We start from the raw sequence: 115,343 nt of genomic DNA on the forward strand, positions 1-115,343 counted from the left end.
GCCAAGATCAAAGGGACAGCTGACTATGGTCAGCGGATCTTACTGCGCTCAGAGCTCCTCTATATGGCGACACAGGTAGCCGACGCTGATATTTCAGGCAAAGTGGCAGAGGCTATTGGTCTTATCGCAGGAGCTGAGGCGTCTGCGATCATTCTGATTAAAACCAATCGACTGCTCATCGCCAATATGGGGACGCACTTATCCGACGCAGAAAAAGAGACCTTGATGGAGCCTCTGACCATGGCAGAGCGCTGGGATAATGGCATTAAGGAGCTGGATATCTCCAGTGTTACCCAGTATCAAGCGAATATGTCTCAATTTTCTCAAGGCTTGATCAACTGTGCCCAGTCTCTGATAGCAGTAGATGCCCAAGGAGCTGACGATTTCAATAATTTACCCATGCCCTATCTGTAATGTAAAAAGTGTGAAAACGAAAGGAGTTTTATGAGTAAAGCTGATGAAGCAATAAAAGAGCAAGAACGTGAAGCGATTAGAGCAGCAGTTTCTGGTATCGTAGACAAACTGCATAAGGATGGTGAAGCCTTACAAAAGAAACTTGATACCTTATCCCAGGAGATGCTGACCTATGCACAAACGACTTATGCGACTAATATCGCTGGCGCTTTAGAAGGTCAGGCAGCAGATGCAGCATCTGGTTACCTCTCCTCTATTCAGAAGCCGGATCTTAGAAATCCTATTAAGTAGGTGTGTCGTTATGGTAGATATGCGAAAATTACAAGCGATTGAGGATCGCTACGATGAGGATCAACGGGCACTGAATCGTAAAATGGAAGAAGCTCAAGATGATTATGACTACTTTCTCCATGAGAGTACTCATCTCAAAGAGCAAGTTTATGACATTTTAGAAGGCGATATTCCTGAGGAATCTATGCGTCATCTAAACCAGATGGAGATTACTGAGGATTATCAACGGGCAGATTTTCATAGGACAATGGATGAGTTAGAAGAGCAGAAAGCTCAGCTGCGCCGAGCTTACGATGATGACGTTGAGGCTGTCTATGAGGAAGCCAGGCAACAAGCTATTAAAGAAGAGATGGCTAAGGAAAAAGAGAAGAAATCTCCTTGGTGAGATAATCTTACTCATTCACGGTCATTGTCAAAAATTTTAAAATATAAGCCTAAGTGCTAGCGACATAAGTAAGTATTGGCACTGCTTCAAATTTATGCTATAATACCTATCGGAGCAACATTTGTGCGTGAAGTGGGTCAGGGGAGGAATCCAGCAGCCCTAAGCGATGTCAGGTGTGTGCTCTTTTTTATATAGTTGCACCTAAGATCCAGCGCCGCCGGATCCTATAGATAGCCTATATGAAATATAAGAGCAGGATAAATTTGGTAAATTTATACTAAGAATAGGGAGTCTGAGCGTTTGTCTCAGACTATTTTGTTACCGTTTTCAAAAATATCCAGAATGCTCCCAAAAAGATTGAAAAATCCTTTAGAAAAGAGTAAACTAGATGGGACTATAGATTTTAAAGGGGTGTACGTAATGGTACAAGTTACATTTGATTATTCAAAAATTCTAGATACATTTATCAGCCAACAAGAGATTGATTTCATGCAACCTCAAGTATCTGTTGCTGATCAGATGCTTCGTAAGGGAACTGGTCAAGGGGCTGACTTTTTGGGTTGGTTGGACCTTCCTGAGAATTATGATAAGGACGAATTTGCCCGTATCCAAAAAGCTGCTGCTAAGATTCAATCTGATAGCCAAGTACTTGTTGTGATCGGTATCGGAGGATCTTATCTTGGTGCCAAAGCTGCTATTGACTTCTTGAACAATCACTTTGCCAACCTTCAAACAGCACAGGAGCGCAAGGCACCACAAATTCTTTATGCTGGAAACTCTATTTCTTCAAGCTATTTAGCTGATCTTGTGGATTATGTACAAGATAAAGAATTCTCTGTTAATGTCATCTCCAAATCGGGGACTACTACTGAGCCAGCCATTGCTTTTCGTGTTTTCAAAGAACTCTTGGTTAAAAAATACGGTCAAGAAGAGGCTAATAAGCGTATCTACGCTACAACAGACCGTGTTAAGGGTGCTGTTAAAGTAGAGGCTGATGCTAATAACTGGGAAACTTTTGTAGTTCCAGATAATGTTGGTGGACGTTTTTCAGTTCTTACAGCTGTGGGACTTTTGCCAATTGCTGCATCAGGAGCTGACATTACTAAACTGATGGAAGGGGCTAATGCGGCTCGCAAGACCTATACGTCAGACCAAATTGCTAATAATGAAGCTTACCAATACGCTGCTATCCGTAATATTCTTTACCGTAAGGGCTATGTAACGGAGATCTTGGCTAACTACGAACCCTCACTCCAATACTTTGGGGAATGGTGGAAACAACTAGCTGGAGAGTCTGAAGGAAAAGATCAAAAAGGGATCTATCCAACCTCAGCTAATTTCTCAACAGACTTACACTCTCTTGGTCAATTTATCCAAGAAGGCTACCGCAACATTTTTGAGACTGTGATTCGTGTTGACAAGCCACGTAAAAACATTACCATTCCTGAACTGGCTGAGGACCTCGATGGTCTTGGTTACCTCCAAGGTAAGGATGTTGATTTTGTCAATAAGAAAGCTACTGATGGCGTTTTATTGGCACATACAGACGGGGGAGTTCCCAATACATTCTTGACCATAAAGGGACAAGATGAATTCACCCTTGGATTTTTAATCTATTTCTTTGAGCTAGCCATCGGACTATCAGGCTATCTCAATGCTGTCAATCCATTTGACCAACCTGGTGTTGAAGCCTATAAGAAGAATATGTTTGCCCTCCTTGGTAAACCTGGCTTTGAAGACTTATCAGCTGAGTTGAATGCACGCTTGTAAGAAAGACACAATCCCATTCAATATACGAGAAGTGCTTGGCTGTAATAGGTTAGAATAGAATGTATAATAGAACGACTTTACTTAAGACTTTAATAGGACTTACAATATTTATACTATTATGGATATTCAACCATTTTGTACTCGGACCAATGGAAGAAGGAAGAACTAAGCTCATTCTAGCTGGGATTTCTTTTATTATATTAATTCTTTTGTTCATCTATACAATATTTTTCATTAAATTCAAGTAGAAGTAATGTCCGGAGTAGAATATTAATACGGAGTATTTGACTGTCGAAGTATTTCAAAATTCTTTGTCAAATGGTTTATTCATACTATGATTACCTCATCAATAGAAAAAGCAACGGAATTTGTCCGTTGCTTTTTCATCTATTTGAAACGTCTATCTTACTTCTCAGAAGAGAGCTCTTTTCCCAACTCAATAATATAGCGCTTCAAATCATCCTTAACTTGCGGATGCTGCAAGGCATAGTCAATCGATGTTTTCATGAAGCCGAATTTATCACCGACATCATAGCGCTTACCAGTAAACTCATGAGCAAAGACACGCTGTGTTTTATTGAGCCTATCAATGGCATCGGTGAGCTGAACTTCGTTACCAGCGCCTGGTTTTTGATTTTCCAGAATATCGAAAATCTCAGGTGTCAAAAGGTAACGTCCGATGATAGCTAAGTCACTGGGTGCCTCCTCTGGTTCTGGTTTCTCTACGAAGGTTTCGACAGAGTAGCGTCCCTTATCTCCTTGCCCTTGTGGTGCGATAACTCCATAAGCAGAGACTTCCTCGTGAGGGACTGGCATGACAGCGATAGTAGAGGCATGAGTCTCCTCGAAATCCTTGATTAATTGTTTCGTCAATGGCACAGCTGACTCATCAGTGATATCCATCAGATCATCCCCTAGCATGACCACAAACGGTTCATTGCCAACAAAAGCTTTAGCCTGAAGAACTGCATCTCCCAGACCACGGGGATGACTTTGGCGGATGAAATGAAGATTGATAGCGGTGGTATCATTGACCAGCTTGAGGAGGTCGGTTTTTCCTTTTTGCTCTAAATTGTATTCTAATTCAAAGTTGGAATCGAAATGGTCTTCGATTGAGCGCTTAGACTTACCGGTAACCACCAAAATTTCCTCAATACCGGATTTAAGCGCTTCTTCAACAATGAATTGGATCGTCGGTTTGTCAACGATCGGCAGCATTTCCTTAGCAAGTGCCTTGGTAGCTGGTAAAAATCGTGTTCCCAGACCTGCAGCAGGAATAACAGCTTTTCTAACTTTTTGCATAGTTTTGATATCCTTTTAAAATTTACAGTTGATCTTCTTGCCATTCATTTTCAGAGCGCAGTTCATTAGACATCATATTGAGAATAGATTCCTTGACATCTGCCCCTTCATAAATGGCCTTATAAATGGCTGTGGTGATTGGCATGTAGACACCGAGTTGCTGGGCGAGTTCGTAAGCCACCTTGGTAGTTGAGATACCCTCGATGACCATGCCCATATTGCGTTCAATATCTTCTAACTTTTCGCCACGTCCAAGGGCATCCCCAGCCCGCCAGTTCCTCGAGTGGATGGACGTTCCTGTAACGATTAAATCACCGACACCAGATAAACCGCTATAAGTCAGAGGGTCAGCCCCCATCTTGACACCCAGACGGGTGATCTCTGCTAAGCCACGGGTAATAACTGCAGCTTTGGCGTTATCTCCATAACCCATACCATGCAATGCTCCTGCCCCGACAGCAATAATATTTTTAAGGGCACCGGCAGTCTCAACGCCGATAACATCGGTATTGGTATAGAGGCGGAAATAGCGATTGCTAAAGATAGATTGGACATATTTAGCAGTTTCGAGTTCTTTAGAAGCCGCTGTGATCAAAGTGATATCGCGAACAATAGTCTCTTCAGCATGACTTGGGCCGGACACTACAACGATTTCACTACGCTTATCGCTAGGGATCTCTTCTTCAAGGATAGTGGATAGGCGTTCATGTGTGCTAGGTTCCAGTCCCTTAGAGGCATGCATGATGACAACCTTGTGATCTAGCAGTTCAGCGACCTGCTTAGCGACTAAACGTGTTACCTTTGTCGGAACCACAAAGAGAACAGCATCAATCCCATCCAAGGTCTCTTCCAAACTTTTGTAGGCTTTGATAGATTCGTCCAGTACAATATCCTTAAAGTAGAGGGTGTTAGTATGTCTGTCATTGATCTCATCGATCTGCTCGGGAATATTTCCCCAGATACGGACCTCATGCCCATTGTCATTTAGGACTTGAGCAAGAGCAGTTCCCCATGAACCTGGTCCTAGGACAGCAATTTTTTGTTTTTTCATAACGATTCTCCATAATACTAATATCCTACCTATTATATCATAAAAGCAGTGAAAACAAAGACTGCAGCTGACTCTTAAGAGAGGAAGTCAGGTAGGATCAAGCATTTGAAGAAAAGCTAATAAATGGCTATGGCTTAGGTGTTGAGAAAGATTGTTCTGGCTTAAAAGAGGTAGAAATACGAAAAGAGGTGGAAGGAGTCACTTTTATCATTTATTTTACGAATATAGTATAATGAGAGTATTAATTTAATTGAGGTGACACATGTCAAAAATTCGTGGTTTTCAGCTAGTCAGCCAATATCAGGAGCTGGATCTCCTTCCCAAGCGTGAGACGGCTCATGCAGCAGGTTATGACTTGAAGGTTGCTGCTCCTATGACCATTGCGCCTGGAGAAATCGCTCTAGTCCCAACTGGTGTCAAAGCCTATATGCAGCCAGGAGAAGTCCTCTATCTTTTTGATCGCTCATCAAATCCACGTAAGAAAGGGCTGGTTCTGATCAATTCAGTCGGTGTGATTGATAAGGATTACTATGATAATCCTAATAATGAAGGGCACATCTTTGCCCAGATGAAAAATATCAGCCAAGAACCTGTAAGCCTCGACATCGGTGAGCGCATCGTGCAAGCTGTCTTTGCCCCCTTTCTTATCGCTGATGGGGACGAGGCTGACGGAGTGCGTACGGGCGGCTTTGGCTCGACAGGAAACTAACTAAGAGTGGAGGATACCAACGATCGCTAAGAAAAAATCAACCTTCGTCTGCCAAGAATGTGGCTACAATTCCCCTAAATATCTGGGACGTTGTCCTAACTGTGGGAGTTGGTCTTCTTTTATTGAGGAAGTAGAAGTTGCTGAAGTCAAGAATGCCAGAGTCAGTCTGACAGGAGAAAAAAGCAAACCAACCAAGCTCAAGGATATAAGCTCGATCAATTATGCAAGAAGCAAAACAGACATGGAAGAGTTTAACCGTGTTTTAGGCGGTGGTGTCGTTCCAGGGAGTCTAGTCTTAATCGGTGGAGATCCTGGAATTGGAAAATCGACCCTGCTACTTCAAGTATCTATCCAATTAGCGTCACAAGGAACGGTCCTTTATGTCTCCGGAGAGGAGTCATCAGAGCAAATTAAATTGCGCAGTGAGCGCTTGGGAGATAGTGATAATGAGTTTTACCTCTATGCAGAGACCAATATGCAGCATATTAGAGAGCAGATTGAGCGTCTTCAGCCCGACTTTTTGATCATCGATTCGATCCAGACAGTGATGAGTCCTGAGGTAACAAGTGTTCAGGGATCGGTCTCACAGGTGCGTGAAGTGACGGCGGAGCTGATGCAGCTAGCTAAGACGAATAATATTGCCACCTTTATCGTTGGTCACGTGACCAAGGAAGGTCAGTTAGCTGGTCCTCGTATGCTGGAACACATGGTAGATACTGTTCTCTATTTTGAAGGGGAACGCCATCATACTTTTCGTATCCTGCGTGCCGTCAAGAATCGTTTTGGCTCAACCAATGAAATCGGTATTTTTGAAATGCGCTCTGGCGGTTTAATAGAGGTGTTAAATCCTAGTCAGGTCTTTCTGGAGGAGCGCTTGGATGGCGCAACCGGTTCAGCTATCGTTGTGACAATGGAAGGCACCCGGCCTATCTTAGCAGAGGTCCAGGCCTTAGTGACGCCCACAGTCTTCGGCAATGCTAAACGAACAACGACCGGACTAGATTTCAACAGAGTCAGCTTGATCATGGCAGTCTTGGAGAAGCGTTGTGGTCTTTTACTGCAAAATCAAGATGCCTATCTCAAATCAGCTGGTGGGGTAAAGTTAGATGAGCCAGCCATCGATTTAGCTGTAGCTGTAGCTATTGCTTCCAGCTACAAGGAACTGCCCACTAATCCACAAGATGCCTTTATTGGTGAGATTGGGTTGACGGGAGAGATACGCCGGGTCAATCGATTAGAGCAGCGGATTGCTGAGGCAGCCAAGTTAGGCTTTACAAAAATTTATGTCCCTAAAACAGGCCTGTCTGATATAGTCACCCCTCAAGGTATTGAAGTGATCGGTGTCTCAACAGTAGGCCAAGTCCTAAAAAAGGTATTTACTACATGAAAACACATCAAGAAACGGACATTGTCTACGGTGTCCATGCTGTGACAGAAAGCCTTCAGGCTAATACTGGAAATAAGCTCTATATCCAAGATGATCTGCAAGGAAAAAATGTCGACAAGCTCAAAGAGTTAGCAACTGAAAAAAAGGTAGCTATCTCTTGGACACCCAAGAGAAAATTAGCAGAGATGACCCAAGGTGCTGTCCATCAGGGCTTTGTTCTACGAGTATCCGAGTTTACCTACAGTGAGCTCTCGAACATTCTAGAAAAAGCAGATCAAGAGGAGAACCCCCTGATCCTTATCCTAGATGGACTGACGGACCCCCATAACTTTGGCTCTATTTTGAGGACAGCAGATGCGACAGGAGTGACGGGCGTCATTATTCCTAAGCATCGAGCTGTCAGTGTCACTCCTGTTGTCGCTAAAACGGCAACAGGGGCGGCTGAGCATGTCCCCATTGCTCGTGTGACCAACCTTAGCCAGACCCTGAATATCTTAAAAGAAGCTGGCTTCTGGGTCTTTGGGACAGATATGGATGGCACTCCCTCGACTCAATGGAACACTTCAGGAAAGTTAGCTCTTATTATCGGAAATGAAGGCAAGGGAATTTCTGCCAATATTAAAAAACACGTTGATGAAATGATCACGATTCCTATGGATGGTCATGTTCAAAGCCTCAATGCCAGTGTAGCAGCAGCTATTCTCATGTATGAGGTTTTTCGCAATAAATTATAAACGAGAGGAAGTCTTATGCCCAAGCGCAAGATACTGTTAGTGGACGGCTACAATATGATTGCATTCTGGCAGGAAACACACCAGTACTTTAAGACCAATCAGCTAGAAGCAGCTAGAGATATTTTACTCAATAAGCTCAGTCACTATGCCAGCTTTGAGCATATCGAGATTATCTGTGTTTTTGATGCCCAGTACGTTCCGGGCAGTCGTCAACGCTATGATGATTACCAGCTCAGCATTATCTTTACTGAAGAAGACGAAACGGCAGATGATTATATCGAGCGAGCAGCAGCAGAGCTAAATACAGCCCTTAATCTTGTCGAAGTCGCCACAAGTGATCTTAATGAGCAGTGGACGATCTTTTCTCAAGGTGCCCTGAGAGTATCTGCGCGTGAACTGGAAGAACGTGTTAATGTCGTCAAATCTGACTTGGACAAGATGACTGATCACATCGACCTCTACACACCCAAACTGGGCTCTTTCAACGAGGACCAACTGAGCCAACTCAAAAAGTTGATGGATGATTTGAAATAAATCATAGGTAGGCAAGGTCTACCTTTTTTGGTATAATAAGCCATTGAAAAACAGATGGAGATGACTATGACATTTAAGATTATAACGGATTCGACGGCTGACCTTGATGAAGATTGGGCCGCTCAAAATGACATTGATATTCTAGGTTTGACCATTACCTTGGATGGGACGACGTATCCGACAGTCGGGGAAGGACGTTTGACCAGCGATAAGCTTCTAGATGCTATGAATAACGGCGCTAAGCCAGTGACCAGTCAGGTCAATGTCGGTCAATTTGAAGCAGCCTTTCGCACCTATGCACAAAAAGGACAGCCAGTGCTCTACTTGGCCTTTTCTTCCGTACTTTCTGGAACCTATCAAAGCAGTACCATTGCCCGTGATTTGGTTTTAGAAGATTTTCCAGAAGCCCAAATTGAGATTATTGATACCAGAGCTGCTTCAGGGGGTGAAGGCTACCTGTCCATGGTAGCTGCTGACATGCTAAAGGAAGGTGCCAGCTTAGAGGCGACCATGGAGCGTATACAGGACATCCTGCCTCGTTTGCGTACTTATTTCTTAGTAGATGATCTTTACCATTTGATGCGTGGGGGGCGCTTATCTAAGAGTTCAGCTGTCATAGGTAGCCTGGTCAATATCAAGCCCTTGCTGTGGCTGGATAGCCAAGGTTATCTGGTGCCTCTAGCTAAGATCCGTGGCCGCAAAAAAGCTATGAAAGAAATGCTTGCCCATGCTCTCACAGACGTTAAAGAGACAACAGCCATCGTTAGTTATGCTAATGACCAAGCCGCAGCCCAGTCTCTCAAGGAGCAGTTGCTAGAGAGCCCTGCTATCTCCCGAGTACTTGTCATGCCTTTAGGTCCAATCATTTCAGCCCACGTTGGACCAAATACCCTGGCCATCTTTACCATGGGTCAGAATCCTAGATAATAAGTATCCTCTGGACAGATTGCCCAGAGGATTTTTTTAGCCAAGTTTAGCAAAATGACGTTTATAAAATATTTTTTGTAAGATATAGTTGACAAAAAGTCGATAGACTATTATTCTTAAAGAGTAGAAAATGACGCTAGTATTTAGGAGGCGCACCATGAACAAACAAAATCTTGTTAAAAGCCAAGTGATTTTTCTAAGTGGCACAGCTTTTATAGACCTTGTCATGATAGTGAGATTCATAGTAGCTAGGGATTTAGCTGGACGAATTCTAGCCGGCTTAGGAGTACTATTATTTACAGGAATGCTGGTTGCTTTAGCCTGGGGATTTAAAAAAGCTAGAGCTATTCAGGAAAAAATCGAGGCTGGAATTGAGGATGATCCAGATGTTCAAAAGATAAAAAAACAGCCGGCTTATGATGAACGTCAACTTCAAATCTATCGATCTAGTTATATCCCAGCCTTTTGGTTTATGGTAGCTGTCCTTTATACCCATACCTTTCTAGAACCGGTCATATCCGCCGATTTTATCATAAACTTGGCTATGTGGGGAGGAGCAGCTATTGTTACATCACTGTCAACTGCCAGAGGAGCCAGTCTTTTTACCGATCAGCGCTTCGGGCGTTATGCTAAATACGCTAAGGTATTTGGCTGGTTTTCTATCCTATCTGGTCTGGGCGTGATTGCCTTTCTCTTGATCCTAGAAGCCGTTACAGGTAAATGGGACTTCTTTTCTGAGCATGGGGCAGGTGGTCTGGGCGTGATTGCCTTGGCTGACTTTGCTATGGGTATCTCTATTCTCTACCGTTTTTATAAAGACAAAAAAGAGGATCAGGAATGAAAAACTTGCGACTAAAATCAGCCCGAGCAGGCAAGGACCTCACCCAGCAAGCCCTAGCAGATGCGGTTGGGGTATCGCGCCAGACCATCTCAGCCATTGAAAAAGGGGACTACAATCCCACGATCAACCTCTGTATAGCCATTTGCAAGGCATTGGATAAGTCTTTAGATGAGCTTTTTTGGCAGGACTAGTGGGCCAATAAAAAAGAGCTACCCTCTCTCCTAACAATATGCTAGAATAGAGGACATAAAACGTTCGTCAGTCAGTCTGGGTCTGGGTTATACGGGAGTCTAATCTGACCCTGTCTTGAAAATCTGAGATAGAAAAGGAAAGAAATTTATGGTAGAAACACAAAAGAAACGTTGGTATGATCGCCTGTTATACTTTGGACTAGCCCTTGCTGTTCTAGCAGGTGAGCAAGCGTCTGGAGTGATAATGCAAATTTTCCAAGGGATTATTGCAGCCGCCAAGGGTATGGATGCGTCTAATGTTGAAGACATCCTCAAGATCCACTTACCTGCTTGGCAGATAGGGATATTAATTGTAATCGACCTGATCATTACAGGGTTATCGGTCTGGTTGCTCAAGCATTACAAGTTGATCCATAAAGAGGGCTTGAATTGGAAGTTGCTCATCGGGGGCCTCCTCCTAGGCTATATAGCCATGCTAGGGATTAACACATTGGGAAGCTGGCTCATGGAGTTGCAAGGAAAGAGCGATACGGCCAATCAAACGGCCCTTGAGGAGATAGCTAAAGCCAGTCCTTTCATCTATATGCTGATATTTACAGGTTTTGTGGCTCCTATAACTGAGGAACTAACCTTCCGAGGATTTTTCCAAAAGGGAATCTTTGACAATACCTGGTGGGGATACTTGCTAGTTAGCTTACTATTTGGCCTCTTTCATTTTCCAGATAGTTGGGGAGCCTTGGTGACTTATGTAGGCATGGGCCTCGTGATCGGCTGGTTTACCTATCGTTATAATCGTTTGGAGTACAGCATTGCTCTTCATATGCTAAACAATATTATAAGCACTATCATTATATATGCTATGTTCTAATAGAATTTTCTTTTATAAAAACGCACTTTTTGCAATTCGCAAAAAGTGCGTTTTAAGTTGGTGATTTAACGATAAGCCTTGATAGTATCTACTGTCGAGCGATCCAATTTCTTGATGATAGCTTGTAGGAAGTTCTGTGCCTGGTAGAAGTCATCCATATTGTAAAGTGTCTGATGGGAGTGGATATAGCGAGCGCAGACACCGATGGTTGTGGATGGGATACCACGATTTTGTAGATGAGCTGCCCCAGCATCAGTTCCTCCCTTAGCAGCATAGTACTGATAGTTGACACCAGCTTCCTCAGCAGTTGTCAGTAGAAAGTCCCGCATGTCCTTGAGCATAATATGCCCTGGGTCATAAAAACGGATCAAAGTACCATCACCGATATGTCCTTGATCTCCATAAACATCCCCTGCCGGTGAACAGTCAACAGCAAAGAAGAGATCAGGATCAAATTGAGTCGCAGACCAACCTCCTCTTGAACATTGGCACCAGCGATTAAAGTATTTGGTAATTCTTGTCCTTTTAGATTCTCCAACAATTCACTGACCATGAGGACACCATAGCGATTATCCCAGGCCTTGCTGATAATGTTTTTGCCATTAGCCGTCAGTATAGCCTGACTATCAGGAACGATTATATCTCCTGGTGCGATACCGTAGGCTAGAACCTCATCCTTATCTGTGAAGCCACCATCGAAAATAATACTTGAAACATCAGGGAGCTTGCTTTGCCCATCTTTACCACGTAGGAAATGTGGCGGAACAGAGCCTGAAATAAGAGGAATTTCACGTCCCTGTCTCGTAAAGAGACTAAAGCGCTGTGAGCTGATGACCAGAGGATTCCAGCCACCGACAGCCACAGCCCGCAAGGTACCGTCTGGCTTGATCTCACTGACCATAAAGCCGACCTCATTCATATGAGCAGCTACCATGATTCGTGGGGCATTATTTTGAGAACTCTCTTTAACGCCAAAGATCCCCCCTAGCCCATCCGTTTCGATGCGATCGACAGTCGAGATCATTTTTTGACGTAAAAAATCACGAACCTGATGTTCATAGCCAGCGATCCCTTTGAGAGCAGTAACTTCTTGAATTTTTGAAAATAAATCTGTCATCATTTACCTCGATTCTATAAACCTATTGTAGCACAAAGTGATTACAAACCTGACTTGATTTTTCCGACTAAAATCCAATTCAACTTATCTTCTTGCAGGTCGCTTTAGTCCTGCATTTGTGTTAAAATGGATGGCATGAAATCAAAAAAATTAGTACTAACATCTGCTCTAGTGGGTCTAGCTGGTCTGGCTGCTCTAGGCTATCATCTTCAAAAGCAGGTGGAGACTCAAAAAGTTAAGCGTCAACTCCAAGAGATTCGTACCTATTTTGAAACTATGGGAACAATTCAAGTCCTCTTTATCAAGAGCTATGCTTCCCAAGGCAATCTCCTAAAGGGCGGTCTCGTCTTTGAAGATGGTCGCGTTTTGGACTTCATTTATGATGCAGGTGCTATTAGCTATCAGGAGGAAGACCATGATTAAGCCAGAGAGTTTAGAAGACTTAGCGGCCTATGTCGAAAAAGAGGGAAAATACGTTTTTCTTTTTACGGCAGATTGGTGCCCTGATTGTCAGTTTATCTATCCTGCTCTTCCTGAGATCGAGGCAGCTAATCCTGATTATACCTTTATTCAGGTAGATCGTGATGCCTTTATGCCAGTAGCTCAGCAGTGGGATATTTTTGGTATTCCTAGCCTAGTAGTCCTTGAAAATGGCAAGGAAATTGGCCGTCTGGTCAATAAACTGAGAAAAACCAAAGAAGAAATCAATCAGTTCCTCAGCGGACTAAAGTAAAGGAAGGAAAGACATGATTTTTGCATACAATAAAAAACAAGTTGGTGATGTCTTGATGGTCATCCTTCAGGATACAAAGGCACTCAAGCGTGAGGTTGAGCGCAGAGGTAAGGTGGCACGGATCTTTGAGTCCGAGACAGGGAAAACGCTAGCTTGGAATATTTTTGAAGCATCTAGCCTCATCACAATCGATGGCAATGGTCAAGTTTTCCCAAAGGATGAGGACGTGGCTATTCTCAATCAAGAGCTTGAAAAAGAAGGCTTTGAGGAAAGACTTGAAGGGGCTCCTTCTCCTGTCTTTGTGGTGGGACAGATTACCGAAATGGCAGCGCATCCTGATAGCGACCATCTCAATATTTGCCAAGTCAAAATTGGACCAGATAAAATGGTGCAAATTGTAGCAGGTGCCCCTAATGCAAGGGTTGGTCTCAAAACGATTGTAGCCCTGCCAGGTGCCATGATGCCAAGTGGGAATTTGATTTTTCCAGGCAAGCTTCGTGGTGAAGACAGCTACGGGATGATGTGCTCTCCACGTGAGCTGGCCTTACCCAATGCGCCTCAAAAGCGTGGCATCATCGAATTAGAAGATACAGCCTTAGTTGGAGAAGCCTTTGATCCAGAAAAGCACTGGAAAAATTAAGTCCCTGTTAATTTAATTAAATGTGTTAATCCCCTCTTTTTGAATGCTAATTTCTGTATCCAGACAGACTTTATTGCAGTCTCATCTCATATTAGAAAATCGGAGATTACGAAAAGAGTAATTAACCCAATAGCCTAATCTTATAGAAATCAATCAGTTTTTACTGATTTTTTTATTTTTTTCAAAAAATATCCTTATTTTCAAAATAAATTACGGATAGATAAGTAGGAGGTGAAAATATGTACAACAAAGTCGTACTCATCGGTCGTTTGGTAGCCAAGCCAGAGCTAGTTAAGACCTCGAGTGATCGTTCCGTCACTCATATGACGATAGCTGTAAATCGGCGCTTCAAGTCTCAGGATGGAGAGCGCCAAGCTGACTTTATCAGCGTCGTCTTTTGGGGAAAGCTAGCAGAGACTTTGGTTGCCTATGCGAGTAAGGGAAGTCTTCTATCCCTTGACGGTGAAATAAGAACGCGACACTATGAAAAAGACGGTCAAACGCATTATGTGACCGAGGTTCTAGGACAAACCTTCCAGCTCCTAGAGAGCAGAGCTCAAAGAGCCATGAGGGAGAACAATGGAAACAATGATTTGACCGACCTTGTATTAGAATCGGAAGAACTCCCCTTCTAACCTTATCTTAAATAATGTCTTTATTTTCCTATCCCAAAACTATCTTTCAAAAAAATTACATGAATAAGCAAGTGCCCTTTTTATTGGGTGCTTGTTTTGTTTTGAAATAGAGAAAAGAAATAAAAACAAATTGAAAGCCCTTTCACAATGTGCTATACTAGCCCTGATAAGGCACAAGGAGGAGTTGCAATGCCAATTATTTTCAGTGATATTGATGGAACACTTTTAAATCAAGACCATATCGTAACACCAAAGACTCAGGCAAGTATCAAGGCTAGTGTCGACAAGGGATTCTTATTTGTCCCAGTGTCTGCCCGTATGCCAGAAGCTATTCGACCGATTACCGAGGACTTTGGTTTGATCACACCTATCATCGCCTACAATGGTGCTCTTTTGCAGACAGACGATAAACAAACGATCGCCTCTCATTCACTAGCGATGACGACAGCTATTTCAGTGGCTCAAAAAATCGAGGAGATAGGGAGTGATTTAGCTTGGAATATCTACTCCTATCAAGATTGGTATTCCTCCAAGCAAGCTCACAGCCTGGTTGCCAAGGAAGAAGATGTCGTTGGTCTAAAATCAACGCCAGTAGAGCTATCTGAACTGACAAATTTAACAGAAGCTCATAAGGTTCTGGTCATGTGTCCAGTAGATAAGACAGATAAGGTCATGCAGATCTTAAAGGATGAATTCACCAATCTTTCTATCGCCAAGTCTCTACCCCATCTAATTGAAATTATGGCTGCTGGTATTGACAAGGGACAAGCAGTAGCTGAGTTTGCTGACTATTATCAGGTAGCTATGGAAGATACCATTGCCTTTGGAGATAACTATAATGACTTAGAGATGCTGGAGACAGTAGGACAGGCCTTTGTCATGGGTAATGCACCTGAAGCCTTAAAGGAACGTATAGGCAATATTACTCTGGATCATAATCATGATGGCATTGCGGCAGCTCTGGACAAAATCGTGTGATAGCGCCCAGATCAAAGAATAATCAAAAAAGCCAAGAATAAAGTAAGGCTTTTTTCTTGACTATTTTTGACCAAATGATAGAATAATAACTGTAATTAGCACTCGAAAGATAAGAGTGCTAAAAAATATTGGAGGTCTATTATGTTAAAACCATTAGGTGATCGTATTGTTGTAAAATTTGAAGAAGTAGAAGAAACAACGGCAAGTGGTTTTGTCTTGGCCGGTGGTTCACATGAAGCCGCAAAAGCAGCCAAGGTCTTGACAGTTGGCCAGGGTGCTCGTACATTGACTGGTGAGCTTATTGCTCCAAGTGTGTCCCAAGGGGATAAAGTATTGGTTGAGAACGGCTCAGGTCTGGAAGTTAAAGATGGTGACGATAAGGTCACTATCATTCGTGAAGCAGACATTTTGGCGATTATAGACTAATTCAAACATAAGAGAGGTAAATCATTATGGCAAAAGATATTAAATTTTCATCAGATGCACGTTCTGCTATGGTGCGTGGTGTAGATGCTTTGGCTGACACTGTCAAGGTAACGCTTGGCCCTAAGGGACGCAATGTCGTACTAGAAAAATCATTTGGGTCACCCTTGATTACCAACGACGGTGTGACTATTGCTAAAGAGATCGAATTAGAAGATCATTTTGAAAATATGGGAGCCAAATTGGTTTCAGAAGTAGCTTCAAAAACCAATGATATTGCCGGAGACGGAACAACAACAGCGACTGTCTTGACACAAGCCATTGTCCGTGAAGGGCTTAAAAATGTCACAGCTGGTGCTAATCCAATCGGTATTCGTCGTGGGATTGAAAAGGCTGTATCAGCAGCTGTGGAAGGCTTGAAAACTAATGCTCAGCCCGTGTCTGGCAAAGAGGCTATCGCTCAGGTAGCAGCTGTCTCTTCCCGTTCCGAAAAGGTTGGGGAATACATCTCAGAAGCCATGGAAAAAGTTGGCAACGACGGTGTCATCACCATCGAGGAATCTCGTGGTATGGAGACTGAGTTAGATGTTGTTGAAGGGATGCAATTTGACCGTGGTTACCTTTCTCAATATATGGTAACTGATAACGAAAAAATGGTCGCTGATCTTGAAAATCCTTACATCTTGATTACCGATAAGAAAATTTCAAATATTCAAGAAGTCTTACCCTTGTTAGAAGAAGTCCTTAAGACCAATCGTCCATTCTTGATCATTGCCGATGATGTCGATGGAGAAGCGCTTCCGACTCTTGTTCTTAACAAGATTCGTGGAACCTTCAACGTTGTAGCAGTGAAGGCGCCAGGATTTGGTGATCGCCGTAAGGCCATGCTGGAGGACATTGCTATCTTGACAGGTGGTACAGTGATCACTGAAGACCTTGGACTTGAACTCAAAGATGCTAGCATGGCTACTCTAGGTCAAGCAGCCAGAGTGACTATTGATAAAGATTCAACAGTTATCGTTGAAGGAGCTGGTCAAGCCTCAGCTATTGCTGATCGTGTTAATGTGATTAAATCACAATTAGCAACCACAACGTCAGAGTTTGATCGTGAAAAATTACAAGAACGTCTGGCTAAACTGTCTGGTGGTGTTGCTGTCATCAAGGTCGGGGCAGCAACTGAAACCGAATTGAAAGAAATGAAACTCCGCATCGAAGATGCCCTCAATGCCACTCGTGCCGCTGTTGAAGAAGGGATTGTAGCCGGTGGTGGTACAGCCCTTGTCAATGTCATTAAAAATGTTGCGGCTATTGAGGTTGATGGTGATGAAGCCACTGGACGCAATATCGTTCTGCGTGCCTTGGAAGAACCAGTCCGCCAAATTGCCCGCAATGCTGGCTACGAAGGATCTGTCGTTATTGAAAAATTGAAAAGCAGTGAGCTTGGAACAGGCTTCAACGCTGCTGATGGAAGCTGGGTAGACATGGTTGAAGCAGGTATTATTGACCCTGTCAAAGTTAGTCGCTCTGCCCTCCAAAACGCAGCCTCAGTAGCTAGTCTAATCTTGACAACAGAAGCTGTTGTGGCTGATCATCCAGAAGAATCAGCAGGTTCTAGCGCTCCTGCCATGGACCCAGGTATGATGGGTGGCATGATGTAATAGAATATCATCAGTCAGAAAAGACAAAAAAGAGCAGCGATGAAACGCTGCTCTTTTTTATGAGAGAATGAGATGAACAGTAAGTTCATCTTACTAGTATAGGTTGACCGCTATCACTTGTCTAACAAGGGATAAGGGGCGTCCAATTGGTAGATCTAGAATAATGCTAACGGATTTAGACTTTTATCCAGAGCACTTGCTAATAGACTAGAATATTAGAAATTAGCGGTAACGATACCAGGCTTTTCTTGAACTAGCTTACGGTAGAATTCCGCACGTGTCGCATAAATGTAAGGAGACAACCAAAGATTTCCAATTCCCAATGTTAATAAGGCTAATAGTGCCCAGCCCAAGAAGCTAAGATCCAGGACAAATAATTCGAACTTATGCCCGTCCATCAACTGACGTGATTTAGTAATAGCCTCCGTAGGAGCAACTTGACGTCCTTGACTGACCAAATCATCGACAATGTAGTTAGACATAGCATAAGAAATTGCGCAAAGCAACGGACTTTAAAGCAGGCTAGGCGACTGTAATTGATGATCAAAGCTTTGAGAGGTCACAGAGCACTCGATAGTTTTTCCTGTAAATGGATGAATAAAGGTGAGCTCATGAGCATGTAGCATCAGACGTCCGGAAGGATTAGGATGGTAGAGAGGATCTCCAATTAAGGGATAACCGTGATAAGAAAGGTGGACACGAATCTGGTGGGTACGACCAGTCTCCAGCTGACAGTTGACCAGTGTACAGTGCTTAAAAGACTTTAACTTGGTGACATGAGTTATAGCTGTCTGTCCTCCCTTAGAGGTGACTATACGTTTGCGCCGATCATGTCTATCGCGCCCAATTGAGTCTTTATAGCTAAGAGAATCCGACCTAAAGTTTCCGTCTACCAATGCCCAGTATTGACGACGAATTTTCTTATCTTCCAGCAGACGATTAAGAATCGGTAGGACAAAAGGATTTTTAGCGAAGAGAACCAGACCGCTAGTCTCCTTGTCCAGACGATGGACGACATAGCAGGTCTTGCCGACATAAGCAGAAACATGATTGATCAGAGCAATCTCTCTTGGATCATTGCCATGTGTTTTCATTCCTTCAGGCTTATTGACGACAATGAGATGCTCGTCTTCATAAACGGCATCAATGAGTTTTGGATCTCCCATCGGAATAGATTTTTGGGGATAGTCTTCATCATCGAACAGCAGAGTAATAACATCCCCTGCTTGGACGGGACTCTGCCAGTTGATGGGAGAGTGATTGACTAGCAGGTGCTTTTTGGTTCGTAGAAAATGTCTGATCTTACGAGGGACCAGCCAATGCGATTCAAGCAAATCCTTGACAGTGCTGGTTCTAAAATGCTCGGGCAGCTTAATGGTAATTGTCATAGTCATGGTCTGATTTTATCATAAAAGAGGTTTTCCTCCTAGATTTCAGGAGTTTCTTGCTATAATAAAGCTATGAAGTTTTTAGACCGTATCAAAAAAATAAGCCAAACTCTTGGCCAAAAAATTTTTAACAAAGAAGAAAAAACGCTTGAGCAGGAGCCCAGTGATGAACTGAGTATGACACAAAGATTAGAGTCACTCCAAGTCGAAGAAAGTCCTTATCATCGCAGTCAAGGCCATAAACACCAGTCACGCCTTGATAAATTTATTGATAAGCACCCCAAGCTGTCCTTTCTTAAGGTGATCATCCCAGACAGGCAGTCTTGGATCCGACGCTTCTGGAGACGCTATCAGATCACTAAAATTTTAGTGATCGCTCTGACCTCCCTGGTGCTCTTTATAGCAGCCTATCTTTTTTATCTGGCAAAGACAACCAATGTCTCTGATCTGCAAGAATCTCTCAAATCCTCAACCGTTATCTATGATAAAAATGGTCAAAAAGCTGGGGATCTGATGGGAAATAAGGGAACTTATGTTGAGTTAGATCAGATTTCTGATGATTTGGAAAAGGCAGTCATAGCCACCGAGGATCGCTCTTTCTACAAAAATAGTGGTATTAACTACAAACGTTTCTTTTTAGCCGTTTTGACAGGCGGTAAGTTCGGTGGGGGATCCACTATCACCCAGCAGCTAGCCAAAAATGCCTACCTCAGCCAAGAACAAACGGTAACACGTAAGGCCAAGGAATTTTTCCTAGCAGTAGAAATCAATAAAAAATACAATAAGAATCAGATCTTGACCATGTATCTGAACAATGCCTACTTCGGAAATGGAATATGGGGGGTCGAAGACGCCAGTCACAAGTACTTTGGTACCAGTGCGGCTAATCTGACGACTGATGAAGCTGCCACTCTAGCTGGGATGCTTAAAGGGCCAGAAATGTATAACCCTCTGAACTCCTTGGAAAATGCTTCCAATCGGCGAGATACCGTCCTCCAAAATATGATGGCTGCTGGGTATTTGAAAGAAGGCGATGCCAAGAGTTTCCAAGCCGTTGACATGAATTCTCGGCTATCAGACGATTATGCTGGTAAAATTGAGGAGTACAACTATCCATCTTACTTTGATGCGGTGGTCAATGAAGCCATTAATAAATATGGCATCTCAGAAAAAGATATCCTAAACAATGGATATAAGATCTATACCGAATTAGATACCAATTATCAACAGGGAATGCAGACTGTCTATGCCCAGACCTCCCTATTTCCAACATCTGTCTACGATGGCAGTACAGCCCAGTCAGCTAGTGTTGCTGTAGATCCATCAAGCGGAGGTGTCCGTGGATTAGTCGGACGTATCGGCGATGTCAGTGACCCGACCTTTCGTTCCTACAACTATGCTACACAATCGCAACGTAGCCCCGGCTCAACCATCAAACCTCTAGTGGTCTACTCACCAGCCGTAGCTGAAGGCTATGATATTGATGAAGACTTGCCAAATACGGTGCGGGACTATCAGGGCTATACCCCTGAAAATTATAATGGCTATGAGTCTGAAACAACGCCTATGTACCAAGCTTTGGCCAATTCCTACAATATCCCTGCTGTCTATCTGCTCAATGAGATGGGGGTCAGCACAGCCTTTGACTATGGGAAGAAATTTGGCCTAAATATGGATAAGGTTCCCAAGAATCTAGGAGTAGCACTGGGAGGAAGTGTGACGACCAATCCTCTAGAAATGGCTCAAGCCTACTCAACCTTTGCCAACAATGGTGTGATGAATGAAAGTCACTTTATTACCCGTATCGAGACGGCGTCTGGTAAGCCCTTGGTCGAGTACAAGTCAGCTTCGTCACGTGTCATCAGCAAGTCAGTCAGTGATAAGCTAAACAGCATGATGCTAGGAACCTTTTCTAACGGGACAGCGGTCAATGCTAATGCCTATGGCTACACTATGGCTGGTAAAACAGGGACAACAGAGACTGATTTCAATAAGGACTTGGTCAGTGACGAATGGGTGATCGGCTATACACCAGATGTGGTGATTGCTCAATGGGTCGGCTTTGAACATACTGATAAAAATCACTATATCGTTGGCGATTACAGCTCATCAGATGCCGTGTTTAGCCAGGTAGCCAGCTACATTCTGCCTTATACCAAGGGCACTCAGTTTAAACAGCAGAACGCTTATATGACAGACGGCCAAGAGCTAACCTATGATCCTAATAGCCAAAATAGCAATGAAAACAATCAAGAGTCCAAAGGAATCGTCGACCGTATCGGTGATGCAGCTAATGACGCCAAAGATAAGGTTGGTAAAGCTGTGGAAGACTCAGGAATAATCGATAAAGCCAAGGATGCTTGGGACAGTTTTACCGGCTTGTTTAGCTAGCACCTAGCCTAACTCAGCTCTACTAGTGAGAGCAATAGTGCACTGTCCCCCTTGCACCCTTTGGTCATTCATGCTACAATAAACAAGATAAAGCTTGAGATATCTTTTACTGGAAAAGCTTAAAGGGAACTATTGGTTCTGACTAAGGGTTTTCTAGAGAGATAGAGAAACATTGGAGGTTGTCATGGCGCAGAAAAAAGCAAGCTTGGCCTGCTCAGAGTGTGGGTCCCGTAATTACTCGATCAGCGTGAGCAGCACTCCAAAACCAAGACGCTTAGAAGTCAATAAGTACTGTAAGCATTGTCAGCGCTATACCCTGCACAAGGAAACGCGCTGATAACTGAGGGACACATAAAGGGGAGATACCGTGAAATTTATTGCTGGAATTTTTCAGATTTTAGAAGAGACGAACTGGCCATCGCCAAAGCAACGTTGGATTGATTTTATAGCTGTTATTGAGTATACGGCCTTCTTTACGGCAATCATATATGCCTTTGATTTCGGTTTACGATTTGCCATGGACTATCTATTAACCAATATCAACCTACCATTTTAAAAATGACTAAAAGCCCTAGTTTGTTCAATCTTTCTAGGGCTTTTCTTTATCGATAAGAGAACTAAAACAACCACCCGATTTTATCGAGTGGTTGTTTTTTAGTAATGTAAGCTTATCCGGCTTGGAAAGCACTGCGTTCTTTGTCTGATATAGAGTCGTCGCTATCGCTATCACCGGTAGTAGGTCCTTTTTCCCAGTCTGAAAATGATCTACTGTGATCTTTTGCATCTTTTTTAATTTTATTAGCATTAGACTTAGATAAAGCCTCATAACGTTCCATATAGACCGGATCATCATCTTCGTAGTAGACGATAGTCAAATCACCGTCTATCATAAAATATTTTGCCTCTAGTTCTTCGATATCGCCATCGTAAGCATCCGCATCTGATTCTTCCTTAGCGTAAACATAGAGAGGGAGATACTCCTTGTAATCATTGTCATCAGCACGAACACCGAGACTATGATCCTCAGAGTGGATGGTCATCTCCAAGCTAGGGTGGCTAGGAACAGAGAAATAAGGGGTTACGAATGTTGGATCTAGCTTTTTAAGTTCTGAAACAGTATCAGACTCATCATAGTAATCACCTAGTTCATCAAGAAATTCTGATACATCATAACCGCCATAAAACTTCAAGGTGTCATTATCTTCCGTCACATAGAAGTTAGCTTCGAGATAGTCATAGTCATCTTCATCTTCAGTATTAATACTACCATTTTTATAGAAGCTGTCCCAATCATCATCCTTGTAGATAGAAGCCTCTTTTAATTGCCAATCACCACTGATGTTCTGAACATCTGCTTTTCTTTGACTTCTGGAGGCAAAGATACCCAGAAAGATCATAAGGATAACCACAACGGCAGTCAAGGTAAGATTGAGCCATAAAGGCCAGCCTTTTTTACCAGGTTTCTTTTTGAAGAAACTCATAAACTTATTAGGAGCTTTAGGCGCAGGTGCTGACTGAAAAGTCATGTTAGGGTTTGCCTGCTGGTTAGTAGCAAATACCTGTGGGGCAGCTCCTGGATTAGAAACTGCAGGATTGGGATTGACCTGTGGAGATACTGGTGTGTTGGCAGGACTGACAGGCTCTGCTGGTGCTTGGGCAGCAGGCTGTGTCATTTTAGGGCTTGCAGGTGCTGGGGTCTCAGCTTCCTGGATAGGTGCTGTTTGCGAGTTTGACTGAGCATCCGGCGTAAACTCCCCAGCAAGTCTTCCCTGTTCAAAATCAGCAGGACTAGGTTTACGACCGTTGATCAGTTCGAAAAACTCAACCCATTCTTTTTCATTCATCATCTCTATAGTCTCCTTGTAAAACAAACAAAATCTACTCAAAAAGTTATATAGCTTATAGCTTTGAGCTGGATCTTAGAGCGGCAGCTGAGTCTACAGCTGGTTCTCTTTGATACATACTGTAGCATTATACCATTTTTTAAGAAAATTAAAAATGTAAAAAAGACCAATCTATGTTATAATAGTGGCAAAGAAAAAAGAAAGCCCTAAAAGGCTTTTTTATTATGAAAGGAAATGCCAATGTTAGACTCATTTGATAAGGGCTGGTTTGTCCTTCAAACCTACTCAGGTTACGAAAATAAAGTAAAAGAAAATCTTTTGCAACGTGCGCAGACTTACAATATGACAGAAAATATCCTACGTGTCGAGATACCGACTCAGACAGTCAATGTTGAAAAAAATGGACAAACCAAGGAAATCGAAGAAAATCGTTTCCCTGGCTACGTTCTTGTTGAGATGGTCATGACGGATGAAGCCTGGTTTGTTGTCCGTAATACACCAAATGTCACTGGTTTTGTAGGCTCTCATGGTAACCGCTCAAAACCAACACCTCTTTTGGAGGAGGAAATCCGTGCCATCCTTCTATCCATGGGGCAAACAGTCGATGTCATTGATACCAATATTAAGGTTGGTGATGTTGTTCAAATCATTGACGGAGCCTTTATGGGACAAGAAGGACGTGTTACTGAGATTGAAAACAACAAGGTCAAAATTATGATCAATATGTTTGGCTCAGAAACAGCAGCTGAAGTAGAGCTTTATCAAATCGCAGAACTATAAGAGTGAGTGGGCAAAAAGTTCTCTGTGCTAGTCCAGTAACTGTAAAACACTATCAAAGAGTTTGGAGCTTTTGCTTCAGACTCTTTTTATAGAGCAGAAAAAAACATAAATTTCCTTAGAAGTGAGGAAAAAATATATATGGTCATTCTTACTTTTTCCTCCTATAATTGAGATGAAATGGCAGAGGTAACCGTTATGGACCTCCGCCTAACAAAGTTTTTAGTATCAGGAGGGAAAAATGTCTAGATTACCAAAAGATTTTTTATGGGGTGGTGCAGTAGCAGCCCATCAATTGGAAGGTGGCTGGCAGGAAGGCGGCAAGGGAATTTCCGTTGCTGATGTCATGACAGCAGGCCGGCATGGTGTTCCACGTGAGATCACTGATGGTGTGATTGAAGGCAAATACTACCCCAATCATGAGGCCATTGATTTTTATCACCGCTACAAGGAAGATATCAAACTCTTCGCAGAAATGGGCTTTAAATGTTTCCGGACCTCTATTGCTTGGACCCGCATCTTTCCAAATGGGAATGAAACTGAGCCCAATGAAGCAGGCCTGCAGTTTTATGATGACCTCTTTGATGAATGTCTCAAATATGGTATAGAGCCGGTTGTGACCCTGTCGCATTTTGAGTTGCCTTATCATCTGGTTACTGAATATGGTGGCTTTACCAACCGCAAGGTTATTGATTTCTTTGTTCGCTTTGCAGAAGTTTGTTTCCGTCGTTATAAAGACAAGGTCAAATACTGGATGACCTTCAATGAAATCAACAACCAAGCCAATTATCAAGAAGATTTTGCACCTTTTACTAATTCAGGTATTGTCTATAAAGAAGGCGATGACCGTGAAGCTATTATGTACAGAGCAGCCCACTATGAATTGGTAGCGTCTGCGCGTGCGGTCAAGATTGGTCATGAGATTAATCCTGACTTGCAGATTGGTTGCATGATTGCCATGTGCCCTATCTATCCGGCAACCTGTAAGCCATCTGATGTTTTGATGGCGCAAAAAGCCATGCAAAAGCGTTATTACTTTGCTGATGTACATGTGCATGGCTATTATCCAGAACACATCCTAAAATACTGGGAACGTAAAGGCATTGATGTTGATGTGACTGACCAAGATAAGAAAGACTTATTAGCTGGAACCGTTGATTATATCGGCTTTAGCTACTACATGTCCTTTGCCATTGACAGTCACCGTCCAAATAACCCACATTATGACTATCTGGAAACGGAAGACTTGGTCAAAAATAACTACGTTAAAGCATCCGAATGGGACTGGCAGATTGATCCTGAAGGCCTGCGTTATGCTCTCAACTGGTTTACTGATATGTATCACCTGCCGCTCTTTATTGTAGAAAATGGTTTTGGTGCTATTGACCAAGTGGCAGAGGATGGCATGGTACATGATGATTATCGGATTGATTACCTAAAGGCCCATATTGAACAGATGATTAAGGCTGTTGATGAAGACGGTGTTGATCTCATGGGCTACACACCTTGGGGCTGTATCGACCTTGTATCTGCAGGAACAGGGGAAATGCGCAAGCGCTATGGTTTTATTTATGTGGACAAACATGATGATGGCACAGGAACCTATGCCCGTTCACCTAAGCAATCATTCAACTGGTATAAAGAGGTCATTGCTTCAAATGGAGAACACTTATAGTCTGCTAGATGCGTTATTAAATCTAAGACTATAATCCATCTGAATGGCTTCTAAAAATAGTCAGAGAAGGAAGGGTGATGTTTATGTGGCATACTATTTTGAATAGCTTACTTGCCATTGCTATACTAGTCCTAATGGTTTACCTTGTTTTGTGGGTAAGAAAAAGAATAACCACGCCGACCTATCAGGGGAAAAATGGCAAGCTGACGAGCACATACTTCATTAGTTTTAAGGAAACTGATAAGCCGGATATTCGCCAAAATGCCAATCTGATGAATGTTTTATCCATAAAATATGAAACGCCAGATGGTTTTGTCGTTGCATCAACCATCAATGATGTTAAATTGCGGCAGTTAATCATGCAAGAATATCAGCTTAAGCTCAAAAACGTTATCATCACTTACCGGCAGGTTGTTTAAGTGGACTTATTATAAAGGCAAAAGACCAACTGAAAAAGTTGGTCTTTTTTAGCGGAAATTTTAAAGAAATAGATTTCCAAAGTTTCCGTATCAATAGAGATATTTTCCGCTGGGATACGGAAAAAGTAGCTATGCATATATTGAAAGCGCTGTTATATAATGAAACTAGAAATAAACGAAAAGGAGCCTCATGTTATGACAAAACAAGCTTTGATTATTTGTGCAGGTGGTATGTCTTCTTCCATGATCGCTAAAAAGACAATGACCATGTTGCAAGAACAGGGAGAAGACATTGAAATGGATGCCGTTGGTGTGCCAGAAGGTCAAAAACGCATTGAAGCAGATAAATACGACCTCTATCTGGTCAGCCCTCAGACAAAAATGAATTTCAAGCAGTTGGCAGATGCTGCTGCTAAAAAGAACAAGCCTATCGTTCAAATTCCTCCACAAGCCTATATCCCTATTCCAATGGGAATTGAGAAAATGGCAGCCTTGGTTAAGGAAAATATCTAAATTTAGTGAGAGGAGAGTGTCTCATGCTGAACAAACGTGAAAGACAAATTCTCCAGATTCTTATTAAAAACAAGGATCACTATACAACCAGTCAAGAATTGGCTGATCAACTTGAGTGTTCAGATAGAACGATTCGGACCTACTACAAATCCTTAGTGGATAAGCTATCTGCCTACCCTAGGTTAGAGTTGACCTCAAAGCAGGGACATGGATATAAATTGGATATTTTAGATGATGAAGAATTCTCTGATTTTTTGGAGGAGCAGCATCTCAATCTATCCCAGCTTCCTTATAGGGAAGTCTCTGATATCAACGACCGTTACAACTATTTACTCAATAAACTTCTTTTTGAGCAAAATGAAATTTACTTTGATGATTTAGCTGATGAGCTCTATGTCAGCCGTTCAACCTTGTCCAGTGATTTTAAAAAAATTCGTGAAAAATTTACTCCCTACCATCTAAAAATTGAGAGTAAGCCTAATAGAGGTGTTTATATCACTGGTAGTGAACGTGATAAGAGACGCTTTATCATGGATTATTTCATCAGTTCGGGATTCGTTAATACCCTGCATACCTACGTTGATAATGATCTATTGAGTCAAAAGATTAGCTTTGAAGAACTCACGATTATCGTTCTTGATGAATGCCGAGAAGGAGAATTAAAGCTCTCCGATTATGTTATTCAAAACTTAGTCATTCACATTGCTCTAGCGATTCGTCGAATTACCGAAGGGTTCAAGATTAGTAAACTTACCGAGGCAGTCGATATTGCTGACCGCTATGAGCGAAAAATTGCCCAGCGTATCCTAGATAGAATCAGCTTGGTGACAGGGATCGATTTTCCCAGTGAGGAAGTCGATTACATCACCCTACATTTAGTAACGAAAAAGCAAGCTAATGCCAATCACATCGTCCAGGAGCAGGAAGATCGTATTCGAGAAGAGTTGCTGGCAGCCATCGATACACTAAATCCAGCTGTCAAAAATGATTTTCAGTTGATCGAAGGCCTGCTATCCCATCTCTCAACCATGCTGATACGCTTGGAAAACGAGGTAGTCTTAGATAATCCGCTGACGGATGAGATTGAGAACAAATATCCAGATATGTATCAACTGGCTGAAAAGACCTTGTCGCTCATGCCGGCCTTCAGCCAGTTTTCTGTATCAAAAGATGAATTGGCTTACATCGCTCTTCATTTCATGGCGGCTAAAGAACGCTACAAAGAGCATACCAAATACAATATCCTCGTTATTTGTGCAACAGGTTATGGCAGCGCCCAAATGCTCAAAAGCCGTATTGAAAACGAATTGGGAAATATCGTCCGTATCCTTGATGTTATTGGCTACTACGAGATTAGTGATGAAAAGCTAGAAGGCATTGATTTTATTGTTTCATCGATTGATCTCTCCACCCTTATTTTCAACATTCCAGTATTTACAGTATCTGTGTTTTTAGATGATGAGGAGATTAGTCATATCAGGCAAGAAATTGCTGGTTTTCAACAAAAGAAACGCATCAGTCATATCACAAAGAAAGATCATAGCTCATTAGAGCAAGTTTTTGATGAATTTTTTGCAAAAGAATCCTTCTTCATTTTTGATAATGCTGAGAAAGAGAAGGTTATCACCCAGCTTATCCATAGCATTGCTGACTATGAAGGTCATCACTTTGAAAGTCGGATGTTAGAGATGGTTAAGCAAAGGGAGCTGATGAGCTCGGTAGTTTTTAGCGATAGCATAGCAGTTCCCCATCCGCTGAAAGCGGTTGGGACCAAGCATCGTGTGGCTGTCGCCCTTGTTCGTCAAGGGTTACAGTGGAGCGGTGATTATCCAAGGATTCGACTGATATTTTTGATTTCTATGTCTGTCTATGAAAATGATGCCTTGCCGATCATTGCTAGCAGTATTGCCGACTTAGTTGATCAATCGGAACTACAGTCTAAAATCTTGACCTGCCAAACTTTTGAAGAGTTTAAAGCGCTATTTTTACAATTAGGAGAAAGGAATTAAAGGTATGAATACAGAAGAGTTACAGGTTGCCGCATTTGAAATCATCCTCAATTCTGGGAATGCGCGTGCTATTGTCCATGAAGCCTTTGACGCTATGCGACAAGGAGATTATGACCTTGCCGAAAAAAAATTAGATCAAGCAAATGAAGAATTCTTAAAAGCTCACCAGTCACAGACTGATCTGCTACAAGAGTATGCTAGTGGTACAGACATCAAGGTAGAAATTATCATGGTACACGCTCAGGATCACTTGATGACAACCATGACCCTGCGGGAAGTAGCCTTGGAAATGCTTGAGTTGTATAAAAAAATTGACTAAGAGGAGGGAAGCTATGGCCGCCTTGACGAATGGAGAAAAAGCAAAAATTGATAACCTGAGAAAAGAAAATGGAATCAAAAACATGTACTACACACGTTATTTTTTGATACGCTATACAGTTGTCTTTTTCTTCTTTGCCAATCTTTATTGGTTTCTATTATTGTCATCATCACATAAATTGGGTATGTCATTTTTGCCTATACTACTAGGCGGTATGGGAGCTATTTGTACGTGGGAACAGTACCAGATGTACACACGTGAGCAAAAACCTGCTCGTATAACACAAAATTATTTTTATATTAATATTGCTGTCAATAGTGTATTAATTTTACTAGCACTATTTAATCAGCACAGATATTTTTTCCCTTTTCTCTCAAGTAATGTAACCGCTCGTTTGTTTATTATTATTATTTTAATGTTAGGAATATTAATATCTGTATGGATGTTAAGAAAACTGTATCGAATCAATCAAAAAACAGATCGGCAGTATTATCGCATTCAAGAATATCTAGCAAGTATTAAATAGTATATTATTTCACACTTTAAGGAGGTTCGAGATGAATAAAGTGTTTGAATTCTTAGAAAAATACCTAATGGGACCGATGAGTATTGTATCCACTTGGCGGCCTGTTCGTGCTATCGTCGCTGCAGGGATGGCTTCTATCCCTTTCACCATTGTAGGATCAATGTTTCTCGTAATTAGTGTTATTCCACAAGCTTTCCCCATGTTGACTTTTTTGAAAGACATCTGGGCGGGATCTTTTGATAAAATTGCACCTTTGTATTTGCAAGGCTATAATTGTACGATGGGGATTTTATCGCTCTATTTTGCCATTGTTATTGGCCATGAGTACACTAAAATTTACGCTGAAGAAAATGGAGAAAATGTTGACCCTGTTTACGGAGCACTCCTTTCTGTCTTCGCCTTCTTCCTAACAATACCACAATTAATTGTTTCTAAGGGAGCATTTGACTATCTGAACGTTAAAGGTGCTACTATCAATGGATGGACAATTGGTAGTAATAGTCTAGATCGCTTATCTACTGCTGGTATGTTTACAGCTATCCTAATGTCCATATTAGCCGTACAATTATATAGACTTTGTATCAATCGTAATTGGGTTGTTAAAATGCCTGATGCGGTACCAGAAGGTGTGTCACGCTCATTCTCAGCATTGATTCCAGCTGGTGTCGTTGCTGTTGCTATTCTTGTCATCAATGGTGCTTTTATCGCCCTTGGAACAGATATTTATCAGGTGATCGCCATTCCCTTTGCTTTCGTTCGTAATATTACAAATAGTTGGTTGGGTATAGTAGTCATTTATCTTCTTGTACACGCATTGTGGATCGTAGGTATTCACGGCGCTAATATCGTCATGGGGCTTGTTAACCCAATACTTTTGACCAATATGGCTGAAAATGCCCATGGTTCTCATATTGCTTTTGCTGGTGAGTTTACCAATTCATATGTTACTATTGGTGGTTCAGGTGCAACATTACTTCTTTGCTTCTATATTGCTTTCTTAGCTAAAGCACCACAGCTAAAACTGCTTGGGCGTGCATCTTTAGGACCTGCCGTTTTCAATATTAATGAGCCATTAATTTTTGGTATGCCGATTGTGTACAATCCGCTTTTAGCACTTCCATTTATCATTGCTCCGATTGTTAGCGCTTCAATTGGCTACTGGTCAGTTAAACTAGGCTTTGCAGGCTTCTCCATTTCGCAATCTCCTTGGCCAACTCCTGTTGGACTTAATGCCTTTATTGGAGCACCAGGTTCAGGAGCTTTTGGAGCCTTCTTGACAGCAATTGTCTGTGCTATCGCTGCCTTTATAGTATGGTATCCATTCATCAAAATGTATGACAATAAACTTCTGAAAGAAGAACAAGAAGCACAGTAAGTTGACAATATTTGGAGATGGACAGAAAGTCCATCTCTTTTTATACCATCGTAGCAAAAAATTGCAATTCCTTCTGGCTTGGTTTATGATAAAACCAATAACTAAAGTGAGGTACTCTTATGTTAACATTTGATCAAGCTGTTGCCCTGATGGAGCCTATTACAGCACTTGCTGCCCGTGAGAAAATTGATGCAAAAGAGAAATTTATTCTCTTTATCGGTCGCCCAACTTGTCCATTTTGCCAACGTTTTGCACCTAAATTAGGTCAGGTCATTGAAGAAAGTGGCGCTAAGGTATACTATTTACACAGTGAAGATATGAGTCAATTTGAGGAAATCCAAGCTCTACGCCAGCGCTACGGTGTGGCGACAGTTCCAGGACTTTTGGTTGCACAAGATGGCTCTGTAAAGGTTGTCTGTGACTCATCCTTGGCACCAGAAGATATTCAAGACTTCATCGCCTAGTCCCAAGCTATAAAGATAAGTTTATAAATCAATGTCTTGTAGCAAATAAAAGTGACCATATAATAAGGCTGAGAACTTTGTCTCAGCCTTTTTTATGATATTTTTACAATTCTGGAAAAAGCTTTTCAATGACTCGAGTTGAGACAACCTGTCCTGGTCCTTGAGCACAGTAGGTGTGCATATACATGAGAGGGTTGAAATTAAGTTCAATGCAGGTTGCATTAGGCGATTGTGGTGAAAATGCTTGCTTGTAGTCAGGGATGATCAGATCAACCCCGCAGACCCAAGCCCCTACGGCATCCGCCATTTGAGCGGCCAGCTTTAGATAACTAGGATGCATCTGCTCAGTCATATCAACCGAATCTCCCCCCGTTGAGATATTGGAGTTTTCCCGCAAATAAACACGCTTATCCTGATCTGGAATACTATGCTGTGTGTAACCTTGCTGCTCCAGCATGAGCCGTTCAATCTCTCCTAGCTGAATCTTTTCAAGAGGAGAGCGATGTCCCGTTCCCCTTAGTGGGTTACGGTTTTTGATAGCAACGAGCTCTTCTATAGTAGAATGACCATCTCCGATCACATGAGCAGGCTGCCTTTGGAGGACAGCTAAGGTTTCTCCCTCCAATACGAAGAAACGATACTCGGTTCCAGCAACATAGTCTTCAACTAAGATACTATCATCCTCAGCCAGGGCTAGCTGTACAGCCTTGATATAATCGTCTCGGCTGACGCCTTCCTTAAAAATTGAGATACCCAAACCAAAATTTGTACTCTTAGGCTTGATGACAATAGCCTTTTGGCGAAAATGCGCAAAATACTGGAGAGCCTCATCTAAGTCATGAAATTCATAGCCACCTGGTACCGGAAAGCCAGCTTGTTGCAGAATTTTTTTGGTGACCGTTTTATTTTCCATAACCAAGGGTGTTACATAGTTATCCCTAGCAGTCATATTGCCATTTTTGACATATTCGATATGATCGCCAAAACTTAATTTGAGGAATTGATCGCTTTCATCTAAAATTTCAAGTGACAGCCCCTTTTGGATAGCATCAAACATGATGAGCTGAGTTGAGAGTTCCATGCTTTCAAAGCCCTTGAGTGCGTAAGGCGCCTGCCAAGCTAAATCGCTGTAAGTCTGTCCTTGTTGACGCCCTAGAGTCTCCAAGGACAGGCTAGTGATGTTTTGGCTCAGACGTCCGGCTACTGTCAGCTCAGGGTTAGCGAGTTGATGTTCGATGTCAGATAAAAGTTGCCCATAGCGATCTGGCAGTTGGAAATGAGAAATAAGTTCTCGCATAGCCGTAAGGATAATCTCTGGATCAGCTGCTTCAGGCAGAGGTTCCAAAGGTCCAGCCTTAGCGATAGTGTCATTCAGTTCTCTAGCTTGCTCAAGCTCTTTGTCGACCTGTTTAGGCTGGTCTAGCCAGAGTAAAGCTAGGATGAAGAGGTGCATAGTATCCAAGGTGGCTTGGCTGATACCTAAGGGATCAAAGGGATCGAGGTCAAAGCAACGAAATTCCAGATAGGTAATCCCTTGCGTCAGAAAGTCTCGACTGCGCTTGGCTCCGCGTAAACGCACGGGCGAATAAAACTCTTTCTCAGCGATTAAGCGGCCATCTGCGACGCAGGCCTCAATATCAGTGACATACTGCTCCAAACTACTGTATGAAACACTGATATCTGATTTATTGACATAGCCCAATGAACTGTTTCGAATAGAGCGAACAGCTGACTCTAGAGAGCTATCAAAAAATCCTTTTTCCGCAATAGGGCTGGCACCATATAAATAGGTCAGCAGCCAGTGGTACTTGATAAAATTTTGAGCCAGCTTAAGATAGAGAGCATTTTTGAAAGCCAGGAGATCGCTATAGCCGCTCTGCTCAAAGAGTTTCTGCATAAGATCTTCTCCCAGACCAAAATTATAGTGAATTCCAGAGATAGACTGCAGTTTTTTCCCATATGTGTCAGCTAAATGCTGGCGATAATGGTATTCAAATGTATCCTCTAGCTGAGCAATGACAATAGCAGACTCCTCAATCCTAGGTGGCATGGATAAGGGCCACAAATATTCGGAGCGATCAATAGAGCGTCCGGCAACATCAGTAATGCCCTTTAAAAAACGCCTAGCTTCCTTAGTTGAATGAGTCACTGGTGTGATGAGTTCAATCTGTGCCTCACTATAATCCGTTTGGATGTAAGGATGGAAATTCCGACTTCCTAAGACTTTAGGATGTTGGAGCTCAGAGAGCTGGTGATCTTGCCGATTGATTCTCAGTGCCTCTCTTTCCAGACCAAAGGATCCCTCAAGAATCGCTAAGTCAGCAGAGCTTTCTTGTAAGATTTGGTTAATTGTCATAGGCGTAGTCTCCTTAAAATAAAACAGTAGTCTAAACGACTTTACTATACACCAGATGGGCAGTTAAACTCAACTTTTCGCTATCCCTCTCTAAGACTAGCAGCAATATCCGAACATTTGTTCGGAGCAAATAGATTCATATGAAAATAAATTCTGGAAAAAGTTTTGCAAAGTGCTAGAATAGAAACATATCTCAGGTATAAAGGAGAATACTGATGTCAAGAAAGAAATATCTCATCTTTGCTCTAGTTTTGATTACCCTACTTGTCAGCCTAGCAGTTGTCAATTTCCCCCATAAACAGGTAACAGCTAAGGAAGCGCAGTGGGGCTATTCTGGAGCAACTGGTCCAGATCACTGGGGAGAGCTTAATCTCAAAGACTATCAAGGAAATGGCGACGGCCAATCGCCTATCGATATTACTGGAGCCAAGGACCTAGATCTTCCAAAGCTCGATTTAGATTATAAAGATTCCCAAGCTTCAGTAGAAGATAATGGGCACACGATTGAAGTGGAAGTTAAAGGTGGTAAGGACACTCTGACTATCGCAAACAAGGTCTATAAATTAGAGCAATTCCATTTTCATAATCCTAGCGAAAATCACATTGACGGAAAGACCTACCCTCTAGAAGGTCACTTTGTCTACAAGACGGATCAAGGAGAGATGACAGTGGTCTCTGTTCTCTATCAGTATGGCAAGGAAAATAAAGAGCTAAAAGCCGTCTGGGACAAGATGACTAATAAAGTTGATAAGAAAATCCCTCTTTCAGATCATTTAGACCTCAGTGCCTTTTACCCTGCTAGTCATGACTACTATAACTTCGAAGGGTCACTCACAACGCCACCCTGTACGGAAGGTGTCAACTGGATTGTCTTCAAAGAGCAAAAATCAATTAGTAAAGCACAGGTTAAGAAGTTTTCAAAAACTCTAGGCTTCAAAAATGCTCGCCCCATCCAACCCACAAACGGTCGAGAAATCAAAGAATGAGGGTAGGGTTCAACTAGCATCGGAGGCTAGAACGAAGCCCCAGGCTCCTTACCCTCCTCCAAGATTTATTAGACTCTCTTGCACCTTACAGCCTTCTTGCCAAGAAAAGTAAGGACAAGACGAATGTTCGGTTTTTGCTTGAAAATGAGGAGCATACGCAGATTTGGTTAATATTTATAGTCGATTTCGCTGTATTCTTGGAAAAGTGTTAGAATTTTTGCTATAATAAGGTGTTTGTAAAAATGAGTAGGTACGAAATCTACCACTTTATATCTAGAAAGGTGAGGGAGCTTCTATCAAGAGTTGCCCAATAGAATAGTATGACATCAGTAGTAGTTGTTGGAACCCAGTGGGGGGATGAAGGTAAAGGAAAAATTACGGACTTTTTGAGCCAGGATGCTGAGGTCATCGCCCGCTACCAAGGAGGGGATAATGCAGGGCACACCATCGTCATCGATGGTAAAACCTTTAAGCTCCACCTGATTCCTTCAGGGATCTTCTTTTCTGAAAAATTAGCTGTCATTGGTAATGGTGTGGTCATCAATCCAAAGTCCCTAGTTGAGGAACTGGACTATCTTCATAACCAAGGGGTCACAACCGATAATCTACGTATATCTGACCGTGCCCATATTATCTTGCCCTACCATATCAAGTTAGATCAGCTTCAAGAAGCTTCTAAAGGAGATAATAAAATCGGAACCACCAATAAGGGGATCGGCCCTGCTTATATGGATAAGGCGGCTCGTATTGGAATCCGTATGGCAGATCTATTGGATAAAGATATTTTTGCAGAGCGCTTGAAGATCAATCTAGCAGAAAAAAATCGCCTCTTTGAAAAAATGTATGAGAGCGATGCTCTGGCCTTTGAGTCTATCTTCCAAGAATATTACGACTACGGTCAACAGATCAAGAAATATGTGACAGATACGTCTGTTATCCTGAACGATGCCTTAGACAGTGGCAAGCGCGTGCTCTTTGAGGGAGCCCAAGGGGTCATGCTGGACATCGATCAAGGGACTTATCCCTTTGTTACCTCATCTAATCCAGTAGCTGGTGGCGTGACGATTGGCTCTGGTGTAGGACCAAGCAAAATCAATAAGGTGGTTGGTGTCTGCAAAGCCTACACAAGTCGTGTTGGTGATGGGCCTTTCCCAACTGAACTAAACGATGAGACTGGTGATCGTATCCGTGAAATCGGTCACGAATACGGGACAACTACAGGTCGTCCTCGCCGAGTTGGCTGGTTTGATTCGGTTGTTATGCGCCACAGTCGTCGAGTATCAGGAATTACCAATCTATCCCTCAATTCGATCGATGTCCTTTCGGGGCTTGCTACCGTTAAAATCTGCGTAGCTTATGATCTTGATGGTCAGCGCATCGATCACTATCCTGCTAGCTTGGAGCAACTCAAACGTTGTAAACCTATCTATGAGGAACTGCCAGGCTGGTCAGAGGATATCACAGGCTGTCGCAGTCTGGATGAACTTCCAGAGAATGCACGTAACTACGTTCGTCGTGTCGGTGAACTTGTTGGCGTTCGTATCTCTACCTTATCGGTTGGACCAGACCGAGACCAAACCAATATTTTAGAAAGCGTCTGGGCAAATATCTAAACCAAGATACAAAGCCCCTGAGTGATGCAAAGCAAAAGATACAAAATAAAAATACCGCCAGAAAGTGATTATCTGGCGGTATTTGTTCGTTTATAAGTTCATCGCTTGGCCATTGTGACGAAAGTAAATTTATCAGGTCGATAGCTGATAGAGCCGTACTGGAAAAGTTGTCCATTTGAAAGATGAGTCCAACTGGTTACAACAGCTACCATTTTAAAGTCACCTAGATCCATATTAGCCTGTTCCTCTTCAGTCGCAAAACGAAAGGAAATTTCACGACGAGCATGAGTGATGTGCAAGCCGAGTTCATTTTCTAAATGCCGATAGATAGATTTCTCCGCAATCTCTTTATTGAGATAAGGCACAAGCCGTCTATCAAAATAGGAGAGCTCAAATTCGATACGTTCGTCGTTGATCAAGCGCCGACGTCCTACACGATAGAAATCGATGCTGTCATCAACCTTGAAAACCTCCATGATCTCTTGCTCACCCTGAACAATGTAGAGACTATCCAGCTGTGTTTTAATATCTAACTGAGAATCTTTGTTAAGCTCATCAGATGTCTTGATTTCAGAGAGGTAATTGTTTTTGGTACGTCCGTGTTCCATAACAATGGAATTACGCCCTCTCATTTTTTGAATGTAACCATCTAATTCTAATAGGGATAAGGCCTTTCGAATAGTGTCTTTAGAAAAGCCATAAATTTCCATCAGATCATTTTCTGTTTGAAGCTCTTGATTAGGCTGGAGACTGCCGTTCTCAATTTGCTCCTTAATATCTTCATAGACTTGTCTGTATTTACTTTTGGGTACATTAACTTTATTATCCATGGTCTGATTCTAGCATAACAGACTTATAAAAATCTATAAAATTACGTATCAAATAGTAGAAACCCAAAAAATATACGTAATAAAGATAAAACAACAAAAAAGAATTACGGAAAACTCATTGACTAAAGAAAGCGCTTCCAGTATAATTGGTTGTATACAAATAAAAGAGAAGCAAGAGTGACTTGCTGGAGGTGACAAATGGGGAAACGTAGAAGCGGTATCTTGATGCACATCACATCACTACCGGGTGCAAGAGGGATAGGCTCTTTTGGTCAAGCGGCCTACGACTTTGTAGATTTCTTAGCAGAAACCAAGCAGAGCTACTGGCAAATCTTACCATTGACAACAACAAGCTATGGGGATTCACCCTACCAATCCTTTTCGGCAGTGGCAGGCAATACGAATCTTATTGATTTAGATATATTGAGTCAGCAAGGATGGATCAGTCAGGCAGATCTGGAAGCGGCGGATTATGGTGACAATCCTGAATCTGTAGATTACGGTCGCTTATTTGTTAGTCGCCGTCCGCTTTTAGAAGAGGCAGCAGCTAACTTTCTGGCTGCTCAAGAGAACCTATCCAGATTAGCAGATTTTGAAGAGAAAAACAATGCTTGGCTTGACGATTATGCTGAATTTATGGCTTTTAAAGAATATTTTGGTCAAAAGGCATTGCAACAATGGGATGACAAGTCAGCCATTCTAAGAGACCCCTCAACAATGAACGACCTCCGTGAAAAGCTAGCAGATACTATTACTTACCATAAAGTGGCTCAGTATTTTTTCTTTACCCAATGGGGTGCTTTAAAAAAATATGCTAATGAGTCAGGCATTGAGATCATTGGAGATATGCCAATCTATGTATCGGCTGACAGTGTGGAAGTTTGGACGAAACCAGAGTTATTTAAGCTAGATCAGGAACGTTGCCCAGTTTATGTAGCAGGTGTTCCAGCTGATGAATTCAGTGATGAAGGACAGTACTGGGGCAATCCCATCTATGATTGGTCGGCGCATCAAGCGAGTGGCTTTGCCTGGTGGATCTATCGTGTCCAAGAAAGTCTTAAACTATATGACGTTATTCGTATTGATCATTTTAAGGGGTTCTCAGATTTTTGGCAGGTTGATGCTAAGTATGATACGGCAAGGTATGGTACCTGGCAACCAGGGCCAGGTTATGACTTGTTCCAGGCTATCGATTCAGCCTTGGGTCAAGCTCCTATTATTGCCGAAAATCTAGGCTATATTGATGATAAAGCCAATCGGTTATTGTCAGATACAGGATTTCCTGGTATGAAGATTGTTCAATTTGGACTACAGGGACCAGATCCAGAAAACAGGGATTTACCGCATTTTTATACGGCAAATGCCATAGCCTACACGGGTACACATGATAATGATGTGATCCGTGGCTGGTATGAAAGTTTATCGGACCAGGCAAAAGTTTATACAGACGAATATACACATCGCGCGCCTGGTGAACCTATCAGCCAAGCCCTGCTACGCACACTTTATGCCACAGTCAGCGATGTGGTTATCGCAACCATGCAAGATGTGTTGGATTTGCCAAGCTCTAGTCGGATGAATACCCCCAACACCGTTGGCCATAATTGGAAATGGCGCATGACTAAGGACCACTTAACACAAGATCGAAAAGAGTTCCTAAAAGCTATTACAGAGCGTTATCACAGAGGCTAAGCCATATGTCACTCACAGGATCTAGGGGAAAAGAAACTGTCATATTTAGAAAGTTCAGCCTATCTTTAAGAATGATTCAGCTAAAATTTTGATTGGCAAACGGTGATACCTTACAAGGAGGACTGAGGATGAAACTTCTGACGCTGAATGTTCATGCCTGGTTAGAAGAGGAGCAAGATCGAAAATTATCTATTCTAGCAGATACTATTGTTGAAAATAAGTACGATGTTATTGCGCTTCAAGAAGTTAATCAAAAAATCTCTTCTTCAAAAGTCACAGAGATTCTTAAAGAAGATAATTACGGACTGATTTTACAATCCTTGATAGCAGAGCGAGGAGTCAGTGATTATACCTACCATTGGACCAATTCTCATATTGGTTATGGTCGCTACGATGAAGGCCTTGCGCTTCTAACTAAGTATAAAGTTTTAGATGTTGAAGATTTTTATACCTCTAAAAGCCAAAGTGTTGACACGATTGATTCTCGGAAAATTATCCGACTCAAGGTCGATGTGGAAGGAACTCCAGTTGAAATTTATAGCTGCCACATGAACCTTCCGACTAGCAAAACGGAAACTCAAAGTGATAATCTCAATCGGCTAGTCAATCATTCAGACTTTGGAGGTCTTAAAATTTTTATGGGCGACTTTAATACAGATGCCCTTGGCAATACAGCAGATTATCACCATATCTTAGAATATGGTCTGCTAGATACCTATTTGCTGGCGCAGGATAGAGATGACGGTGTGACAGTGTCTCAGGGAATTGATGGCTGGAAAGAGCAGCAAAATGATAAACGCTTAGACTATATTTTTGTCAGTCATAAGGTTCCTGTCCAATCCAGTCGAGTCATCTTCAACCATAAAAATTACCCCGTCGTATCTGACCACTTCGGCGTTGAAGTTATGCTGTCCATTTGATCTTGTTTGAATAAAATTTGCTTAGATAATATAACAATATAAGGAGAATAATATGAAGGTTATAAAAAATTTAGCCAGTTTCGAATTTTGGCAAAAATTCGGGAAGTGCTTAATGGTTGTTATTGCAGTTATGCCGGCTGCAGGACTGATGATCAGTATTGGGAACTCTCTTGCCCTAATAGCTCCCAACAATGCTATCTGGGTGCAAGTTACTAACTTGATTGCCCAGATAGGTTGGGGCTTCCTAAATAATTTGCATTTGCTTTTTGCACTAGCTATTGGAGGTAGTTGGGCAAAAGAGCGTGCGGGTGGTGCTTTCTCTGCTGGGATTGCCTTCATATTGATTAACCTGATTACGGGTAATTTCTATGGCGTAACCACTGATATGCTAGCTGATGATAAAGCGGTGGTTCATAATGTTTTTGGCGGTGCTATGCATGTACCAGACTACTTTATCAATGTGCTTAACCAACCTGCCCTTAACATGGGGGTCTTTGTTGGTATTATTGCAGGTTTTGTCGGTGCGACAGCTTTCAATAAATACTACAATTTCCGTAAATTACCGGATGTATTAACATTTTTCAATGGAAAGCGCTTTGTTCCCTTTATTGTTATTATTCGCTCTGCTATTGTGGGACTTTTATTAGCTATATTCTGGCCCCTTGTCCAGTCTGCTATCAATAGCTTTGGTCAATGGTTGGCTAACTCACAAGATACTGCTCCTTTTATTGCGCCATTCCTTTATGGGACTCTGGAGCGGCTCTTGTTGCCGTTTGGTTTGCACCACATGCTGACAATTCCAATGAACTATACACAATTAGGTGGAACCTACCATTCTATTACAACTGGTAAAGACGTACTGGGACAAGATCCCTTATGGTTGGCTTGGGTTACCGATTTGATCCACCTCAAAGGATCAGATCCTACTAAATATCATGAACTGCTGACTACTGTGACCCCAGCTCGCTTCAAAGTTGGTCAAATGATCGGTTCTTCAGGGATCTTGATGGGAATGACGATCGCTATGTATCGCAATGTTGATCCTGATAAGAAGAAAAAGTATAAGTCTATGTTTATCTCTGCTGCAGCAGCGACCTTCCTAACAGGTGTAACAGAACCACTGGAATATATGTTTATGTTTGCGGCTATACCACTTTATTTGGTTTATGCTGTCATCCAAGGATTAGCCTTTGCAGTGGCAGATTTAGTCCCTCTGCGTCTTCATTCATTTGGTAATATTGAGCTTTTGACTAGGACGCCGATGGCGATCAAAGCTGGCCTAGGCCTTGATGTGATCAACTTCATCTGGGTTACAACTCTCTTTGGATTTGCTTCTTACTTTATGGCTAACTTTATGATTAAAAAATTTAATCTTGCAACCTCAGGGCGCAATGGTAACTATGATAGTGAAGAAGTAGACGAAGCTATCCATGCTAATAATACTGAAGCCGGTATTTCTGCTGATTCACAAATTGTTCAAATCATTAACCTTCTAGGGGGACAAGATAACATTGAAGATGTTGATGCCTGTATGACACGTTTGCGTGTGACTGTTAAAGACATGGCACAGGTTGGATCTGAGACTGACTGGAAGAAGGCCGGAGCCCTTGGTTTAGTCACCCAAGGTCATGGCGTGCAAGCCGTTTATGGACCTAAAGCTGATGGTCTCAAGACAGATATTCAAGATCTTCTTGATTCAGGAGCTCGTATCCCAGTTGTTGACTTCTCTAAGAAAGAAGAAGTAAGTGCTCCTGAAAATGACTTCAAAGGCATTACAGAAACCGTACTTTCAGTAGCAAGTGGTGAGATTATTCCAATTGATCAAGTTAAAGATCCAGTCTTCTCTGGTAAAATGATGGGAGATGGATTTGCAGTAGAACCAACTGATGGCACTGTCTATTCACCCGTATCAGGTGTTGTGACTAGTATTTTCCCCACAAAACATGCTTACGGTCTCTTAACGGACAATGGTCTTGAAGTGCTTGTCCATATCGGAATTGATACTGTCAGTCTAAATGGATTGCCGTTCTCTCCTAAAGTAAGCCAAGGTCAGCGTGTTGAAGCTGGTGAACTACTTGCTGTTGCGGATCTATCAGCTCTTGAAGCCGCAGGAAAAGAAAAAACAATCATGGTTGTCTTCACTAACGCAGCAGAAGTTAAGTCAGTAACCCTTGAAAACCTCGGGAATCAACCAGCTCAAACAGTAGCTGCTCAGGTTGAAATTTAGAGAAAAAATAGCATAATTACTATTCTAATAAACAGATTTACTAACGAGGTCAAAATAGATGTGGCCTCGTTTTTAAGTCATTCGAAATAAGAAATAATCTGCATTCTAGGTTTGTTAAAAAATAAAGACACATCAGAGAGTTTGAATTGTAATAATAAATTTCAATGGGGCATCCATGTAGCCGACAAGAATGTCGTTTTCTTTTTGTTCCCCTTTCTTTATAATAACGCCATACCGTTAAGAAAGGAACATGTATGAATACTTCAGTTATTGTTGCTCAGGACATTAGAAAAACGTTTAGTAAGACTGTTGCCCTCGATGACATTCGTTTTTCGATTGAAAAGGGTCAAATTTTTGGATTTCTTGGACCTTCGGGTTCAGGAAAGACGACTACAATCAATATTTTGACAGGACAGTTAAGAGAAGATAGCGGTCAGTCCTCAATTTTAGGACGAAATTCCCATAAATTAACAAGTAAAGAATTAGGGAAAATTGGTTTAGTTGGTGATACTACTGGCTTTTATGAAAAAATGACCCTTTATAATAACCTGATTTTTTATGCTAAATATTATGGAATAGATAAAGCTGCTATCGATGATCTCCTCAAGCGGGTTGGTCTCTATGACAGCCGCAAGACAGTTGCTGAAAAACTCTCAACAGGTATGAAACAGCGGATGCTTCTAGCTCGTGCCTTGATGAACCAACCTCGAGTTCTATTTCTTGATGAACCAACTTCAGGTCTTGATCCGGCAACCTCTCAGGCCATCCATGAGCTGATTCTAGAGCTAAAAGAATCTGGGACAACAATCTTTTTAACAACTCATGACATGAATGAAGCGACCTTGCTTTGTGATAATTTAGCTTTGCTTAATGAAGGGAGATTAGTTGAACAAGGGAGTCCCAAAGACCTAATCCGGAAATATAATCAGGACAAGCGAGTTAAATTGAGTTATGAAGACGGCTCAGAAAGAACTTTAGATTTTACTGAACTAGGTCAAGTCATGGTTAATGATGGCGAAAAAATAGTGACCATCCATTCTTGTGAGCCAACATTAGAAGATATTTTTATTCAATTAACAGGAGGAAAACTCAATGATTAGACAATTTACGGCCCTTCTTTGGTTGCGCTGTCAGATTATTCTATCTAATAAAAGTGTTCTCTTACAGGTACTTATGCCTGTAGCCCTGATTTACCTTTACCGGTTTATAATAGACAGTCAGTCCGGTCCAAAGGATCAAATAGGCCTTGCTTATCTAACGCTTTGTATTCCTTTTGCCATTGTCTTAGCTGTAGGCAGCCCAATTCTAACTATTTTAGCAGATGAAAAGGAAAAGAAAACTCTAAAGACATTGTTACTCAGTGGAGTTAGGACTAATGAGTATCTTCTATCGACATTAGTTGTCCCCCTAGTCTTAACAATAGTCTACCTGACGCTTACTCCGGTTATTTTGGATGTACCTATTGATAATTTAGTGAATTATTGGGCTATTGGCGGCCTCACAGCTTTAGCAATTGTACTTCTTTACTTATTACTAGGATTAGTTGTGAAATCACAAGTTATGGCCCAAGTTGTCACGGTTCCGACCATGCTAATTTCAGCTTTCTTACCGATGTTCTCTAGTATGGATAAAACTGCCGCTAAGGTAACAGATTACAGTTTTATGGGATTATTTACCAAATTTTTTACTAAATGGGAAGATTTTTCTTGGCATCGTGCTACTTTACAAACGTCAAGTTTACTTGTGTGGCTCTTGATGCTTTTAGCATTAATTATTGTAGTAGCCAGACAACAAAAGAAAAATTGAGAAAGTGAAATATTGAAAGGAGGTGAAAAGTATGGTGGTTGGAGCAGGTGTAGCTTTTGCTGTATGGGCAGCTAAGCTGTTGGCTCATAAATAAATTAGCCTTTCTATATTAATAGTGATTATAACATTAAATTAAAAAGATTGATTTTGAATTAATAGTCAATGACAAACCCTATTTAATAGGGGAAAGTCACAATAAAATTAAACAAATTTTATTGTGACTCTTCCCTATTATGAGGAGGATAAAAGTGGAGGGAAATATGATTGGATTAAATTTTGTATTTGAAAAAGATGAGTTATTATATTCACTAAAATTATCAACCCAAATGGATAAAAAATATAGTTTGGATTATTTTGATTTTGATAATCAAAGTTTTGAAGACTTTAGTGACTACCTAGAATTCTTAGGGTTTGATAAATATATTTTTATCAGACTTGAAGAAAATAACCGTTTAGAGCGGCTTGCAAACTATTTGCAAGACCAGCTAGATGTAAAAATCGATGTCATTGACATGGATAAGCTTGATAGTCTGCTTGAGGAGTCTAAAATACGGGAAATTAAAGCGGAGTTAGAAAATCATGATTTGTATCATAAACTAGTTGCTCTTGAGACAGGGCAAGTCTTTCAAAATGGATTTAAAGCCTTTAAGACTGCTATTTATCCCAATCTACCCAGAGGTTTATTGAAGCATGTTTTTGCAGATGATCTAGAGAGGTTTGTTTTAGAAAATCGTAATTTATTAAGTCATTTTGCAATTAATAGTGCTGTTTATACAAGTAATAAAGTGGTTGAAGAAAAATGGCCTGTAATTATTAAATCTGTATCAAATTTTGAGAATCTAAGTTTTAAGCCTTTGAATCAAGAATCTTTGGAAAATCTCTTTAAGCAGTTTATAAATTCTGGGCGTGTCAGTTTGACTGATTACATTTCAGATTATGGTGTGTTAACAGGAATTACAAAATTAAATTCTTTATATTTCATGGAAGGACAGTTCTATTTAGATTCTCAAGCGAAAATTAGGCTTGGAAATTCGGGAGATAGTTACCAGCAACTACATAATCAAGCCAGCTTACAATTACCGGAAATCGACAAAGTACCCATAAAAAAGGATGTAAAATATTTACTAGCAGCCTTATTGGAGATCACCTATGTTTACGGGGAAATGGAGTTTATTACCCCATATAATAACTACCAGATGGCAGCAGTTGATTTGCCACTTAGTCAGATGGAGTGGATTGCTTTTAGAAATGATGAGTCACACTTTGTTTTTAATGTTAAAACTGGACGTTTATTCAAAGTTAATGCTTTGGTTACTCAATATCTAGAATATATTATCAAGAATAATGATAGCAATATTGATGATGAAACAATGAGTCAGGTAAAGGAGATGTTGCAAGTTTATGGATAAATCATTAATTTTTAATAAACTTCAAAAAAGAGCGGCAGAATTAGAGATCATTGAAAATCTTTATGAGGATAATATCTTTGCAAATTATTACCGGTCAATTATTAATCAGGATGAATTGCTAGAGGATGATATTGATAGTTATAAAAAATTTTTTGATAAGTCAATGCCTGTTTTAGAGATTGGTAGCGGAACTGGTAGAATTTTTAACCCGTTATTTGAAGAAGGCTACAACATTTTTGGCTTAGAGCCCGCCAAAGAGATGTCAGAGTATATTAGAACAAAGGGGCGCGATAGGATTTACTCTCTTACCATACAAGAAATTGAAAATCTTCCACAAAAAAATATTGAAGTGATTATTATTCCAGCGACTACAGTTTCACTTTTTAGTCACGGAGATTTCTACGATTTTTTGAAGAAAGTTAAAATGACCCAGCCGCATATTAAGAGAATTGTATTCGATTTCTTAAAAGAGAGTTTCTTCGAATCTACTTCCGGCCTTATAAATTCTAGCCAATTAAATGGCGAAAAATTTTACAATGTTAATTTTTTTGATCAAGAAAAGGAACGGATTATTTATAATTTGGTAAGTCCTAAAAAGTTAGGTATTTCTGTAAAATATTCTTATTCATACGAAGTATTAGAAAAGATGTTTAAAAAATTAGGGCTTAACCTGAAACTTGTAGAGGATTTAGACAGTTATGCCATGGTGGAAGGAGTCTTTGATGAGTAATAATTTACTTTTAATTGGGTCAGAAAGTCAAATTTGTCAGGGTTTCTTAAAAAGCTATTCTCAAAATTTTGATCAGATTGTTGGGATAGATTTTCCTAGGAGTTCAAGTAGCTTAGCAAACTACCTTTCTGTTGATTTCCGCCAAAACGATGCTTTCGGAAAGATGGAAACCTTTTTAAAAGAATTAAACCTAACTTTTTCCAGTGTTGTGTTTACTTCTGGTGTCAATTATATGAATGATACTTTTGGAGTTACACTTGAAGATTGGGATAGCACATTTGATGTTAATGTGAGAGCAGCTCTTTTTTCCATGAAGGCAATTTATAATTATCTGTCTGATGAGGTCTCGATTGTGCTTATGGCTTCTCAAAATGGAATTGTCGCTCATGAGCAAAGAATAGATTACGGCCCTGCTAAAAGTGCCTTAATTCAATTAGCCAAAAATTTATCAGTTGATTATGCCAAAATAAAGGATAAGGATATCAGAATAAATACAATATCGCCCTCATACATTATCGGTGATAGGAATAGAGAACTCCTGTCTTCGAGTTTTGGAAAACGCTTATTAGCACGAATTCCCTACAAGAGGTTTGTAACTATCGAAGATGTTAATCAAGCAATGCTTTTCCTTCTAAGCGAAAATAGCAGAGCTATGCGTGGACAAAATCTCGTTTTGGACTATGGTTATACTATTGTTTAGGAGATAGATATGTATCAAACCATTAAAGAATACAAAAATATTCAGTACCAAATTGATGATAGTAGAAGGTGGCTATATAATGTGCGAAATGATCGTATGATTACATCTAACCATCATTTGGAAAAATATTTGACAAATGTTGAAGAGCCTGATAACCCTCTACATGATTTTTATACTTCTCCTTACAAAAGGGGAAAATTGACTAATTTTCATTTGATTAGACTAATTTTAGATAGTTCTAAAATTAATGCCTTTTATAAAATTCCTTTATTTTTAAATAGGTGGTACTTAACATCTTTAATGCTAGTAGTTAGTCTAGTTTTACTACCTCATGTAGCAAGAATAACTTCTGTTGATTTAAGTCATTTTTCACTAGGACGCTTTTCAGCCTGGGATATGGCAGCTATTTATTTTGTGACGACTGTGATAATTCTCCCCTTACATGAGTATGCTCATTTCTCGGTTTATTACAAGTATTTGAAACCTTCTAAAGTTACTTTTGGATTTTCTTTGAGATATTTTTCCATGCCTGTCTTCTTTATCAAAGTGCCCTTTTATAAAACCTTGAAAGGCAGAAAAAAGAATGAATTGGTCTTGGCTGGTGTGAAATTTCAGGTTGCCATTTGGTTTTTCTTAACCTTAGTTGCTCTGTTATATCCATCTAGCTTCTTATTTGGATTAATCATTGTTAATATGGGGCTGATTGTCACCAACCTAGTTCCCTTCTTAAAGTTAGATGGTTATTGGTATCTTAGTAATTTACTTAGAGTAGAAGATTATATGACTTACTTCAAGGATATGTTTTTACGGAATAAAAAATTTAGATTAGATGTTTTTATATTAGGTATAGTAAATTTTCTTATGATAATTTTTTCTTTTATCAATTTTATCTATAGTTTGTTTGATTACTTTATTTAGGAGGGAGGAGAAAATGAAAAATTATGCTCTGTTAAATGGTGCATATAGCAATGAAACCATGTATGACTTTAAACCAGTCAGGGCGGACAGCACTTATTTGTATGATAATCAAAACAGGAAGTATCTTGATTTAAGAAGTGGGTTATGGAATACCTCTCTTGGTTATAGTGATTCTTTGTACCAACGGGTTTCTAGAAGATTTGAGCAGGTGTTAAGTGAAAAGATTCCCTATGTTGATATTCATTCTTTTCAGCATGATATTTACGATGAAGTGGCCCAGAAAATATTAGAATTAACAGGACAGGGTTTTAAGCGAGTCCTTTATACCAATTCTGGATCAGAAAATACGGAACTTTCCTTGAAAATTGCTGATTACATCAATAAAAAAGGCCAACATAACCGAATTTTAACTTTCAAGGATTCTTATCATGGTACATTTTTTGGAGGTATATCAGTTAGTGGTATTGACAAAGATATCAATAGCTCTTTCTATCCTAAATATGGAGAAGTGACCTTTATAGACTACCCTAAATCTGTAAAACAAGAAAAGGATATCTTAGATTATATTGCAAAAGTAGCTTCCTCTTATGATGTTATGATGATTGAGCCTATTTTAGCTTCAGCGGGTGTCTACTTTGCAAGTACAAAGTTTTTCAATTCCCTTTTAAAGTTACTAAGAGAAAATCAAGTCTTGATAGTCTTTGATGAAGTAGCTACTGGTTTTTTTAAAACAGGAACACCATTCTATTTCCAGCAGTTATCTGAAAAACCTGATATTTTATGCCTCAGTAAAGCCATTAATAACGGTATTACTCCTTTTGGTTGTATCTGCGTTAATGAAAGAGTCGACTTGAATTTACAGCAAAATCCAAAAATTATGGAGCATTTCTCAACTCAAAATGGGAATCTTTTGGGGCTAGAATCAGCCAACATTACTCTGGAATATTATATTAAGTCTAGAGAGGTTATAGAAGAAAAGGTAAAAGATATCTCTGATATAATTTCCGGTATCTTAGATTCACGAAACCTATCTTATCGTAATCAAGGACTTATGACTGCGGTTAGGACAGGAAGTAATCAATCTTTTGCAATAATGAAGTCTTTAGAAAAGCTTGGTATACTAACCTATCTTTACGTCAATGAAGAAGAGGAAGGGTTATCTATTATGCCACAGATTAATATTAATTTAAATATTTTAGAAAGAGCTCTCAAATTGATTTCTAAAAAAATTGAAACTCAAAATTCTTTTTAAATCTGGCTTTATTGAAAGGAGGTGAGGCTATGCAAAAAGAAAACTATAAATCTGAGTCACAGATCTTTGAAGAAGTCGCTGTAGAAGAACTACACACTAACTTTGGAAAATTAATTTGGCAAGGGTTGCTGCATCCAGTTATTCTGTAAACTAGTTAAAACTAATTAAATGATTAATCTGATTTTGAAAGGAGGTGATGATAATATGAAAATCGAAGAAAAAGCTTTTCAGTATTTAGAGTTTGAGGAAATTAAGTCTGAAGAATTACATGGTGCCAGTCATGTTATTGCCGGTGGTCTAGGTGTTGCTGCTGGTGTCGGTTTAGGTGTTATAATTGCCACCTAATTAAATTAATAGGATGAATACAACTTAAAAATGAAAGGAAAAATAAAATGAAAGAACAAAACGAACTCAAGATGACCGCTGTACAATTTGAGGAAATTAATTCAGAAGAACTAAATGGAGATGGTTGGTTCGTTGCTGGTGCTATCACAGGCGCTGCTGGTGTTGTCGTAGGTGCCGCTGTCCTCACTTAAAGGAGTCTTATATGATTAATAGCGAGCCCAAAGATTACTTTGAATCGATTTTATTATTAACTGCGGCAACAATCTTAATGCTAGAAACCAACCATTTACTGGTAGCTGTTGTCATGCTAGTATTAACCCTACTACTTTCAATTTTAGGTAGAAAAAAAGTAGTATCAGATCAGAAAGCTTAAGAACAAATGATCAATGGTAAGGAGAGACGATGAATAATTTAGATATCTCAACAACAGAATTTCAAACAGAGGCAATGTTTGAAGAACTTAACGCTGTAGAACTCAATGGTGCTGCTAAAGAGTTTATTTTAGGAGCAGCAGCAGGAGCAGGGATTGCTGTCGCAATTATAACCTAGTTATTGGTTGCATAGCTCCTTAATAGATGATAGATTTAGAAGTGATTTTAAATAAAATAATTTTAATCTCAAATTATCACCTTAATTATTAATATAAAATAAAAGATAGATGAAGGAACAATTAAAGATATAGCTAACTTCATTTATCTTTTTTCTTATGCCAATGCTTTCTTCAAAACTCTCTCTCGTGTGCTGTTTAGTGTGGTTACTTATGGTTTACACGATTGAGGACCTATGAGTTTTTTGTTGCACTTCATTTTACAATCTATCATTATGAAAAAACTCCATAATACTGTAGCAGGTGCCCCACCTACTGCAGTATTATAGAGCTAGTTGTTTATTATTGAGATTATAGAGCTTGATCAACCCCATATAAGCGTTTATGATCAGTATTAAGTATTAGTATATAACCATTCCTAAAAGAGCAAGAGTAGTTAAAACTTTCAACATTTTTTTCAAGTTCATTTTATAAAGACTTCCTTTCATTTGATGAATCTATTCTACCCTAGACTTTTAAAAGTAACAACGACATCGATGTCACCTTTTCATAATGACAACTAAAACACAAAAATATGTTTTTCTGCTAATTTATCCCATCATTGGCCATTTCCATCTTAACATCTGCAACTATGTTAGAATCGCCTAAGATCTCTCCCAGCATCAAGGCTTGCTGGTAGAGTTCTTTGGCCTTTACCTTATCTTTAACGACCTTGATATAGTACTTGGCTTCAAGTTCTAAAAGGGCTGGTTTATAGGTGGGAAGCTGAGCCTTGTCAATAATTTGCTGAGCCTTCTCCAGCAAAGGAAGAAGATTCCGGTAATCATCATGAAGGACATAAACCGAAGAAGCTTCTATAACAGCAATCAAAAATTTAATATTATAAAGTTCATCTGCCATCAGTTCCTGCTTAAGCAATTTTTGCTCAAGCAGCTTGAAGGTTGCCTGATCATAATCCGCTGATTTTCCGCATTTCTGTAAAAAATAACTCATATAAAGGTAGTCATTAAGGGCAAGTGTCTCTTTCTTGAGTACTTGCTCAAAGGCATCCTCGTAAATCTCCTCGATGTTAGGAATATCCTTTTCTTGGAAACTTTCTAGGATATTTTCTGAAAGATCTAAAAAGAGCAACTCATCTTCGGGCAGAATATCAAAGTACTTGTCATAAATCTCTTCGATCAGTTCCTGCTTTTGCTGGACTCTTTCTGTATCAGCATAGATAGGGAACTTTACGATCTGTCCCTTTAATTTCCAGTAATCATCAGGTACTTGAATATCGTTACCATCCAATAGGTCAGCTATTTTACTTCCCAAGCGATTAGCAATGAACTCTAATTTTTCTAGAGTTGGCATGGATTGACCACCTTCAATTCTTTGAAGCTGTCGGATTGTTAGTTTCTCTTCGTCTCCACATACCTCCCCCTGTGTGAGCTGCTGGCGATTTCTTTCAGCTTTAATTCGTCGTCCTAACTCTTCTTTAATTGTCATAAGAGCACCTCCGATTTTGTTTCATATTATGATAATTATATCGTTCTCCCCAATATTTGTACAATATCAAAAACTGGATATGTATAATCACTAATTCACGATAAGATACCTTTACCCGAAATAACTAGACTATCTTTACTAGCAATAATGTACGAGTACATTTCACTTCTTGCAGTACACTAGCTCTCTAATGCTGGTGATAGTATAGCTCTTTTTTAAATTATTAATTTCAGCCTCTATGCCCATTACTGCTCTAAGTGACAAGTCTGTCTTATTTTGTTAAAATAGTGAAGCTAATTTGCTCTTAAAAATAAAGGTAAGACGAGGGAGAAGTGAATGACAGATTATCCAATCAAATACCGTTTGATTAAGAAAGAAAAGCATACGGGTGCTCGTCTAGGTGAGATTATCACACCACATGGCACTTTTCCCACCCCCATGTTTATGCCTGTGGGGACTCAAGCAACAGTTAAAACGCAATCACCGGAAGAACTAAAAGAGATGGGTTCAGGGATCATCCTATCCAATACCTACCACCTTTGGCTGCGTCCAGGCGATGAGCTGATTGCCGAAGCTGGCGGTTTGCACAAGTTTATGAACTGGGATCAAGCGATTTTGACAGATAGTGGCGGTTTCCAGGTCTATTCACTGGCTGATAGCAGAAATATTACAGAAGAAGGCGTGACCTTCAAGAATCACCTCAATGGGTCTAAGATGTTCCTGTCCCCTGAAAAGGCCATTGCCATCCAAAATAATCTGGGCTCAGATATTATGATGAGCTTTGATGAATGCCCGCAGTTCTATCAACCTTATGACTATGTCAAAAAATCTATCGAGCGCACAAGTCGTTGGGCCGAGCGGGGCCTTAAAGCCCACCGCCGTCCGCATGACCAAGGGATCTTTGGGATTGTCCAAGGAGCAGGATTTGAAGATCTGCGTCGTCAATCAGCAGCTGATCTTGTCAGCATGGACTTTCCTGGCTACTCGATTGGAGGACTTGCCGTTGGTGAGAGCCATGAGGAAATGAATGCGGTCCTTGATTTCACAACGCCCTTACTACCTGAGAATAAACCGCGCTACCTCATGGGTGTCGGAGCCCCAGATAGCTTGATTGACGGAGTTATCCGAGGAGTAGATATGTTTGACTGTGTGCTACCGACTCGTATCGCCCGTAATGGGACCTGCATGACCAGTCAAGGGCGTCTGGTTGTCAAAAATGCAGCCTATGCCAAGGACTTTACCCCGCTTGATCCAGATTGCGATTGCTACACCTGTCGTAACTACAGCCGGGCTTATCTGCGCCACTTGATCAAGGCTGATGAGACTTTTGGGATTCGCTTGACCAGCTACCATAATCTCTACTTCCTAGTTAACTTGATGAAAAAGGTTCGTCAAGCTATCATGGACGATAATCTCCTTGATTTCCGTCAAGATTTTATGGAACGCTATGGTTATGGTAGGAATAACCGTAATTTCTAGAGCGAGGAGGAAGCTATGATACCATTAATTGTCGGTGCCTTTATCGGTATGGTTGCTGGCTGGCTGACTAATCGTGGTCAAGCCATGGGCTGCCTTTCCAATATCCTAGCCGGGCTTGTTGGTTCTTGGGTTGGCCAAAATCTATTTGGCTATTGGGGACCAATGATTGCAGGCTATGCCTTGCTGCCGTCTATTTTGGGAGCGGTTATTGTCGTGGCTGTTGTTTCTTTTTTCTTTGGAGAGTAATCTATACATACTAAGAGGACAAGACTCAAGTCAAGTATGATAAGAGTAACTTGTCCTTTTTTATGTTTTAAGACTAAAGCTAGTAAAAGATGAGTCCATCTGGAAAAGGATAAGTCAGAGAAAGTTCTGTCTCAGCTCACTGGTGTAAACCCGATATTAAATAGAGGTTGACACAATAGTTCCCCTATGCTAGGCTAAGAGAAAAAGGAGGCAGTCATGCAAGAGATACATGGATTAGATTTAGACGCAGCCGGACGCTGCCGCCACTATCATAGTGAGCGAGACGTCATAGCTCTGCGTTGTGGGGATTGCCAGGCTTATTATGCCTGCTACCAGTGCCATGACACCTTAGCGGATCATCATTTTAAAGCTATTGATCGCCAGACTAGCCCACTGGTCCTTTGCGGGAACTGTAACAATTACCTTGACTGGCCTGCCTACCATTCAGGTATTTGCCCATTTTGTCAGATCTCCTTCAATCCAAACTGTCAGTTGCACGATAGTATTTATTTTTTCTGAGTGGAGGTACTATGAAACTCAAAGAATTTACCCTCATAGCCTTGATGAGCGCAGTTCTTGTTGTCTTGGGGATGCTACCGCCTATTCCCTTGGGATTTACTCCGATCCCCATCGTTCTTCAAAACATGGGAGTGATGTTGGTCAGTCAGCTACTGAAACCCAAAAAGGCAATAATCTGTTTGCTCTTGCTGTTAGTTTTAGGCTTGGTATTTCCTGTCTTTTCCGGTGGTCATATGACCATGGAAAGACTGGCGGGACCGACAGCAGGTTACATTTGCTCTTGGCTTTTAGTGCCGGGAACCCTGGCTCTATTGAGAAGCATCCTACCTGGTTCTACGTTTGGCTTATCTTTTATCCGCCTATGGTTAGCAGGGGTTTTTCTGGTAGATATCCTAGGAGGTCTCTACCTAGCTGCTTATAACAACTCATCTCTCTACCAAGGATTAGTACTTAGCAATCTGGCCTTCCTGCCCTTAGATACGCTTAAAGCCTTGCTGGCTAATCTTCTAGCACAGAGGCTAGAGCTAAGGATTTATGCGTCAAAGATCGATTGATGTGACAAGGCCACTGGTTGACAAGCCCTAGCAATGATAATAGAATAATAGTACTAAACCTAAAAAGGAGTCTATCGTGAAAACAAGAAAAGAGCTTAAGCAAGAGGCTAAGACCGCTCTGCGTGGAAATTGGGCCTGGGGGATCGGTGTCAGCTTGGTGCCAGCGCTGGTTTTAGAGATTTTAGCCTTATTTCTAGCCAGTGTTGTCGGACTAGTCTATACTCAGGCGCAGAGTCAAGATCAAATGACAGGTTACACAACTGTCAACAATGTGGTTATGGTCTTCTTGATCATGGCATTTTTGAGTGTGGGACTCTTTGCTTTCTTTGGAGCTGTTGGGATTGGAGCAGGTGCTCAATTCGCCTACCTCGATTTAATCCGTGGACGCAAGCGCCCTATCAAACAAGCAGCGACTTATGCTTTCAAAGATGAACGGTTTGACAGCGTTTTTGGTGTCTACTTCATGTCCGCTGTCTTTACGATCTTATGGATGATTCTCCTCATTATTCCCGGCTATATCAAGGCTGTGTCTTACTCGCAAGCTCTTTTCACCCTCAAGGATGACCTAGACCAAGATAAGGGAATTACTTTGACCTCAAACATCACCAAGAGTCGCTTGCTGATGAAAGATCATAAAATGGACTATTTCAAGCTCATTTTAAGTTTCTTGGGCTGGTTTGCCTTGGTTCTTTTGGTCACACTGCCCATATACTATGTTATTGTCCAGCAGATCGAAGCATCCAGTGGTTGGTTAGCTATCATTGCTTGGTCGATCTTACTGAGTGTTTTAATCTATCTGCCAGCATCAATCCTCGCTCCTTATGTAGGGGTAACCATGGCAGCCTTTTATGAGGACTTGCGCCAGCAAGATGTGCCTGAGGTATTGACAAATTTTGAAGAGGAATTGGCCCTTAAGCAAAAAGATTATCGTGAATCCTTACAGGCTTACAATGATAAGCAAGCTGAACGTCGTGCACAAAGATCTGAACGCCTTGAGGAAAAATCATCAAAGAAATGGGAAGCCAAGGAAGCACGTGAAGAAAAACGCCGTGAAAAAGTGGCCAAAAAGCAAGAAGAGCGTGAAGCAAAGCTAGCCAAGGATCCAAAAGCTGCGAAAAGAGCTGAGAAAAAAGAAGCAAGACGCCAAAAAGCGATCGAAAAACTAGAGGCAAAGCAAGCCAAATACAAAAAATCAGCTCCATCTAAAGATACTGCAGGGGTTAAAGATAAAGAAACAACCCAAACAGATGCTTCAAAAGAAAAATCACAGGATACTAAATCCCTAGGTTCGACGACCACGAAACAACCTCAGACTGCTAAGAAAAAGAGCAAGAAAAAAGGGAAAAAACGTAAGAAATAACTAGCATCTAATCAGAAAAATAAAGCTAGCTACTTAAAAACTGAGATCAAGCAGGTCTCAGTTTTTTTCTCTGACTTACACTCTCAGCAGCTGCCTCTTTTATGCTATAATGAAGGAACTAATGGAGGTCAACAATTATGTCAGATTTGTTCGTAAAACTGATGGAACAAATAGAGCTACCGCTTGATATGAGAAAGGATCAAGCGCTTTTGGCTGCCGATATCAAGGAAGTCAAAGTCCATGCTGTTAGTCGACACTGGGAGTTCCACTTTATCTTTGAGAGGATCCTACCGATTGAGATCTATCGTGAGTTGGCTGATCGCCTGGTATCGACATTTGAACGAGCAGATATCAAGGTGACCTTTGATATTGAAGCTAGGACACCTGACTTTACAGATGACCTTTTACAGGCTTATTATGAGGAGAGTTTTAATTATCCGCTGTGCAACAGTGCTAGTTTTCGCTCGTCTTTTGCCAAGCTCAGAGTATCGCACGAAGAGAAGAATCTGATTATTCATGCGCCGAGCTTTGTCGATAATGATCACTTTAAAAAGACCCATCTCCCACGTCTAGAGCAGCAACTAGCCCTATTTGGCTTTGGCAAATTAACAGCTCAGATTAGGTCAGATGAAGCCATGACAGCAGAGCTCCAGCAGGCCTTTGAAGCACGAAGCGAGCAATTAATTGAGAAGGCTCAGGAAGAAAATGCTCAGGCTTTAGCCTCCTTAGAAGCCTCCTTGCCAGAGCGCGAAGAAGCAGCGCCTGTTTCTCCACAGTTTGACTATAAAGAGCGAGCTGCCAAGCGCCAAGCAAGCTTTGAAAAAGCTGAGATTACGCCTATGATCGACATCGAAACAGAAGAAAATCGTATTGTCTTTGAAGGGATGGTCTTTGATGTCGAGCGCCGTACAACCCGTACAGGTCGCCACATCATCAGCTTTAAGATGACAGATTATACCTCTTCTTTTGCTATGCAGAAATGGGCCAAAGACGACGATGATCTCAAAAAATACGATATGATCACCAAGGGGGCTTGGCTGCGGGTTCGTGGTAATATTGAAAACAATCAATGGACGAAATCCCTGACCATGAATGTTCAAGACGTCAAGGAAATCACCCATACGCCACGTAAGGATCTTATGCCTGAGGGGCAGAAGCGAGTGGAATTTCATGCCCATACCAATATGTCAACCATGGATGCCCTGCCTACAGTTGAGGAGCTGATCGATAAAGCTGCAGCCTGGGGGCACCCAGCTGTGGCCATTACCGACCATGCCAATGTTCAGAGTTTTCCACATGGCTATCATAGAGCCAAAAAGGCTGGAATCAAGGCGATTTTCGGTCTCGAAGCCAATATCGTTGAGGACAGTGTGCCAATCACTTATAACGAAGTCAGCATGGATCTTCATGAAGCAACTTATGTGGTCTTTGACGTGGAAACAACTGGACTCTCAGCAGTCAATAATTCCTTGATCCAGATTGCCGCTTCCAAGATGTATAAAGGAAATATCATTGAGCAGTTCGATGAATTTATCGACCCCGGTCATCCTCTAAGTCAATTTACGACTGATCTGACGGGGATTACCGATCAGCATGTCAAGGGAGCCAAGCCTCTCTTGCAGGTCTTGGAAGAATTCCAGGCCTTCTGTAAGGACACGGTGCTAGTAGCCCACAATGCGACCTTTGACGTCGGCTTTATGAATGCCAACTATGAACGTCATGACCTGCCCCTGATCACTCAACCGGTCATTGATACCTTGGAGTTCGCACGAAACCTTTACCCAGAGTATAAGCGTCATGGACTAGGCCCATTAACCAAGCGTTTTCAAGTGGCACTAGAGCATCACCACATGGCTAATTACGATGCGGAAGCAACTGGACGTCTGCTCTTTATCTTTATCAAGGAGGCGCGTGAAAAACGTGGTGTGACAGACCTGGCTGACCTAAATACTAAACTGGTCTCAGAAGATTCCTACAAGAAAGCCAGAATCAAACATGCCACCATCTACGTGCAAAACCAAATAGGGCTCAAAAATATCTTCAAGCTGGTATCCCTCTCCCATGTCAAATATTTTGAAGGAGTAGCCCGTATCCCTAGAACCGTTCTAAATCAATATCGTGAGGGGCTCTTATTAGGAACAGCCTGCTCAGAAGGGGAGGTCTTTGACGCTGTTGTTACCAGCGGTGTGGATAAGGCTGTGGAGCTGGCCCAGTATTATGACTTTATCGAAGTCATGCCACCAGCTATCTATCAACCGCTTTTAGCTAATGATTTGATTTCTGGACAAGAGGGGATCCAGCAGGTTATCCGAGATCTCATCGAAGTAGGAAGAAGGGCAAATAAACCAGTCCTTGCTACCGGTAACGTCCACTATCTAGAGCCAGAAGATGAGCTCTACCGTGAGATTATTGTCCGCAGTCTAGGTCAGGGAGCGATGATTAACCGTCCGATCGGACGAGGAGAGGATGCCCAGCCTGCTCCTCTGCCAAAAGCCCATTTTAGGACGACCAATGAGATGTTGGACGACTTTGCCTTTTTGGGAGAAGACTTGGCTTATGAGATTGTTGTCCGCAACACTCAAGATTTAGCGGAACGCTTTGAAGAAGTCGAAGTGGTCAAAAAAGATCTCTACACGCCTTATATTGATAAAGCAGAAGAGACTGTTGCTGAAAAGACCTATGAAAAAGCCTTCGAAGTTTACGGTAACCCCCTGCCAGACATTATTGACCGTCGGATCGAAAAAGAGCTGACTTCTATTCTAGGGAATGGTTTTGCTGTGATTTATTTAGCCTCACAAATGCTGGTTGATCGTTCTAATAAGCGTGGTTACCTAGTGGGATCGCGCGGTTCGGTTGGATCGAGCTTTGTAGCGACCATGATTGGAATTACCGAAGTAAACCCAATGCCCCCTCACTACGTCTGTCCGGAGTGTCAGTATTCAGAATTTATAACAGACGGTTCAGTCGGTTCGGGCTTTGACCTAGCTGATAAAGACTGTCCTCAGTGTGCTCATCCGCTCAAAAAAGATGGACAGGATATTCCCTTTGAGACCTTCCTTGGATTTGATGGGGATAAGGTTCCTGATATCGACCTCAATTTCTCAGGAGATGATCAGCCAAACGCCCATTTGGATGTGCGTGATATCTTTGGTCAAGAGTACGCCTTTCGTGCCGGTACCGTGGGTACGGTGGCTGAAAAGACTGCCTACGGTTTTGTTAAGGGCTATGAGCGTGATTACAATAAGTTTTACCCAGACGCTGAGGTTGACCGCCTAGCCAGTGGCTCTGCTGGTGTCAAGCGGACAACAGGTCAGCACCCTGGCGGTATCGTGGTAATCCCCAACTACATGGATGTGTACGATTTCACCCCAGTGCAGTATCCTGCTGATGATACATCAGCCGAATGGCAGACCACCCACTTTAACTTCCATGATATCGATGAAAATGTCCTTAAGCTCGATATTCTGGGACATGATGACCCCACCATGATTCGTAAACTCCAGGACCTCTCAGGCATAGACCCCAATGATATTCCTGCAGATGACCCAGATGTCATGAAACTCTTTTCAGGAACAGAAGTACTTGGTGTGACGGAGGAACAAATTGGTACTCCGACAGGAATGCTAGGCATTCCAGAGTTTGGAACCAACTTTGTTCGTGGGATGGTCGATGAGACCCACCCTACAACCTTTGCAGAGCTTTTACAGCTCTCTGGCCTGTCTCACGGGACGGATGTCTGGCTGGGCAATGCCCAAGACCTGATCAAGGATGGAGTGGCGACCTTGTCGACGGTTATTGGCTGTCGTGATGACATCATGGTTTATCTCATGCACGCAGGACTGGATCCTAAGATGGCCTTTAGCATCATGGAGCGCGTGCGTAAGGGGATGTGGTTGAAGATTTCTGAAGAAGAGCGAAACAGCTATATTCAAGCCATGCGAGACAACAATGTGCCTGACTGGTATATTGAATCCTGTGGTAAGATCAAGTATATGTTCCCTAAAGCCCATGCGGCTGCTTATGTCATGATGGCTTTGCGTGTAGCTTACTTCAAAGTACACTACCCAATCTATTACTACAGTGCTTATTTCTCAATCCGTGCCAAGGCTTTCGACCTCAAGACCATGAGTGGTGGTCTAGAAGCGGTCAAAGCAAGGATGGAGGATATCAGAATCAAACGTAAAAATAATGAAGCAACCAATGTTGAAAACGATCTTTACACCACCTTGGAATTGGTCAATGAGATGCTGGAGCGTGGCTTCAAGTTTGGTAAATTAGATCTCTATCATTCTGATGCTGTAGAGTTCAAGATCGAGGGAGACACCCTTATTCCACCTTTTGTGGCTATGGACGGCTTGGGAGAAAATGTAGCCAAGCAAATCGTTGCTAGTCGAGAAGAGGGCGAATTCTTATCCAAGACAGAGCTTAGAAAACGTGGTGGTCTTTCCAGTACCCTAGTCGAAAAAATGGATGAGATGGGTATTCTAGGCGATATGCCTGAAGACAACCAACTCTCTCTCTTCGAAGATTTTTTCTAATAACCAAAAATAAACACTTAAAACTATCAACCCCTGCGGTGATTGGGTAACTCTAGAATAGAGATAAGGAGTCTGGACTTTTTGTTCCAGGCTCTTGCTTTTTTGCTCATTCTGGGCGTTAGGCTTGTAGCCTACTCATAATCATGCTAGAATAAAAAACAGCTATAATTAATAATTAGGGATAAATCGGTTTAAGAGACCTTAAAATGATCTGCAATTACCTACTACAGAGAAAAGAGAGCAAGTAGGCTGAGCAGTGTCCTTAGCTGATCTTAAACAGATAATTGAGGGAGAGTCAATGACACAATTTAAAAATTCAGCGGTCAAGAGCATGGTCGTCATGCGAAAGGCCTTTCGGACTATAGATAATCAAGTATCGACCAGTTTTCGCGACTACAACCTGACACCAGCTCAGTTCAGTGTTTTGGATGTCCTTTACAGCAAGGGTCCTATGCGTATCGGGGAGTTGATCAGTACCATCCTCTCTACATCTGGTAATATGACTATTGTGATCAAAAATATGGAAAAAAATGGATGGATCAAACGCCAAGTCAGTAAATCCGATGGCAGGGTCTATGTCATTTCCTTGACAGATTTGGGGAGAGATCTGATTGAGCAAGCCCTTCCGGCTCACATCAAAGAAGTTGAAGCAGCTTTTGACGTTCTTACTCCGGATGAGCAAGAACAGCTGATTGCCTTACTCAAGAAATTCAAGCCACAAGAGGAACGATGAGCTAATCATTAGACAGTTTAGTTCTTCTATGCTATTATCACTACATAGTAATAATTACCAAAGGAGACAGAATGTCTGTTATCACTAGCCTAAAATCATTTTTGACAAAGAAAGAGGAAATTCCTATGAAAAACATTTTATTTATTGTCGGTTCTTTACGCCAAGGTTCCTTTAATCACCAACTGGCTCAAAATGCTGAAGCAGTCTTGGCTGGGAAGGCAAAAGTAAGCTATCTGGACTGGAAAGATGTCCCGGTTTTCTCTCAAGACTTAGAGACACCGGTTCTACCAGCTGTACAGGCTGTTCGTGATGCTGTCAAAGCAGCAGATGCCATCTGGATCTTCTCACCAGTTTATAACTTTGCCATTCCAGGTTCTGTGAAAAACTTGCTCGACTGGCTCAGCCGTGCAGAAGACCTCTCAGATACGACAGGTGCCTCAGTCCTTCAAGACAAGGTAACGACTGTCTCTATCTTAGCAAACGGAGGCCACGACCAAGTGGCTGAAAGCTATCGTGCACTGATGCCCTTTATTCGGACACAATTCGTCGATCAAGTCACTTATTCAAAAGTCAATGACTCCGCTTGGGCAGATGGAAAGTATGTAGCCAGTGAAGATGTGACAGCAGACTTGAATAAGCAAGCTGATGCCCTCCTAGCTGCTCTAGACTAAGCGCCAAGGGTAATAAAAACGATAATGAGCATAAAAAGGACGGATCGCTTAAGCGGGTCCGTCCTTTTTATGCCAACAATGTAAGCGCTTTAAAGCAATCGATATTATAATACCACAATATTGATCAAAAAAACAGTCTGTAAAATGATTAACAAAAGGGCTACAATGGAAGAGATAAAGAGCATAGTAGTCTTTTAGGAGAGGGAGGAACCAGCTATGTACCGTCACTTGAAACGCCTCTTAGCCTTGCTAGCTTTCTTGTTCGTAGCTGGCTTGGGATTTCTCTTTGTACAGACCAGTCAGAGTGAGGTGCTGGCAGGCTTCCGTGAGGTTGTCACCATTGAACAGTCTACAGTCGGCATCGATCAAAAGCTAGAGACGCTCGCCAAGGAAAACCATCTCGTCCTAGCCCGCCGTATCGTAGCGACTACAGATCAGGGTAAAGGCGGGGTCGAAAACACCTATACGCCCATCGGTTCTGACAGACTACCCTCCTCTCTCAAGCGTCAGACTGATCCCCAGCTAATCAAAAATGCTGGCTATAATACCCTCTATATTATCGTGAGCGGTAAGCTGTCAGCTGAAGAAGTAGCAGAAAAGCTCAATAGCCAAGGAAATGAGGCCTTGGTCTTTCCGACCGAGTACAGTACCGTCCTGCTCAGACTCTTTCTGACCAATCGGCAGATTTGGATGATCATTATAGCTTGGGTGGTAGCCTACATGACCCTAGTATTGGCAGAGTATATCTCCGACATGCGTACTGTTGGCATTCGTCGACTCTCAGGTGAAGGAAAACACCAAATCGCCCTCATGAAGACTGTTCGAGACACGGTTTTTATGGTCCTATCTGCCCTTGTCATCATCGTAGGTGTATCATTGGTCATGCTAGCAGCTGGTCTTTGGTCTTTGACAGGCCTACTCTTAGTCGCCCTGCCAATAGCGGCTATATGCTTACTGTTTGTCATGGTCAATGCCGGCTTATCTAATTTATTTTATTATGTTCTGCAAAAACAACCGATTTACTTATCCATCAAGGGTAAAGCACCTGTTGCCATCATGATGACAGTGGTGCTTGCCACTCAGGCTGTAGCCATAGCTTCTGTTATGTATTGTTTCTTTGGGATGACTAGGATTGATAAAGACTTATCCCTCCTAGAAACAGGTCAAAAAGTATGGCAGGAAAATAAAGACTACTATAGCTTAGCGACTCTAGAAGGAAGTGAAACAGTCACACAAGAAGATTACAAATCCTTCTATGAGGAGTTAGAAAAATCAGTCACCATCCTTTACCGAGAAAGTAATAGTGATGATATTGCTATTTCGGACAGCTCAGAAGCAGGTAGTTATGAGCCGACTGAGGAGTCGATTTCCAATGTCCTCTATGTCAATCCTGCCTTCATCAATCACTCTGACCTGTCGCTAAGTCCAGAATCCGAGGACAAGCTAAACAGCATGAAGGAAAACGATGAGCTGATCTTGATTCCGCAATCGCAAAAAAATAACTACAGTTCACTCAAAAAACAATGGACTCGCTTTGAAAAACATGGATTTGCCTCCAATGAGGTCAGCCAAATCGCTAAGGGCGCCGAGGTTTTAGCCGGTCTATACGATGGAGGAGCAGTCTTTACTTACCCTATTTTTGATGATGGTGGAGGTACCCAATCTATCTCTGTTGACTCCTTTAGAAAAGATCCCATCATCATCGTCAGAAAAGTTGGTATGACCGACAGTCTAGTCGATCCAGGAGATATGCTGGTTGACCATCCAGAGACCGTTATCAGCCTGATTCAAAAACACAAGATGACGACAGAATTTGGCAACCTGACTAACGGTTTTGAGTCGATCCAGGCCAAGGAGGCAGCCTATAAGCAAGATAAGAATCTCTTACTTATAGCAGTAGGTGTGAGCTTGGCGACTTCCTTTATGCTGATGATCCTAGTCAATATCATCTATTTCTATCAGGGACGCCGAGAATTCTTTATCAAGAGATTGGCAGGCATGTCGCTTCTGTCTATGCACAAGACCTACCTCTTGAGTCTCAGCCTAGGTGCCCTAGTCATGTATATAGGAGCCTTGCTCTTGAAGCTACCGGGTTCAGTCACCTTGGTACCTCTGATCTATCTTCTTGTGGCAGTAGGATTATTTAGTGTCCAGCTCCATCATGAAAATCACTCTAATATTAGTTATTTGAAAGGAGAATAGCATGATTGACTTGCAAGGGATAAAAAAGGCCTTCGATGATCGTGTCATCTTTGACAATATAGACATGTCCTTTGATGCGGGACAGTCCTATGCCCTGATCGGCCAGTCAGGCTCTGGGAAATCAACTCTCCTAAACATCATTGGAAAACTAGAAAAGCCAGATGCCGGCAAGGTACTTATCAAAGGACGTGAACTCTCAGCTATAAGGGAAAAAGAATACTTTAAAGACTATATCAGTTATTTATTCCAAAATTTTGGTTTGATCGAAAATCGCACCATTAAAGAAAATTTAGAGTTGGCTTTTGTCGGAAAGAAGCTCAAAAATAGTGAAAAACTCACTCGGATGAAAAATGCACTAAAACGTGTCAATTTACAAGTAGAGCTCAACCGCAAAATCTTTTCCCTATCAGGGGGAGAAAGCCAGCGTGTTGCCATCGCTAAGACGATTTTAAAGGATAGTCCGATTTTGTTAGCGGATGAGCCAACAGCTGCTTTAGACCAAAAAAACAGTCAAGAAATCATTGATCTGATTCTAGGCATGCAAAATGATGATCGTCTGATTATCATAGCTACCCATGATCCCAATGTATATGAACGCATGGATCATATTATTCAAATTGGAAAGGAAGTCCTAGTATGAAACTAAGAGGTGGATTAACCAATATTTTCTTACAACTCTTGATGACTATATTTTCAGGATTCATGATACTAACGCAGATGGGAGCCATGAGACAGCCTTCAAAATTATTGATCCAGCTGATCTGTATCATGAGTATTATCTCTTTGATCCTAGCGATTTGGAATTATGTCAAGGAGGATAAGGATTAAGTGTCCTTCAACCCACCAGAAATCTAAAAAAGCTCTTTGTACCTACTCAGGTACAAAGAGCTTTTTATCTATAGAGATCAGCCTGCTTATTCTAAAATAAGCAAACCATCTTGAATGGCGAAGGGATCTTCTTTATTGATACGGTCGTAGAAGAGGATACCATTGGTATGGTCGATCTCATGTTGGACGACCATTGAGTTGTAGCCACGCAATTTGATCTTTTGTGGCTCACCCTTCTTATCGATATACTCGACTGTGATCCGTGAGTGGCGAACGACATAACCCGGAACATCACGGTCAACAGACAAGCATCCCTCTCCATCTCCCAGTGCAGCGTTTTGGACGGAGTGGGCGACGATTTTAGGATTGTACATAATCTCCTCTAAGCTGTAGGGATTTTCTGGGGGATTCCCATTTTCATCCTCTGGATTTGGAACCAGAACAGCGATGATGCGCTTAGAAATATCTAATTGAGGCGCTGCTAATCCGACACCTCCCCGCAAGCCCATCTTTTCAGCCGTGACAGGATCTTGAGAGTTTTTAAGAAACTGCATCATCTTTTCCCCTAGGATGATATCTTCATCAGAAAGAGGGAGTGTGACATCTTCTCCTGGTTGGCGAAGGGTAGGGTTCCCCTCACGAATAATATCGCTCATGTCGATCAGGTGATGAGCTTTGATGATTTTATCTTGTGCAGACATTGATTTCCTCCTTTATTGTAAAAGTCAAACCACAGATATGGCAAGGCTTTAGCATGGTTGTGATTAACTTTAGTATAGCACGAAAGCAAGCAATGATAAAGTCAGAAGTCGCAAAAGAAATCCCCCCCTAGTCTTGAATGACCAGCTCTTTCAGTGCTGATCGATCTGTGATGACATAGGTCCGAAAGGCAGTTTTTTCGATCATTCTCTGATCCTGTAACGCCTTGATCACCCGGCTCAAGTGACGATAAGAGGTACCAAAAGTATCAGCTAGCACACTGGGAGCCAGCTGGATGGAACCATCTACCTCATGGGATAGTAGGTAGGTAGCCAGCCTTTCTTTGACGGAGTAAGCGATATTGGTTGAGGAGATACGGTTTTGCTGCTCAAGTTTCTGCGCCAACTGCCGTCCCATCTGATAGAGAAAAAGGGGGTCCCTAAAGAGCTGATCCCGGTGCTGCAAGGGCAGTTGAATGACGATACTAGGCTCCAAAGCGGTAACAGACGAGACACTATCTTGCTGGTTCATAAACTCAATATCTCCGATCAAGGTAGGCTGCTGGATGGTTTCGAGAATATGCTCCTTACCGTTGAAGAGACGGCGAACAATCTTGATATGGCCCTCGATAAAATAATAGAGGTAGCCTAGCGCCTCTCCTTGCTGACAGATAGATTCTCCCTTATCGTAGCAAACTAGCTGGAGATGAGAGAGATAGTGCTCCGGAAAAATACGATCAAGCTCATACTCTGTGATATAATCTTGGAGAGATTTTGACATGATAGGCTCCTTTTGAGAGCGGGACAAAAGCCCAAACTCGTTAGTATTATTATGGATTTATTAGATTTGCGCAGTGGTTGATTTTGTTGTCCCTACTTTTAGGACATATGTCCTATTTTCTCAATTTGATTTTCATTATACTTGATAAGCACAATAGATTCAAGAATTTAAACGAATGGAAGTTATCATGAAGTCTACAATGGAAAAAATCAGCCTGCTAGCTCTATCTCTCATGCTAGTATCAACCTATGCCATCTCGCCGGCCTTACCGGAGATGATTGCCTACTATAGCAAGCAAGGGATTGCGACAGCCCAGATCGAACTCTTAGTGTCACTGCCTTCCTTTGCCATTATCGCCGTCCTCCTAGTGACGCCCCTGCTCGGTCGTTTCTTATCGGAACGATTGATGATCGTCACTGGTCTCTTGCTCTTGGCTCTAGGAGGGAGCTTTCCTGTCTTTGTTCAGACCTATCATCTCGTTGTCATGGCCCGCCTGCTTATGGGAGTTGGGATTGGCTTGATCAATGCCCGTGCCATCAGCATGATTAGCCAACGCTTCAAGGGGCGTGAGCGGATCAAGATGCTGGGCTATCGTGGTTCAGCAGAAGTGCTGGGCTCAGCCCTACTGACCTTCCTAGCTGGGCAGTTGCTGGGCTTATCTTGGTCAGCAACCTTTATCCTCTATGCCTTTGCCCTGCTTATCCTGGCTCTTTACCTGCTCTTTGTTAGTCAACCCCAGTCAGCTGAACAATCTTCTCTTAAGGATGTAGCCCTATCCCAAGAGACTTCCCGCCTCAGTGTCAAAGAGCGCATCTATATCATGGCCATGGCCTGCTATGCAGGCTTTGTAATCCTGATCAATTCCATCAATACCTTGCGCATCCCAGTTATCGTTGACCATTTTGGCTATGCTAGTGCCCAAGCTGCTAGTATAATTTTGAGCCTGATGATGCTGATGGGGATCCTATCTGGTGCAGTTTTCAGCAGCCTGGTTGCTTGGTGCAAATCCTATTTAATGAGCCTGGTTGCCATCGTTTTAGGTCTTGGTTTGCTCCTCATGTGGTTGGCTGATAGTGTTTTACTACTCGGTCTCGGTGCTCTGGTGACAGGATTTGTATATAGTCTAGGGGTAACCTTTGTATTCAATCATGTCTCAGAGCATATGGCAAAAGAAAAGCTTCATACGGCAACCACCTTAGTCTTGCTGGGCTGTAATTTAGGAGGTGCCCTAGCACCAGTAGTCATGGGAGTTTTCGCTAGATTAAGCCCATCCTTGATAGCTCCCTTCCTTATTTTGGGGATAGCTAGCCTGCTCTTAGGGCTCTGCCTCCTAGCTCAGGCCCTACGAGGCAGAAAGCAAACCACTCCAAGATCAGAAAGATCTTAACTAAAACATACTAAAGAGACTGGATCCTGCTTCCAGTCTCAATTTAGTTGTAGCGAAAATGCAAACACGGGTTGTGTCAAAAGCCTCCTAAGTCCGAGATTTTTGACGTAGCCAAGCCTTTCTAGCTTCTTCGATAAAGAAAATTGGCAGAGGACAGAGCAGTAAAATACCCCACTCTAGACTAGTGATCGGTGCTGTATTAAACAGCCCATTGAGGGCAGGAACATAGGCCAGTAGACAAAAGAGCATAATCTCAAGGGCTAGTCCAAGATTGATCGTACGATTGGTGAAGAAGCCCCTCTTAAAAATAGATTGCGTCCGTGTCCGACAGTTCATGACCTGAGCCATCTGGCTAAAAATAATGGCACCCAAAGTCATCGTTGTAGCCTCACGATAAAGACTGCCACTGCTAGCTAGACTACTGCCCAATTCTCCATGAAGAGCATATACAGAGAAGAAAGCGATCATAGCAACGACAGCCTCCATGCCACCGTACCAGAGGAACGATTTGACCAGCATCTTGCGATTGACCAGTCGGTCAGATTTAGCCCTCGGTGGCTGACTCATGATACCTTCCTCAGGTTGCTCCACACCTAAGCCTAGCGCAGGCATCATATCACTCCCCAGATCGATAGCTAAAATCTGCATAACGGTCAAAGGCAGAGGAACCAGCCCCTTGGAAAAGAGGAAGACTGCTGATGGGACAGCTTCTGAAGTATTGCTGTTAAAAATGTAGCTGAGGAATTTACGCAAATTATTATAGATGCTGCGCCCTTCTTCAATGGCTTTAACGATAGAAGTGAAATGATCATCGGTCAAGATCATGTCAGCCGATTCCTTGGCGACATCAGTTCCTGTGATCCCCATAGCGACACCAATATCAGCTTTTTTCAAAGCAGGGGCATCATTGACGCCATCACCAGTCACGGCGACGACGTGTCCCAATGCTTGTAGATTGGTGACGATTCGGAATTTTTGCTCAGGTGCAATGCGAGCAAAGATCACCTCATCACAGAGGGCCTCCTGCAAATCAGTATCAGACATCTCTGCCAAGATACGACCACTGATCACACGAGGATGCTCAGTCTTGACAATCCCGATACTCTTAGCAATACTGACCGCTGTCAAATCATAGTCACCTGTCATCATAATGATCCTAATGTTGGCATCGTGACATTTAGCAACAGCTTCCTTGACTCCTTCGCGCGGTGGATCCTGCATGACCAGTAGCCCCATAAAGATCATATCAGCTTCTGTTGTTTCGACGCTAGCTTCTGCAAGGCCAGTTTCATCATCATAGAGCCTGCAGGCTAGGGCTAAAACCCGGAGTCCTTGTTGGGCATAGGCATCATTGGCTCTCAGGATTGCGGATTTTTCCCCGTCATTGAGTTGTCTGATCTGACCATCTTCTCGGATATAGGGACTAAGCTCCAAGATTTCCTTAGGTGCTCCCTTGGTAAAGGATGCGGTCGACTTTCCTTCAATAGCCTGTGATAGATGATTGAAAGTTGTCATACGCTTGCGATCAGAATCAAACGGCAGCTCTCTCAAGCGATAATTATCCCGATCATTAGCAGATAGATCGATACCAGCCTTCTGAGCAGCCACCTCCAAACAGGCCTCGGTCGGATCGCCCAAGACGGTATAATTAGGATTGTCAGCATTTGGATGGCTGATCTTGGCATTGCTACACAGAGTTGCCCCTCGTAAAATCCAGTTGAGATCAGTATCCATATCTGCTCGGACTTCTTGTCCTTCTAGGAGCACCTGTCCTACGGGTGCATAGCCTAGACCTGTTAGCTTGTATTCTTTTTTGGGCGTCCATATATTATGAACGGTCATCTCATTCTTAGTCAAGGTCCCAGTTTTATCAGAGCAAATAACAGTAGTCTCTCCGAGAGTCTCTACGGATGCTAATTTTTTCACCAGAGCATTTTCCTTGGCCATACGCTGAACAGCCATAGCTAAAGATAGAGTAATGGTAGGCAGCAAGCCCTCAGGAATAAAGGCCACAACCATCCCTAGTGAAAAGATAAAGGCTCTAGCAATCGGCTCCTTGACAAAGAAAACAGAGGCGATGAAGAAGAAAAGCCCGACACTCATAGCAATGAGAGAGATCTGCTTGGTCAGACGATCCACATCCTTTTGCAGCGGACTCTTATCATCGGCCACATCCTGAGTGAGGTGAGCGATCTTACCAAACTCTGTCTCCATCCCAATCTTGGTCACTAAAACTCGAGCAGAACCATTGGAAACAGTCGTCCCTGCAAAGATGAGATTATCAGCTTCCAAGGTAGTAAGATCTTCGTCTCTAATCACCTGATCATGCTTTCTGACCGGATTGGACTCCCCCGTTAAAGCAGATTGGTTGACTTGTAGATCCGTTGCGGTAAGAATCCTAGCATCTGCCGAAATTTTATCCCCCTCCTCGATCAGGAGAATATCCCCAGGAACCAAGTCTTCTGCTAAAATCTTTTGTTCAATACCATCACGAACGACACGAGCATAAGCAGGAAGCATATTTTTCAAGGCTTGGGTAGCCTTCTGAGCACGATTTTCCTGAATAAAGCTAAAAATACCATTGATGACATTGACCAGCCAGATCGCAAGACCTAGCTCGATAGTCCCAGTTAAGATAGCCACCAGACCGCCTATCCAAAGTAACAGAGCCATCAGGCTGGTAAAATTCTTCAAAAAGCGCAGTAGTTGAGATTCCTGCTTAGTTTCTGCCAGGAGGTTTTTACCATACTCACCCTGTCGTTTGTGAACGTCTTCGCTGTGCAGGCCAGTTTGCCTTGTCTGAAATTGTTGGTATAGTTCTTCTGATGAAAGGGCTTGATAGCCAACTGTTTCATCTGCCATGTAACCGCCTTCTTTCTATTTTCATCTACATTTTAACACCATTAGAAAAAAAGAAAAGGAAAAATATGGAGAAGACGCTAATATTTCTCCCCCCTTCTTATGTTAATCTTCTTCGCTCAGGAGGGTTCTTGCCAGTAAAACAACAAAAAAGAGCTTAGGATATATCCCAAGCTCTTAGTCTCAGCTAAGTCTTCGATTAACGACGAAGTCCTAGTGATTGAATCAAGTCACGGTAACGGTTGACATCCTTACGACGTAGGTAAGCCAAGAGGTTACGACGGTGACCGATTTTTTTCATCAAACCACGGTAAGTAGCGTGGTCTTTTTTATGCTCTTGAATGTGCTCATTGAGGTGGTTGATTTCCCAAGTCAATACAGCGACCTGTACTTCTACAGAACCAGTATCACCTTCGTGACGAGCGTATTGAGCGATAATTTCATTTTTTTTCTCTTTTGAGATTGCCATAGTAAAATTCTCCTTTTATTCCTTCAACCGAGTCCTAGGTTTGGCTGTCCTAAAACCAAGAAGAAGTTAGTTTGTCCCAAGGACTCACTTATTTTAGCAAAAAGCTCACGTTCAGTCAATGAAAAGACCGCAAAGAAGAGAGTGGGACAAAAGGTCTAGGAGAGCTTTTGAGGTTGAAAATGAGATGAACAGTAAGTTCATGAAATTAGATAACCTCCAACAGTTCCCCAAACTGTTGGAGCTATCACTTGCCTGGTAGTTAAACAGTCCACTGGACTGTTTAAGGGGGCGCCTGAAAATAGGAATGTGCCCCGGGATAAGGACTGCCAACCACTGCGTCAATCGAGTAAATCTAAAATAATATTAACGAGTCTGGACTTTTGTCCCAGACTCTGTCTCCTCTGTGATACCCAAACTTGATAATCCTATGATGGCTAATGACTGCCCCAGCCAAGAAAGACAGTAATTTCAAACTTTTTAAAATTTTTGAGTGATTTTGAAAAGTTTTTACGGATAGATAGGTGAATGCTAAGCAACCGAGCTGAGTTCCATGATAATTGAAAATGAAGTAATTATTACTCAGTTAATTTCATTTGCTAATAGCTCAAGTGCGCTGGGTTGCCGCATTTTACAAAAATTCGAAACAAAAATGTAACAATGTGTCACATTTTTGTTATTGATTATATCTTAAAATATTTTAAGATATAATTATCTTTAAAAGAAAGGAAGTTTATTTATGGCAGGACAAATTAAGTTAACGCCAGATGAGTTGCGTACATCAGCTCAAAAGTATACGCAAGGTTCACAAAGTGTTCAAGATGTTTTGACATCTTTGACTAACGAACAAGCTGTTATCTCTGAAAATTGGGATGGTACAGCGTTTGATGCTTTTGAAACACAATTTAACGAATTGTCACCAAAAGTGTCACAATTTGCTGAGTTGCTTGAAGCAATTAACGGTCAATTGAATTCAGTTGCAAGTAATCTTGAAGAAGTTGACTCAACTATTGCATCTCAAATTTCTGGAAGCTAAATGAACCAACTCAAAAGGCAGGATGGGATATCCCTTCCTGCCTTTGTTAGGTGAGTGAGAGTCAGAAAAAAGCTGAGTTCGCTCAAACTATATATCAAAAATACCAGTTATTTCTATACTCCCAAAAATAGCTGTTAAGAATACGATATTTTATATTTAGAGTGACTAAAGATCTTTAAACTCACTCTCCTTCACCTAACAATATTTGAGAAGAGGATAAGGTATGACAAAGGGATTGTCTCGAGCGTTTAGGCTAAGTAGAAATATTTTAGCTATTTTAGTGCTCCTATTTGGAATAATTGGTCTCAATCTACTACTAGAGAGGAATAATAGGACTGGTCAAGAAGTAACCAAGTCAGGGAATCGTCTCAATGTTGCTGTAGTTAATGAAGACCAAGCAGTTTTATCTCAAGATGGGAAAGATACCTATGATTTAGGTGGTGATTACATTAAAACACTTGAGCGTGATAATACTCAGAATTGGACAGTGACATCTAGATCCAGCGCAGAATCAGGCTTGAGTGATGGAGATTACCAGCTCATGGTGATCATCCCTAGTGATTTTTCGTCCAAAGTTTTAGATATCAATAACGTCTTAGTAGATAAGACCACAGTTTCCTATAAAGTTAACGCCAAAGGTAACAGTGTTACTGAAGCAGATGCTCAAAAAGTAGGATCCGAAGTTGTTTCAGACCTCAATAGTCGCTTGGTCAATATGTACATGGCCTCAGTTCTCGGAAACCTCTACACAGCTCAGGAAAATGCTAAGTCCGTTTCAGAAATTCAGAGTGGCAACATCGGTGATTATCAGACTAACCTATTGGATAATGCCGTCAATTTTGAAACAGTTTTCCCAAGCCTAGTATCGCTATCAGACAATGCCTTTGATATGAATACTAATCTAATGGAATCTTTGGAGGAGGCTGTTCTAGATGCCAAAGCCGACCAACTAGACACAGATAAGATGCAAGCCGACCTGGCTACTCTAACGCGTGCCTACAGTACAGGTAAAATCGACTCAGATGACTATACGTCAGGCTTGATGAGTATGGACTCAAAAGCGCTAGACAGTCAGTTGACAGAGATGATTGCAAAATTGGAAACCGACCAGCAAGCGGTATCCAGCAAGCTCAAAAAATCGAACTCAGATCAGGGTCAATCTTCTCAGCCTAGCTACGAGGAAGTCGTTGACAATGTCTCTCATCAGTTAGATGAGCTAGAAAAGCAGCTCAGTATTGCAAAAAATAAGAATGATAAGGAGCCTAATAAACCCACCAAGGAAATCGTTGATGATTTCTTAAAAGACTACTACGGCAAAGAAAATCTCGAAGATTTGGATAAGATGACCTTGCGTGAAGTGCTGACTAAAAAAGATAAGAATGAATCAGCTCTTTTAAGCCAAGATCTCAATGCTTACACATCTAGTCTTGATAGCATGGTAGGGACAGCTGTGAAGGGTCTACCGACAGATAAGGCTTCAGACTTAGCTGACCTCAAAGGAGTGACAGATACGGATTACACCAGTCTGATCACAACTTACGATGATAGCAGGTCAGCCTCTGCTTATGGCTATGCTGATGGTGGTGACAAGGTAGACGATAGCCCAAGTGACAGTGCTGGATTAGGAAAAAATTTAAATCAAGCAGCCACAGAGCTACGTGATTTTGATAAGACCACTGTTGAAGCTAAGACAGAACCACATACGCAAGTGAAAGCACGTCTCCAAGATCCTAAAGGAGTAGTTGAGAGCTGGTATGTGGTTAAGGAAGATGGAAGTCAGACAGATCCCGTTGGAGCTGATCAGGGCATCGATGTCGACCTTGGTCAAAAAAACACCTTCCACTATAATTTCAAAACTTCGAGTCCAGGAGCGCAAGCAGAACCAAACGATAGCCCTGCAACTCTAGCTGTTGAGCTAGATGGTGTCTCTGTGACGACAACAGATGCTAAAACCTTTGATCCAGAGGCTTATGCCGACAAGGTGGAAGCCTACACCAAGTCAGCCCAAGCGGTTGTCGATGCTTATAATCATGCAGGAAGTTTGTTAGCGACCTACTATCCAGACGGAAATGATCAAAGTATTACTGCGCGTTTCTTCGATCAGTCAGTCCGTAGCTTTTTGGATGATATTTTGACTCAGGCTGTATCAGATGCCGTCAGCACCTACGATGGCAATGTGGACGTCACCAACGCACTAGAGACACTCAAATCAACTCGTCAGAGCCTGATTGATGACTTGAAATCCATCATCGAAACAAATGACCAGGTCGAAAGTGATATTTCTGAGACACTGGGCTTACTCAAGGATATCCAGAGTGATCAGGAAGCGTCAAACTCTCCTCAAGCCCAGGCAGAAGCTGACAAGCGTGACAAGGCAGGATCAGATTTGACTGGCGATCTCTCAGATCTCATCTCTCAATCGGAAGCTCTTAAATCGACATCAGAGTCAAATGCAGAGTCTGCCAAGGCGGTCAATGAGAGTTTTGATTCCTTCAATGAGTCAGCTAAAGAGGCTCAAGATCAAGGTGATAAGCTCTCGGCTGATGCCCAGCGTCTCATGGGCGAATTTAATGAAGAACTCGAGGACACCAATGACTTTGTAGGTTCCTTTAAAAAAGTCCTAGACAATGCTTATCAAGAGGGAGTTCCAAATGAATCACTTCTCGAGTTTCTTTCGAGCCCTGTTGTCTCTCGCTCGAGCAGCTACCAATCTAGGGTAAACACCTACCGTCCTTTCACCTGGATCTTACTCCTAGCAGTTGTAACGCTCTTTACAGCCTATATCTTTGCGACGCAGGACTTGCTTAAGCGTGTACGCAGCAAATTTACCAAGGGAGTCTTGTCAGATACTGACCCACTTAATGTTGGAACTATCAGTGGTCTTGGCTTAGTCGAAGGTCTTGGTTTAGGAATTACCTCGGCTCGAAACCTCCATGTTCCTACCGACATGGTGCCTTCTTGGATCTTACTTTTTGTCTTGTATGGTATAGTTTTGCTCCTTGCTCAGTTCTTCTTGATCAAGCGGATGCATGCTCTTGGCATGGGAATCTCCCTCTACGTCATGGTAAGTTTTGTCTACTTTTCAAGTGCTGTTGGAGCAAGTAGTGGTCTTACTGGCCTGCTTAAGACTCTCAAAGTTTGGAACCCACTTTCACATATGGAAAAGACCTTATCTGCTTATTTCGACAATATAGCTGTCAATATGTGGGAAATCTTCCTTCTTGTCTTGGTATTAATCATCTTAGCAGTACTCAATACTTTGGTTAGACTGCCCTGGGAGGCTAAAATGAAACCGTCTCAATCACAAACGGAGGTCTAAGTATGAAAGCTATTAGTTACAAAAGTTTATTGCTAATAAAAAAGTTTAAAACTGTTTTACTTTTGCTTTTGCTCTTAGGGGTGATTCTAGGCCCAGTTAGAGCTTATGCATCCACGATTAAAGATAATAGCCTAAAGTTTTCAACTGATCGTGTTTCAGAAGATCAGCAAGAAACCTTAGGGCGTCAGGATAGCCGAATAGGACAGCTCTTTGACGAAGATCAGGCAAAGCAGCTAACGAGACGAAAGGGAGGCAAGGTTGCACTATCACGTCAGCAACGCCAACTTTTTGGTCAAAAATCAGCCATCCAGACTCAAAATATAAAGCCTAAACAGCTTTTCTCAGCTCAAGTCACCCACACTCTGGACATTCATGCAGGAGAAGGAGAGAGCACTTGGCGTATGGGACAGCTATTAGTTTATCTGCTTCTGATGATTATTGTGATTGGCCTAGCTAGCTTTTTCAGCTGGCTTAGCCAAAGACGGTTTAAAAACAACTTTCTGCAAAAATCAACTCATTAACATATAAATAAATATATAGAAAATGTGAGTCTAAGTGATTTTGTAAAATATTGTGAAAGGAGCCCTTTTCTGATGATTGTGATCAGTTTAGATTTGGGTGATCGGATAGTTGACTTACGTCTGCCTAAAAACTTAAGTGTACAACGCTTAAGCCAAGAGTTAGCGGCTATTTTTGACCTCCCCCAGCCCAAGCATACCTATCAATTAGCTGTAGTCAACAAAGGACTCATCCTTTCAAAAGGATATAAACTGGCTGACTACCCCATTACAACTGGAGATTATTTACGATTAGAGGATATTTAAATGCTTGTATCGCCTTTTACTTTTTCCCATCAAACCTTTAACTTTGATAAGAGTGAGGAAACATGGAACCTGACTCTCAATCGCTCAGAAGTGAGCTTGACTAACCTTCATCAGCTCCAATTGCTTGAAGTAAAGACGCCTGAATTTATGGACATGTCCTATGAGCTGATGCAGGATGATACCATTCAGCTAACCTTTTCTTTACCTGAAGCAGGAGTATCTTTTAGTAGTTTAGCAGAGCGAGCTATGTCGGAGCGGTTGCGTCTGAGTCTTAATATTTTAGATCTCTCAAAAGCAACGGCTTATCCGTTTGGATTGATCCTTCATCCGGAAAACCTTCTTATCACAAAAGATTTGCGCTTAAAAATGGCTTATCGTGGACTCAAAGGAGTAATGGAACCTCGTCATTTTAATGAGGATAGCTTTCTTCGCCAAGTCAAATGCTTGATTATTGACCTCTTCACAGGGACAGGATTTAGTCCCCTCTATGACGGCAGTCTTGAGGTTATTAAATTACCGAGTTATTTGGAACAAGTTCGTCTCAGTGAGAATTTAGAAGAACTATCTGCCTACCTCCACCAGCTCTATCAAGAAGAATTGGCTAAGGAAAGTCGCAGTCAGATTCGGGTGTCAAAGACTCGCTTTAGGATTTATAAGCAAGCGACCATTTGGCTGAGTGCGCTTAGCGTGTTGCTGATCGTACCTCTCGTTTATTTAATATTTTTTAGAGGACCTTTTCAGAGTAAACTGCTTACTGTTGATCGGGCTTTCCTAACCAAAGATTACAGCCAAGTCATCGAAAATACCGAATCTATAGCCTTGGATAAACTTCCCTATACACAAAAATATGAGGCAGCCTACGCTTATGTACAAGGGTTAGATTTTAGTGATACACAACGTGAAGTTGTGATGAACAATATCTCTCTTAAATCTGATGAGTTGTATCTGGATTATTGGGTTATGATTGGTCGTGGAAAACATGATGACGCTCTTGATACGGCTAAACGCTTGGATGATGTTGACCTCATTCTTTATGCTTTGGCTGAAAATATCACTGCAACGCGTAAAAATAGTGATCTCTCTGGAGAGGAGCGCAGTGAAAAACTACAATCCCTTCAATCCGAGTATGATCAATATTGGAAGGAACGTGAAGATGCTCTGGGTGAGGATGACAAAGAGGATAAGGGACTGACCAGTTCTCAGCCCTCTAACAACTCCTCTTCAGGTTCTCAGTCCAGTTCCAAAGATTAACCTATAAGAAGATGAGAAAAAAGCCTTATGGATATTATCGTTTTACATGGTAGCTACCGTCAGGTCCTTCCAGTACCGGAGGAAGGGCGCTTGTCTATTAGCGACCAGTTAGAAATTTTTATGGCAGATGGAGTCTTGACCTATCACTATCAGGATCAAATGGCCCCTATGCCTTCAGAGTTTCATCGAGATGGGATCCATCTCTATCCGAAACCCCAAACCATTAAGCACTACAGTTTAGCAGGACGCCAGCGTCTTGTTGTCGGACCACGAGTTGCTAGTGAACTGACAGCTCAGGATCCCCAGGTAACAGTTTCCCTAGAACGCACGCCAGATAATCGTTGGCACCTGACCAATCTAGGAAAGCCAATCTACATCAACAACCGCTTGAGTGACTCAGACGGTTTGCTGCCCTTTGGTGCGGAGCTTGCCTTTGAGAATAGTTTGATTAAAATCTTTCCGCACGAAGTTTGGGTCTATGGTCCTGTTTTTAACAACCGCTTGCTAGAGACACCGGACTCCCGCTACAGCTATTATGAGGATTACCCAGATTACCACCGCTCCCCTCGCTTGATCTACCGCTCTAGTGAGGATCGTGTGACCATTACAGCCCCTCAAGCAGAGCCCAACAAACCGCGCAATGAACTCCTAAAGGCTATGCTGCCGCCCTTGGTTATGGTTGGGGTCGTCATTGTGATCTCTATCTTTCAGCCCAGAGGACTTTATATCCTTATGTCTGTTGTCATGTCGATCATGACCAGCATCTTCTCTGTTCAAAATTATATTAAGACCAAGAGAGAGTACAAACAAAGTCTTAAGGATCGTATTGAAGCCTATCATGCCTACCTAGCCGATAAGGCGATTGAACTAAGAGAGCTAGCCCTAGATCAAAGACAAGGGCAGCACTATCACTACCCTGCCCTTCCAGAGCTAGACCAGTTGGCTCAGGAGCTTTCTAGCCGTATTTACGAAAAGACCCCGCAACAGTTCGATTTTCTCACCTATCGTCTGGGACTGGGGCGAGTGCCTACGACCTATACCCTAGACTATTCCAATAAAGAGCGCTCAGGTGTCAAAGATCCTCTGGAAGTCGAAGGATTCACCCTCTATCAGACCAATAAAGAGCTAGATGACATGCCAGTGGTGGCTAGCCTCAAGCAAGGTCCTGTCGGCTATGTAGGGGAGCGACCGCTCGTGATTGAGCAGCTCCAGTTGCTGATCAATCAGTTGGTGCTCTTTCATTCCTATCATGACTTGAGGATCATCACCGTCCTGCCAGAGTCCGAAAAAGACCAGTGGCAGTGGCTGCGCTGGCTCCCTCATGCGGCTCTCCCGGACATCAATGTCCGAGGTCTGGTCTACGACCAGCGGACACGTGACCAGGTACTCAATAGCCTGACCCAGATCATCAAGTCCCGCCAGCTGGCGCAAGAAGACACGAGTGGCAGCCAAGAGCTGCGCTTCTCACCACACTACCTGATCCTCATCACCGATGAGACGCTGATTTTGGATCACGCCATCATGGAGTACTTTAACGACGACCCGACTGATCTAGGCTTTAGCCTGGTCTTTGTCCAAGACGTCATGCGCGCCCTCTCAGAGAATGTCAAGACCGTCATCCGTATCAAGGATGGCGCCAGAGGTGAGCTGGTCATGGAAGAAGGCGAGCTTAAAAACCATGAATTCCTTCTGGATCATTTCCCAGAGGGCTATGACAAGGAGCGCATCACCAGACGCCTAGCCCCTCTCAACCATCTCGAAACCCTCAAATCCAGCATTCCAGACCAGGTCACTTTCTTAGACATGTATGGGGTGGAGCGTGTCGAAGACCTCAAGGTCACAGAGCTCTGGCAGCAGCATGCCCCTCACAAGAGTTTAAGTGTTCCTTTAGGATTGCGGGGACCTGAGGATTATGTTAGACTGGATCTGCATGAGCGTGCCCACGGCCCTCACGGCCTGATCGCAGGGACGACCGGGTCTGGGAAGTCAGAGCTCATCCAGTCTTACATCCTCTCCTTGGCGGTCAACTTCCACCCTCACGATGTGGGCTTTCTCCTCATCGACTACAAGGGGGGAGGAATGGCAGACCTCTTTAAGGGGCTGCCCCATGTCCTAGGGACCATCACCAACCTAGATGGCAACCAAGCCATGCGGGCTATGGCCTCGATCAAGGCAGAAAACAGACGGCGCCAGCGCCTCTTTGCCAAGGTGGGAGTCAATCATATCCACGCCTACCAAAAGAAATACAAAAATGGCGAAGTGACAGAGCCCCTTCCCCACCTGATTATCATCTCGGATGAGTTTGCGGAGCTCAAAAATGAGCAGCCTGAGTTCATCAGTGAGCTGGTCTCAACGGCCCGTATCGGGCGCTCGCTAGGGGTCAACCTGATCCTAGCGACCCAAAAGCCCTCAGGGGTGGTCAACGACCAGATCTGGGCCAACTCCAACTTCCGCCTGGCCCTCAAGGTGGCAGACAAGGCGGATTCTCAGGAAATGCTGCATACGCCAGATGCGGCGACCATTACGCAGGCCGGTCGTGCCTACCTGCAGGTCGGCAATAACGAGGTCTATGAGCTCTTTCAGTCCGCCTGGTCAGGCGCAGAGTATCGCCCCGACCAAGAGGATCAAGGGACAGATGACGTTACCATCTCTTTGGTCAATGAGTTAGGGCAGTATCAAGCGCTCAACCAAGACCTCTCCGGTCTGGACCAGGTAGACGATCTCAAGGAAGTGCCTAGCCAGCTTTCCGCCATTGTCGGCCATATCAAGGATCTAGCAGCAGCTGCCAAGCTCAGAGCAGTTCCTCAGCCTTGGCTGCCGCCGCTAAAGGATAAGATTATTCTGGATGATCTATACGGGGGTGCTGTCCCAAGTTGGCAAGAATCCCACAATAGTCTTGAAGTCATATTTGGCATGATTGATATTCCAAATGAGCAGCGACAGATGGTTGCCAAACATTCATTTAATGATGATGGACATTTAGCTGTTTATTCAAGTCCAGGTTATGGTAAAACAACCTTCTTACAAACTCTTGCGATTGATTTAGCAAAACGTTATACACCGGAACAAGTGCATTTTTACCTCTTGGATTTTGGAACGAGTGGTTTACTTCCTCTTTATAAGTTACCGCATACTTCCGATATTATCTATTCAGATGATAGTGCAAAAATTCCCAAGTTTATTGAGAGAATGACGGAGGAAATACGTACTCGGAAACAAAAACTAACGGAATACATGGTAGCAACTATCTTTGATTGGCGTCGTACTTCTAAAGAAACACTTCCCGACATTGTCATTTTTGTAGATAGTTTTGAAGGCATTCGTGGAACGGTATTCGATGATGCGGTAGATAAGATCTTGACAACAATCTCTCGAGATGGTGCAAGTTTGGGAATTTACCTTGCCATTTCCGCTGGTCGTGCCAACAGTATCCGTGCGGGATTACAGTCTAATCTTAAACGTAAACTTTCGCTAAAACAACTAGAAGACGGTGACGCCAAGTCTTTGGTGGGTCGTACAACATTGAAGATGGAAGATATAGTAGGTCGTGGCTGGCTTAAAGTTGATGATGTTGAAGTTTTTCAGGCTGCTATACCAGTATCTGGTGAGACAGCTTTTGATATAACGGAAAACTTAAAATCACTAGTGAAACAAATAGATGAGTCTTGGACAGGTGATCGCCCTAATCGTATTCCAGTTGTTCCGGAAATTCTATCTCTAGATACCTTTAACGCTCTTCCAGAGGTCAAAAAGGCACAACAAAATTCAGAAATCCCAATAGGCATGTCTTTTGATGATGTTAAGATAGAATCAATACCTGCTAGGCAATTCGGGCATATGGTTATTCTTTCTGATAAAGAAACAGCTAAAGAGAATGTCGTCCGCCATATTGTCCCAATATTATCAAAACAATACGGACAAAAGGCTATCTCTTTCTATGATATGTCAAGCAGCTATAGTGATATGCAAAGTTTGACAGGAAATTATACAGATGCATATGAATTTGAGGATGGTTTTGCAAGTCTATTCAGTGATTTATCTGATCAAATCTTGAAAGAAAAGCGAAAACGTTATTATGAAGATAGAATCATGATTATCTCAGATCTTTCAGATTTTATAGACAAATCAAAACTTAACTCCCAGCAATTAGCTATTTTGATAGAGGAAGGGCAACGTGTAGGGCTCCATTTGGTTATGATCAGTCATAGTAGTTATTTTTCAGTATTAAATGATTTTAAACGCTTTCTTAAACAAAAGGTTGATCTGGCTTTGATAGCCATGAAGGTATCAGCACAAAATTTTGTTCAAAAAACACTAACGCAACGTGAGGTAGACCTTCTTATAGATGAAATCTACCTTCACTATAAAGATGTTCAAAAACGCATAAAAATTACAAGATAGGAGCTTTTATATTGGAAAAGCAGTACAATGAAAACACGATCAAAGAAATAAAAAAATTCACAATTATCATAGGAATTGAAGCTCTTATTCTTGCTTTTGCATTGATAGGAGCTCTGATTATCATGACCCTCAATAATGTCAGATCTGGGAATATCTACCGATACGCTCAGCTGAGCTTTCTATTCCTCTTTGCTTATCTTTTCTTGGTTCATAGGGAGAATAGCTATTTTCTTCAAGCTATAAAAAAACACCCAGAGTGGAAGAAAGGTACATACTGGCAGCTACCCTTAACGTCTAGTCATACTGCAAAAGTTTTTCTGTTTCCCTTGATGGTTGTATTAGTTTATGGATTATTATTTATTCAGTTATATGAACCCGAGGTAACCCCCCCTTCTCAGGTTCCTATTCATAATTCTAGCGAGCCGGTAACACCGAGCTCGTCTTCCCTAGAAAAATTCACGGATGATAGTTTAAAAGGAGATTAGCTAATGGCAATGATGGATGGAACATGGGATCAAGCGATCAATAAAAAAAGAAAGATTGCAAGGTACGAAGATACTATTGAGCAAATAGAGGCTAATGACTTCGATAAAACGAAGGATTTATCTGATTTAAATAATAAATTACAGACTTGTAAGGATGTCATTGATAAAATCGATGGTAATAGCGGTTATCATTATCTCTCAGACTTGAAAGATAAGTTAGAGGAAGACATTAAAATGATGAAAAAGTATAAAACTTTTATTAAAGATGCCAACACCTCTATGAAAAATCTTCATAAGACGTTGAAAGAGGAGCTTCCAACGCTTAAAAGTGAGCTAGAGACGATAAAGGAAAATTATAGACGTGACCACAATAAAGCGGAAGAAGTGGCATTAGATGCACGCTTAGGAACGATCAGAAACTGGTAATTGGGGGTATGCTATGGCTATTATAGATACAGATATTAACAACATTGACAATAGTTACACTGCTGATATCATTGAATACGATGACGCTAATATTGAAACGATTATCTCAGATCTTTCAAATTTAGAAAGCGATTTATCGGATCTGGCTACCAAGGTATCAGATTTTTCATCGTACGATAGCAACTGGAAGGGTGATGCTAAGGATAAATATGAGGAATTGAAGGTCTTTTTAACTGATTTTTCTAGTGCCTATACAGACAGCATCGGTGAACTAAAGACTGCTGTGAATGGCTTACAGTCCTTGATCAGCGCTATTCCAAATTCAGATTTGATAAAAAAAATCAAGGAGGCTTAGGATGGAATTTTCAAAAAATGCTTTGTATGCCTTAGCGATCATGGATGATAATGGACAAGAAATTCCATTCATACCTTTAGATCAAAATGATGACCTAACACTTAGAGAAAAACTTTATCAAGCCTTAATGAGTGGTTACGATGATCTCAAAGAGATGTCAGCGCTTGACGACAAAGGGGCTCCGCGAGATGACGCTACGATTCTCGGTACTTTTCTGAACATGTATATAGAATCTCCTTATCATGTTGCGGTGGATGGTGAATATTTTCTAGCGCCTAATCAAGGTATCGACCAAAAGATGTCTGTTCTTATTACACGGACACCAGATGAGAGCTACCGTATTGAGTATCTTCCGACAGTCATCTTTATGGCAACCGTTTTATCAGCTCATAAAATTCTTCATAATCTCCAAGATAAGACAAAAAATTATATGAAGGCATCTTGGGAACCGTATGCTTTTATACGATTAATGGCTTATTATGGTAAATCTGATAGCTTGAGATTACATACGCTTCAGGCTGGTCAAGTTAAGGATCACTTGTATGTTAATACTCAAGGCGGACTGTATGAATATGACCTCACTCAAGAGATGATTCGTTCCCTATCACCAGAAGAGATGCAAGAGCAAATTATAACTGAATTGAAAGTGAAGGTTTAATAGTATGAAGCATATTAAGTTAGACTTAACGGAACATGAATCCCTCATTATTGCCCTAGCAGATATTGTCACCGTCTCTAATAACCTTGTGTCTTCTATTCAGTCTATTACTTCAGAGATTTCAGGCGTTTCTGATAGAGGATATTTTTCCTTCTATTATGGCAATGGTAATAATGGTGCCGACACTACTAAATATGGTTCTTTAGGACAATTTGTGACCAAGGCACAGCAGATCAGTACTCTGTCTGAGATTCTGCATCAGTATGCGATTGATACTTACAGTAAATTTGTGGATAAAGACAGAATCTTAGCAATTGAAGTGGCTAATACGATTTTGAACAGTAATGACCCTCAATACCATGCTTTTCAAAAGGAAATCAAAGATCATCCTGAGAGAGCTCTCGACTATATCCAAGACAACATGAAAGGGGACAAGTAGTGGCTACATACTATTCTAAGGAATCTGACTTTAGTTACAAAGATTTTAATTATGAGATCAATGCTAATATTGTTGCCAGAACTATGAAACAGTATTTCGAACAGCTGGAGCACTTGACGAAGCAAATCAAAGACAATAAGGTTCAAGATAAATATGTTAAAACTGGTGATGCCTATCTGGGTAAAGAATCTGATCTGTCTCTAGAAGATTTTTACACGGCCAATGATCGGGCTTCCGATTTAATGGGATTTAGCAGTGAGGTTCACTCTAAAATCATGGCCAATATTGATAGCAAATTTGTTAAAGGGATGAGTAAAGTTTTCCAAAATATGGATGAAAATCTCAATACAGATAAATTTGAAACACAAAAGCTGACGTCTAAAAAAACGACAAAATACTATGATATTGAATCGGGTACTTATGTAGAACAGGTTAGTGAGAAGAAGTACACGTTAACAGAAATATTAGATGGAAAAGCCAGTCCTATTTCTGCTGCTAAGACTGTCTATCAAGACCGCCTTAAAATGGCTAAGGATTACTTGGAAGAACTGGAGAAAGATCCTAAGAAGGCCAAGGACTATGATAAGCTCAAGAATATGAGTGAGGAAGAATTGATGGGAGCTTTCTATGGTGTTGGCTATGGGAACGCTGGTGTTCCTATCGTCAAAGGCTCAGACTGGCAGGAAGCCAATAAGGGGTGGTTAGAACCCATCGAAAATATTGTGATTCCAGGTGTTCTTTTGGTGGGTACTGTTGTCTCAACTGTTTTAATTCCTTTTACAGGGGGTGCAAGCGCCCCAATTGCAGCAGGCTTTGCGAATGCCGGTATGGTCTATACAGTAGCCAGTAGCGGTTATTCAGCTTATACTGGTAACAGCTTGATTGCAGGGACGCAGTTAACGGACGAAGAGCGTAGCTGGGCAGGAGCGGAAGCTCTCGTTACACTAGGAACTGCTGGAGCCAGTAAGGTTGCGACAGGCTTAGAGACTGCCGGAACTATCAGCAAAAACACCTCACAGGTTGTTCAAAAGGGTGCCGGCTGGGTAGATGATGGCTTTGATGTTACGCAGATGGCTGTAGGGGCTATGAATGGTGAAGATCAAACTCTGGCTCTAGTTGGTTTTGGTGCTGGAAAGGGTGCTAAGCACATTGCGGATAATTACAATCAGTCCCATCAGATAGACAGTGCCTCCAGCCGTCCTGTTAAGGGGCCTGATCCTGATCTCTCCGTACCTAAACAAGGCACCCCTGACCTTGATGTCAAAGCGAAAGCGCCCAAGGCAGAGGTTGATGGAGGCGTTCACACAGGCAGCACCCCACATGCCAATGTTCACGACCTTGACGCTGGGGCTGCTGGAGCAGTCGCTGGGACTAAAGCCTCTAAAGTAAAGAGTGCTAAGCCAAGTGAGGTGGAAGTGCCAACTAAGGCTGGTGAGATGGAGAAAATCAGTAGCCCAGAGGACCAGCGGTCTCATGTTCTCAAGAATATTGAAGAAAGCCGAAAGGCTAGAGAAGCGTCTAATTTTGATCAATACCTGCGTGAGGAATACCATGCTCAAGGGAAGTATTTCCCAGAACGTGTTGACCTGCCCAATGGCAAGCACGGTTATCTTTCAGCCGATACCTTTGATGGGCAACCAGTACCCGTGCGTTCAAGGGAATTTGTGGATGCAGAAGGTCATATTAAATGGCCACCCAAAGGCACAGACGGCTTTGCTGTAGACGAGACTGGAACTCCGATCACGGAACCTGCCGATTTGAAAGCAGGTCAGACAATTGACAGATATGGTTCTAGCAGTGGTACCTTTACTAGTCCTCTTGAGAATGGAAAAATGTTGCCCTACACTACTCGTGGTTTACCATATCCAGAAGGCTATCAGCCTTACCATAAATACGAAGTAGTGAAAGACATAAACTCCAAGAATATTTTAGAAGGCTTTAATCGCTTACCTAAAAGAGAGCAACAATTACTGCTAAATGATATGGAAGAATTTAGATTTACTTTTGAGGATATGGCTAATCCTAAAAAAGGGAGTATTGCCAAAGTGTTTGGCCAAGGTGGTGGTACTCAAATTAAGCTCGGAACATCAGTATCTTGGTATGAAAAATTAGGTTTACTGAAAGAGGTGCAGTGATGAAAGATTTATACAGAGAAAAACAAAATATCTTATCCGAAATAGAGAAATTAGGTTATGATAGCTTACGCTATTCAATATTTGATGAACATATTCCATTAGAATGGGAGACAAGAATAGATTTTGATGACGTTTCTGGAGAGTACGAAGTTTATTCTACAATGGATAGAGCTAGTATTTTAGGATCGTACAAATATACTGATTTTGATGAAGCAAAAGCTAGATTTATTAGAAATTTGGAGTTGGTGGTTTCCAGATATCAATATTTAGTAGAGGAAGGGAAGAATCCTCCATATTCTTCTCCACTATGGGATAAAGTAGATGATTGATATTGAGCATTTGAAGCATGAGCTAGAGACTGAAATTCGAGCTAGAGGGCTCGACAGTTTGCATTATGTTCTATTTGATGCAAATAAACGACTCCCTTGGGCATTTCACCTTTACTATAAAAATGGGAAATTTTATGTTGATGGAAGAGATGACCGTTCATATACAATTGGGCATAGCGGAGAGTATGACGATTTTGAGAGTGCAAAACAAGCATTTTTTGAAAAATTAGAGCTTGTTATAGAATCTAATAAAATGAATATACAATTAGGCCTACCCACTGAATATCCTTCTCCATTATGGGATAAAGTAGATGATTGATATTGCGTCTTTGAAGCGTGAGTTAAAAACTGAAGCTAATGGAACGGTTAGAGCAACAAAAATTATCATTAATGTCAGAAATCAAAAAATTGGGTTACGAAAGTCTGAGATACTCAATTTTTAATGATCATAGGCCATTAGAATGGGAAACTCGAATAGAGTTTAATACAGGAACGCAAGAATATGAGGTGTATTCTACAATGGATAGAGCTAGCAAAGGAGGAATCTTTACATTTAAAAAATTTGAAGAAGCTGAAGAAAAATTTTTAAAAAATCTCGAATTGACAGTTTTTATTAATAGAGCTTCAGTAGAAAACGGTGAGGTTCCAGAGTATTCTTCTCCACTATGGGATAAAGTAGGTGATTGATCCTGTGTATTGAGAAGTTGTTCAAAAGGGTGCCGGTTGGGTAGATGATGGCTTTGATGTTACGCAGATGGCTGTAGGGGCCATGAATGGTGAAGATCAAACTCTGGCTCTAGTTGGTTTTGGTGCTGGAAAGGGTGCTAAGCACATTGCGGATAATTACAATCAGTCCCAGCAGATAGACAGTGCTTCCAGCCGTCCTGTTAAGGGGCCTGATCCTGATCTCTCCGTACCTAAACAAGGCACCCCTGACCTTGATGTCAAAGCGAAAGCGCCCAAGGCAGAGGTTGATGGAGGCGTTCACACAGGCAGTACCCCACACGCCAAAGTTCACGATCTCGAAGCTGGGGCTGCTGGAGTGGTAGCCGGCACTAAAGGCTTTAAAGTACAGAGTGCTAAGCCAAGTGAGGTGGAAGTGCCGACTAAGGCTGGTGAGGTGACTGGTGCCAAGGGTTCTGATGTGCCTAAGGCCAAGGTGGAAGCCGTTGAGAAACCAAAAGATTATACTGTCACTGATTTCAGGAAGGATATGGAATCATTACCTCATATTGATTTATCACAAAAGGTTGAAGATGGTATTGATGGGACTCCGAATGGTAAACGTCCAGATGTCAACCGTGTGTATTCACAAGATGAGATTAATCAACACCTTTCTATGTTTAAAGATGGCATAGTGAGAGTAGTAAGCGGTGAGAGATATCGTGCAGACTTGGATAATTATGGAACCACAATTGGTGCTCCTAATGGACAATTTGTTATGCCTAAATCTGTCTACGAAAAGGCCGTTAAAGCTTCAAATGGAAATCCAAGAGTATTAGAAGAACTGCTAACTTTGGAACCTGGCTCTTTAGGAGATGCTCCAAAAGTAATTGAATCACATGATTTTACAGGACTTCGTATGCCATCTGGTAACGAAGCAGGCGCCTATCAAGGTGATTGGATTCCAGGTGGTTACACCAAGGGTGGAACACCGGAAGCAATTATTGATCAATTACCAGAGGGCCATTATACTGTTGACGATGTTTATTAACTGAGGTGATGCTTGATGTCTTTGAAATATAAAAAATACAATTATTGTTCAATTGAGGAAAATGTAGAAAAAAATAGGTATATTATCTTTTGGACAAGGGGAAAAGAGCACTATTCTTATTCCATAACAGCTGAACTGGCTGGAAAATTAGCTAATTCAAGTAAAGATGAATTAGAAGTCATGTTCTATGCAGAAAAAGGTCGATGGCCAAAAGAGGGAGAATTGGATCATTATAATGAAACAAATGTGATCACTCATAAAGGAAATGGATTCCTTGTTTATGAAGAAGATGGACACTATGAAATGCGCTGGCAGACAGGGAGTCACGACTCACGGGAGGCTGTTTATCCTATCACCAAGGAGCTAATGGATAAAGCCTTTCAATCGGATCAAGATGCCTATGATGTCAAGACTTATTTGACGACCGGTTTATGGCCCAGTCACGACCAAGATGCTATTGATCGTTCCTTTATTCGTCAATATCCAGAAGTGCTACTAAGAAATCCAGAAGCCAGTCGATCCTTATTTAGCGAAGATGAGTTCGAAAGGCTGTTGAAAAAAGCTCATGAAGCTTCTGATACAGAGGACTAATCTTCAGAGGGACAGGACAGCCTGTTGAGACGGTTAGACCACGAGTATCTGACATGGCCAGTCCATGGGTACCGGATAGTCCATCGGTTCACCCACGGGCTCTTGACCCAGAGGTTTCAGAACCACGGGACAACCTTTCTGACCTTGATGTCAAATCCCCTAAGGCTTGTTCAATCCCTTTGTTCATAGAAAAAATATGGAAAATCATTGATGGTTGCTAATAAATTACGGATAAATAAGTGAAGGGCTTTGCCCGCTATCAAATCAAGAAAGGAACGTGATATGAACCGCAAGACCAAATGGCTATCGCTGGCATTGTTAGTGACCCTCTTAGGGCCTTATACAATCCCAGTCGCTCTAGCGCAAGAGTCGTCAGCTGCTGTTATCAAGGAAGACAAAAACCAAAACGGTATCCCTGATGACAAGGAAGACGATAACCACAACGGCATTCCTGACCTCAAGGAAGACTACGATGACAATGGTATTCCTGATTTCAAAGAAGAAGACCAGGCAGACTCCAGCTCATCGGATCAATCATCGGATGAAGCCAAGGAAGCCCCAGAAGAAACGTCAGAAAGCTCTGCATCTGAATCTCCGGAAGCTGCTTCTGAGGCAGAGAGCGACGCCCAAGCCTCCCAACCAGCAGCTGATCCTGACACATACCAGTCAGCTGATCCACAGGAAGACGCTGATCCCGATGAAACTGCCCCAAGCTCAGAGGAGAGCACATCCAGTCCAACTACTGATCAGCCGACGGATCAAAAAGCAGCTGACAAGGATCAAAAGACAGTCCCTAAAAAGGCAGTCCCTCAAGCCCCTCGTGCGAGTAAAAAGGTTAAGAAGATTCAAAAGCTCAACCAAACCTTGGCTAAGATGCTATCCCCAGTCCCAGTCCCGGCCTTAGCCCATCTGAATGGCGCTCAGTCTGAGACGCCTTCTAGCCTAGAGGCTTGGTATGGTGCTAGTGATGATCAACCAACTACTCCCCCGACCTATACCGCTTATGTGGAGCACTGGTCGGGTAAGGATGCCTACACTCACAATCTCCTCTCCCACCGCTATGGGATCAAAGCCCAGCAGTTGGATGGTTACCTGGATTCCTTAGGCATTAACTATGACCGCAACCGTATCAACGGCAAGCTCGTCCTCAAGTGGGAAAAGGAAAGCGGTCTGGATGCCAGAGCCATCATTGCCATCGCTATGGCAGAGAGTTCACTAGGCACAGCCGGCGTCGCTACGGAGCCAGGAGCTAATATGTTTGGCTACGGAGCCTTTGACAGCAATCCCAATAATGCCCAGCGCTATAAGGATAGCACAGCTGTCAGCCGCCTGACCCAAGAGACCATCATTGGTCATAAAAACCAGACCTTCAAGATTCAGGATGACAAGGCTAAAAAGCTGGCTTCAGGTCATTACAATCCCTTTGTCGATGGCGGTGTCTACTTCACCGACTCATCAGGCACTGGTCGCAGACGTGCCCAGATCATGCAAGACATCGATACCTATATCGATGAACACGGTGGGACGCCAGCTATTCCAGAGGAGCTCAAACATCTCACGGGGACTATGGCAGGCAAGGTGCCAGCAGGTTTCAGCCTCTCAAAACCGATCCAGACCGCTAGCTATATCGCCTCAAGCTATGCTTATGGCCAATGTACTTGGTATGTCTATAACCGAGCTCATGAGCTAGGCTATAGCTTTGATGCTTACATGGGTAACGGCGGAGACTGGCAGCACAAGCCAGGCTATGAGACGGGTCATAAGCCAAAGGTTGGCGCCGCCCTCTCCTTCTCACCGGGTCAAGCTGGTGCAGACCCCACCTACGGTCATGTGGCCATTGTTGAGGCCGTCAAGAAAGACGGCAGCATTCTCATTTCAGAGTCCAATGCCATGGGACTAGGCGTGGTTTCCTACCGCACCTTTAGCCCAGCCCAAGCCAGCCAATTTACCTATGTGTATGGGAAGAAATAATCCCAGCAGTGCCTCCGTAAGGAGGCGTTTAGAAAAGACGATTCACTAAGAACCGTCTTTTCTTTTATGACAAATTATTGACTAGTTTATGAATCTCGTCCCAGTCTTTTCATGATGAAGGCTTTAAATCGTTCCTTATCCCGATCGGTCAAGCGTCCTAAGATACTTATCTGTGGTACATTAGCAATCTCATAATATCTTACCGTATCAATCCAAGACGGTCTTCTTAAGCCAGCTTCAGCCCAGTCTTTAATGTCAAAGTAGTAGCGTTGCATAGCGACTGACTTCCTGTCAAATTGTGAGGTCACTTTTAGAACCTGCAGGATTTTATCATCACATTTAATCAGCATAGCAGGACGCACCTTTGCTCCTGTTCCATCATCAAAAGGGATACGAGCCATTAAAATATCATAACGCTCCCATTCCCTATCCATTACTTACCTCATACTCTGAAAAGTCTTCGTCAAAAAATTCTGCAAGATCTTCAGACTTCGTAAAATCAATGGGACGTTTGTCAAGTTCCGTCAAGATCAGTTCTTGTAGTTCTTGATCTGCTAGGTGTTTAGGCTCCTTCTTTAGTTCAAATGGTAAGCCGCCAACTGTTTGTGATTTTTTTAAAAACATCACGAAAGCCTCCCCGACACTGGTGCCCAAGTTGTTATACAATTCGGAAACATCATTATACAAGTTTTCATCAACTCGCTTTTGGAATAATTTAGTAGCCATAATAGTCCTCCTGACATTACTTTCACAATATCATTGTATAACTATTGCATGTATTTTGTCAACTGATGAGAAGATCATCAAGTCCCGCCAGCTGGCGCAAGAAGACACGAGTGGGAACCAAGAGCTGCGCTTCTCACCACACTATCTGATCCTCATCACCGATGAGACGCTGATTTTGGATCACGCCATCATGGAGTACTTTAACGACGACCCGACTGACCTAGGCTTTAGCCTGGTCTTTGTCCAAGATGTCATGCGCGCCCTCTCAGAGAATGTCAAGACCGTCATCCGTATCAAGGATGGCGCCAGAGGTGAGCTGGTCATGGAAGAAGGCGAGCTTAAAAACCATGAGTTCCTTCTGGATCACTTCCCAGAGGGCTATGACAAGGAGCGCATCACCAGACGCCTAGCCCCTCTCAATCACCTCGAAACCCTCAAATCCAGCATTCCAGACCAGGTCACTTTCTTAGACATGTATGGGGTGGAGCGTGTCGAGGATCTCAAGATCCCAGAGCTCTGGCAGCAGCATGCGCCTCACAAGAGTTTAAGCGTTCCTTTAGGATTGCGGGGACCTGAGGATTATGTTAAGCTGGATTTACATGAGCGTGCCCACGGGCCTCATGGCCTGATCGCAGGGACGACCGGGTCTGGGAAGTCCGAGCTCATCCAGACTTACATCCTATCCCTAGCGGTCAACTTCCATCCCCACGATGTCGGCTTTCTCCTCATCGACTACAAAGGGGGAGGAATGGCAGACCTCTTTAAGGGACTGCCCCATGTCCTAGGGACCATTACCAACTTAGATGGCAATCAAGCCATGCGGGCTATGGCCTCCATCAAGGCAGAAAATAGACGGCGCCAGCGCCTCTTCGCCCAGGTCGGGGTCAACCATATCCACGCCTATCAAAAGAAATACAAAAATGGCGAGGTGACAGAGCCCCTTCCCCACCTGATCATCATCTCGGATGAGTTTGCGGAGCTCAAAAATGAGCAGCCTGAGTTTATCAGCGAGCTGGTTTCAACGGCTCGTATCGGGCGCTCGCTAGGGGTCAACCTGATCCTAGCGACCCAAAAGCCCTCAGGGGTGGTCAACGACCAGATCTGGGCCAACTCCAACTTCCGCCTAGCCCTCAAGGTAGCGGACAAGGCAGACTCTCAGGAAATGTTGCATACGCCAGATGCGGCGACCATCACGCAGGCAGGCCGTGCCTACCTGCAGGTCGGCAACAACGAGGTCTATGAGCTCTTTCAGTCAGCTTGGTCAGGTGCAGAGTATCACCCCGACCAAGAGGATCAAGGACCAGAGGACGTTACCATTTCTTTGGTCAATGAGCTAGGGCAGTATCAAGCGCTCAACCAAGACCTCTCAGGTCTGGACGAGACAGAGGAGCTAAAGGAAGTACCCAGCCAGCTTTCGGTCATCGTCAGCCATATCAAGGAGCTGGCGACAGCTGCCAAGCTCAGAGCAGTTCCTCAGCCTTGGCTGCCACCGCTCAAGGAGCGGATCCCGCTACCCTCTACCGATGATTTCAAAGAGGCTTGGCAAACACAAACCAGCAGCTTGCGCTTTAGTCTAGGGATAGCAGATATGCCCTATGAGCAAAAGCAAGAGCCCGTTGCTATAGATCTTGTATCAGACGGTCATGTTGCCCTCTTTGGAGGACCGGGTACGGGTAAAACCACCTTCCTACAGAGCGCCCTTTTAGACCTGATACGGCACTACAGTCCAGAAAGACTAGAGCTCTACCTGATAGATTTTGGGACAAATGGGCTCTTACCCCTGAGTCGTTTTCCCCAGGTGGCTGATAGCTTCTTACTCAGTGACGCAGAGAAGATCACAAAGCTTATCAAGCGTTTGTCAGATACGGTTCAAGAGCGCAAGCGTCTCTTAGCCAAAGCTGGTGTTGCCACGCTAGAAATGTATGAACAGCTAGGGCATAATCCCTTCCCTCATATTATCGTGGCGATTGATAATTATGAAGCCATGAAGGATGAAGCCTTTGAGACAGAGTTTTACAGGCTGCTTGTCGTGCTTGCTCGTGATGGGATCGCTCTAGGGATCCACCTCATGATCACCTCTGGGCGTCAGATGAACCTGCGTGTTGCCCTCCATAGTAACATCAAGTTACAGCTGACCCTCAGGCAAAACGATCCTAGCGACGTGACTGCTGTTGTCGGACAGACCCCTTTAAAAGACATGGAAGACATCAAGGGGCGTGCCCTTATGTCTCGTGAGCAGGTAGACTATATTCAGATTCATCTGCCCTTTGAAGCCGAGAGCCAGCTAGATATCCTTGAGGCTTTCAGAGCAGAAAGCCAGACCCTATCTAAGGCATGGACAGGCACTAAGCCGGCCGCTATACCGATGGTACCAGACATTCTGACCCTGCCTGACCTACAGAGCCGTCCGGGCTATGCGCAGGCTACTGAGAGAGGTGCTATTGTCCTAGGTCTGGACAAGGAAAATGTACGAGTCCAATCATGGGATAGACAAGCCTCCAACCTGCTTTACCTGACCAACAATGTAGATAACATGACATCCTTACTGGACTATATCGAGGCTTCTGAAGGCACTATTGATGAGCAAGTCTTCATCTTTGCGCCTGACTACCACAATATTTCGCAGGCACATGCCTCGAGCATCTTGACCCAGCCACAAGAGCTTAATGAAATGATTGAGGCTATGGCTTACAGAATTTCAGAGAAGTTCAGCCAAAAGACCTTTGACCCTGAAACTGTCCTTATCCTCTACAACTATACGGATTTGATTGCTAATCTGGATCAGGCGCATCTCAAGCACCTGTCCTATATCATTGAGAAGGGACATCAAGTCGGCTATAGCGTGCTGGTCATGAGTCGCAGCAACCTGACGACCCAAATTGATAGCGCCAGCAAGGCCGCTAAGTCCTTGAGCCAATCCTTAGTTGATATGAGGATTATCGACCAGACTGCCGTCTCAGTCATCAATAAAATTAGAAATGAGCCCCTTCTAGGCTATCAAGAGCAGTATTTTATCAAGGACAAGCTGCTCTCAAAACTACAAGTAACATTTACAGGAGAGGATACAGACAGCTATGAGTAAGAAAGATAATATAAAGAGGGAACTGGCTGAAGCTAGAGGAGATCTCAGTGTTATAAATGCGAAAATAGAGAAATTAGAGGAAGCCAAAGGACGGGTTCGAATGACTAGCACGACTATCCAGTGGACTCCTATCAGTCATTCCAACATCAAAGAAAATAATCATTTGGCAGGCTCTCCTTACTCTGATATGTCGGATGATGAGAAAAAGATCGCAACTGATACTGGGGACGACTTGGATACGTCTAAGGATGACATGATAGACCTCATTGACGGCGCCATCAACAAAGCCCGATCTCAAGCTAATAGCTTAAGTAACAGGATTGAAAACCTAGAAGCCGAACTGGCAGATGAAGATTGATAGAAAGGAATCGTTTATGGGAGAAACTTACCCTAAAGTAGAGAATTTAGGAACCTTGGACGACTATGCGACAAGCATTTATGACTTCATGGAAACCTATACCGAATCAGCCAATAAGACTTACAGAACTTATACCGTTGACACGATTGAAGCCAATGATCAAAAAGGATTAGCGATCGAAGCCTTCTTAAACAAGCTCAATACCATACAGTCACAGCTCTTTGATCAATTTCCCGTTTCTTTAGGAAATTATGCCCAGACGGTTTCGACCTACTCTGGTGATCTCAAAGGGGAAGGTTTTAAAAGTCGGATGTGGTCGGATACTACAGGAGCCAGTGACTTAAACAAACGCTACACCTCTGGTGATCAAATGGTCGCAATAGATGTGACGGTAGGTGCATTAAAAAAAGCATTTGATTATGCCGCTGCCATCGCAGAGGTCGAGGCTCCTGATTTATCCAAAATAAAAGCATCTGCGCTGGAAGATTTCCAAAGTGCTGGAAAAAAGCGGACGTCAAAAGCTGCCAATGTTAATACCGCATGGACAACCTTTACCAGCAATCTCTCCTCCAATGCTCAAGCGATTAGCGCCTTTAAGCAAATTATTGCCAACGCAAGATACATAGGAGAATGGAGTCCTAGTGATGTCGCACATGCCATTGTTGGTGGCTATCTGTCTGCTGATGAGATGTACTACATTGATGCCATTTCTAGTAAAGAGGATGCCAAAGCTCTTAAATCTATTATGAGCAATACACCAGAGACTCTATATGAACTTGATCCAGATAAGATCAGCGAAGCGATGTATGATAATATTGTATCTGAGCAGATAGATTGGATGTATGACGGATGGGAAAATCATCTCAGTAGGTTTTTAAATGGACAAGGAGATGTAGAAGTAAGTAAGACCCAAAAATTTAGAGAACAATTTTTATACGCTGGTGATAGACTAGCTGCAACTGCATTGGCTTTAATGTATGACGTAAACGAAAATCCAGACGCCTATCCTCCAGAAACTATGGAAAATTTCCAAGAGTATCTAACTTATATCAACGGTCTAAATGGTGTTTATATGACCATGGAAGCATTAGGAATTGGAACAAAGCAAGGCGAGATGTACGCTTCTGGTAAATATCTAAATGTTTCATATAATATTGATGTTAAACTTGAGTACTCATCAGGTGGGGACTTTACTGGAAATGTGATGATTGATGTTGAACAATGGGAGTCTACTGATGAGAAGGATGCTAAACCATATCTCAATGGAGAGGGATCTACTGGTCAATACACTAGTGGTATAAACTATTCATCGGCAACTGCTAATAATAGGCAAGAAGAAGCCACTATTGCTGCACTCAATAGGAAAAGGGATGATAGGCTGAAAGACTTTGTCAAAAATTTGGCAGTAAGTGCTGCTACTTTTCCTTTAGTAACTCTATCTCCTTCATTAGTAGCTGGTGCTAATGTTCTGACGGCCGTAGGAATTATTTCGTCCAATGATCAGTCTCAAATAGGAGAAGCAACTCAAAATCGTATTTCTGTTCTAAAAGATGGGATAGATTTTGTCAAAAATTACATCATGTCTGAAGTAGATACTGAAAATGGAAAACAAGAAGCAAAAGATAATATCGTTGGAAATTTAGTTAATGAAGGTGGTTGGTACTACTCAAAAGGCGAAACAACACAGACATCTTCAAGAGATCATTTTTATGATTTTGAATCAATGATGCAAGAAAAATACATAGATGATTATGGGGTGACAGAATATCTAAATTCGGATGAATTGAAGAAGTATAAAACATATTTAGAAGACGCTAAAGATGAAAATCATAATAAAGCCTACAGTGATGATGTTATTGACTATCTCACCAATCCAAATTCCAAAGTGCGATTATCTGATTTGAATGCAGATGAGGTTGCTCAAGTATCTCAGGCTTTGGGTAAAACAAGTCAATATAGTTATACAGACCCAAATACTGGAAAAACATACAAGGGTGAAGACGGATATTACAATTATGTTAATGACCAGTATCAAGATGTATATGAAGGGAAGGTAGGGGAATAGTTTTGACTAAAAAAGGTGTTTTAACAGCATTAATGTTCTTTCTTTCTTTGTTAGGAACGTTTGCCTGGTTTGCCTATGCGACTTCTGATCAGAATCGCCCGCATTCTCTATTAGGAACCCCTATAAAGATATGGTGTGTTTTCTTGCTTCTCGCTTGTATTATTAAATATTGGGAAAAACTAACATTTCCTTTCAGACTAGTGGGAGCAAGACTCAAACCTTACTGGAAACTGCTATTGCCCCTAGTGGTCATTTTATTAGGATTTGGTGTATATCAAGGCATTGAGCATTACAAAGAGCAACAGCTGAAAAATTATTACGAAAAATTTTTTTCATATAAGCCACCAAAACGAATCAAAAAGGCAGAATTTTTAGGTGATCAAGCTGTAGCCATTCACTGGGAAAACACAGACAAAAAGGCGGATCGCTATATTCCGAAAGAAAATTTTGATTATGGTCCTTCAGGTGTAACCTCTTCTTCTACTTCCGATTATGTTGTTAACGAACAGAAACGTCTAAGTTATGATGAAAAAGGAATTAGACTTTTGGATCTCAATAAGTTGAAAAAAGATGAATATTGGTCCGTTAAGGTTTATAAAAAGTCTGGACAAAAGCTCAGTTCACCAACTGAAATTGATATTCCTAAGCTAGTGAGAGGATATAATTCTGACTATTACCCTTCGTCTGTACAAGTTGTAGAGAGAAAGGGAAAGAGCTATCTAATGATTGCTATACGTGAAATTACAGGAGTATATAGAAAAGAACATGCCTTTTTATATGTCAATTTAGATACTCAAAAAGTGAGCAGTGGCAGGGAATTATCGATTTCTGACAGAGATCTTAGCTTATTTGGTTTTACTTTTAGGAGTGATTTGGACAATAGATTAGAGAAGAAAGGAATTCTGTTTTTACATAATAATAGGTCTATCAGTCTAACCCAAGAAGGAATCAAACAATCTAGCCACTGGCAGATAGCTAAAAAGTATCCCAAGGTCTATGAGGTTCTCAAAAATGGTGGAAATTTGTATCTCATGCATGACAAAACAGATATGGATTATACCGCTAAAATCCTGCAACTCTTTGCAGAGGAAGGTACAGATATCTTTGATGGTGTAAATATTCCTGCTGACTATACGAAAGATGGAAAAGCTCACACCGTGAAATCTTATGAGGAATTCAAAAAGTACTATAAGATTGACAACTAGCCGGATTACAGATAGCGCTGACGAAAACTAACTAAAGTATGAGAAGGGAGGAACTATGGCAGAAAAAAAGATAGATACTAAGGTTCTAGAAAATGTTGATAATGCCTATGAGGATTTAAGTGGTTCTATCAAGGAAATTGGTGAAGAAACACTTGACTCCACTGCATCAGAAGCGATTAAGTCAGGCAATACAGCCATAAAGGATACAGCAGGCAGTACAAAAGACATGCTCAAATCATTTGATGCCTACCTAGGTGATGTCGCCAAAGCCTTTAAAGATACCGATTTTGAATTATCCTACAACATAAAAGAGACAATGGGGGATCCAACACCAAATACCTTGAAAGACATCCAAAAATCTAAATCCTATAAAAGATTAACTGAGGGAAGCAAGTAATTCTTCCAGAGTCATTTTACAAAAAAAGACGACAGCTGATCTATCACCTTAAAAAGGATCTAAGATCAACTCCTTAATCCTTTCCATAAAACCCTTGGGACACCAGTATCCGGTGCACCCTAGGTTTTCTGCACCCTTTTTTAGGCAGAAATCCACAAAAAAATCAAAAATCTCCCCTCAATTTACTCATAAATTACGGATAAATAGATGAGAGTGGGGCAGAAATCAATAATTCGGAGAATTTGATTTCGTTGTCCCACCTCCGCACAGTTGATTAAGCTCTAAACATCCAGTGGATGTTTAGAGACTATCACTTGCTTGCAAGGGATAAGGACCACCAATCAACCACTGCGTCAATTTAAATGGATGCTCCAGCATCTGGAAATTAATCCTCCTTCCTATCAAATCAAGAAAGGAACGTGATATGAACCGCAAGACCAAATGGCTATCGCTGGCATTGTTAGTGCCCCTCTTAGGGCCTTATACAATTCCAGTCGCTCTAGCGCAAGAGTCGTCAGCTCAGCTCACCAGGGAAGACGACAACCACAACGGCATTCCTGACCTCAAGGAAGACTACGATAACAATGGTATCCCTGATTTCAAGGAAGAAGACCAGGCAGACTCAAGCGCATCGGACCAATCATCGGATGAAGACAAGGAAGCCCCAGCAACGTCGGAAAGCTCTGCATCTGACTCTCCGGAAGCTGACCCAGAGGCAGAAAGCGGTGACCAAGCCTCCCAACCAGCGGCTGCTCCTGACACAGAATCAGCTGAAGCGCGAGAAGACGCTGACCCCGATAAAACTGCCCCAAGCCCAGAGGCGCCGATTTCAAGTCCAGCTGCCGATCAGCCGCTTGATCAAAAAGCAGCTGCCAAGGCGCATCAGCCAGCACCCCAAAAGGCAGTCCATCAAGCCCCTCGTGCGACCAAAAAGGTCAAGAAGATTCAAAAGCGCAACCAGCCCTGGGTCAATATGGTGTTACCAGTTCCAGCCTTAACCTATCTGAATGGCGCACAGTCTGAGACGCCTTCTGGTCTAGAGGCCTTATACGGCCCTCTCGATGACCAGCCAGCTACTCCACCGACCTATACCGCTTATGTGGAGCACTGGTCGGGTAAGGATGCCTACACTCACAATCTCCTCTCCCACCGCTATGGGATCAAAGCCCAGCAGTTGGATGGTTATCTGGATTCTCTAGGCATTAACTACGATCGCAACCGTATCAACGGCAAGCTCGTCCTCAAGTGGGAAAAGGAAAGCGGTCTGGATGCCAGAGCCATCATTGCCATCGCTCTGGCAGAGAGTTCACTAGGGACAGCTGGCGTCGCTACGGAGCCAGGAGCTAATATGTTTGGCTACGGCGCTTTTGACAGCAATCCCAATAACGCCCAGCGCTATAAGGATAGCACAGCTGTCAAACGCCTGACTCAAGAGACGATCATTGGTCATAAAAACCAGACCTTCAAGATTCAGGATGACAAGGCTAAAAAGCTGGCTTCAGGCCGTTACAATCCCTTTATAGACGGCGGTGTCTACTTCACCGACTCATCAGGCACTGGTCGCAGACGTGCCGAGATCATGCAAGACATCGATACCTATATCGATGAACACGGTGGGACGCCAGCCATTCCAGAGGAGCTCAAACATCTCACAGGGACTATGGCGGGCAAGGTACCAGCAGGTTTCAGCCTCTCAAAACCGATCCAGACCGCTAGCTATATCGCCTCAAGCTATGCTTATGGCCAGTGTACTTGGTATGTCTATAACCGCGCTCATGAGCTAGGCTATAGCTTTGATGCTTATATGGGTAACGGTGGAGACTGGCAGCACAAGTCAGGCTATGAGACGGGGCATAAGCCAAAGGTTGGCGCCGCCCTCTCCTTCTCACCGGGTCAAGCTGGTGCCGACCCCAACTACGGCCATGTGGCCATTGTTGAGGCCGTCAAGAAAGACGGCAGCATTCTCATTTCAGAGTCCAATGCCATGGGACTAGGCGTGGTTTCCTACCGCACCTTTAGCCCAGTCCAAGCCAGCCAATTTACCTATGTATATGGGAAGAAATAATCCCAGCAGTGCCCAAGTCCAGTCATGAGTTTTTTTGTCTTGGTACAAGAGAACAATCGCTAGTAGGTGACCCTATTAGCCATAACCCCTAAGATAGAGCTGTTAATCCTTTACTTAAATTTGTAGAATACTTTAAGAATATCAACCAACCAACAGCCCTATCGACTTGGGCACTGAGCGCCTCCGCAAGGAGGCGTTTTTAAGTGTATTAAAAAGACGATTAGTTTGCTTAACGATCCTTTCTTTTATGATGGAGCTTCTTAACAGTCTAAAACGCTATAGCCTCTATACAAACGATAGAAAATTGGGAAATTAGAGTTCCTATTGATCACTAACTTTCTTGTGAAATTTGATAAACCGAATACTATCTCGCTGAGTTAGATAACCAACAATCTTTGATGGTCATCACCAATTTCTACTACATAGCCAGTAGACAAAAGAACATGAAATAGAAAACATCTTATTATAAGGAGTACCTGCTCCTTTTTCTCCTATAATAGTATCCATAATATATAGTAGGAGGTTAAAATGCGTCATAGAAATCATAGACGGGCTTATAAAGGACAAACATCTTTTGACAGGGATTCCTTGGTAAATCGATCACAGAAATATATCTCTAGAGTCGAACGAACTCCGTCTCAAGAAAAATTAATCCTTGTGAAGCATCAAGAAACATCTAGGATAATAATCAGAATCATTTATTCCTTAATGATTTCAACTGGTTTGGTATGGTTAGTCAGTAAGCTAATGAGCTATGTTAATGATTATTTGATTCGTTTTAATTTGGGGGAGTATCAGTTTACCCCCTCATTACATCAGCTAGCCTTACTGGGCTTTGGGACATTTATTCTCTTATGTATATCAGAAAGTATTGAACAGTTCTTACGACTTTTGCGCTATATTGTATTACTAGCTATCTTGATATTAATCTTGTTGTTTCTACCTAATTTTCTCTCTTTGTAGATTCATAAAGGTGAGAAAACGATCAATAGTAGTCATAAGACGGCTGTCCCTTCTTTGCAGATCTGATACTTAAGCGGAGGATTCCAACATATAGTCAAGAACTTGTTATTATAAACTCTTTTAGCGAACAATCATGATATGATACCAATGAAATATATGATTTAGGGGGAATTATGGAAAAAAATGAGATGACTTTAACGCGTAAAAGTCCCATTGAGCGTCTGAAAGGATTCTTGAAACCAAGGCACCAGAAAAAATTCAAACCCAGACGAATGTCTATCGTCACTCGAAAATTTATTACCTTTTGTACTTATTTAGGTATTCTAGCTGGGTTACTTCTAATGGGGATTTTTTCAGCTGAACGGGTCACTTACTCATCTGATCAATTAGCCACAGAACGTGAGTTTGAGAATGGAACGGGTAAGATTGTTATGAAGACAGAAGACTATTCTAAAAAGAACGGCATTATTTTATTAGAGTTTGATACCTCTGATTACACTACTACAGTAGACCGAGGTATCAGTCCTGATAATCTTCAATGGGAATTACGCACCTTATCAGACAGTACCGATATGACCATGGATATCATCCCTGTTACAGATTCTAAAATGGTAGCAGTCATTAAAAATGTCCCAAAAGATTATGACCTTCTCTCTATTCAAATTACCAATAAAACAGCGGCAACCACAGGTGTAGATGTTGATTTGGAAAATTACGACGACTATTTACATGATAAGGATAACGCTCCTAAAACCTCCTCTGAGGCACAAGAAGAGGGAGAGGATTCAGTTTATTTTCTGGTGACCCCACAAAGTAAACTCTATAAAGAAACATTTGTGGATAATTTATCAAGAGAAAATTTTGCTCTGAAAGCTTTTGGAGATGAGAAAAAATTCCAAAAAGGTCAGATTAAAAAATTGAATAAATCAATTAAGACCTTAGACAGTAGCGTGAAGTCTAATGAAAAATCTATTGAAGATATGGAAAATGATCTCAAGTATCTAGTAGGTGATGCCTTGACTGAAAAGCAGAGTGATATTGATGAAGTTCAGCGTTCTATTGATACCAGCACAGAAAAAATAACAACTGCTGGGGATAATATTACAACAGCTAAGGCTATTATTAAGCAGTTAAATAGTAATATTAGAGCGGTTAAAGATGGTAGTTACCACTTTAGCTCCCCAGTTACTTCTGTAACCATGGATGCTGATGAGGTATCTGATTAGATTCAACAATACTTGAATTTTTCTAGTCAAATTTGGGAATGGCATCCTAAGCTCTATTGATCATCAATGGTTTTGGATACTGGCTTGACTTAAGCTAACAGCCTAACTTATAAAGGAGGTCACAATGAATCAGTTACGTGAAAATATTACAATTCCAAAAGACTTATTCGCTCCCAGCAAAGTCATGGGGATGCGTATCACTAGTCTTTGTTTGGTCACCCTAGAGCCAGTAGGCGTTTACTATTTTCTTGGGGATCTATTTCCAAAGACAAGGATATGGATGTTGGTTTTATTCTTACTGGTAGATATTATGTTCATGTTTTGGTTGGTCTTTCCTTTCAATAAGAAAACTAACTTTTATGCGGTTAAATTATTTTTGACGACCCGCCGACACAGTTTTAAATCTATTGATTATAAGAATAAAGTCTTAACAGACGTAGACCGCTCGCGCAATCGTGCTTAAAAGGAGGGAGACAGTGACAGAGAATAATAAAGAGAACAATCATCCCTTGACGAATGCAGGAACTCATGGAGATGAGAAGATACCCAAAAAGGTTTATTACGGTAAAAAAACTCATTACACAGCCTATGGTATCGATAAGTGGGGGTTTTCTTTCCTAGAGTTTTTCTGTACTAATATGAATGAGAAATTATCTAGTAGACTGGATGATTTTGAGGTGTTTGGTCGAGACACAGAAATCAAAGAAGTCTATACAACCTTGAATAAAACAAAGAAAAATACCCCTTGTTTGGTAGGGGAAGCAGGAACAGGAAAGTCTGCCATTGTAGAAGGAATTGTTGTTCAGGTATTAAAAGGAGAAGCTCCCAAAAAGTCCAATTTGGATCAGAAAGTTTTCTGGGAATTGGAACTATCCAGCATTGAAGGAACGAAAAAATTACCCAATGGAGACTATATGGATAGTGTTAGCATTGCCCGCTGTATTTTTGAAGAGCTGACCTATACCAAAGACCGCAATATTATCTTTATTGATGAGGTACACCAAATCGTCGGAGCGGGTTCTAGCGGAGAAGGCATGCAAGATATAGCCGAAACAGCTAAGCCTGCCTTAGCCCGCGGGGAAATTAATTTGATTGCCGCTACAACTCCAGAAGAGTATCGCCGGTCTATTGAAAAAAATAAAGCATTAAATCGTCGAATAACCCAAATACCTATCCATGAACCCTCCATTCCTAATACCATTTATATGCTCAATCATATTAAGGAGCAATTTGAACGAACTCAGGATATTACCATTTCCAAGGATGTCGTCCGAGCAGCGGTAGAATTATCTGTACGGTATATTCCGGAATTTGCTCTCCCGGATAAAGCGATTGACCTTATTGATACAGCTGTGGCCCACGCTGTCGTCGATGGCAAAGATGAGTTAGACATCAGAGATATTGCAGAAGTCTTAGCCACTCGTAAGAATATTCCCGTAGATATTATTGCTCGTATTGGAGGGCAAAATCGGATAAACTACCGCAAAGAGTTATCCAAGCGGGTTAAAGGGCAAGATGTTGCAATTGCAAAAGTAGCGCGTGCCATGGCCCGATCTAAACAAAAATTATCAGATTCGACATCTGTCAGAGGATCATTCTTGTTTGTCGGGACTACTGGTACAGGAAAAACTGAGCTGGTTAAAGCTCTGACTGAGTGTGAATTTGGTCAAGAAAGTGAGATGATACGTATTGACTGTTCAGAGTTCAATACTCCTAATGCCCTGGAGCGTTTGATCGGATCGGCAGATGAAAATAGTCGTGGTATCCTAACAGATCAAGTCAAACGAAAACCCTACTCAGTCCTCTTATTTGATGAGCTGGATAAAGCACCTGTTATTTGGGATCTTTTCTTGCAGATACTAGATGATGGTCATGTCTCAACTGGCCAAGGAGAAAAAATCAGCTGCAAAGATGTTATTATCATTGGCACCACCAATGAAGGAGCAGAAAAAATCAAAAATGAAAATGCTCGAAAACGTGGTGGTATCAGTCATATGAACCAGGATGAATATGATAATTTGGTCAAATCTGTCAAAGCAGTTCTCGGAACAAAATTCAGACCGGAGTTCCTTAATCGCTGGGGAGCTATTATTGTTTTTAATATGCTAGATCACTATATTTTGACAGATATTGTTAAGCTTGTTGCTGAGAACCAGCGTAAATTTTTCTTTAAAAATCATATTGAATTAGTCGTTGAAAATAAAGAACAATATTTCAACTACCTCATCCGTAATGGGGTGGATGTTGAAATGGGAGCCAGACCTTTGAAGCGTCTCTTTCAAGATGAAATCATTGATGAAGTTTCCGAGCAGTTAGAATTATTAGGACGTATCGATGAATGGTATCGTGTGATCATTAAAGAGACCGGTGAGGCCCCTCAACGCTTTGAAAATGGTAAACGAGAGCACAAGGATAAACGCTGCTTGGAAATCATCCCTGTAAAATTATCTACCCCTCCTGAGTGGTCTGAGACCTTGATAGAAGTAGGAGCTGTTAATGCGACATGGGATGAAAAGCATGAGTCTGTCCTATCAGTAGAATATCTTAAGGATAAGGTTTCTGAACCAGTAACCCTTAACACCAATCAGATACCCGCAAATCCTAGAGAACGAAAAAGAAAAAGCTATGTATAAATCATGAGGAAGGTTCAATGGTATCAACCAAGCACCCACAAAAATGAGAACTTTTTATAATAAAAAGTTTTCCTCCCAAAATAAGGTATGATGGAAACAAGAACAAGAAAGGAGATTAAATGTGAAAAACAAAATGCACATTTTTTTGATCAAGAGTAGACAAATGGTTAAGCCAATGGTCAAAACTCTAACAGTATTAGCTATTTTAGTGACCCTAGCAGCTTTTAGCAACAAGGTCTATGCGGCCGGCGGAGACCCAACGGCTAAACTGCAAAAAGGTGCCGACGAAGTTGGACAAAATGCCAAATTGATTGGAATGTCCGTTGCAGCACTGATGGGAATTATCGGGTCTATTGGACTCATGATTTCTGATAGTACACGTAAATGGGCCAAAGCTCATATTATGTGGGTTATCATGGGTGTCGTCATTATGGCCATGATAACAGGTATCATAGCCTACGCTGCTACCTTGGCAGGTAGTTGATTATTATTAATGAAAGGAAAGACATATGGGAAGTATTGTTAAAAATGCTATATTTAGCGATACATCCTTCCTTTACATTGAATGGCAAAAAGGGAAGTCTCCTAGTGACATGCCTGAATTATCTCAAATGATTAAAGAGTTGGATGACACCTATTTTTCGAGTGGTGTCAGCGATGGTATTGCAGAGTGCCTCAAACACTCCTATCTGCCATTCTCACATGCAGAGCTGCTATTTGGGACAATCAAGGAAGTCTTAGGAGACTTTTCGTTTAAGAAAGTATCTCTAGCCAATAATGAGGAAGGATTGAAAGAGGGAAGATTTAAACCAAGTACCATCGATGAAGTAGCCATAGAAGGGTTCACCATTAATGCCTACTATACGAATATCTTAACGATTTTTATACAGGAAGGGTTTAGAGGCTCTACAGCAAGAGGTTATGCAGCGGCAGGCTATACTTACGATGATGTGGTTGCCTATTTTAGAGAAGTGATGCAGGCCTATAAGCTTAGCCTAGACCTCACGAATCAGCAGATGGCACAGTTTGTACTACCAACTCCTGAAGAGGTATCAGATATCTTTAGACCTCAAGAGGCTGTTTCCCAGTTAGAGCGTGATAAAGAGCGGGCCGCTAAACGCAATGAAATGGAAATCCGCCAACAAATCAAATCAATCAATATCAGGTTTTCTATCTTATCTATCCTAGCCATCTTGATTGGGCTGATAGGGATTGTTTTTGGCTTGATCAATAAAGGATCACTCAACAAGACCAACGGTGTCATTACCCAAGCCTACCAAGAGCAGGCACAGACAGCTGATGTGGTTGACAATGAGCACGCAGCAGATGTCTTTGGCCGTTATTTCTTATCCTTCTACTACTCAGGATCAAAGGATAACATCACAGACTTTTTATCTAATGGGGATGCCAAATACACCTATCCTGAAAAAGCGGATGTCCAGACAGCCCTGCTAGAGTCTGTCAAGTATCAAAAAGACGGAGTCTATCAAATGACTTACGTCGTTACCACCAAATCTACTGATGGTGAAGTCGATACCAATCGGATCAGCTTTGAGATCAAGAAAGACAGAAAAGCCAAGTACGGCTACCTAGTGACTAAAGAACCGGTTTCAAGCCCCTATGAAACTCCTAATGCCAAGGATAAGGAGTGATGACTCATGGCCAAAAAGTTCGCAAATTTAAATGAGATGATTGATGCTATCAATGGCAAAAAGGGGATGATGAGCTCAGATTTTTCCGACCAGATCGGTAATGGTATAACCCCTAACCCAAGTGATGATCCAACAGCGAGGATGATGGGTCAGTTCTATAATCAGTGGTCAGTCTATCTCAGCCCCATGCCAAAATTTTTGACCTTCCTCATGAAGCTTCCAGAACTGGTCATGAAGACCCTCTATTCCTTTACCAGTGCTCTAGAGAACATCATAGGAAATATCTTTAAATTATTTGGCTTTATTGACAGCTTTTCAGATACGGGTACCTTTTTCGGTCAGTTTTACACCTGGATGAAGGTACTGGGGATGACGATCGGTGTCGCCGCCGCCGTTCTTTATATTATAGGAGCCTGGTTTGGCAATAATGCCCTAGCCCGCTACAAGGACCTGCTGGTCGGAGTGATCCTTGCCACCTTTACCACGGCCTTTCTGCCCCAGGCGATAGGCTCTGCAGCCAACCTCTTTGGCACCAGCAGTCAAGAGCTCTACAAGTACGATGCTAATGGCAAAAATCAGGAGACTTCTCTAGCCCTGCAGCCCATCAAGGACAATACCACAGATCTCCTGCAGTTAGTCAAAAATAATTTTGATACCAAAAAACTGGGCTATGATGCTGAGACAGGCTATCTCCTCCAATCCAAGGCCCAAAAAGGCATCGAGCTCAACAAGATTACCAAGGATAATATCATGAGTACCCATTTTGACGACTGGCTTGGTTCTCCCGATAAAGATACCTTAAATAAATTTATCGATAAAAGTAAAAAAAATAAGAACTATAAAGGAGCAGCAAGTATCCTAAGCCATAAATTGGGCAATTATGAAGGAGACGGCAAGGATGATACAGTTGTGATTGAAAAATCCGACACCGCTAAAGCCACGAATCTCAACGGACTCTTCTCACCAGTCTACCTGCGCTACAAGGTCAACTGGATAACCCTTTTTGCCCAGCAGATCGTCCTAGTTATTGTGCTTTCCGTCATGATCATCAAGTATGGGATCTCTATTTTTAGGATTATCTATCAGTCTTGGTTTGCCCCCATTGTCGCCTATATCAATGTGGGTAACCCTACTCAGCTCAAAAAATTCATCACAGTACTGCTGACAGGGGTTTCAGCCTTCTTCTTAGATATCGCCATGCTCAAGCTCAGTATGGAAGTGCTTAAAAATATCAGTACTTTTAAGTTGAATTTTGGCGGCTCTTCCAGTACCTATTTCAGTAGCTTAGGTTATTATGAAGGATTATTGGCTAAAGTTTTTCTTTACATCAGTATTATGATCGTTATGATAAATGGTAGTCAATTTATTGAACAATGGATTAGTCCAGAATCAGCATCATATGGTGGGGCAGAGACACAAGCAGCAGCTGACAGAGTAGATAATGCGAGAAGAAAAGTCAAAGATAAAGCAAAAGAAGCAAAAGATAAAGCGAAAGATAAAGCGAAAGAAGCTACTAGTCGTATTGTCAGAGGTAGGGAACCAAATACACGAACAGGTGGCCTAGTCGGAGCTGTTCAAAGTTCGGTCGCCCGTCATAATGCTGTGTCCAATGCTACTAAGCGTGGCGTAGGAAAACAACAAGCTAGGCAAGTAGTTAAGGAAACTCGCCTCTCTAAGACGGGAAACAATTATGCAGATAAACGAGATAAGCTTGACAGCAATATGGAAAAATATTCTGACAAGCTGATGCAAGGGCCAGAAAAAAGTGTATCGTCACAAAAACAAGAAGAAAAAAGTCGTAAAGATGATTTCCTGAAACAGCAAAGACTAAAAAGTCAAAGAAGGAGGAACTACCGCTGATTAGTTTGACCTATTTTTAATGATAAGAGTTTGAGATAAGATAGTTCCAACTAAGGAAAAAGCAACAGATCTTTGTCTGTTGCTTTTTGTGGTAATTCCTTAATAAATTAGAATTGATCAAGAGCTAATTATCTTAGCAAAAGCTTTTCATAGGCTGGCCGATATATTAGCTATTTTAACATCTAAACTGTATGCTTTGGTTACTTTGCTGAATATTGATTTCATCATTGACAACATGACACGGGACACAGGTATTCCAAAATACGCTACTACTCCTATTGTTATTCCAAGTATAAGTACCAGTAGTCCAAGTCGAGCAGACGCACAGGTCTGGAACATGAGTCCAATAATAAGCATGATAACTGTAATGGCTATTATAAGCGTTAGATATCAACCAACTCCCTCCAGTAATTCGAAAATCAGCACTATCTCCAGGAATGTCACTAATCCAAGAACAATTCTATTCTTATCTTTCTCGTGTTTCAAGCTGAACTTGGGATCAAATCTTAATGTTGCTTTTATCAATTATGGCAAGTCTTTCTTGTAAAAACGAGCTTGAAGTAAACACGATTTTATAAAGCTAGCCATCTCATTCCCTTACAGAAACGCATTCCCCAGGATGATATTGTTAGTATAGATAGTTCCCTATATCGGTAATCCTCCCAAAAAGATGTGGTTTTACGGCTTCAAATCTCATCTGTTGGTCACTTTATTAGGCTTTATTGTGAGTTATGGTGGCCTCTGTTTATGATGTCAAGTGGTTGAAGAACTACTTGAGTCCACAACTTTTTCTATTGTTTTAGGAGACTTAGGTTACCTTAGTCAGGCTTTGAAACAGCATTTAACACCAGAAAAAACACTGCTTTTAAATATCTTCGAGGAGCAATATGGCTAATGCCAAGGAGCACCCTCATTTGATGTTCAAAGGTGAAAGGTGAAAGGAAAAACATTGAAACATAATCTCCGTTTTGTGTGCTGAGTGACATCGAAAGACTATTAGCGAGAAGTCTAAAGGGGAGGTGGAACTTTTTTAGGTAGAGCATGTTAGCTTTCCTTATAAAATGGGATTTTGCTACTAACACCGTAGGTATTGAGTTATTTATTAATAACAAACACCCTAACTACAGGAAAAACATAAAGTGTTGATACGGATATTATAAGTATAAGTACTAATAAATCAGGTACAGCAGATGCTAATGTTTGAATAAAGAGCATAAGAACGAACAGTACAACTGCAATTGTCATCATAACGGTTAGATACCTACCGATTCGCCTAGCAATTTTAAAATCCACAGTCTCTGCAGGAATATCAGAAAAGATGAAAAAAGATACCAGCGATACTCCCAAGCCCCCAAAGAACATCAGAGGAACCAAAAGCCCGATACGAACCCATCTTGATCGCATCCGGTTTTTACTCAAGAATTTAGTAATCAAAGAGTAGCCAATCGCACAAAAAACATTCCAAGCCAGAATAACCAATAAAAGAAAGACACTCATCTCATAAAAACTATCTTTTAACATAAAAACCACCTCATATGCACCTTGCCCTCATTATACCATCTTTGGCAAAATAATTAAGGAGGTTCCGATACTTTTTATTATAAAAACTATCCAACCAAATTTTTGATAAAGTAGAGACGAGAATAGAGTTGACTTAGTACAGCAAAAGCATATCCGTGATGATAAGGAGGAAAGCATGAAAAAATTTAGACTAGGAACCTTAATTTTACTGTTAGGAGGCCTGTTGCTTTTAGTAGGTTGCTCCAAAGGAAATGACGCTTCAAAGGCTTCGTCCCAGCCTTCATCCAGCAAGCAAACCATGGATGGTAAATGGTATCTAGCAACTATGGGGATATATCCCGATGCTAAGCCTTTTGCAACGATTTCTGGTGATACCATATATTTCGATGATGACGTTATGACGCTCTCATGGGGTGAAAAGTGCACGATTGATTGGGATGGTGGAAAAATGAGCGATAGTTTAGATTCATATGATTTTGATAAGATCAATGATGATAAAATAAAAATAGATGATACCGAAATTATTGTTAGAGAAGGAAGTAAAGAATATAAAAAAATGTTAGTCAAATCGGAGGACGAATAGCAGCAGACTATTCAGAAGAATATCATACGCTGACTAATCTATCTAAGTTCTATTCTCTAGGCTGTTCTGGGACACATCAGAACAGCTTTTTTGACGAAAAGGATCACAATAGATCAACGCTTCTCTATCGTCAAGAACAATACTTTTTATTATAAAAAATACCCAACCAAATTTTCGTTATGATAGAAGTGTATCAATGAATAGTGAGGTAAATGAATGGCTATAAAGAAAAATGGCACGAGGGCGGGATCAAGCCGCCTAGCTGCGATTAAAAGTAGAGTAGAAAACCTTGAGAACCGCCCCAACATCATGCCGACAGAAGCTCAAAAGTCTAAGTCTAGCGCAAGTCCTGCAGCAACAAGTAGCAGTCGTCTGAGCCGCCTGAGAGACCAGTCCTTTGAATTTATGGCACCAGAAGAGATGGATAATGACTTTCTCTCGACCGCTGACTTGATGGATACAGTAGCCATTGTCACAGAGGAAAAGGGACACCCAATCAGAATCAATAATAAATACACGCGCTATATGCAGATTTTAGAGGTAGAAGGACAAGACCTAGGTTCCCTATCTGAGGAGGAGCAGGACTATGTGGTGACCAGTTTTACGTCATTTTTAGCCCGCTACCCACGTCCTTTGACCTTTGAGGGGACAACTCTACCAACCAATACCGCAAATCAGATCAATGAGAGCAATCGTATTTATAGGGAAATCACAGCCCAGATCTCAAATCCTAACCTAGATAGGCGCTTACTAAAGCAGCTGGAAGACAGAAGGCGGGCTCTGCAAAATAATATCGAGATGGAAGAGCGTGTCAGTGCAGAACTCTACAATTCAGAGTTTCTGATTTTAATTTTTGGAGATACCCCTAGTGAGCTAGCCAAGAATGTGAGAGATTGTATCTCATCTGGTAATTCTGGCTTTAGCCCGCGCGTGGTTAGTGATGCTAAAAAAAGACAAATTATTAAGCAGTATAACAATCAAAATGAAAGGGTTTAGATATGGCACGGTTAAACAAAAAGAAACTTAAACAGCAGCAACAACAAGGGTTTGACCACTATTTCATCAAGCAAACCCAGCCCAAGGGCAATATCAGCTTTACAGAAAGCAATGATTCTTGGCATAGTGGGGACGGCTATCATACCTCTATCTTTGTCACAGGTTTTCCGCAAAATGGTCTTGGCTATTTCTGGGCAAAGGAGGTTATGGGGATTCGCGATACCATATCTTTCATGCACGTCTCAGAGATCGAACGACAAGAGTTAGATGATGCATTTAGGAAGTCGATTTCTGAAAAACAAAGTCGCCTCGGTCACAGCCGGACAGCTATGGATGAGCAAAGAGAATATGACGAATTCGAAGAATTGAGGGACATGGAGCAGATTGTCCGTACCTTTGGGACGAGTGTCAAAGGCATTTGGGTTCGCATCTATATCTCTGCTTCAACCCCAGAAGAATTAGCAAATGAAGTCGAACGTGTTAAAAATGAGGTTTCTCGTTTTGAGTTGACAGTTTTTTTGGGAGAGCAAGAGCTAGAGTATCATGCTCCCTTCATTCCTGCTAACCGTCTGGAAAATACGCCAAACTCAAGGCGCCCCCAGCCCCTCTTAGTGACAGCTTTGGGAGCAGGGTTTTGGGGAGATCACACTAAGCTAGAGGATCCTTATGGATCATTCTTTGGTGCGACCTTAACAGAAGGTGTCTTTAATTTTGATTTATTGACACGCGATGAGAATAGAAAGCGTCCTAATATGATCATCTCAGGTTCTTCAGGAATGGGGCAAAAGACGTTTTTTGTCAAGAATGCGGATACCCTCTATGCCCGTGGTAATAAACTTTTCAATATCGATCTCGATAAGACATTTTGCCGGACAAATGAAGGCGAGCCAGGTATCCCACGTATTAATGAAATCCAGCATGGAATCAGAATTGATATGAGTGGGATTAGCGATAGTTATAAGCTCAATATTATGCAAGTTCTACCGACCAATACCTATGAAGATGGGGTAACTGTAGATGAGCGGACATCTTTTACCAATCATATCGAAGCCATTGCTTCTATCGCCCAAGCCTGGTCTCCTGATCTTGATGGCGAACATATTAGTCATCTTAAAAGTATGGTTCGTCAATTTTATGTTTACAACAATTTTTGGCCAGAAAATCCAGATGAGACGATTGATGATCCAGATAACCGCATCACAAATATCGTCGAGGAACAATTCCCTATCTTAACGGATTTCATCTCCTTTTTAGATAATCAACGCATCTACTATGCCAATAATCCTGGAGGAGATAATGACAATAAAAGAAAAATGACGGAAAATCTGATCAATAACTTTGATGACCTTAAGTCCCAGTATCCATTTTTCGACGGGATTACCACCTTTGAGGATTTTAGCCGAGAAGCGTCAGTAACGTTTGATTTATCAAGTATCAATGATGATCGCTTGATGAATCTGCAGATGATCCAAACTCTACGATTGATTCAAATGTATGTAGTCGCAAATGGTAAGCTTGAAAATCAAAAATATGAACAGGATCTGATTGACGGCAAAGAAAAAAATCGTGCGCAATATATCCATTCCATTATTAATATTTCAAGTGCAGATAAAATATTGGATGAGCGCTATAGTCAATCCGTCAGCTACCTCGCAGATATTTTAAATACGGTTGAACGAAACTTCGGAGCTATGGTCCTTGAGATGAGAAGCCTGCAGAATGTCTTGAGAACAAATAACGCAGGACTGTCAGATTATGCCAATGCCGTTCGACGGTTATTTGAAGCGACTCAATACCGCCTATTTGCTCAAACAGAAGAGTCAGCTATTGGACCAATTGCACAAACTCTAGGATCTTTACGAGAAAGTGAGCTGGATACCCTGCCACGCCTATCCGAAGGTGTCTTTTTGATGAATATTTCAGGTGGTTCAAATATCGTATTTGCCCAGGAGTTTAGTGACTGGGAATTGGAACGTTATCGCTATCTGGAATCGATGTAATAAAGGAGATTGGAAATGTTTACGAATGGATTGAAAATGCTGCATCTCTTTAGCGTCAACTATTTTAACTCAACCAAGAGCTTAAGAACTTTTTTCTGGCTACGCATGGTGATAACAGTTGTTTTTGGGACAGGTATCTTATTTAGTTATGCTTATAGTTACTTTTACCTAGCTGCTCTTTATGGTCTTTCTTACCTCACATTAGCTTTTTCTCCCTATCTATTTATGGGAATGATTTTCATCCTGATTTTACTAGCAACGGGTCGCAGAAATGCTATTAAGCTATTTTTGGCCTTCATGTTTTTGCCCATCACTCTAACGAACGAGTTTGGTCTGAACAGTCTGCTGTTCATCTTGATTTTATTATTTGTTGGCTTTTTGGAAAGAAAACATCGCCAGAGTATAGCACGAAAAGTGGGACTCTTTACGAAAACATTTGCCCCAGAAAAGCAATATCAGCAAAGGTATAATAATCGACATAAGTACAAAGAGTATGAAGCCATCTTTATGGACTTAGATAGGATCAACATTGATGATTTTAAGGTGATAAAAGAAGAGCTACATACAATTCGTCATCGTCAATCAGGATTATCAGACTCAAAGAGAACCTTGTTCTTTAAAATTAAAGGGATCCCAGGATATACAATAGTTAATGATTATTTTGAGACTACTCCAAGTCGAGGTATCTTAAAGTTTTTAAATCATACAAAATAGCAAAGGGGACTGCAATGGTAAATTATTTTGACGAAGAAAATCCTGTAGAAGGACAAGATGATCTAATATTAGCGAGTTCGGATAATTATCGTTATGAGGATGATGATTATGATGGACACCTAGACTATATTGCAGATCTGGAAAATCAGGAGGAGCTAGAAGGAGAAGATAACCAGAAACGCTCGATACGACAACGATTTTTGACTGTCGTCGATGATACCCAACGTGGCTACAGAGATGCTAGAGACAGCTATACGGAGATGTTTGGTGATGACAATGATGACTTGTATGACCGCCAGCAGCAGAGAAATGACTATTTTCTAAGGAAACGCTTATTTCCTGCAGTATTTTTCCTAACTGGTATCGGGGTTATCTGGTATTTATTAGAGATTCTTCTCAACTAAAAAAGGAGAGTTATGAACAGGTATCTTAAAGCTCATGCTAAAAAAGCCTTGTGGCTCAAACTACTTCCAATTTTGGTCGCTATTTTATTAGCGATATTATCAATTGCACTGGTCACGACCTTTTTTGTCGGAGTTGCAGGAGGAGGGGCTTCTATCTCGGCAATTTGTGGTACTGATGACGGCGATGGTGACACGAATAGCAATGGTAGTACAGGAGATGCTACGGTATCTGAAAATGTTTCTATTGAAGAATTTGTGAAAAAGCATGAGGAAGCTTATATCAAATCTTGGGGGGCAGGAGGATTTTTACCGTCAGCTTCTATAGCACAAACCTATATTGAATACGGTTTTAATTTTAGTAATCCTAATGGCACCTCGTTTTGGCAGGGTCATAATATGGGAGGAGTAAAATGGTCGACCAAGGCTGATTTTCCCAAAACCATGGAATACTACGGTGATGACGCTGTTAGTGACAGAGGACCAGGGATCACAGTTGGTGATAATACAGGTGGTAGTTATGCTTACTTTAAA

General features: G+C 41.9%; 109 protein-coding genes, 1 other RNA gene and 3 pseudogenes (1 of these 113 running past the window's edge). 97 read left to right on the top strand and 16 right to left on the bottom strand.

Annotated elements, in window-relative coordinates; all coding sequences use genetic code 11:
• From AC4HAI_RS04610 to AC4HAI_RS04630, 5 genes and pseudogenes are all read left to right on the top strand, one after another.
• A pseudogene (locus AC4HAI_RS04610) lies at nucleotides 1-414 on the top strand (hypothetical protein); the annotation flags it as partial.
• A 30-nt stretch (nucleotides 415-444) separates the two neighbouring features.
• Entirely contained in the window at nucleotides 445-705 is a 261-nt protein-coding gene (locus tag AC4HAI_RS04615; protein WP_491110623.1) for a hypothetical protein, read from the top strand.
• Between the two features lie 10 nt (nucleotides 706-715).
• Nucleotides 716-1,090: a hypothetical protein gene (locus tag AC4HAI_RS04620; RefSeq protein ID WP_491110624.1), complete on the top strand. Its 375-nt coding sequence runs from the start codon at nucleotides 716-718 to the stop codon at nucleotides 1,088-1,090.
• A 101-nt stretch (nucleotides 1,091-1,191) separates the two neighbouring features.
• Nucleotides 1,192-1,289: signal recognition particle sRNA small type (gene ffs / locus AC4HAI_RS04625), an RNA gene on the top strand.
• Between the two features lie 221 nt (nucleotides 1,290-1,510).
• Nucleotides 1,511-2,860, top strand: coding sequence for a glucose-6-phosphate isomerase (locus AC4HAI_RS04630; protein ID WP_491078578.1), 1,350 nt, complete (start codon nucleotides 1,511-1,513; stop codon nucleotides 2,858-2,860).
• Between the two features lie 405 nt (nucleotides 2,861-3,265).
• Here AC4HAI_RS04630 and galU read toward each other — a convergent pair whose 3' ends face one another.
• Entirely contained in the window at nucleotides 3,266-4,162 is an 897-nt protein-coding gene (gene galU, locus AC4HAI_RS04635; protein ID WP_491110625.1) for a UTP--glucose-1-phosphate uridylyltransferase GalU, read from the bottom strand.
• 22 nt (nucleotides 4,163-4,184) lie between these two features.
• On the bottom strand, nucleotides 4,185-5,213 hold the full coding sequence (locus tag AC4HAI_RS04640) for an NAD(P)H-dependent glycerol-3-phosphate dehydrogenase (protein ID WP_491110626.1): 1,029 nt from the start codon (nucleotides 5,211-5,213) through the stop codon (nucleotides 4,185-4,187).
• A 262-nt stretch (nucleotides 5,214-5,475) separates the two neighbouring features.
• Here AC4HAI_RS04640 and AC4HAI_RS04645 point away from each other — a divergent pair, with 262 nt between their 5' ends.
• The 8 genes from AC4HAI_RS04645 to AC4HAI_RS04680 all read left to right on the top strand — a co-directional run bounded on the left by AC4HAI_RS04645 (nucleotide 5,476) and on the right by AC4HAI_RS04680 (nucleotide 11,404).
• Nucleotides 5,476-5,922, top strand: coding sequence for a dUTP diphosphatase (locus AC4HAI_RS04645; protein WP_491078575.1), 447 nt, complete (start codon nucleotides 5,476-5,478; stop codon nucleotides 5,920-5,922).
• Nucleotides 5,923-5,944: 22 nt separating this feature from the next.
• Entirely contained in the window at nucleotides 5,945-7,309 is a 1,365-nt protein-coding gene (gene radA, locus AC4HAI_RS04650) for a DNA repair protein RadA (RefSeq protein WP_491078719.1), read from the top strand.
• On the top strand, nucleotides 7,306-8,043 hold the full coding sequence (gene rlmB, locus AC4HAI_RS04655; protein ID WP_491078574.1) for a 23S rRNA (guanosine(2251)-2'-O)-methyltransferase RlmB: 738 nt from the start codon (nucleotides 7,306-7,308) through the stop codon (nucleotides 8,041-8,043). Before radA ends, rlmB begins: the two co-directional genes overlap by 4 nt.
• Nucleotides 8,044-8,058: 15 nt before the next feature.
• Nucleotides 8,059-8,577 carry an NYN domain-containing protein gene (locus tag AC4HAI_RS04660; RefSeq protein ID WP_491078573.1) on the top strand — a complete coding sequence of 173 codons (519 nt, stop codon included), beginning with the start codon at nucleotides 8,059-8,061 and terminating at the stop codon, nucleotides 8,575-8,577.
• 66 nt (nucleotides 8,578-8,643) lie between these two features.
• The gene (locus tag AC4HAI_RS04665) at nucleotides 8,644-9,504 is read left to right on the top strand and encodes a DegV family protein (protein ID WP_491110627.1); all 861 of its coding nucleotides are present in this window, start codon (nucleotides 8,644-8,646) and stop codon (nucleotides 9,502-9,504) included.
• A gap of 157 nt (nucleotides 9,505-9,661) precedes the next feature.
• Nucleotides 9,662-10,345, top strand: a complete 684-nt coding sequence (locus AC4HAI_RS04670) for a hypothetical protein (RefSeq protein WP_491110628.1) — start codon at nucleotides 9,662-9,664, stop codon at nucleotides 10,343-10,345.
• Nucleotides 10,342-10,536 (top strand): helix-turn-helix transcriptional regulator, encoded by a 195-nt coding sequence (locus AC4HAI_RS04675; protein WP_491078569.1) that lies wholly within the window; start codon nucleotides 10,342-10,344, stop codon nucleotides 10,534-10,536. Before AC4HAI_RS04670 ends, AC4HAI_RS04675 begins: the two co-directional genes overlap by 4 nt.
• A gap of 148 nt (nucleotides 10,537-10,684) precedes the next feature.
• On the top strand, nucleotides 10,685-11,404 hold the full coding sequence (locus tag AC4HAI_RS04680) for a CPBP family intramembrane glutamic endopeptidase (RefSeq protein ID WP_491110629.1): 720 nt from the start codon (nucleotides 10,685-10,687) through the stop codon (nucleotides 11,402-11,404).
• Between the two features lie 65 nt (nucleotides 11,405-11,469).
• On the opposite strand, the pseudogene pepA reads toward AC4HAI_RS04680, so the two are convergent.
• Nucleotides 11,470-12,521 (bottom strand): annotated as a pseudogene (gene pepA, locus AC4HAI_RS04685) (glutamyl aminopeptidase).
• Nucleotides 12,522-12,656: 135 nt separating this feature from the next.
• Between pepA and AC4HAI_RS04690 the strand changes: the two are divergent.
• The 7 genes from AC4HAI_RS04690 (at nucleotide 12,657) to groL (ending at nucleotide 17,588) form a co-directional block, all read left to right on the top strand.
• Nucleotides 12,657-12,944, top strand: coding sequence for a DUF4651 domain-containing protein (locus AC4HAI_RS04690; protein WP_491110631.1), 288 nt, complete (start codon nucleotides 12,657-12,659; stop codon nucleotides 12,942-12,944).
• On the top strand, nucleotides 12,937-13,254 hold the full coding sequence (locus AC4HAI_RS04695; protein WP_491078566.1) for a thioredoxin family protein: 318 nt from the start codon (nucleotides 12,937-12,939) through the stop codon (nucleotides 13,252-13,254). Before AC4HAI_RS04690 ends, AC4HAI_RS04695 begins: the two co-directional genes overlap by 8 nt.
• Before the next feature lie 13 nt (nucleotides 13,255-13,267).
• Entirely contained in the window at nucleotides 13,268-13,894 is a 627-nt protein-coding gene (gene ytpR / locus AC4HAI_RS04700; RefSeq protein ID WP_491110633.1) for a YtpR family tRNA-binding protein, read from the top strand.
• Nucleotides 13,895-14,133: 239 nt separating this feature from the next.
• Nucleotides 14,134-14,529, top strand: coding sequence for a single-stranded DNA-binding protein (locus tag AC4HAI_RS04705; protein WP_491078564.1), 396 nt, complete (start codon nucleotides 14,134-14,136; stop codon nucleotides 14,527-14,529).
• A gap of 189 nt (nucleotides 14,530-14,718) precedes the next feature.
• Complete coding sequence (locus tag AC4HAI_RS04710; protein WP_491078563.1) at nucleotides 14,719-15,507, top strand: Cof-type HAD-IIB family hydrolase; 789 nt, start codon at nucleotides 14,719-14,721, stop codon at nucleotides 15,505-15,507.
• Nucleotides 15,508-15,648: 141 nt separating this feature from the next.
• Nucleotides 15,649-15,933 (top strand): co-chaperone GroES, encoded by a 285-nt coding sequence (gene groES / locus AC4HAI_RS04715; RefSeq protein WP_491110635.1) that lies wholly within the window; start codon nucleotides 15,649-15,651, stop codon nucleotides 15,931-15,933.
• Between the two features lie 26 nt (nucleotides 15,934-15,959).
• Entirely contained in the window at nucleotides 15,960-17,588 is a 1,629-nt protein-coding gene (gene groL / locus AC4HAI_RS04720) for a chaperonin GroEL (RefSeq protein WP_491110637.1), read from the top strand.
• Nucleotides 17,589-17,803: 215 nt separating this feature from the next.
• Here groL and AC4HAI_RS04725 read toward each other — a convergent pair whose 3' ends face one another.
• Complete coding sequence (locus AC4HAI_RS04725) at nucleotides 17,804-18,094, bottom strand: DUF975 family protein (RefSeq protein WP_491110639.1); 291 nt, start codon at nucleotides 18,092-18,094, stop codon at nucleotides 17,804-17,806.
• Between the two features lie 6 nt (nucleotides 18,095-18,100).
• Nucleotides 18,101-18,976, bottom strand: a complete 876-nt coding sequence (locus tag AC4HAI_RS04730; RefSeq protein ID WP_491110766.1) for an RluA family pseudouridine synthase — start codon at nucleotides 18,974-18,976, stop codon at nucleotides 18,101-18,103.
• A 72-nt stretch (nucleotides 18,977-19,048) separates the two neighbouring features.
• Here AC4HAI_RS04730 and pbp2a point away from each other — a divergent pair, with 72 nt between their 5' ends.
• The 3 genes from pbp2a (at nucleotide 19,049) to secE (ending at nucleotide 21,923) form a co-directional block, all read left to right on the top strand.
• Entirely contained in the window at nucleotides 19,049-21,367 is a 2,319-nt protein-coding gene (gene pbp2a, locus AC4HAI_RS04735; protein WP_491110640.1) for a penicillin-binding protein PBP2A, read from the top strand.
• 184 nt (nucleotides 21,368-21,551) lie between these two features.
• On the top strand, nucleotides 21,552-21,704 hold the full coding sequence (gene rpmG / locus AC4HAI_RS04740; protein WP_491078558.1) for a 50S ribosomal protein L33: 153 nt from the start codon (nucleotides 21,552-21,554) through the stop codon (nucleotides 21,702-21,704).
• Nucleotides 21,705-21,734: 30 nt separating this feature from the next.
• Complete coding sequence (secE, locus tag AC4HAI_RS04745; RefSeq protein ID WP_491078557.1) at nucleotides 21,735-21,923, top strand: preprotein translocase subunit SecE; 189 nt, start codon at nucleotides 21,735-21,737, stop codon at nucleotides 21,921-21,923.
• Between the two features lie 112 nt (nucleotides 21,924-22,035).
• Here the strand turns inward: secE and AC4HAI_RS04750 are convergent, their stop codons facing one another.
• A complete protein-coding gene (locus AC4HAI_RS04750) occupies nucleotides 22,036-23,214 on the bottom strand; it encodes a hypothetical protein (RefSeq protein ID WP_491110641.1) in 1,179 nt (392 codons plus the stop codon).
• Between the two features lie 237 nt (nucleotides 23,215-23,451).
• On the opposite strand from AC4HAI_RS04750, the gene nusG reads away from it, so the two are divergent.
• The 9 genes from nusG (at nucleotide 23,452) to AC4HAI_RS04795 (ending at nucleotide 31,288) form a co-directional block, all read left to right on the top strand.
• On the top strand, nucleotides 23,452-23,991 hold the full coding sequence (nusG, locus tag AC4HAI_RS04755) for a transcription termination/antitermination protein NusG (protein ID WP_491078555.1): 540 nt from the start codon (nucleotides 23,452-23,454) through the stop codon (nucleotides 23,989-23,991).
• A 238-nt stretch (nucleotides 23,992-24,229) separates the two neighbouring features.
• Complete coding sequence (locus AC4HAI_RS04760) at nucleotides 24,230-25,663, top strand: 6-phospho-beta-glucosidase (protein WP_491110642.1); 1,434 nt, start codon at nucleotides 24,230-24,232, stop codon at nucleotides 25,661-25,663.
• Between the two features lie 77 nt (nucleotides 25,664-25,740).
• The gene (locus AC4HAI_RS04765; RefSeq protein ID WP_491078553.1) at nucleotides 25,741-26,082 is read left to right on the top strand and encodes a hypothetical protein; all 342 of its coding nucleotides are present in this window, start codon (nucleotides 25,741-25,743) and stop codon (nucleotides 26,080-26,082) included.
• Nucleotides 26,083-26,277: 195 nt separating this feature from the next.
• The gene (locus AC4HAI_RS04770; protein ID WP_491110644.1) at nucleotides 26,278-26,595 is read left to right on the top strand and encodes a PTS cellobiose transporter subunit IIB; all 318 of its coding nucleotides are present in this window, start codon (nucleotides 26,278-26,280) and stop codon (nucleotides 26,593-26,595) included.
• Nucleotides 26,596-26,618: 23 nt separating this feature from the next.
• Entirely contained in the window at nucleotides 26,619-28,604 is a 1,986-nt protein-coding gene (locus tag AC4HAI_RS04775) for a BglG family transcription antiterminator (protein ID WP_491110645.1), read from the top strand.
• Nucleotides 28,605-28,608: 4 nt separating this feature from the next.
• The gene (locus AC4HAI_RS04780) at nucleotides 28,609-28,923 is read left to right on the top strand and encodes a PTS cellobiose transporter subunit IIA (protein ID WP_491078551.1); all 315 of its coding nucleotides are present in this window, start codon (nucleotides 28,609-28,611) and stop codon (nucleotides 28,921-28,923) included.
• A gap of 13 nt (nucleotides 28,924-28,936) precedes the next feature.
• On the top strand, nucleotides 28,937-29,449 hold the full coding sequence (locus AC4HAI_RS04785) for a hypothetical protein (RefSeq protein WP_491110646.1): 513 nt from the start codon (nucleotides 28,937-28,939) through the stop codon (nucleotides 29,447-29,449).
• 31 nt (nucleotides 29,450-29,480) lie between these two features.
• The gene (celB, locus tag AC4HAI_RS04790) at nucleotides 29,481-30,824 is read left to right on the top strand and encodes a PTS cellobiose transporter subunit IIC (RefSeq protein WP_491078549.1); all 1,344 of its coding nucleotides are present in this window, start codon (nucleotides 29,481-29,483) and stop codon (nucleotides 30,822-30,824) included.
• Nucleotides 30,825-30,943: 119 nt separating this feature from the next.
• Nucleotides 30,944-31,288 carry a DUF6568 family protein gene (locus AC4HAI_RS04795; protein WP_491078548.1) on the top strand — a complete coding sequence of 115 codons (345 nt, stop codon included), beginning with the start codon at nucleotides 30,944-30,946 and terminating at the stop codon, nucleotides 31,286-31,288.
• Nucleotides 31,289-31,391: 103 nt separating this feature from the next.
• Here AC4HAI_RS04795 and gshAB read toward each other — a convergent pair whose 3' ends face one another.
• On the bottom strand, nucleotides 31,392-33,644 hold the full coding sequence (gene gshAB, locus AC4HAI_RS04800) for a bifunctional glutamate--cysteine ligase GshA/glutathione synthetase GshB (protein ID WP_491110647.1): 2,253 nt from the start codon (nucleotides 33,642-33,644) through the stop codon (nucleotides 31,392-31,394).
• Nucleotides 33,645-33,859: 215 nt separating this feature from the next.
• Between gshAB and AC4HAI_RS04805 the strand changes: the two genes are divergently transcribed.
• Both AC4HAI_RS04805 and AC4HAI_RS04810 read left to right on the top strand, forming a co-directional pair.
• The gene (locus AC4HAI_RS04805) at nucleotides 33,860-34,630 is read left to right on the top strand and encodes a carbonic anhydrase (RefSeq protein ID WP_491078546.1); all 771 of its coding nucleotides are present in this window, start codon (nucleotides 33,860-33,862) and stop codon (nucleotides 34,628-34,630) included.
• Nucleotides 34,631-34,950: 320 nt separating this feature from the next.
• Complete coding sequence (locus AC4HAI_RS04810; protein ID WP_491078545.1) at nucleotides 34,951-36,243, top strand: adenylosuccinate synthase; 1,293 nt, start codon at nucleotides 34,951-34,953, stop codon at nucleotides 36,241-36,243.
• A 98-nt stretch (nucleotides 36,244-36,341) separates the two neighbouring features.
• On the opposite strand, the gene AC4HAI_RS04815 is transcribed toward AC4HAI_RS04810, so the two are convergent.
• Entirely contained in the window at nucleotides 36,342-37,073 is a 732-nt protein-coding gene (locus AC4HAI_RS04815) for a UTRA domain-containing protein (protein ID WP_491078544.1), read from the bottom strand.
• Between the two features lie 198 nt (nucleotides 37,074-37,271).
• On the opposite strand from AC4HAI_RS04815, the gene malQ reads away from it, so the two are divergent.
• The 14 genes from malQ (at nucleotide 37,272) to AC4HAI_RS04885 (ending at nucleotide 49,621) form a co-directional block, all read left to right on the top strand.
• Nucleotides 37,272-38,765, top strand: coding sequence for a 4-alpha-glucanotransferase (malQ, locus tag AC4HAI_RS04820; RefSeq protein WP_491110648.1), 1,494 nt, complete (start codon nucleotides 37,272-37,274; stop codon nucleotides 38,763-38,765).
• 128 nt (nucleotides 38,766-38,893) lie between these two features.
• Nucleotides 38,894-39,685, top strand: coding sequence for an endonuclease/exonuclease/phosphatase family protein (locus AC4HAI_RS04825; protein ID WP_491078542.1), 792 nt, complete (start codon nucleotides 38,894-38,896; stop codon nucleotides 39,683-39,685).
• Between the two features lie 52 nt (nucleotides 39,686-39,737).
• Nucleotides 39,738-41,912 carry a PTS transporter subunit IIBC gene (locus tag AC4HAI_RS04830; protein WP_491078541.1) on the top strand — a complete coding sequence of 725 codons (2,175 nt, stop codon included), beginning with the start codon at nucleotides 39,738-39,740 and terminating at the stop codon, nucleotides 41,910-41,912.
• 254 nt (nucleotides 41,913-42,166) lie between these two features.
• A complete protein-coding gene (locus tag AC4HAI_RS04835; RefSeq protein WP_491078540.1) occupies nucleotides 42,167-43,012 on the top strand; it encodes an ABC transporter ATP-binding protein in 846 nt (281 codons plus the stop codon).
• Nucleotides 43,005-43,718, top strand: coding sequence for an ABC transporter permease (locus AC4HAI_RS04840; RefSeq protein ID WP_491078539.1), 714 nt, complete (start codon nucleotides 43,005-43,007; stop codon nucleotides 43,716-43,718). Before AC4HAI_RS04835 ends, AC4HAI_RS04840 begins: the two co-directional genes overlap by 8 nt.
• 248 nt (nucleotides 43,719-43,966) lie before the next feature.
• Nucleotides 43,967-45,127: a hypothetical protein gene (locus AC4HAI_RS04845; RefSeq protein WP_491078538.1), complete on the top strand. Its 1,161-nt coding sequence runs from the start codon at nucleotides 43,967-43,969 to the stop codon at nucleotides 45,125-45,127.
• A complete protein-coding gene (locus tag AC4HAI_RS04850) occupies nucleotides 45,120-45,857 on the top strand; it encodes a methyltransferase domain-containing protein (RefSeq protein ID WP_491078537.1) in 738 nt (245 codons plus the stop codon). Before AC4HAI_RS04845 ends, AC4HAI_RS04850 begins: the two co-directional genes overlap by 8 nt.
• On the top strand, nucleotides 45,847-46,557 hold the full coding sequence (locus tag AC4HAI_RS04855) for an SDR family NAD(P)-dependent oxidoreductase (protein WP_491078536.1): 711 nt from the start codon (nucleotides 45,847-45,849) through the stop codon (nucleotides 46,555-46,557). Before AC4HAI_RS04850 ends, AC4HAI_RS04855 begins: the two co-directional genes overlap by 11 nt.
• A gap of 9 nt (nucleotides 46,558-46,566) precedes the next feature.
• Entirely contained in the window at nucleotides 46,567-47,475 is a 909-nt protein-coding gene (locus AC4HAI_RS04860; RefSeq protein ID WP_491078535.1) for a hypothetical protein, read from the top strand.
• A 13-nt stretch (nucleotides 47,476-47,488) separates the two neighbouring features.
• Nucleotides 47,489-48,727, top strand: a complete 1,239-nt coding sequence (locus tag AC4HAI_RS04865) for an aminotransferase class III-fold pyridoxal phosphate-dependent enzyme (protein ID WP_491078534.1) — start codon at nucleotides 47,489-47,491, stop codon at nucleotides 48,725-48,727.
• A 168-nt stretch (nucleotides 48,728-48,895) separates the two neighbouring features.
• Nucleotides 48,896-49,072, top strand: coding sequence for a hypothetical protein (locus AC4HAI_RS04870; RefSeq protein ID WP_491110649.1), 177 nt, complete (start codon nucleotides 48,896-48,898; stop codon nucleotides 49,070-49,072).
• A gap of 47 nt (nucleotides 49,073-49,119) precedes the next feature.
• Entirely contained in the window at nucleotides 49,120-49,263 is a 144-nt protein-coding gene (locus tag AC4HAI_RS04875; protein ID WP_491078532.1) for a hypothetical protein, read from the top strand.
• A gap of 11 nt (nucleotides 49,264-49,274) precedes the next feature.
• On the top strand, nucleotides 49,275-49,445 hold the full coding sequence (locus AC4HAI_RS04880; RefSeq protein WP_491078531.1) for a hypothetical protein: 171 nt from the start codon (nucleotides 49,275-49,277) through the stop codon (nucleotides 49,443-49,445).
• Nucleotides 49,446-49,474: 29 nt separating this feature from the next.
• Complete coding sequence (locus AC4HAI_RS04885; RefSeq protein WP_491078530.1) at nucleotides 49,475-49,621, top strand: hypothetical protein; 147 nt, start codon at nucleotides 49,475-49,477, stop codon at nucleotides 49,619-49,621.
• Nucleotides 49,622-50,204: 583 nt separating this feature from the next.
• Here AC4HAI_RS04885 and AC4HAI_RS04890 read toward each other — a convergent pair.
• The gene (locus tag AC4HAI_RS04890) at nucleotides 50,205-51,107 is read right to left on the bottom strand and encodes a helix-turn-helix domain-containing protein (RefSeq protein ID WP_491110650.1); all 903 of its coding nucleotides are present in this window, start codon (nucleotides 51,105-51,107) and stop codon (nucleotides 50,205-50,207) included.
• Nucleotides 51,108-51,443: 336 nt separating this feature from the next.
• On the opposite strand from AC4HAI_RS04890, the gene tgt reads away from it, so the two are divergent.
• From tgt to AC4HAI_RS04945, 11 genes are all read left to right on the top strand, one after another.
• Nucleotides 51,444-52,586, top strand: coding sequence for a tRNA guanosine(34) transglycosylase Tgt (tgt, locus tag AC4HAI_RS04895; protein WP_491078528.1), 1,143 nt, complete (start codon nucleotides 51,444-51,446; stop codon nucleotides 52,584-52,586).
• A gap of 15 nt (nucleotides 52,587-52,601) precedes the next feature.
• The gene (locus AC4HAI_RS04900; RefSeq protein ID WP_491110651.1) at nucleotides 52,602-52,832 is read left to right on the top strand and encodes a GlsB/YeaQ/YmgE family stress response membrane protein; all 231 of its coding nucleotides are present in this window, start codon (nucleotides 52,602-52,604) and stop codon (nucleotides 52,830-52,832) included.
• A gap of 216 nt (nucleotides 52,833-53,048) precedes the next feature.
• Entirely contained in the window at nucleotides 53,049-53,351 is a 303-nt protein-coding gene (locus AC4HAI_RS04905) for a CHY zinc finger protein (protein ID WP_491110653.1), read from the top strand.
• Nucleotides 53,352-53,362: 11 nt separating this feature from the next.
• Nucleotides 53,363-53,905, top strand: a complete 543-nt coding sequence (locus AC4HAI_RS04910) for a biotin transporter BioY (RefSeq protein WP_491110655.1) — start codon at nucleotides 53,363-53,365, stop codon at nucleotides 53,903-53,905.
• A gap of 76 nt (nucleotides 53,906-53,981) precedes the next feature.
• Nucleotides 53,982-55,265: a DUF975 family protein gene (locus AC4HAI_RS04915; protein ID WP_491110657.1), complete on the top strand. Its 1,284-nt coding sequence runs from the start codon at nucleotides 53,982-53,984 to the stop codon at nucleotides 55,263-55,265.
• 137 nt (nucleotides 55,266-55,402) lie between these two features.
• Nucleotides 55,403-59,803, top strand: coding sequence for a PolC-type DNA polymerase III (locus AC4HAI_RS04920; protein ID WP_491110658.1), 4,401 nt, complete (start codon nucleotides 55,403-55,405; stop codon nucleotides 59,801-59,803).
• 298 nt (nucleotides 59,804-60,101) lie between these two features.
• Nucleotides 60,102-60,536 carry a MarR family winged helix-turn-helix transcriptional regulator gene (locus tag AC4HAI_RS04925; protein WP_491078522.1) on the top strand — a complete coding sequence of 145 codons (435 nt, stop codon included), beginning with the start codon at nucleotides 60,102-60,104 and terminating at the stop codon, nucleotides 60,534-60,536.
• 125 nt (nucleotides 60,537-60,661) lie between these two features.
• A complete protein-coding gene (locus AC4HAI_RS04930; protein ID WP_491110659.1) occupies nucleotides 60,662-61,207 on the top strand; it encodes an NADPH-dependent FMN reductase in 546 nt (181 codons plus the stop codon).
• A 216-nt stretch (nucleotides 61,208-61,423) separates the two neighbouring features.
• Nucleotides 61,424-63,409 (top strand): DUF1430 domain-containing protein, encoded by a 1,986-nt coding sequence (locus AC4HAI_RS04935; protein WP_491110660.1) that lies wholly within the window; start codon nucleotides 61,424-61,426, stop codon nucleotides 63,407-63,409.
• A 1-nt stretch (nucleotide 63,410) separates the two neighbouring features.
• Nucleotides 63,411-64,049 carry a putative bacteriocin export ABC transporter gene (locus AC4HAI_RS04940; RefSeq protein WP_491110661.1) on the top strand — a complete coding sequence of 213 codons (639 nt, stop codon included), beginning with the start codon at nucleotides 63,411-63,413 and terminating at the stop codon, nucleotides 64,047-64,049.
• The gene (locus AC4HAI_RS04945) at nucleotides 64,046-64,237 is read left to right on the top strand and encodes a hypothetical protein (protein ID WP_491110663.1); all 192 of its coding nucleotides are present in this window, start codon (nucleotides 64,046-64,048) and stop codon (nucleotides 64,235-64,237) included. Before AC4HAI_RS04940 ends, AC4HAI_RS04945 begins: the two co-directional genes overlap by 4 nt.
• Before the next feature lie 86 nt (nucleotides 64,238-64,323).
• Here the strand turns inward: AC4HAI_RS04945 and def are convergent, their stop codons facing one another.
• Nucleotides 64,324-64,938 (bottom strand): peptide deformylase, encoded by a 615-nt coding sequence (gene def / locus AC4HAI_RS04950; RefSeq protein ID WP_491078516.1) that lies wholly within the window; start codon nucleotides 64,936-64,938, stop codon nucleotides 64,324-64,326.
• A gap of 127 nt (nucleotides 64,939-65,065) precedes the next feature.
• Nucleotides 65,066-65,719, bottom strand: a complete 654-nt coding sequence (locus AC4HAI_RS04955) for a Crp/Fnr family transcriptional regulator (RefSeq protein ID WP_491110767.1) — start codon at nucleotides 65,717-65,719, stop codon at nucleotides 65,066-65,068.
• A gap of 184 nt (nucleotides 65,720-65,903) precedes the next feature.
• On the opposite strand from AC4HAI_RS04955, the gene AC4HAI_RS04960 reads away from it, so the two are divergent.
• On the top strand, nucleotides 65,904-67,103 hold the full coding sequence (locus AC4HAI_RS04960) for an MFS transporter (protein ID WP_491110665.1): 1,200 nt from the start codon (nucleotides 65,904-65,906) through the stop codon (nucleotides 67,101-67,103).
• Nucleotides 67,104-67,190: 87 nt separating this feature from the next.
• On the opposite strand, the gene AC4HAI_RS04965 is transcribed toward AC4HAI_RS04960, so the two are convergent.
• Both AC4HAI_RS04965 and rpsO read right to left on the bottom strand, forming a co-directional pair.
• Nucleotides 67,191-69,965: a cation-translocating P-type ATPase gene (locus tag AC4HAI_RS04965; protein ID WP_491110666.1), complete on the bottom strand. Its 2,775-nt coding sequence runs from the start codon at nucleotides 69,963-69,965 to the stop codon at nucleotides 67,191-67,193.
• A 196-nt stretch (nucleotides 69,966-70,161) separates the two neighbouring features.
• A complete protein-coding gene (gene rpsO / locus AC4HAI_RS04970; protein ID WP_491078513.1) occupies nucleotides 70,162-70,431 on the bottom strand; it encodes a 30S ribosomal protein S15 in 270 nt (89 codons plus the stop codon).
• 736 nt (nucleotides 70,432-71,167) lie between these two features.
• Between rpsO and AC4HAI_RS04975 the strand changes: the two genes are divergently transcribed.
• The 18 genes from AC4HAI_RS04975 to AC4HAI_RS05060 all read left to right on the top strand — a co-directional run bounded on the left by AC4HAI_RS04975 (nucleotide 71,168) and on the right by AC4HAI_RS05060 (nucleotide 90,362).
• Nucleotides 71,168-71,464, top strand: coding sequence for a WXG100 family type VII secretion target (locus AC4HAI_RS04975; protein WP_491110667.1), 297 nt, complete (start codon nucleotides 71,168-71,170; stop codon nucleotides 71,462-71,464).
• A 223-nt stretch (nucleotides 71,465-71,687) separates the two neighbouring features.
• Nucleotides 71,688-74,783 carry a type VII secretion protein EsaA gene (esaA, locus tag AC4HAI_RS04980; protein ID WP_491110668.1) on the top strand — a complete coding sequence of 1,032 codons (3,096 nt, stop codon included), beginning with the start codon at nucleotides 71,688-71,690 and terminating at the stop codon, nucleotides 74,781-74,783.
• A 2-nt stretch (nucleotides 74,784-74,785) separates the two neighbouring features.
• Nucleotides 74,786-75,304 carry a type VII secretion protein EssA gene (essA, locus tag AC4HAI_RS04985; RefSeq protein ID WP_491110670.1) on the top strand — a complete coding sequence of 173 codons (519 nt, stop codon included), beginning with the start codon at nucleotides 74,786-74,788 and terminating at the stop codon, nucleotides 75,302-75,304.
• A gap of 72 nt (nucleotides 75,305-75,376) precedes the next feature.
• Entirely contained in the window at nucleotides 75,377-75,607 is a 231-nt protein-coding gene (locus AC4HAI_RS04990) for an EsaB/YukD family protein (RefSeq protein ID WP_491110671.1), read from the top strand.
• Entirely contained in the window at nucleotides 75,608-76,858 is a 1,251-nt protein-coding gene (essB, locus tag AC4HAI_RS04995) for a type VII secretion protein EssB (protein ID WP_491110673.1), read from the top strand.
• A gap of 27 nt (nucleotides 76,859-76,885) precedes the next feature.
• Nucleotides 76,886-81,259, top strand: coding sequence for a type VII secretion protein EssC (gene essC / locus AC4HAI_RS05000; RefSeq protein WP_491110675.1), 4,374 nt, complete (start codon nucleotides 76,886-76,888; stop codon nucleotides 81,257-81,259).
• An 11-nt stretch (nucleotides 81,260-81,270) separates the two neighbouring features.
• Nucleotides 81,271-81,744 carry a hypothetical protein gene (locus tag AC4HAI_RS05005; RefSeq protein ID WP_491110676.1) on the top strand — a complete coding sequence of 158 codons (474 nt, stop codon included), beginning with the start codon at nucleotides 81,271-81,273 and terminating at the stop codon, nucleotides 81,742-81,744.
• Between the two features lie 3 nt (nucleotides 81,745-81,747).
• On the top strand, nucleotides 81,748-82,170 hold the full coding sequence (locus tag AC4HAI_RS05010) for a hypothetical protein (RefSeq protein WP_491110677.1): 423 nt from the start codon (nucleotides 81,748-81,750) through the stop codon (nucleotides 82,168-82,170).
• Between the two features lie 13 nt (nucleotides 82,171-82,183).
• Nucleotides 82,184-82,525, top strand: a complete 342-nt coding sequence (locus tag AC4HAI_RS05015) for a WXG100 family type VII secretion target (RefSeq protein ID WP_491110679.1) — start codon at nucleotides 82,184-82,186, stop codon at nucleotides 82,523-82,525.
• A gap of 1 nt (nucleotide 82,526) precedes the next feature.
• Nucleotides 82,527-83,183, top strand: coding sequence for a DUF5081 family protein (locus AC4HAI_RS05020; protein WP_491110680.1), 657 nt, complete (start codon nucleotides 82,527-82,529; stop codon nucleotides 83,181-83,183).
• Nucleotides 83,184-83,187: 4 nt separating this feature from the next.
• Nucleotides 83,188-83,622: a hypothetical protein gene (locus AC4HAI_RS05025; protein ID WP_491110682.1), complete on the top strand. Its 435-nt coding sequence runs from the start codon at nucleotides 83,188-83,190 to the stop codon at nucleotides 83,620-83,622.
• A complete protein-coding gene (locus tag AC4HAI_RS05030) occupies nucleotides 83,622-85,757 on the top strand; it encodes a glycohydrolase toxin TNT-related protein (RefSeq protein WP_491110683.1) in 2,136 nt (711 codons plus the stop codon). The genes AC4HAI_RS05025 and AC4HAI_RS05030 overlap by 1 nt, the downstream gene beginning before the upstream one ends.
• Nucleotides 85,757-86,086 carry an Imm59 family immunity protein gene (locus tag AC4HAI_RS05035; protein ID WP_491110684.1) on the top strand — a complete coding sequence of 110 codons (330 nt, stop codon included), beginning with the start codon at nucleotides 85,757-85,759 and terminating at the stop codon, nucleotides 86,084-86,086. Before AC4HAI_RS05030 ends, AC4HAI_RS05035 begins: the two co-directional genes overlap by 1 nt.
• Nucleotides 86,079-86,405: an Imm59 family immunity protein gene (locus AC4HAI_RS05040; RefSeq protein ID WP_491110685.1), complete on the top strand. Its 327-nt coding sequence runs from the start codon at nucleotides 86,079-86,081 to the stop codon at nucleotides 86,403-86,405. The genes AC4HAI_RS05035 and AC4HAI_RS05040 overlap by 8 nt, the downstream gene beginning before the upstream one ends.
• A gap of 38 nt (nucleotides 86,406-86,443) precedes the next feature.
• Nucleotides 86,444-86,773: an Imm59 family immunity protein gene (locus tag AC4HAI_RS05045; RefSeq protein WP_491110686.1), complete on the top strand. Its 330-nt coding sequence runs from the start codon at nucleotides 86,444-86,446 to the stop codon at nucleotides 86,771-86,773.
• Nucleotides 86,774-86,840: 67 nt separating this feature from the next.
• Complete coding sequence (locus tag AC4HAI_RS05050) at nucleotides 86,841-87,800, top strand: hypothetical protein (protein WP_491110687.1); 960 nt, start codon at nucleotides 86,841-86,843, stop codon at nucleotides 87,798-87,800.
• A 15-nt stretch (nucleotides 87,801-87,815) separates the two neighbouring features.
• Nucleotides 87,816-88,391, top strand: coding sequence for a hypothetical protein (locus AC4HAI_RS05055; protein ID WP_491110689.1), 576 nt, complete (start codon nucleotides 87,816-87,818; stop codon nucleotides 88,389-88,391).
• A 282-nt stretch (nucleotides 88,392-88,673) separates the two neighbouring features.
• Nucleotides 88,674-90,362 (top strand): CHAP domain-containing protein, encoded by a 1,689-nt coding sequence (locus tag AC4HAI_RS05060; protein ID WP_491110690.1) that lies wholly within the window; start codon nucleotides 88,674-88,676, stop codon nucleotides 90,360-90,362.
• Nucleotides 90,363-90,448: 86 nt separating this feature from the next.
• Here AC4HAI_RS05060 and AC4HAI_RS05065 read toward each other — a convergent pair whose 3' ends face one another.
• Both AC4HAI_RS05065 and AC4HAI_RS05070 read right to left on the bottom strand, forming a co-directional pair.
• On the bottom strand, nucleotides 90,449-90,796 hold the full coding sequence (locus AC4HAI_RS05065) for a hypothetical protein (RefSeq protein WP_491110691.1): 348 nt from the start codon (nucleotides 90,794-90,796) through the stop codon (nucleotides 90,449-90,451).
• Nucleotides 90,789-91,088, bottom strand: a complete 300-nt coding sequence (locus AC4HAI_RS05070) for a type II toxin-antitoxin system RelB/DinJ family antitoxin (RefSeq protein ID WP_491110693.1) — start codon at nucleotides 91,086-91,088, stop codon at nucleotides 90,789-90,791. Before AC4HAI_RS05070 ends, AC4HAI_RS05065 begins: the two co-directional genes overlap by 8 nt.
• Before the next feature lie 55 nt (nucleotides 91,089-91,143).
• On the opposite strand from AC4HAI_RS05070, the gene essC (AC4HAI_RS05075) reads away from it, so the two are divergent.
• The 13 genes and pseudogenes from essC (AC4HAI_RS05075) to AC4HAI_RS05135 form a co-directional block, all read left to right on the top strand.
• Entirely contained in the window at nucleotides 91,144-94,170 is a 3,027-nt protein-coding gene (gene essC, locus AC4HAI_RS05075; RefSeq protein ID WP_491110695.1) for a type VII secretion protein EssC, read from the top strand.
• The gene (locus AC4HAI_RS05080; protein ID WP_491110696.1) at nucleotides 94,163-94,528 is read left to right on the top strand and encodes a hypothetical protein; all 366 of its coding nucleotides are present in this window, start codon (nucleotides 94,163-94,165) and stop codon (nucleotides 94,526-94,528) included. The genes essC (AC4HAI_RS05075) and AC4HAI_RS05080 overlap by 8 nt, the downstream gene beginning before the upstream one ends.
• A 16-nt stretch (nucleotides 94,529-94,544) precedes the next feature.
• Nucleotides 94,545-96,593 carry a hypothetical protein gene (locus AC4HAI_RS05085; protein WP_491110697.1) on the top strand — a complete coding sequence of 683 codons (2,049 nt, stop codon included), beginning with the start codon at nucleotides 94,545-94,547 and terminating at the stop codon, nucleotides 96,591-96,593.
• A 2-nt stretch (nucleotides 96,594-96,595) separates the two neighbouring features.
• On the top strand, nucleotides 96,596-97,798 hold the full coding sequence (locus tag AC4HAI_RS05090) for a hypothetical protein (RefSeq protein ID WP_491110698.1): 1,203 nt from the start codon (nucleotides 96,596-96,598) through the stop codon (nucleotides 97,796-97,798).
• Between the two features lie 55 nt (nucleotides 97,799-97,853).
• Nucleotides 97,854-98,195 (top strand): hypothetical protein, encoded by a 342-nt coding sequence (locus AC4HAI_RS05095; RefSeq protein WP_491110699.1) that lies wholly within the window; start codon nucleotides 97,854-97,856, stop codon nucleotides 98,193-98,195.
• 424 nt (nucleotides 98,196-98,619) lie between these two features.
• Nucleotides 98,620-100,260, top strand: a complete 1,641-nt coding sequence (locus AC4HAI_RS05100) for a CHAP domain-containing protein (RefSeq protein WP_491110701.1) — start codon at nucleotides 98,620-98,622, stop codon at nucleotides 100,258-100,260.
• A gap of 1,136 nt (nucleotides 100,261-101,396) precedes the next feature.
• Nucleotides 101,397-102,449: a hypothetical protein gene (locus AC4HAI_RS05105; RefSeq protein WP_491110702.1), complete on the top strand. Its 1,053-nt coding sequence runs from the start codon at nucleotides 101,397-101,399 to the stop codon at nucleotides 102,447-102,449.
• A 124-nt stretch (nucleotides 102,450-102,573) separates the two neighbouring features.
• Nucleotides 102,574-102,912 carry a hypothetical protein gene (locus AC4HAI_RS05110; protein ID WP_491110703.1) on the top strand — a complete coding sequence of 113 codons (339 nt, stop codon included), beginning with the start codon at nucleotides 102,574-102,576 and terminating at the stop codon, nucleotides 102,910-102,912.
• Nucleotides 102,913-102,925: 13 nt separating this feature from the next.
• Nucleotides 102,926-105,082, top strand: coding sequence for an AAA family ATPase (locus AC4HAI_RS05115; protein ID WP_491110705.1), 2,157 nt, complete (start codon nucleotides 102,926-102,928; stop codon nucleotides 105,080-105,082).
• 121 nt (nucleotides 105,083-105,203) lie between these two features.
• Nucleotides 105,204-105,566, top strand: a complete 363-nt coding sequence (locus AC4HAI_RS05120; protein WP_491110706.1) for a hypothetical protein — start codon at nucleotides 105,204-105,206, stop codon at nucleotides 105,564-105,566.
• 25 nt (nucleotides 105,567-105,591) lie between these two features.
• On the top strand, nucleotides 105,592-106,734 hold the full coding sequence (locus AC4HAI_RS05125; RefSeq protein WP_491078497.1) for a hypothetical protein: 1,143 nt from the start codon (nucleotides 105,592-105,594) through the stop codon (nucleotides 106,732-106,734).
• A gap of 6 nt (nucleotides 106,735-106,740) precedes the next feature.
• On the top strand, nucleotides 106,741-108,594 hold the full coding sequence (locus AC4HAI_RS05130) for a pLS20_p028 family conjugation system transmembrane protein (RefSeq protein WP_491110707.1): 1,854 nt from the start codon (nucleotides 106,741-106,743) through the stop codon (nucleotides 108,592-108,594).
• A 453-nt stretch (nucleotides 108,595-109,047) separates the two neighbouring features.
• Nucleotides 109,048-109,632 (top strand): annotated as a pseudogene (locus AC4HAI_RS05135) (transposase); the annotation flags it as partial.
• 57 nt (nucleotides 109,633-109,689) lie between these two features.
• On the opposite strand, the gene AC4HAI_RS05140 reads toward AC4HAI_RS05135, so the two are convergent.
• Complete coding sequence (locus AC4HAI_RS05140; RefSeq protein ID WP_491110709.1) at nucleotides 109,690-110,115, bottom strand: hypothetical protein; 426 nt, start codon at nucleotides 110,113-110,115, stop codon at nucleotides 109,690-109,692.
• Between the two features lie 175 nt (nucleotides 110,116-110,290).
• On the opposite strand from AC4HAI_RS05140, the gene AC4HAI_RS05145 reads away from it, so the two are divergent.
• The 6 genes from AC4HAI_RS05145 to AC4HAI_RS05170 all read left to right on the top strand — a co-directional run.
• Entirely contained in the window at nucleotides 110,291-110,698 is a 408-nt protein-coding gene (locus tag AC4HAI_RS05145; protein WP_491110710.1) for a hypothetical protein, read from the top strand.
• Between the two features lie 216 nt (nucleotides 110,699-110,914).
• Nucleotides 110,915-111,694, top strand: a complete 780-nt coding sequence (locus AC4HAI_RS05150) for a TraC-like domain-containing protein (RefSeq protein ID WP_491078493.1) — start codon at nucleotides 110,915-110,917, stop codon at nucleotides 111,692-111,694.
• A gap of 2 nt (nucleotides 111,695-111,696) precedes the next feature.
• Complete coding sequence (locus AC4HAI_RS05155) at nucleotides 111,697-113,694, top strand: virulence factor (protein ID WP_491078492.1); 1,998 nt, start codon at nucleotides 111,697-111,699, stop codon at nucleotides 113,692-113,694.
• A 15-nt stretch (nucleotides 113,695-113,709) separates the two neighbouring features.
• The gene (locus AC4HAI_RS05160) at nucleotides 113,710-114,408 is read left to right on the top strand and encodes a hypothetical protein (protein ID WP_491110711.1); all 699 of its coding nucleotides are present in this window, start codon (nucleotides 113,710-113,712) and stop codon (nucleotides 114,406-114,408) included.
• Between the two features lie 14 nt (nucleotides 114,409-114,422).
• A complete protein-coding gene (locus AC4HAI_RS05165) occupies nucleotides 114,423-114,812 on the top strand; it encodes a hypothetical protein (RefSeq protein ID WP_491110712.1) in 390 nt (129 codons plus the stop codon).
• A gap of 12 nt (nucleotides 114,813-114,824) precedes the next feature.
• On the top strand, nucleotides 114,825-115,343 hold the 5' end (the start) of the coding sequence (locus AC4HAI_RS05170; RefSeq protein WP_491110713.1) for a D-alanyl-D-alanine carboxypeptidase family protein. It continues 1,482 nt past the right edge of the window; 519 of the gene's 2,001 nt are visible here — the first part of the coding sequence; its start codon is at nucleotides 114,825-114,827; its stop codon lies off the right edge, out of view.

Source organism: Streptococcus sp. ALY_208, assembly GCF_058314295.1.

Coding starts and splice junctions, on each gene's coding strand:
- AC4HAI_RS04615 (WP_491110623.1), top strand. CDS start 445: ATGAGTAAAGCTGATGAAGCAATAAAAGAGCAAGAACGTGAAGCGATT.
- AC4HAI_RS04620 (WP_491110624.1), top strand. CDS start 716: ATGGTAGATATGCGAAAATTACAAGCGATTGAGGATCGCTACGATGAG.
- AC4HAI_RS04630 (WP_491078578.1), top strand. CDS start 1,511: ATGGTACAAGTTACATTTGATTATTCAAAAATTCTAGATACATTTATC.
- galU (WP_491110625.1), bottom strand. CDS start 4,162: ATGCAAAAAGTTAGAAAAGCTGTTATTCCTGCTGCAGGTCTGGGAACA.
- AC4HAI_RS04640 (WP_491110626.1), bottom strand. CDS start 5,213: ATGAAAAAACAAAAAATTGCTGTCCTAGGACCAGGTTCATGGGGAACT.
- AC4HAI_RS04645 (WP_491078575.1), top strand. CDS start 5,476: ATGTCAAAAATTCGTGGTTTTCAGCTAGTCAGCCAATATCAGGAGCTG.
- rlmB (WP_491078574.1), top strand. CDS start 7,306: ATGAAAACACATCAAGAAACGGACATTGTCTACGGTGTCCATGCTGTG.
- AC4HAI_RS04660 (WP_491078573.1), top strand. CDS start 8,059: ATGCCCAAGCGCAAGATACTGTTAGTGGACGGCTACAATATGATTGCA.
- AC4HAI_RS04665 (WP_491110627.1), top strand. CDS start 8,644: ATGACATTTAAGATTATAACGGATTCGACGGCTGACCTTGATGAAGAT.
- AC4HAI_RS04670 (WP_491110628.1), top strand. CDS start 9,662: ATGAACAAACAAAATCTTGTTAAAAGCCAAGTGATTTTTCTAAGTGGC.
- AC4HAI_RS04675 (WP_491078569.1), top strand. CDS start 10,342: ATGAAAAACTTGCGACTAAAATCAGCCCGAGCAGGCAAGGACCTCACC.
- AC4HAI_RS04680 (WP_491110629.1), top strand. CDS start 10,685: ATGGTAGAAACACAAAAGAAACGTTGGTATGATCGCCTGTTATACTTT.
- AC4HAI_RS04690 (WP_491110631.1), top strand. CDS start 12,657: ATGAAATCAAAAAAATTAGTACTAACATCTGCTCTAGTGGGTCTAGCT.
- AC4HAI_RS04695 (WP_491078566.1), top strand. CDS start 12,937: ATGATTAAGCCAGAGAGTTTAGAAGACTTAGCGGCCTATGTCGAAAAA.
- ytpR (WP_491110633.1), top strand. CDS start 13,268: ATGATTTTTGCATACAATAAAAAACAAGTTGGTGATGTCTTGATGGTC.
- AC4HAI_RS04705 (WP_491078564.1), top strand. CDS start 14,134: ATGTACAACAAAGTCGTACTCATCGGTCGTTTGGTAGCCAAGCCAGAG.
- AC4HAI_RS04710 (WP_491078563.1), top strand. CDS start 14,719: ATGCCAATTATTTTCAGTGATATTGATGGAACACTTTTAAATCAAGAC.
- groES (WP_491110635.1), top strand. CDS start 15,649: ATGTTAAAACCATTAGGTGATCGTATTGTTGTAAAATTTGAAGAAGTA.
- groL (WP_491110637.1), top strand. CDS start 15,960: ATGGCAAAAGATATTAAATTTTCATCAGATGCACGTTCTGCTATGGTG.
- AC4HAI_RS04730 (WP_491110766.1), bottom strand. CDS start 18,976: ATGACAATTACCATTAAGCTGCCCGAGCATTTTAGAACCAGCACTGTC.
- pbp2a (WP_491110640.1), top strand. CDS start 19,049: ATGAAGTTTTTAGACCGTATCAAAAAAATAAGCCAAACTCTTGGCCAA.
- rpmG (WP_491078558.1), top strand. CDS start 21,552: ATGGCGCAGAAAAAAGCAAGCTTGGCCTGCTCAGAGTGTGGGTCCCGT.
- AC4HAI_RS04750 (WP_491110641.1), bottom strand. CDS start 23,214: ATGATGAATGAAAAAGAATGGGTTGAGTTTTTCGAACTGATCAACGGT.
- nusG (WP_491078555.1), top strand. CDS start 23,452: ATGTTAGACTCATTTGATAAGGGCTGGTTTGTCCTTCAAACCTACTCA.
- AC4HAI_RS04760 (WP_491110642.1), top strand. CDS start 24,230: ATGTCTAGATTACCAAAAGATTTTTTATGGGGTGGTGCAGTAGCAGCC.
- AC4HAI_RS04765 (WP_491078553.1), top strand. CDS start 25,741: ATGTTTATGTGGCATACTATTTTGAATAGCTTACTTGCCATTGCTATA.
- AC4HAI_RS04770 (WP_491110644.1), top strand. CDS start 26,278: ATGACAAAACAAGCTTTGATTATTTGTGCAGGTGGTATGTCTTCTTCC.
- AC4HAI_RS04775 (WP_491110645.1), top strand. CDS start 26,619: ATGCTGAACAAACGTGAAAGACAAATTCTCCAGATTCTTATTAAAAAC.
- AC4HAI_RS04780 (WP_491078551.1), top strand. CDS start 28,609: ATGAATACAGAAGAGTTACAGGTTGCCGCATTTGAAATCATCCTCAAT.
- AC4HAI_RS04785 (WP_491110646.1), top strand. CDS start 28,937: ATGGCCGCCTTGACGAATGGAGAAAAAGCAAAAATTGATAACCTGAGA.
- celB (WP_491078549.1), top strand. CDS start 29,481: ATGAATAAAGTGTTTGAATTCTTAGAAAAATACCTAATGGGACCGATG.
- AC4HAI_RS04795 (WP_491078548.1), top strand. CDS start 30,944: ATGTTAACATTTGATCAAGCTGTTGCCCTGATGGAGCCTATTACAGCA.
- gshAB (WP_491110647.1), bottom strand. CDS start 33,644: ATGACAATTAACCAAATCTTACAAGAAAGCTCTGCTGACTTAGCGATT.
- AC4HAI_RS04805 (WP_491078546.1), top strand. CDS start 33,860: ATGTCAAGAAAGAAATATCTCATCTTTGCTCTAGTTTTGATTACCCTA.
- AC4HAI_RS04810 (WP_491078545.1), top strand. CDS start 34,951: ATGACATCAGTAGTAGTTGTTGGAACCCAGTGGGGGGATGAAGGTAAA.
- AC4HAI_RS04815 (WP_491078544.1), bottom strand. CDS start 37,073: ATGGATAATAAAGTTAATGTACCCAAAAGTAAATACAGACAAGTCTAT.
- malQ (WP_491110648.1), top strand. CDS start 37,272: ATGGGGAAACGTAGAAGCGGTATCTTGATGCACATCACATCACTACCG.
- AC4HAI_RS04825 (WP_491078542.1), top strand. CDS start 38,894: ATGAAACTTCTGACGCTGAATGTTCATGCCTGGTTAGAAGAGGAGCAA.
- AC4HAI_RS04830 (WP_491078541.1), top strand. CDS start 39,738: ATGAAGGTTATAAAAAATTTAGCCAGTTTCGAATTTTGGCAAAAATTC.
- AC4HAI_RS04835 (WP_491078540.1), top strand. CDS start 42,167: ATGAATACTTCAGTTATTGTTGCTCAGGACATTAGAAAAACGTTTAGT.
- AC4HAI_RS04840 (WP_491078539.1), top strand. CDS start 43,005: ATGATTAGACAATTTACGGCCCTTCTTTGGTTGCGCTGTCAGATTATT.
- AC4HAI_RS04850 (WP_491078537.1), top strand. CDS start 45,120: ATGGATAAATCATTAATTTTTAATAAACTTCAAAAAAGAGCGGCAGAA.
- AC4HAI_RS04860 (WP_491078535.1), top strand. CDS start 46,567: ATGTATCAAACCATTAAAGAATACAAAAATATTCAGTACCAAATTGAT.
- AC4HAI_RS04865 (WP_491078534.1), top strand. CDS start 47,489: ATGAAAAATTATGCTCTGTTAAATGGTGCATATAGCAATGAAACCATG.
- AC4HAI_RS04870 (WP_491110649.1), top strand. CDS start 48,896: ATGATTAATCTGATTTTGAAAGGAGGTGATGATAATATGAAAATCGAA.
- AC4HAI_RS04875 (WP_491078532.1), top strand. CDS start 49,120: ATGAAAGAACAAAACGAACTCAAGATGACCGCTGTACAATTTGAGGAA.
- AC4HAI_RS04880 (WP_491078531.1), top strand. CDS start 49,275: ATGATTAATAGCGAGCCCAAAGATTACTTTGAATCGATTTTATTATTA.
- AC4HAI_RS04885 (WP_491078530.1), top strand. CDS start 49,475: ATGAATAATTTAGATATCTCAACAACAGAATTTCAAACAGAGGCAATG.
- AC4HAI_RS04890 (WP_491110650.1), bottom strand. CDS start 51,107: ATGACAATTAAAGAAGAGTTAGGACGACGAATTAAAGCTGAAAGAAAT.
- tgt (WP_491078528.1), top strand. CDS start 51,444: ATGACAGATTATCCAATCAAATACCGTTTGATTAAGAAAGAAAAGCAT.
- AC4HAI_RS04900 (WP_491110651.1), top strand. CDS start 52,602: ATGATACCATTAATTGTCGGTGCCTTTATCGGTATGGTTGCTGGCTGG.
- AC4HAI_RS04905 (WP_491110653.1), top strand. CDS start 53,049: ATGCAAGAGATACATGGATTAGATTTAGACGCAGCCGGACGCTGCCGC.
- AC4HAI_RS04910 (WP_491110655.1), top strand. CDS start 53,363: ATGAAACTCAAAGAATTTACCCTCATAGCCTTGATGAGCGCAGTTCTT.
- AC4HAI_RS04920 (WP_491110658.1), top strand. CDS start 55,403: ATGTCAGATTTGTTCGTAAAACTGATGGAACAAATAGAGCTACCGCTT.
- AC4HAI_RS04925 (WP_491078522.1), top strand. CDS start 60,102: ATGACACAATTTAAAAATTCAGCGGTCAAGAGCATGGTCGTCATGCGA.
- AC4HAI_RS04930 (WP_491110659.1), top strand. CDS start 60,662: ATGAAAAACATTTTATTTATTGTCGGTTCTTTACGCCAAGGTTCCTTT.
- AC4HAI_RS04935 (WP_491110660.1), top strand. CDS start 61,424: ATGTACCGTCACTTGAAACGCCTCTTAGCCTTGCTAGCTTTCTTGTTC.
- AC4HAI_RS04940 (WP_491110661.1), top strand. CDS start 63,411: ATGATTGACTTGCAAGGGATAAAAAAGGCCTTCGATGATCGTGTCATC.
- AC4HAI_RS04945 (WP_491110663.1), top strand. CDS start 64,046: ATGAAACTAAGAGGTGGATTAACCAATATTTTCTTACAACTCTTGATG.
- def (WP_491078516.1), bottom strand. CDS start 64,938: ATGTCTGCACAAGATAAAATCATCAAAGCTCATCACCTGATCGACATG.
- AC4HAI_RS04960 (WP_491110665.1), top strand. CDS start 65,904: ATGAAGTCTACAATGGAAAAAATCAGCCTGCTAGCTCTATCTCTCATG.
- AC4HAI_RS04965 (WP_491110666.1), bottom strand. CDS start 69,965: ATGGCAGATGAAACAGTTGGCTATCAAGCCCTTTCATCAGAAGAACTA.
- rpsO (WP_491078513.1), bottom strand. CDS start 70,431: ATGGCAATCTCAAAAGAGAAAAAAAATGAAATTATCGCTCAATACGCT.
- AC4HAI_RS04975 (WP_491110667.1), top strand. CDS start 71,168: ATGGCAGGACAAATTAAGTTAACGCCAGATGAGTTGCGTACATCAGCT.
- esaA (WP_491110668.1), top strand. CDS start 71,688: ATGACAAAGGGATTGTCTCGAGCGTTTAGGCTAAGTAGAAATATTTTA.
- essA (WP_491110670.1), top strand. CDS start 74,786: ATGAAAGCTATTAGTTACAAAAGTTTATTGCTAATAAAAAAGTTTAAA.
- AC4HAI_RS04990 (WP_491110671.1), top strand. CDS start 75,377: ATGATTGTGATCAGTTTAGATTTGGGTGATCGGATAGTTGACTTACGT.
- essB (WP_491110673.1), top strand. CDS start 75,608: ATGCTTGTATCGCCTTTTACTTTTTCCCATCAAACCTTTAACTTTGAT.
- essC (WP_491110675.1), top strand. CDS start 76,886: ATGGATATTATCGTTTTACATGGTAGCTACCGTCAGGTCCTTCCAGTA.
- AC4HAI_RS05010 (WP_491110677.1), top strand. CDS start 81,748: ATGGCAATGATGGATGGAACATGGGATCAAGCGATCAATAAAAAAAGA.
- AC4HAI_RS05015 (WP_491110679.1), top strand. CDS start 82,184: ATGGCTATTATAGATACAGATATTAACAACATTGACAATAGTTACACT.
- AC4HAI_RS05020 (WP_491110680.1), top strand. CDS start 82,527: ATGGAATTTTCAAAAAATGCTTTGTATGCCTTAGCGATCATGGATGAT.
- AC4HAI_RS05025 (WP_491110682.1), top strand. CDS start 83,188: ATGAAGCATATTAAGTTAGACTTAACGGAACATGAATCCCTCATTATT.
- AC4HAI_RS05035 (WP_491110684.1), top strand. CDS start 85,757: ATGAAAGATTTATACAGAGAAAAACAAAATATCTTATCCGAAATAGAG.
- AC4HAI_RS05040 (WP_491110685.1), top strand. CDS start 86,079: ATGATTGATATTGAGCATTTGAAGCATGAGCTAGAGACTGAAATTCGA.
- AC4HAI_RS05045 (WP_491110686.1), top strand. CDS start 86,444: ATGGAACGGTTAGAGCAACAAAAATTATCATTAATGTCAGAAATCAAA.
- AC4HAI_RS05050 (WP_491110687.1), top strand. CDS start 86,841: ATGGCTGTAGGGGCCATGAATGGTGAAGATCAAACTCTGGCTCTAGTT.
- AC4HAI_RS05055 (WP_491110689.1), top strand. CDS start 87,816: ATGTCTTTGAAATATAAAAAATACAATTATTGTTCAATTGAGGAAAAT.
- AC4HAI_RS05060 (WP_491110690.1), top strand. CDS start 88,674: ATGAACCGCAAGACCAAATGGCTATCGCTGGCATTGTTAGTGACCCTC.
- AC4HAI_RS05065 (WP_491110691.1), bottom strand. CDS start 90,796: ATGGATAGGGAATGGGAGCGTTATGATATTTTAATGGCTCGTATCCCT.
- AC4HAI_RS05070 (WP_491110693.1), bottom strand. CDS start 91,088: ATGGCTACTAAATTATTCCAAAAGCGAGTTGATGAAAACTTGTATAAT.
- AC4HAI_RS05080 (WP_491110696.1), top strand. CDS start 94,163: ATGAGTAAGAAAGATAATATAAAGAGGGAACTGGCTGAAGCTAGAGGA.
- AC4HAI_RS05085 (WP_491110697.1), top strand. CDS start 94,545: ATGGGAGAAACTTACCCTAAAGTAGAGAATTTAGGAACCTTGGACGAC.
- AC4HAI_RS05095 (WP_491110699.1), top strand. CDS start 97,854: ATGGCAGAAAAAAAGATAGATACTAAGGTTCTAGAAAATGTTGATAAT.
- AC4HAI_RS05100 (WP_491110701.1), top strand. CDS start 98,620: ATGAACCGCAAGACCAAATGGCTATCGCTGGCATTGTTAGTGCCCCTC.
- AC4HAI_RS05105 (WP_491110702.1), top strand. CDS start 101,397: ATGGAAAAAAATGAGATGACTTTAACGCGTAAAAGTCCCATTGAGCGT.
- AC4HAI_RS05110 (WP_491110703.1), top strand. CDS start 102,574: ATGAATCAGTTACGTGAAAATATTACAATTCCAAAAGACTTATTCGCT.
- AC4HAI_RS05125 (WP_491078497.1), top strand. CDS start 105,592: ATGGGAAGTATTGTTAAAAATGCTATATTTAGCGATACATCCTTCCTT.
- AC4HAI_RS05130 (WP_491110707.1), top strand. CDS start 106,741: ATGGCCAAAAAGTTCGCAAATTTAAATGAGATGATTGATGCTATCAAT.
- AC4HAI_RS05140 (WP_491110709.1), bottom strand. CDS start 110,115: ATGTTAAAAGATAGTTTTTATGAGATGAGTGTCTTTCTTTTATTGGTT.
- AC4HAI_RS05145 (WP_491110710.1), top strand. CDS start 110,291: ATGAAAAAATTTAGACTAGGAACCTTAATTTTACTGTTAGGAGGCCTG.
- AC4HAI_RS05150 (WP_491078493.1), top strand. CDS start 110,915: ATGGCTATAAAGAAAAATGGCACGAGGGCGGGATCAAGCCGCCTAGCT.
- AC4HAI_RS05155 (WP_491078492.1), top strand. CDS start 111,697: ATGGCACGGTTAAACAAAAAGAAACTTAAACAGCAGCAACAACAAGGG.
- AC4HAI_RS05160 (WP_491110711.1), top strand. CDS start 113,710: ATGTTTACGAATGGATTGAAAATGCTGCATCTCTTTAGCGTCAACTAT.
- AC4HAI_RS05165 (WP_491110712.1), top strand. CDS start 114,423: ATGGTAAATTATTTTGACGAAGAAAATCCTGTAGAAGGACAAGATGAT.